Raw genomic sequence first — 110,394 nt, forward strand, 5'->3', positions numbered from 1 at the left:
ACGCCCCGGGCACGCCCTGGTTCGAGGCCGACGCCGCCCTCGTCAACGCCCGCGGAGTCCCGGTGGTCGTGCCGAAAGCCGAGACGCCGGGAGTGCTCGCGGGGTTCCGCGAGGTCGTGGCCCTCGTCGAGACCGCGCGCGGCGTGGAGCGTGCCGGGGAGCTGGCCGCCGTCCCGTCGGTGACGCGCCTGGCGTTCGGCAGCGTCGACCTGGCCGCCGAACTCGGCGTCGCGCCCGAGGACCCGGAGCCGTTCGCCTACGCGCGTTCGCAGCTGGTGATCGCGTCGGCGGCCGCCGGCCTGGCGCCCCCGGTGGACGGCGTCACGACAGACCTGCGCGACGACGAGAGACTCGAGGCCGACGTCCGCTACGCGCGCCGCATGGGTTTCGGCGGCAAGCTGTGCATCCACCCACGCCAGATCGCCCCGGTCCGCGCCGGCTTCGCGCCGACGGAGGCCGAGCGGGAATGGGCACGAAGGGTGCTCACGGCCGGGGATTCGGCGTCCACTGTGGACGGCCGGATGGTGGACAAGCCGGTGCTGGACCGCGCCCGGCGGATCCTGGGCTACACCGCGCCCTGAGCCCGCAGCGCCGCCGCGTCGAAGCCGAACTCCGTCAGCACCGCGTCGGTGTGCTCGCCCAGCGCCGGCACCGGATCCATCCGGGGTGCGCGGCCGGGCACCGTGATCGGCGGCAGCGTGGCGCGGATCGGTCCGCCCGGCGTCGAAACGTCCGCGAAGCGATCACGGGCCGTCAGCTGCGGATGGGCCAAGACGTCGGGCAGCTCGCGACGGCGCGCGTGCGCGATCCGGCCCCGGCGCAGCCGTTCCTCCAGCTCGGCGCCGGTCAACCCCGCGAAGATCGCGTCGATCTCGTGCTCCAACGCCGGGCGATGGGCGACACGGGCGCTGCCGGTCGCGAAGCGCTCGTCGGTCACCCACTCCGGCCGCTCGACCGCGTGCTCGCAGAACGCCGCCCACTCGCGCTCGTTCTGCACCGCCAGCACCACCTCGGTCCCGTCGCCCGCGGCGAAGGTGCCGTACGGCGCGATTGCCGGGTGGCTCGTGCCGGTCCGTGGCGGAGGAGTGCCGCCGTAGCCCGCGTAGTAGAGCGGGAACCCCATCCACTCGACCAGCGAGTCGAACAGGCTGATCTCGAGCTCGGTGCCCTGCCCGGTGCGCTCGCGGTCGTAGAGCGCGGAAAGAATCCCGGAGAACGCGTACATCCCGGCGCCGATGTCCGCCGCCGGGATGCCGCTCTTGGCCGGCTCGGCCTCGGACCCCGTCACCGAGACCAGGCCGGCTTCGGACTGGATGAGCAGGTCGTACGCCTTCGCGTCGCGGTACGGCCCGTTGGATCCGTAGCCCGACACCGAGCACGTGATCAGCCGTGGCCGCGTGGCGCTCAGCGTGGCGGCCCCGAGACCGAGCCGCTCCGCGACGCCGGGGGCGAAGTTCTGCACGAACACGTCGGCCCGGTCCAGCAACGCCGCCATCACCGGCGCCGCCGCGTCGCTCTTGAGGTCGAGCGTGACACTCTCCTTGGACCGGTTCAGCCACACGAAGTGGCTGGACTGGCCGTGCACGGTCTCGTCGTACGCGCGGGCGAAGTCGCCGCTGCCCGGTCGCTCGATCTTGAGCACCCGGGCGCCCAGATCGGCCAGGTGCCGGGTGGCCAGCGGCGCGGCGACCGCCTGTTCGCAGGACACGACCGTGACGCCGTCGAGGGGCAGGGAGCGCATGGCCGCATCCTGCCACCCGGGTCAGGCCGCGCGGGCGATGGCGATGTTCCCGGCGAGCCGCTCGCCGGCCTCGTAGACCATGTACTCACGGCCCTGGTAGGTGCCGAAACTCGGAGCCGCCGACCGGCCGTTGTCCGGGGCGCCGGCCAGCGGGGTGTGGAAGGTGCCGAGGTGGTTGCGCTTCGAGAAGTCGTTGCCGACCTCGGTGATCATCAGCTTCCCGCCGTGCGCGATGTCGGTGTTGTAGACGACGTACGTGCTGTTGTTGCGGTAGAGCAGGTGCGGGCCGCCGATGTCGTTCGCGCCGACGTCGGTGTGGCGCACGAGCGGTGTCTGGGAGAACGTCCAGTTCAGCGCGTCGGGCGACCAGCCCCAGCCGATGTCGCGGTGGTTGGTGGTGTTGTTGAGCATGAACACCATGACGTACCGGGCGTTCTTCGCGGGCAGGTCCTGGCGGAAGACGCGCGCGTAGGACGTCTCGGTGGTGCCCGCGGGCTGCAGCCGGGTCGAGAGGACCTCCTTCTCGTACGTGAAGTGGATGCCGTCGGCGGAACTGGCCAGTCGCGTGACGGTGTTTTCGCCGTGGAAGTACAGGTAGATCCGGTTGACGTCGTCGTTCCACAGGGCGTGCGGCGAGGAGACGTGGCTGACGGAGTACTCGCCGGGCCAGGAGTTCTTGATGATCGGGTTGCCCGCGTACTCGGTGAACTCCTCGTCGAGGGAGTTCGCGTAGGCCAGGCAGATGCCGCCCGGGGCGTCGTGCGGGGCGTAGTAGAGGTAGTACGCGGCGAGCGCGCCGGGGATGCGGTCCTTGGTGCCGCGGATGCAGGGGAAGATCAGCTCGCCGGTCGGGTTGTAGCGCAGCTTGCTCTTGACGAGGGCGAGCCGCTGGTACCGGTAGTCGGGGAAGCCGGCGGGCGCGGCGGTGGCGACGGCGGGGATCATCGCGCCCGCGCCGAGCGCGGCGGCGCCGGCCAGCAGGCCGCGTCGGGTGAGGGTCATGACCGCTCCTTCGAGGTCTCGGGTGCGGCGACGGTGCCACGCTCCGGACGGCGTGGTCAATGGAGTAATACGTATTAGTACGGTCGGGACAGGTTTGCTGGAGTTTCGGGCAAAACGGTTGACGGGCCTGGGGGAGGCCCGCACTCTGAATCGGATCAGCTGACTCCGGGCGAGGTGGCGATGGGCAAGGTGCGGCAGGCCGACATCGCCCGCGTGGCCGGGGTTTCGCAGGCGACGGTGTCGGTGGTGCTGGGCGGCAACCGCACCGGGGTCCGGCTGTCGGAGCGGACGAGGCTGCGGGTCCTGGAGGCCGCCGAGCGGCTGGGGTACGTGCCCGACCCGGTGTCTTCGCGGCTGGCGGCCACGGGCAACAACCTGCTCGGGGTGTACACGTTCACCCCGGCCTTCCCGGACATCGCCGACGTGTACTACCCGATCCTGGCCGGCGTCGAGGCCGAGGCGGCCGCGCTCGGCAAGGACCTGATCATGTTCACGGCGTCGAGCGCGGCGCCGGACCGGATCCGCCGCACCCGGCTGGCCGACGGCTGCCTGTTCCTGGGCCGGCACGTCCCGGTGGACGCGATCGCCGACCTGCTGGCCGCGGGGTTCCCGATCGTCCACATCGGACGCCGGACGGAGCTGGGCGGCCGCATCCCGCACGTGGGCGCGGACTACGTGTCGGCGTCGGCGGAGGTGATCACGCGCCTGGCGCGGGCGGGCCACCAGCGCGCGCGGTACTTGCGCGAGCCGGACGACGCCCCATCGTCGTGGGACCGCGAACGCGGCGTCCGCGCGGCGGCGGCCGAGGCGGGAGTCTCACTGGTGGTGAGCCGCACCGACGGGACGGATCTTTCGGCAGCATCGATCCGCGGCTGGCTCGACGACGGCGTGACGGCGCTGGTGGTGGAGGAGACGGACACGGGCGCGGTGTTCGACGCAACGTGGCGGGTCTTGCGGGCGGCGGGGGTCTCGGTGCCGGGGGACGTGTCGCTGGCGGTCCTGGGCCGGCCCCCGGCGGGGGTGGAGGGGCCGCTGATCAGCGGGTTCGAGGTGCCGCGAAGGGAGCTGGGCCGGGCGGCGGTGCGACTGCTGGCGTCCCTGGTCGAGCCGGGGACGGGGGAGCCATCACTGCACCGGCTGCTGACGTGCCCACCGGTGGCGGGGGAGACGATAGCGACGGTCGGCTGACGACTGGTGCGGGTTGGTGAGCGACTCAAGCGGCCTTGGCCTTGGGTGCGCCGCTGGCCATATCCGGGTGCTCGAAAGCCAGCCCGCCAGCCGGGCCGAGCTGGGCCGAGTTGCCGGCCCGGGTTCAGAGGCAGCCGGCCAAAGCTTCCAGCAGCAGCGAGCCCCGGTGGTCCGTGTCCTCCGGTTGCAGCTCGCTCGTCGTGAACGAAAACCCCAGTTCCGCTTCCGGCCACGCCCCATGCCGGCCGCCGCCGGCGCCCGAGTGGCCGAATGCCTCCTCCACCGGACCGTACGTTCCCAACGAATCCGCCAGCTCGTACCCCAAGCCGAAGCGGACCGGGCGGTCGTTGATCGCGTCCGTTCCCGCGGACCACGTCGAGGTCGCCGTCGCCAGTACCGGTGCCGGGACCAGGCCCGCGCAGATCCGGTCGTACAACCGCGCCATCGCCGCCGCCGTACCCGTTGCTCCGCCTGCGGCCAGCTCCGCGCGGCGGTACTCCACGGAGTTGATCGTCTCCGGCTCCAGCAGACCGCGGTACATCCGGTCCACGACGCGACGCCGGACGGGATCGTTCAGGAACGTGCTGATCCGGTAGTCCGGCGACCGCGTCAACCGCGCCACACGATGATCCTCCGACGCCGGTGTGCCGAGGTGGATGTCGAACCCGCCCAGCAACGACCGCGCCACCGAGCCCGCGGAGCGGCCCGTCACCCGCCGGATCAGCTCCGTGCACAGGTAGCCGTACGTCGCCGCGTGGTAGGCGACCCGCGTTCCCGGTGTCCACAAGGGACGCTGCGAAGCCAGCGCCGCGGCATTCGCGTGGTTGTCCAGAAAGGACACGTCCGCCTCGACGTACGGCAGTCCGATCGTGTGGGACAACACGTGCGACACGGCCCCCGACGGGAACTCCGGCCAATATCGCGACACCGGCGACGAAGGGTCGATCCGCAGCAACGCCATCACCGTCGCCACCACGCCCTTGGTGCCGGAGAACAGCACCACGAGCGTGTCGCGCGTCCACCCCGGCCCGCCCCACAGCTCGGCGAGGACCTCGCCCCGGCGCACCACGCTGAACGCCGCCCCGCCGTCGGTGGCGGCCAGCACCGACGCGAACGCCTCGCGCACCGGCTCGAACCCCGGCGCCACCGTGCCCTTCACAAGCGCGGGGTCGCGGCCAGCAACTCCCGCGTGTACGCGTGGGAAGGCGCGTCCAGTACATCCCGGACCGGCCCCTCTTCGACGATCGAACCGCCCTGCAACACGGCGATCCGGTCCGCGACCTCGCCGGCCAGCGCGATGTTGTGCGTGACGAACAGCATCGCCATCCCCAGCTCCCGGCGCAGCTCGCCCAGCAGCTCGACGATCGTCGCCTGCACCGAGACGTCGAGTGCGGACGTCACCTCGTCGCACACCAGCACGTCCGGCGTGGTCACCAGCGCCCGGGCGATCGCGGCCCGCTGCCGCTCGCCGCCGCTGAGCTGGTCCGGCAGCCGGTCGGCCGGCGCCCGGCCGAGCCGGACCCGGTCGAGCACCTCGTCGACCCGTGCCCGGCGCTCGGACCGCGACAGCGACGTCAGCTGCCGCAACGGAACCTCGATCGACTGCGCGACGGTCCGGCGCGGGTTGAGCGAGGAGAACGGGCTCTGGAAGACGTACTGGATCCGGCGCCGCTGGTCGTCGGACCGCCGCCGGGTGGAGGGCGCGAGCCCGGTACCCGCCAGCGACACCGTTCCGCTGTACGACGACGTCAGCCCCGCGATGCACTGCGACAGCGTCGTCTTCCCGGAGCCGGACTCGCCGAGCAGCAGCAGGCACTCACCGCGCGCGACCGAGACGTCGACCCCGCGCAGCACCACGTGCTGTCCATAGGAGACGGACACCCCCCGCGTCGCGAGCACCGCTTCGTCCGGGGCCGGCGGCACGGAAGTGGCGTCCGGATCGGGCACGGCGTCCAGCAGACGCCGTGTGTAGGCGTGCGACGGCGTCCGCAGCACCTCCGAAGCCGGGCCGCACTCGACGATCGAGCCGTGGTACATCACCGCGACCCGGTCGGCGATCTCGGCGACCACCGCGAGGTCGTGGGTGATGTACAGGGCGGCGACCCCGTGCTCGGCAGTCAGCGACCGGACCGTCTTCAGCACCAGGGACTGCGTGACGACGTCCAGCCCGGTCGTCGGCTCGTCCAGGACCACGACGGACGGCCGGGCCGCGAACGCCATCGCGATGCCGACGCGCTGCTGCTGCCCGCCGGAGAGCTGGTGCGGATAGCGCCGCCGGTACGCCGGGTCCGACGGCAGCCCGACCTCCTCGAGCACCGAGCCGACGCGCTCGTCGACCGAGCCCGGGTAGCCGTGGGTTTCGAGGACTTCGGCGATCTGCCGCCCGATCCGCAGCGCCGGGTTGAGCGACAGCGCCGGGTCCTGCGGGATGTAGGCGACGGTGCTGCCGCGCAGCCGTCGCCGGTCCGCGGCATCGAGGGAAAGGACGTCGACGTCGCCCACGGTGACCTGTCCGCCGGACACCGTCAGCCCGCGCCGGAAGTGGCCGAGCGCGGCGAGCCCGGCAGTCGTCTTGCCGGAGCCGGACTCGCCGACCAGCGCCAGGACTTCGCCCGGCGCGACAGCGAACGACACGTCGTCCAAAACGGACACCCCGGCCGTGGTGCGCACCGCGAGTCCGGTCACCGCCAAGGCGTTCATGCGCGAGCCTCCCGCTTCCGGCCGGCGGCGGCCGCGGCCAGCGCGTCGGCGACGAGGTTGGTTCCGACGGCCAGCGCGGCGATCGCCAGCACCGGCAGCAGCACGCCCCAGGGCTGGACGACGAGCGCGATCCGGTTCTCGTTGATCATCAGGCCCCAGTCGGCCGCCGGCGGCTGGATGCCCAGGCCGAGGAACGACAGCGACGCGATGTACCCGATCGAGTACGTCAGCCGCAGCCCGAGCTCGACCATGAGCGGGCCGGTGATGTTCGGCAGGATCTCGTGCAGCAGGATCCGCCACCGCGGCACGGCGTACATCTCGGCCGCGCGGATGTAGTCCTGCCGCGCCACCGCGACGGTCGCCTGCCGCGCGACGCGGGCCGTCCGCGGTGCGTGCGTCAGGCCGATGACCAGCACGAGCAGCCAGCCCTCCGGCCCGATCACCGCGATCGCGAGCAGCGCGATCACCAGCTGCGGGAACGACAGCAGGACGTCGTTCCCGCGCATCAGCAGGCTGTCGAGCTTCCCGCCGCCGTACCCGGCGACCATGCCGAGCAGCGCGCCCACGACGATCCCGAGCGCGGTCGCGAGCACGGCGTAGAGCAGCAACGTCGTGCCGCCGGCGAGGAACCGCGTCAGGACGTCGCGGCCCAGGCCGTCGGTGCCGAACACGCCGTCGCGCTTGAACGGCTTCCCGGCGAAGTCGGTCGTGGTGTGCCCGGTCAGCACCGGTCCGAGCCACGGCCCGAGCAGCGCGATGAGCACGACGACCAGGGTGAGCGCCGTCCCGATCTTGGCCTGCGGGAACGTCCACGCGGTGCGGAAGAGGCCGCGCGGGCGCACCGGGGGCGCGTCCGGGGTGACGGTGCCGGGGAGTTCGACGGCGGTCATCGGCTTGCCTCCGTGCGCAGTTTCGGGTCGGCGAGGATGCCGACGACATCCGCGAGGAGGTTCACCACGATGTAGACGCCCGCGATGAGCAGCGTGATCGCCTGGACGACGGCGACGTCCCGCTTGGCGACGGCGTCGATGAGCGCCTGGCCGATACCGGGGTACCGGAACAGGAACTCGACGACCACGACGCCGCCGGCGAGCCACGCCAGCTGCATCGCGACGACCTGCGCGACCGGGCCGATCGCGTGCGGCAGCGCGTGCCGGACCAGCACCGTCCGCTCGCGCACGCCCTTGAGCCGGGCCATCTCGACGTACCCGCTGTCGAGGACCTCGTTCATGGTCGCCCGCATCATGCGGGTGATGTAGGGCGTCACGACCAGCACGAGCGTGAGCACCGGCAGCACGAGCTGGGCGGGCTGGCGCCACACCGCCTCACCGGGCGGCGTGATCGTCACCGACGGGAAGATCTTGAACACCGTCGTGGAGAGCAGCACGACGAGCGCGACGCCGATGACGAACTCCGGCAGCGCGGCGACGACCAGGCTCACGCCGGAGATCGCCTGGTCGGTGGCGCGGTCACGGCGGATCGCGCTCCACGTGCCGAGGCCGAGCCCGAGCGGGGTGGCGAGGATCGCGGCGATCACCAGCAGCACCAGCGACGCCGAGATGCGGTCGCCGATCAGGGCCGTCACCGGGCTCTGGGTGGACGTCGACGTGCCGAGGTCGCCGGTGAAGAGCCCGCCGAGCCAGTCGAGGTAGCGCTGCCACACCGGCAGGTCCAGGTGCAGCTGGTGCTGCAGCGCCGCGATCCGCTCGGGGGTGGCTTGCTGGCCGAGGATGGCACGCGCGGGGTCTCCGGGCAGCAGGAGCGTCGCGACGAAGACCAGCAGGGACACCACCCAGAGCACGAGCACGCTGACGAGCAGGCGGCGCAGGATCAGTCCGGTCATCTCACGCCTCCCCGCTCGTGCCGAGCCAGGCGGTGCGGAACTGGTAGCCGCTCAGCGAGACCCCGGTGCGGTCCGGGACGAGCCCGGCGACGTACTTCTGGTGGGCGTCGACCTGGTTGACGAAGCCCCAGACGATCAGCCCGCCGCGCTCGTACTCGATCTTCTGCGCCCGTTTCAGCAGGTCCGCCCGCGCCACCGGGTCCACTGTGGACCCGGCCCGGGTGACGAGGTCGATGAACTCCGGGTCGTGCCAGTGCGTCTCGTTGTACGGCGACTTCGGCAGCGAGCCGTTCGCGACCTGGGGGAGGTAGTTGCGGGTGTACCAGAAGTCCTGGGCGAAGTCCCAGGACAGGTAGTTCTCGCCGTAGAACGTCGTCGTGTCGAGCTTGCGGATCTTGACGGTGATCCCCGCGGCCTTGGCCTGCTGCTGGAACACCTGCGCTGCCTCGACCGCGCCGGCCTGGATCGGCGCGGTGACGAGCTCGATGTCCAAAGTGGCGTGACCGGCTTCGGCGAGCAGCCGCCTGGCCGCGTCGATGTCCTGCTCGCGCTGCGGGAGCTCCTTGGCGTACGCGGGGTCGAAGGGCGCGTAGAGGTCGTTGCCGAGCCTGCCCTGTCCACTGAGGACCTGGTTGATCATCTGCTTCCGGTCGACGACCAGCCGCATGGCCTGGCGCACCCGGACGTCGTCGAACGGCGGCCGGTCGACCCGCATGGTGAACGGCAGCCAGGTGCCGGTCTCGGCGGCGAGCACCTGCATCCGCGGGTCGCTGCGCAGGACGTCGACCAGGGCCACCGGTACCTGGTCGATGGCGTCGACCTGGGACGAGAGCAGCGCGTTGATCCGGGCGTCGTCGTCGGCGAAGTTGATCAGCACCAGTTCGTCGAGGTAGGGCTGCCCGGGCCGCCAGTAGTGCTCGTTGCGGGTGAACGTGCTCTGCTGCCCGGCGGTGAACGAGCCCGCCTTGAACGGGCCGGTCCCGATCGGGCGCTTGACGTCGAAGTCCGCCGGGACGATGCCGAGCGAGTACTGGCCGAGCAGGTCGTCGAAGCCCGCGTTCGGCGTGCTCAGCCGGAACTCGACGGCCCGGTCGCCGCTCGGGGCCACCTCGGCCAGCATGGTCAGCCCGGCCGCGCCGCTCTTGGGGTCCTTCGGGTCCATGATCCGCTTGAAGGTGGCGACGACGTCGGCCGGCGTCACCGGGCGGCCGTCGTGGAACTTGACGCCGTCGCGCAGGACGGCCGTCCAGGTCCGGGCGTCCGGTGACGACGCCAGCGACTGCGCGACCACCGGCTGCAGCCGGTAGTCGTGGTCGCGGAGCAGCAGCGGCTCGTAGAGGTTGATGACCCGCGCGATGTCCGGGTTGGTCGCCGGGATGTGCGGGTCGAGGGTGTCGGACGCGCCGCCGCCGGTGACGCCGACGCGCAACCGGCCGCCGGAGCGGGGCGGCCCGGTCGGCACCGGGGCGGCGTACGTCGCGCCGCAGCCGGCGGCCAGCACGGCGACCCCGGTGGCGGCGAGGAACCTGCGCCGGGTGAAGGGGCAGCATCGCTCTTCCATGGTGGGGACTTCCGGTGGGAGCGGGTGTTCGGGTCAGGCGATGGCGCGCCCCGCGTAGTCCGGGACCGGGTTGAGGTAGCCGCGCAGCCGCTCCGCGATGCCGTCGGGAAGCGGCGACGCTCTGCTCGCGGTGACGTGGATCGCGAGGATCTCCTCGGTGGCGACGAGGTCGCCGGCGACGCGCAGCTCGTGGCAGAGCCGGACCTTCTTGCCGCCGACGTCGAGCACTCTCGTCGTGACGTCGAGGTCGGTGTCCGGCCCGACTTCCCGCAGGTACCGGACGTGCGCCTCCACGGTGTACAGCGAAGATCCGCTGAGCTCCGGGCCGAGGCCGACGGTGTCCATCAGGTGCGTCGTCGCGTCGCCGAAGACCAGGACGTAGTACGGCTCGGACAGGTGGCCGTTGTAGTCGATCCACTCCGGGCGGACGCGGTCGCGGTAGGACAGTTCAGCCATCGCGGGCCTCCTCGACCGCGCGCTGGATGGCGATGATGGCCCGGTCGCGCTCGGCGATGAGGTCCGCGATCGTGCGGTTCCCGGCCTCGTCTTCGCAGCCCTCGACCACGGCGTCGCGGAGCTCGGTGGTCAGCTCCGGCGCGTCGAGGCGGGTCCACGGCGCCTTGAGGGACGGGCCGAAGTGGTCGAGCATGTGCGCCATGCCGCCCTCGCCGCCCGCGAGGTGGAAGGTGAGCATCGGGCCCTGGACCGGCCAGCGCAGGCCGGGGCCGGCGGTGATGGCGGTGTCGATCTGCTCGACCGTGGCTTCGCCGTTCGCGACCATGTGCAGGGCCTCGCGCCAGAGCGCTTCCTGCAGCCGGTTGGCGATGAAGCCGGGGACCTCGCGGTCCATGGTGATCACGGTCTTGCCGACGCGCCGGTAGAAGTCCGCGGCCCGCTCGACGGCCCACGCCGCGGTGCGGTCGCCCCCGACGACCTCGACCAGGGGGATGAGGTAGGGCGGGTTGAACGGGTGCCCGACGACGAGCCGTTCCGGCGTCGCGGCGTCGGCCTGCATCTCGGTCATGCCGTAGCCGGACGTCGAGGAGGCGATGACGATCCCGGCCGGCGTCGCGGCGTCGATCTCGGCGAGCAGTTTCTGTTTGAGGGCGAGGTCCTCGGGGGCGCTCTCCTGGACGAAGGTCGCGTCGGCGACCGCTTCGGCGAGGGTAGGCGCGACGACGAGGTTGTCCCGGCTCGCGCCGTCGGCCAGGCCGAGCGAGGTGAGGGCGGGCCAGGCGGCGTCGACGAGCCTGGTCAGCTTCGCTTCGGCGTCCGGCGCCGGGTCCCAGGCGTGGACGCGGAAGCCCCGGGCGAGGAAGTGCGCGACCCAGCCGCCGCCGATCACGCCGGCGCCGACGCAGGCGACCGTCTCAGGCATGGACGCGCTCCTTCAGGCCGAGGATCTCGCGGGCCCGGGAAGCGCTTACCACCGTGGCGCCGAGGTCCTGGACGATCCCGACGGCGCGCTCCACGAGCTGGCCGTTGGTCGCCTTGACGCCCTTCGCGAGGTAGAGGTTGTCCTCCAGCCCGACCCGGACGTGCCCGCCGAGCAGCACGGACTGCGCGACCCACGGCATCTGGTCCCGCCCGATGGCGAACGACGCCCACTGCGCACCTGCGGGCAGCAGATTCACCATGGCCTGCAGCAGGCCGGGATCGACGGGGGCGCCGTAGGGGATGCCCATGCAGAGCTGGAACAGCGGGGGAGCGTCGATCAGGCCCTCTTCGACCATTTTGGACGCGAACCAGAGGTGCCCGGTGTCGAAGATCTCCAGTTCCGGCTTGACGCCCAGCTCCTGGATCCGCTTGGCACCGGCGCGCAGCATGTCCGGAGTGGACACGTAGAGCTGGCTGCCCTCGCCGAAGTTGAGGGAACCGCAGTCGAGGGTGCAGATGTCCGGCAGGAGCTCTTCGACGTGGGGGAGCCGGTCCAGCGCGGTGACCAGGTCGGTGCCGTCGACCGGCTTGAGCGGATCCTCTTGGTCGAGGACGAGGTCACCACCCATACCCGCGGTCAAGTTGATCACGACGTCCACATCGGACTCTTTCACCAGCCGCACGACCTCGCGGTACAGCGCGACGTCCCGGGACGGCGACCCGGTTTCGGGGTCCCGGACGTGGATGTGCACGACAGCGGCCCCGGCGTTCGCGGCCTCGACGGCACTCGCGGCGATCTGCACGGGGGTGACCGGCACGTGCGGGCTCCGGCCGACGGTGTCCCCGGCGCCGGTGAGGGCGCAGGTGAGGATGACCTCGTGGTTCATCAGGCTCCTTACTTCACTCTGCCGGGGTTCGGTGTTTTCGATTGCGGACGGCTGACGTTGGCTTTGTGAGCCGATTCCGCCTGGTGCCCACGCCCGCCCGAGAAGCCGGTTTGCGGGAGCACTGCGCGCACGCCAGGTTCGTGTGGAAACTCGCCTGCGAGCAGTACGCGCACTGGCGTCCGGGACGCGCGTCGGCGCCTGGCTACCGGACCCGGGCACGTCAGTTGACGGAAGCCCGTGCGGAGTTCGCGTGGCTGAGGTCGGGCAGCGTCACGGTGCAACAACAGGCTCTTCGGGACTTTGCCCAGGCGACGGGAAACTTCTTCAGGGGTACACATCGCCGGCCGTCGTGGCGGAAGTCCGGCCGGAACGAAGGCTTTCGTCAGGTTGCGGTCAAGCCGGAGCACGTCCGAAAAATCAATCGGAAGCGAGCATGGCTTTGGGTGCCGAAAGCAGGGTGGGTGAGGTTCGTCCTGTCCCGCCCGATATCGGGAGCCGTGAAGTCTTATCGTGTCACGATGGACCGGTGCGGGCGATGGCATGTGGCCTTCGCCGTGGCTCCAGTACCGCTTCCAGCGCCCGGAAACGGCTGTACGGTTGGCGTGGATCTCGGTGTCGCTGTCTCGGCGGCCTTGTCCTTCGCTCGGCTCAAAGCTCGCGAACATGATCGGCGCAAGAACTGGGTCGAGCAGGTCAGTACCGATCTCGCCCGTCGGTTCGACATCGTCCGGGTCGAGAATTCGGACATTCGAAGCATGACCCGTTCGGCGAAGGGAACGATGGACTGCCCCGGCCGGAACGTACGGCAGAAGGCGGGACTCAACCGGGGAATCCTGGCCAACGGTCGGGGCAGATTGGTCGTCCGGCTCGAGCAGAAGGCACGGGGCCGGGTTGAGCGGGTCGTCGCGACAGGCACCTCGCAGCGATGTTCTGCCTGCGGGCATACGACGCCGGAAAATCGCAAGAGCCAAGCGGTCTTTCGATGCGTCGCGTGTGGCTACGCCTGCAACGCCGACATCAACGCCGCACGCACTATCGCCGCCGGACGGGCGGTGACAGCGCGGGGAGCCCTCCAGCCACTGGGCGGGGCTGTGAACCGCGAACCTCGACACGCTGCCTCCGCTCTTTGATCGGTGGTGGTAGGCCGAAATCCCTCGAAGGTTCTAGGGAGGACGTCAACAGGCTCCTTTGACGATCGAGCTTTCGATGAAGTCGTGCAGGTGTTCTCGCATGCTCTCGGCCGTGCTGCCCGGACGGCCGGTCAGCACCTGAATGCCGAGGCCGTCGATCAGGGCGGTCAGCCGGGTGGTCGCCGCGTCCGGGTCGGTCACCGAGAACACGCCTTGCTCGCGGCCGGAGCGGATGGTCATGGCGATCGTGCGTTCCCAGCGGCCGATCGAGTCGTGGTAGAGCGACCGGAACGACGGGTCGAGCGCGACCTCGTTCCACACCTGCAGCCACACCGACCACTCGGCGCGCAGGACGCCGTCGGTGGGCAGCTGCAGCTCGACGAGCCGGTGCAGGCGCTCGTTGGCGTCTTCGATGGAGTGCAGCTCCGCGACCTGGCGGTCGAACGCGAGCTTCACGTTGCGCCGCAACGCTTCGTTGAGGACTTCGGTCTTGCTCGGGAAGTGGTAGTGGATGGCCGCGGTGCTCGTGCCGCACGCCTCGGCGATGTCGGCGATGCGCACCTTGTGGTAGCCGCGTTCGGCGATCAGCGCCCAGGCCGTCTCCAGGATGCGGCGGCGCGGCTCGGACTGGGCGAGGTGGTCGGGGTCGTCGCTCGCCGGGCGGGCGGCCGGCGCGGGCACCGCCGTGACGGTGACCGCGTCGTCGCTGCCGTTGAGCAGCCAGTTGACCGTGACGCCGCAGTGCTCGGCGACGCGGACCAGTTCGTGCGGCGAGAACCGGCGGGTGCCGTTCAGCGCCTTGGACAGCTTCGTTTCGTCGAGCCCGATGGCGGCGGCGAACTCCCGCTGGGCCCCCGGCATGGCCTTGACCAGACCGCGGACCCGGTCCCGCAGCTCGGCGGTTTCGTCCATGCCAGGAGACGGTAAACCGGTATTGCGATAATCGCAATGCTTGACTGATGAGTCAGTCGAGGCGCAAGATCAGCGCGGCACCACCCCGAACCGCCGCAGCGCCAGCGCCGGGTTCTTGCCTCGTACCTCAGTGATCCGCTCGGGCGACACTTCGCCGACGGCCACGCCGGTCTGCTCGCCGAGGGAGGTGACGACCACGCCCATCGGGTCGACGAGCATGCTGGTCCCTGACCCGGTCGGCGCGGACTGGCCGGCGGCGGCGACGTAGAGCGTGTTCTCGATCGCGCGGGCGCGGACGAGCGTGCTCCAGTGGTATTCCTTCAGCGGCCCCGGAACCCACTCGGCCGGCAGCAGCACGACCTGGGCGCCTGCGTCGGCCAGCCGGCGGGTCACCTCGGGGAACCTCAGGTCGTAACACGTCTGGAGACCGAACCGGACCCCGTCGACCTCGAACGTCTCCGGCTCGGTGATCTCCCCGGCGCGGACGACGTCGGACTCGCGGAAGCCGAATGCGTCGTAGAGGTGGATCTTGCGGTACAGCGCGGCCACGCCGCCGGGACCGGCGGCGACCAGTGTGTTCGAGATGTGCGAGCCGTCGAGGCGCTCGTTCATGCCGCCGACGATCGTGACGCCTCGTTCGGCGGCGAGCGCGAGGAGGCCGGTCACGAACTCACCGTCGAGGTCCTCGGCGGAGTCGACGAACCGCCGGTCCATCGCCGGCGCCGTGAACATCGCGTATTCGGGCAGCAGCACGACTCGCGCGCCGCGGTCGGCCGCGTCGCCGGTGAGCTTTGCGATCAGCGTGCGGTTGGCGGCTTGGTCTTCTCCGGGCGCGAACTGCGCGAGAGCCACGTGCGTCATGCGGTTTCCTTCCGGGGAGCGGCGGGCATGCGGTCGAGCCTGCCGAGCACGACCGTGTAGCAGAAGATCCCGGCGAGCAGCACCACGCCGGTGACGAGGAACGCGCCGGCGAACGACCCGGTCAGGTCGACGACGGCGCCGGTGACGATCGGCGCGGCGATGCCGATCATGTTCGCGACGAAGTTGACCAGCCCGCCGAGCGTCCCCGAACAGCCTTCGGGCGCGATGACGGCGACGATGCTGGACCCGGCCGGCACGGACACGGCGAGCCCGGCGGCGCCGACCGACAGGAACACCAGCGCCGTGGCGACGGAACCGGCGTAGGCGGCACCGGCCACCGAGAGCGAGACGAGCATGCTCACGACCAGGACGATCCGCCGCGCCTTCGTCTCGTCGCCGGTGCGCGCGATCAGGCGGTCCAGCAGGATCCCGCCGACGAGGAACTGCGCGAGCACGGCGACCAGCCACGGGATCATCGTGTAGAGGCCGCCGGCCAGCAGCTTCACCCCGAACTGCTTTTCGAGGTACCCGGGCAGCCAGGTGAGCAGGACGTAGTAGGCGTAGGTGTAGGACGCGTACCCGAGCGCGAGGCCCCAGGTCTTGCGGCGGCGCAGCAGGTGGCCGAGTCCGGTGAGCGAGCTCGGCGTGGGCACGTCTTCGTCGTCGGCGCCGCCCTCGCGCAGGTAGGCGTACTCCTCGGGGGACAGCCGGCCGCGGGCGAGGGCCTGCTTCGGCGTCAGGTACAGCAGCCACCACACCAGCAGGTAGCCGAGGCTCAGGACGCCGGTGAAGACGAAGGCGGCGTGCCAGCTGAACGCCGTCACGAGGAACGCCATCACCGGGATGCCGAGGACGTTGGAGATCTTGGCGCAGCCGTCGAAGATCGCGGTGGCGCGGCCGCGTTCGGACCGCGGGAACCACTGCCCGATCGCCTTCCAGCCGGCCGGGATCGTCGGCGCCTCACCGAACCCGAGGACCAGCCGCGACGCCATCAGCAGGCCGAGGCCGCCCGCTGACGCCGTCAAGAACGACGCGATCGCCCAGAGCAGCGCCGCCGCGCGGTTCACCCAGCGGACGCCGATCCGGTCGATGATCGCGCCGATCGGCAGCTGCAGCACGGCGTACGTCCAGAGGAACGCCGAGGCGACGACGCCGAGCTGGGCCGCGCTCAGGTGGAACTCGCGCATCATCTCCGGCCCGGCGATGGAGAGGTTGACGCGGTCGACGTAGTTGACGAACGAGCCGACCCCGAGCACGCCGGCGATCATCCAGCGGGTGCGGCCCGCGGTGCGGGTCCTGGTTCGCTCGGCCGTCGTCATCGCGTCCGCTCCGCGAGCGTGGTGGTCTCCTCGAAGGCCGCGGTGAGGCCGGCGGCGAGGGCGCCGTGCTGCATGGTGAGCGCGAGCTGGCCGGCACCGTGGGCGAGGGCGAATTCCTTCTCTTCCCGGCTCCAGGCGGGCAGGACCCACGGCTTGCCCGCCGCGCGGGCGGCGTCCGCGACGCGCTCGAGGTCGGCGAAGTCCCCGGGCTCGCGGGTGTAGGCGCCGCGTTCCCGGCGCAGGGAGAGGTCGGACGGCCCGACGAAGACACCGTCCACTGTGTCCAGTGCGAGGATTTCGGCGATGTCGTCGAGGGCGCCGGCGTCCTCGATCATCGGCAGGCAGCGGGTGCCGCGGTCCTGCTCGGTGACCCACTCGTCGGTGAAGCCGCGGTAGCCGGTGGTGCGGCCGCCCGCGAAGCTGCGATCACCCAGCGGCGGGAACTTCGAGAACGCCGTCACGGCCTTGGCGTGCGCGGCGTTCTCGACGTGCGGGATGACGACGGCGTCGGCGCCGAAGTCGAGGGCCTGCTGGATCGGGCCGCGCTCGGGGCCGAGGACCTTGGCGAGCACCTCCAGGCCGAGAGCGCGCAGGAACGGGACGAACCGCTCGAGGTCGGCCAGGTCGAAGGCGCCGTGCTCGATGTCGAGGACGGCGGCGCCGTAGCCGATCCCGCGGGCGATCTCGGCGGCCGCGAACGACGGATCGGAGAGCCAGACGGCGTAGCGGCGGTCGGCGGGGACTGGGGACATCGGGAACCTCCTGCGTACGGATGACGGTAGCTCCGGTCATTGTGTGCACCGTGTATACACGATGGATATTCGTCGGTCCAGACGCTAAGCTGACGGCCGGACGAGGGGAGTGGCATGACCACCAGCGCACCGGCCGGGCCGGCGCGGGACCGCGTGTACGCCTGGCTGCGCGACGGGATCATCGCGGGCGAGCTCGAAGGCGGCCGGTTCCTGGACGAGCAGTGGGTCTCGGGCGAAACCGGGGTCTCCCGGACACCCGTGCGCGAGGCGTTCCACCGCCTGGAGGCCGAGCGGTTCATCAGCCTGCTGCCGCGCAAGGGCGCGCAGGTCCGCACGGTGACGGCGCGCGAGCTGGCGGAGGTCTACCAGAGCCGCCGCCTGATCGAGGGCCACGCGATCGCGGAGGTCTGCGCGGCCCGGGCGGGCGCACCGGCGGAGATGGCCGGCCTGATCGAGGAGATGGACCGCGCGGGGAAGGCCCGCGACTGGTTCGCGGTGTCGGGCCTGGACCGCGCGTTCCACCGCGCGATCGTGAACGCGGCGGGCAACTCGGTGCTGACGGAGCTGTACGACACGCTGCGCTCGCGCCAGCAGCGGGTCGCGGTACGGGCGCTGGAGGCCCGCCCGGAGCGGCTGCCGGTGATCGACGCGGAGCACCGCGCACTGGTGGCGGCGCTGGACGCCCACGACGCCGAAGAGGCGCTGCGGGTGCTGAACCAGCACCTGCGCCCGGTGTCCGAAGTGGTCTCGGCCCTCGACCGCGGCTGATCCCACGCCCGTGGACGCGGGCCCGGCGGCCGGGCCGGCATCGTGTCCCAGATGCGGCGCACCCGGCCGGGCGAATGATAGGAATGGCCGGTGACCGAACCGAACCTGATCGAAGCCGCCGCGGCCGAGGCCGTCACGCTGACCAGTGAGCTCATCCGCATCGACACGACCAACACCGGCGACCCCGACACGCTGGTCGGCGAGCGGGCCGCGGCCGAGTACGTTGCCGAGAAGCTGACCGACGCCGGCTACGAGATCACCTACGTCGAGTCGGGCGGGAAGAACCGGCACAACGTCATCGTCCGGCTGGAAGGCGCCGACCGGACGCGCGGCGGGCTGCTCATCCACGGCCACCTCGACGCCGTGCCCGCCGACCCGTCCGAGTGGTCGGTCCACCCCTTCTCGGGCGCGATCCAGGACGACTACGTCTGGGGCCGCGGCGCGGTCGACATGAAGGATATGTGCGGGATGGCGCTCGCGCTGGCCCGCCACTACAAGATGAACAACGTCGTGCCGCCGCGCGACCTCGTCTTCGCCTTCCTCGCCGACGAAGAAGCGGGCGGCAAGTACGGCGCCCAGTGGCTCGTCGAGAACCGCCCGGACCTCTTCGAGGGTGTCACCGAGGCGATCAGCGAGGTCGGCGGCTTCTCGATCACGCTCAAGGACGACGTCCGCGCCTACCTGATCGAGACGGCCGAAAAGGGCATCCGCTGGATGAAGCTGCGCGTGCGCGGCACCGCCGGGCACGGCTCGATGATCCACCGCGACAACGCCGTGACGAAGCTGGCCGAAGCCGTCGCGAAGCTCGGCAACCACCGCTTCCCGCTCGTGCTGACCGACTCGGTGAAGGAGTTCCTCGCCGGCGTCACCGAGATCACCGGCTGGGACTTCCCCGAAGACGACCTCGAAGGCTCGGTCGCCAAGCTGGGCAACATCTCCCGGATGATCGGCGCGACCCTGCGCGACACCGCCAACCCGACCATGCTCACCGCCGGGTACAAGTCGAACGTCATCCCGTCGGTCGCCGAAGCCGCGGTCGACTGCCGGATCCTGCCGGGCCGCCTCGAGGCGTTCGACCGCGAGCTCGACGAGCTGCTCGGCCCGGACATCGAGAAGGAGTGGATGGAGCTCCCGCCGGTCGAGACGACGTTCGACGGCGCCCTCGTCGACGCCATGACCGCCGCGGTGCTCGCCGAGGACCCGGGCGCGAAGACGCTGCCGTACATGCTTTCCGGCGGCACCGACGCGAAGTCCTTCCAGGACCTCGGGATCCGCAACTTCGGCTTCGCGCCGCTCAAGCTGCCGGCCGACCTCGACTTCTCGGCGCTCTTCCACGGCGTCGACGAGCGCGTCCCGGTCGAGGCGCTGAAGTTCGGCACCCGCGTGCTGGACCGGTTCCTGCGCACGTCCTGATGACCGCGTTCGCGCTCGCCGACGGCACGTCCCTGCAGGTGGTGCGCAGGCGCGACCCGGCCGCGCCGGTGACCGTGGTGTTCGTCCACGGCTACGCGCTCGACCAGCGCAGCTGGAGCCGGATCGCGCCGCTGGTGCCGGACGCGGCCGACGGGCCGGTGGCCGTGCTGACCTACGACCAGCGCGGCCACGGCGGGTCCGGGCGGGCGCGGCGCGGCACCGCGACGATGGCCCAGCTCGGCGACGACCTCGCCGAGCTGGTCGAGCGCGAAGTCCCGGCCGGGAAGGTGGTGCTCGTCGGGCACGACATGGGCGGCCTGGCCGTCATGTCGCTGTCCCAGCGGCACCCGGAGCTGTTCGCCGCGCGCGTGTCCGGGCTGGTGCTCCTCGCGACGTCGTCGGGGACGCTGGCCACCGAGGTCTCGGCGGCGTGGCCGAACGCGCTGGGAAAGCTGGCCCGCGACCTCGAAGCGGTGCTCGGCTCGAAGCTCTTCGGCGTGGTCCGGGAGCACACCAGCCGGGCGGTCAGCGCCGGCCTGCGGTGGTGGCTCTTCGGCGACGACCCGGACCCGGAACTGGTCGAGCTGACCGTGAAGATGATCCGCGGCAACTGGCCGCACACGGTGTCGCTGTTCCGCCCGGCGCTGGACGCCTACGCCCGAGATTCGGCTTTGGCGCAGGTCAGCGGGCTGCCGGTGACGGCGATCGTGGGGGAGCGGGACCGGATCGTCCGCGCGTCCGACGTCGAGCAGTGGGCCGGCGGCCTCGGCAACGGGACGGCGGTGGTCCTGCCCGGCGTCGGGCACGTCGTGCCGCTGGAAGCCGCGGCGCAGGTGCTGCCGCGGGTCGTCGCCCTGGTCAACGCCAGCCACCGACAAGACGAGAGTTCTTGACAACTTCTCTGTTCGGAAGCGATGCTGGGCCCATGTTCTCCGTGGCGGTGATCGAAGACGCGTCGGCGGCCGAGGTGTCGCTCGACCCGGTCCGGGCCCGGCTGCTGGCCGAACTGGCCGAGCCGGCCTCGGCCACCATGCTGGCCGCGCGCGTCGGGCTCCCGCGCCAGAAGGTCAACTACCACCTGCGGACCCTCGAAGCGCACGGCCTCGTCGAGCTGGTCGAGGAACGGCGGAAGGGCAACGTCACCGAGCGGATGATGCGGGCGACGGCGTCGTCGTACGTCATCTCGCCGGCCGCGCTGGCCGCCGTCCAGCCCGACCCGGCCCAGTCGCCGGACCGGCTCTCGGCCCGCTGGCTGCTCGCCGTCGCGGGCCGGCTCGTGCGGGACGTCGGGCTGCTGATCACCGGTGGGGAGAAGGCGAAACAGCGCGTCGCGACCTTCGCGATCGACGGCGAGGTCCGGTTCGCCTCCGCGGCCGACCGCGCCGCGTTCGCCGAGGAGCTCGCGACCGCCGTCACGACCCTGGTCGGCAAGTACCACGACGAAACGGCCGAGAAGGGCCGGCCGCACCGGGTCGTCGTCGCCGTCCACCCGAGCATCCCGGAGGAGTCCCGTGGGGCATGAGTTCGAGCTGACCGACGTCGCCGAGGTCGACGCGACGCCGGAGCAGGTGTGGGCCGCCATCGCCACCGGGCCGGGCATCGACTCGTGGTTCATGGGCCGCAACGAGGTCGAGGGCGGCACCGGCGGCGTCGTGCGCGGTGCCTTCGGCGGGTACGAGCCCGAGTACCGGATCCGGGAGTGGGACCCGCTCGAGAAGCTCGTCTACGGCAGCGATCCCGCGCCGGACGGACGGAAGATCGCCTACGAATTCCTCGTCGAGGGCCGCGAAGGCGGCAGCACGGTGGTCCGGTGCGTGACGAGCGGGTTCCTGCCCGGCGACGACTGGGAAGACGAGTTCGAGGCGATGACCACCGGCGGCGCGCTGTTCTTCCGCACCCTCGTCGAGTACGTCACGCACTTCGCCGGCCGGACCGCGGTACCGGTCACCGCGTTCGGCCCGCCGGTGGGGGACTGGGACGAGGCGTGGGCCCGGCTCGGCACGGCGCTGGGCCTGTCCGCGCGGCCCGTCGAGGGCGATCGCGTCTCCCTCGGCGGCGTGGTCTATGCGGCCAACGACCAGACGGTCGGAATCCGGACGGCGGACGCGATGATCCGGTTCATCAAGGGCTTCCACGGCCCGATGGTCGCGTCCCACCACCTGTTCGCCCCGGGCGCGGATGCCGAGGCGGAGGAGAAGACGTGGACCGACTGGCTGAACCGGGTGTTCGGCTAGGTCGGCAGCGCGCCGGGCAGGCTCTCCGCCGTCTTCTTGCGGCGCAGCCAGACCCGGCGCGTCCCGTCGGCGTAAAGCCGCACGTTCCGCAGTTCCCAGCCCGCGAACTCCGCGTGGATGGAGAGCTGGATCGCCGCCGCACGCCGGGACACACCCGGGGGGAGGTGCAGGCGGCGATACTCCCAATCCCCTTCGACCACCGCCTCGCTGACCGTCGTCATGGCTGGATCACCTGGGTCCCTTCTCCGGCGGCCGAGCCGATGACCACCCGGCCGCTGGTTTCGTCCACCCCGACCGAGTCCGGCTGGCGCACGGTGGGGAACCGGTACTTCTCGACGGGCTCGCCGCCGCGGACGTCGAACCCGACCACCTCGTTGCGCCCGGTCAGCGTCACCCACGCCAGGCTCCGCTTCGCGTCGTAGGCGATCCCGTACGGGCCACCCGGCACCGGGTAGCGCTGCCGCATGATCAACGGCGAAGCCGAGAACGCGATCAGCGCACCCGCCCGCGCGTCCGTCACCAGCACCCGCCCGTACGAATCCGCCACGGCGTTGGCGGCACCATCACCCGCGCGCAGACCCTCGTTGACCTTCCCGCCGGCGACGTCGACCGAGAACACCGCCGTCCGCAACCGGTCCAGCACCACGACCCCCGCCCCGGCGACCACGACGTCGTCGGCGCTGTAGAGCTGCCCGCCGATCGTCCGCGCGGGCCCGCTCGCCGGCAGCACCTGGATGTCCTTCGCCGCCCCCATCGCCACCAGCCGATCGGCGCCGTAAGCGATGCTCGACGCCGGCTGCCCGCCCGTCTTCGTCTCGGAGAGCTGCCGATCCGGCAAGGACAGCTGCTGCACCACACCCTGCGCCGGCTCCGCGATCTCGACCCGCCCCGGCGCCACGGACAGCTTCTCCGCCTTGCCGTATAACGGCATATTCACCGGGGGTGACGCGAGCGCGTTCAAATCGTAGAGCTGCAAAGACGGCTGCTGAGCGAGAGCCACGACCAGGGTCGACCCCGCAACGGCGACGGCGGAGACCGCCCCGCCCGGCAGGACCTGACCGGCCGGCTTCACGGTCACGGCGGGGGAGACCGCCGGCTTCGCCGCGACGGGGTTCGCGACGATCTGCAGGTCGTCGCCGTCGGACTTGGCCGACGAGCAGCCCGAGAGCACCAGGACACCGGCGAGCGGGATCGCGATCCACGACACGGCGGCGAACCGACGCACGTTGCGGCCTCCAGATGTCCCTCGGCGGGCGGTCTTCACCAGCATCCTCCACGATCGTCTTGCCGTCACGTGCATGTCACCCAACAGACACCTAGCGCGGCCAGCGCTCCGGATAGCCGACCTCGATCGCGCTGACGTCGTCGAGCGCGGAGCGGATGGCCGGCGGGAGGGTGATCTCCTCCGCCGTCAGCGAACCGGTGAGCTGACCGGTGTCCCGCGCCCCGACCACCGGGGCCACGACCCCGGGCCGGTCGCGGACCCAGGCCAGCGCGACGGCCAGCGGCGACGTGCCCAGCCCGTCCGCCGCGGTGGCCACCGCCTGCACGATCCGGGCGGCCCGGTCGGTGCGGTGGTGCTCGACGTAACCGGCGTACGCGCTGTTCGCGCCGCGTGAGTCCGCGGGCGTGCCGGTGCGGTACTTGCCGGTCAGCACGCCGCGGCCCAGCGGCGCCCAGGGCAGCAGGCCGACGCCGTGGTGCTCGGCGGCCGGGACGACCTCGCGGTCGACTCCGCGTTCAAGCAGCGAGTACTCGACCTGGGTGGAGACGATCGGCGCAACCGCGGCGGTGCCGGCGGCGGCCGTCGCGAGCTGCCAGCCCGCGTAGTTCGAGACGCCGACGTACCGGGCCTTGCCGCTGTTCACGGCGTACTCGAGCGCGGCGAGGGTTTCGGCGATCGGCACGCAGGTGTCCCAGGCGTGCAGCTGCCACAGGTCGACGTGGTCGGTGCCGAGCCGCTTGAGCGAGCCGTCGAGCGCGGTGAGCAGGGCACCGCGTGAGGCGCCGCCGCCGAACGGGCCGTCGGTGCGGCGGGCGACTGCCTTGGTGGCGAGGACGACGTCGTCGCGCGGTACGAGGTCACCCAGAAGTGAGCCGAGCACCCGTTCGGCTTCGCCCTCGCCGTAGATGTCGGCGGTGTCCACCAGGGTGCCGCCGGCGTCCACGAAGGCGACCAGCTGGCTGGCGGCCTCTTCCGCGTCGGTGTCGCCACCCCAGGTCATGGTGCCGAGCGCCATCCGCGAGACACGCAGTCCCGAGCGGCCGAGCAGTCGCTTTTCCACGACCGCCGAGCCTAGTGGGCGGTCCCGGGAGAACCTGACCAAGGTGAGTCGTGTCGCCCACAAGGGCCCCCGTTAGGGTCTGGCCCCGTGCGACTCGGACTGAATCTCGGCTACTGGGGAGCGGGGAACGACCCCGCGAACCTGGCCCAGGCGAAACAGGCGGACGAGCTGGGCTACGCCGTCGTGTGGGCGGCGGAAGCGTACGGCTCGGACGCCGTCACCGTGCTGGCCTGGATCGCGGCGCACACGTCGCGGATCGACGTCGGTGCCGCCGTGCTGCAGATCCCGGCCCGGACCCCGGCGATGACCTCGATGACCGCCGCGACCCTCGACACGCTCTCGGGCGGCCGCTTCCGGCTGGGGCTCGGGGTGTCCGGCCCGCAGGTGTCCGAAGGCTGGCACGGCGTCCGGTTCGCGTCGCCGCTGGGCCGCACCCGCGAGTACGCCGCGATCGTGCGTTCGGCGCTCAAGCGGGAGCGGGTGAGGTTCGAGGGTGAGCACTTCACGCTGCCGCTGCCGGACGGTCCCGGCAAGGCGTTGCGGCTGACCGTCCGGCCCGCCCGCAAGCACATCCCGCTCTACCTGGCCGCGATCGGACCGAAGAACCTGGAGCTGACCGGCGAGATCGCCGACGGCTGGCTGCCGGTGTTCTTCTCGCCGGCGCACGCGGGGGAGCAGCTGGCGCAGCTGCGGGCCGGTGCCGAACGGGCCGGCCGCACCCTCGACGGCTTCGACGTCGCCCCGAGCGTCCCGCTGGTGCCCGGGGACGACTGGAAGGCGTGCGCGGACGCTGTCCGCGGGTACGCGGCGCTCTACCTCGGCGGGATGGGAAGCAAGGACAAGAACTTCTACAACCGGCTGGCCTGCCGGATGGGCTTCGAAGCCGAAGCCGGCGAAGTACAGGAGAAGTACCTGGCCGGCGACCGGGCGGGGGCGATGGCGGCGGTGCCGCTGGAGTTCCTCGACGCGACGTCGCTGCTGGGCCCGAAGGAACGGATCGCGGAGAAGATGACCGAATACGCCGAGGCCGGCGTGACGACCCTGTCGGTGTCGCCGTACACCGAGAACGCCACAGCCGCGGCGGCCGCGCTGCGGACCGCCGTCGAGGCGCTCGAGCTGGCGGGGGTGGCCTGACGTGGGGTGGTTCGAAGCACTGGTCCTGGGTCTGGTCCAGGGCCTGACGGAGTTCCTGCCGATTTCGTCGAGCGCGCACCTGCGGATCGTCGCGGCGCTCGTCGGCTGGGACGACCCGGGCGCGGCGTTCACCGCCGTCACCCAGATCGGCACCGAGCTGGCGGTGATCATCTACTTCGGGAAGAAGATCGGCCGGATCCTGCAGGCCTGGTTCTTCTCGCTGTACAAGCCGGACTGGCGCCGCGACCCGGACGCCCGGCTCGGCTGGCTGATCATCGTCGGCTCGCTGCCGATCGTGGTGCTCGGCCTGCTGCTGCAGGACCAGATCGACAGCGCGTTCCGCGATCTGCGGATCACCGCCACGGTGCTCATCGTGTTCGGCTTGATCCTGCTCTACGCCGACCGGACCGGGAAGCAGGAGCGGACCCTGGACCACCTGACGGTCCCGCACGGACTCGGCTTCGGCTTCGCCCAGGCGCTGGCGTTGATCCCGGGGGTGTCCCGTTCGGGCGGCACGACCAGCGCGGGCCTGCTGCTGGGCTACACCCGGGCCGAAGCGGCGGAGTACTCGTTCCTGCTGGCGCTGCCGGCGGTGTTCGGCTCGGGGGTGTACAAGCTCAAGGACATCGGGTCGGGCGGCGTGCCGGCCCAGTGGGGGCCGACGATCCTGGCCACCCTGGTCGCGTTCGGCGTCGGGTACGCGGTGATCGCGTGGCTGATGGCCTACATCAAGAAGCGCAGCTTCGTGCCGTTCGTCATCTACCGGCTCGCGCTCGGCGTGCTGCTGTTCGTGCTGATCTTCACCGGCGCCCTGGACCCGAACGCGGGTCCCGTCAGCCACTGACCCGCCCGCGTGGGGACCGCTTGATCGGTCCCCACGTAGGGTGGGCCCCGTGAGTACGGTCATTCTGCTGAGGCACGGCAAGTCGACGGCCAACGGCTCCGGCATCCTGGCCGGGCGGTCCCCGAAGGTCAACCTCGACGACACCGGCCGCGCCCAGGCGGAGAAGCTGGTCGAACGGCTCGACGGCGTGCCCCTGGCCGACCTGGTCGTGTCGCCCATGCTGCGGTGCAAGCAGACCGTCGGCCCGCTGGCCGCCGCGCGCGGGCTGGCCAAGGTCGTCGAACCCGGGCTGTCCGAAGTGGACTACGGGGACTGGACCGGCAAGGAGCTCAAGCACCTCGCGAAGGAGCCGCTCTGGCGGGTCGTGCAGGCGCACGCCTCGGCCGCGGTCTTCCCCGGCGGTGAAGGGCTCGCGGCGATGCAGGCCCGCTCGGTCGCCGCCGTCCGGGCGCACGACCGCCGGATCGCCGCCGAGCACGGCGACCACGCCGTCTGGCTGCTCTGCAGCCACGGCGACGTGATCAAGTCCATCCTCGCCGACGCCCTCGGCCAGCACCTCGACGCGTTCCAGCGGATCGTCGTCGACCCCGCGTCGATCTCGGTCGTGCGCTACACCGAGACGCGGCCGTTCGTCATGCGGGTCAACGACCACGGCAGCGACCTGCGCGGCATCGTGCCGCCGGCACCCAAGCCGAAACGGGGCAAAAAGGCCGCCGGGAGCAGCGACGCCGTCGTGGGCGGTACCACCGGTCCGTGAGCTTGGCCACCTCCGGAAAGCGCTGACATCCGCACAGGTGGACCACGTAGGGTGGCGGGACCGAGTGTTGCATCCCGACCAGGAGCCTGCCCCGATGATTTCGCCGGACAACCCGTTCGCCGCACCCAGCGAACTGCCCTACGCCCTGCCGCCCTTCGACCGGATCGCCGACGAGCACTACCGGCCGGCGTTCGAAGCGGGCCTGGCCGAGCATTCGGCGGAGATCGAGCAGATCGCTGCGCAGGACGCCGAGCCGACGTTCGAGAACACCGTCGTGGCCCTCGAGCGCGCCGGCGAGCTCCTGGGCCGCGTGGCGAGCGTCTTCTACAACCTGTCCGGCTCCAACAGCACCGACGAGATCCAGGCCATCCAGGCGGAGTTCGCGCCCAAGCTGGCCGCCCACCACGACGCCATCCACCTGAACCCGAAGCTGTTCGCCCGCATCGACTCCCTCCACGCACGGCGTGACGAGCTCGGCCTGGACGAGGAGTCGCGGCGGCTGCTCGAACGGCGCCACCTCGACTTCAGCCGGGCCGGCGCCGGGCTCGGCGAAGCGGAGCAGGCCCGCCTGCGGGAGCTGAACGGGCAGCTGTCCACCCTGCAGACGAAGTTCCAGCAGAACCTGCTCAAGGACACCAACGACCTCGCCGTCGTCATCGAGGACCGCGCGGAGCTGGCCGGCTTCGGCGACGGCGCGATCGCCACCGCGGCCGAAGCGGCGGTGGCCCGCGGCGAGGACGGCAAGTACGTCATCCCCCTGACGCTGCCGACGAGCCAGGCCTCGCCGCTGGAGACGCTGCGCGACCGCGACGTCCGGGCCCGGATCCACACCGCGTCGATGGCCCGCGGCAACCGCGGCAACGAGTTCGACAACAACGCCCTCGTCGCCGAAATCGCGCACCTGCGGGCCGAACGGGCCGTGCTGCTCGGCTACCCGAACCACGCGGCGTACGTCATCGCCGACGAGACGGCGAAGACCGCCGAAGCCGCCGCCGGGCTGCTCGAGAGGCTGGCGCCCGACGCCGTCGCGAACGCCCGCACCGAAGCCGCGGAACTGCAGCAGCTGCTCGAAGCCGACGTCCCCGGCGCGACGCTGCGGCCGTCGGACTGGCCGTACTACGCCACCCAGGTCCGCCGCGAGCGCTTCGACGTCGACACCGAAGCCCTGCGCCCCTACTTCGAAGCCGACCGCGTGTACCTCGACGGCGTCTTCTTCGCCGCCACCAAGCTCTACGGGCTCACCTTCACCGAGCGCACCGACCTCCCCAAGTACCACCCGGAGGTCCGGACCTTCGAGGTGTTCGACGCCGACGGCACCCCGCTCGGGCTCTACCTCCTCGACCTCTACACCCGCGACGCCAAGCGCGGCGGCGCGTGGATGAACACCTTCGTCGACCAGTCCGGGCTGCTGGACCGCAAGACGGTCGTGGTCAACGTCCTCAACGTCGGCAAGCCGCCGGCGGGGGAGCCGACCCTGCTCACCTTCGACGAGGTCGTCACCGCGTTCCACGAGTTCGGCCACGCGCTGCACGCCCTCGTCTCGGCGGTCCGCTACCCGACGTTCTCCGGCACCAACGTGCCCCGCGACTTCGTCGAATACCCGTCCCAGGTCAACGAGATGTGGATGCTGTGGCCGGAAGTCCTGGCCAACTACGCCAAGCACCACGAGACGGGCGAAGCGCTGCCCCAGGACCAGGTCGACAAGCTCCTCGCCAGCCAGCAGTACGGCGAAGGCTTCTCCACCACCGAGTACCTGGCCGCCTCCCTGCTCGACCAGGCCTGGCACCGCCTCGGCGTCGACGACCGCGTCGAAGAGGTCCAGCGGTTCGAGACCGATGCGCTCGTCAAGGCCGGCGTAGCCGTCGAAGCGATCCCGCCCCGCTACCGCACCACCTACTTCGCCCACGTCTTCAGCGGCGGCTACAGCGCCGGGTACTACTCCTACATCTGGAGCGAAGTCCTCGACGCCGACACCGTCCAGTGGTTCCGCGAGAGCGGGGGACTGACCCGCGACAACGGCGACCACTTCCGCCGCACCCTCCTCGGCAGGGGAGGGAGCATCGACCCCATGGACGCCTTCCGCGCCTTCCGCGGCCGCGACCCCGAGATCGAACCCCTCCTGGCCCGCCGAGGCCTCAACGGAGTCTGAACTCCTCACTAAGTGTATAACGACCTATACCGCCGGGCAGTTTTCTTCAAAACTGCCCGGCGGTGCCGTTTCCGACTCCGAAACAACAGCACAGACGGACGGAGTCAGGCCGACGCCGTCTGCTCGCCCGCGACGATGTGGTCGACGAACCCGTAGGAGAGGGCTTCGTCCGCGTCGAACCAGCGGTCGCGGTCGGCGTCGGTGGTGATCCGCTCGACGGTCTGCCCGGTCTGGCGCGCGGTGATCTCCGCGATGCGGCGCTTCATCTTGCCGAAGACCTCGGCCTGGATGGCGATGTCGGTGGCGGCGCCGCTGATCCCGGCCGACGGCTGGTGCATGACGATCCGGGTGTTGGGCAGCAGGTAGCGCTTTCCGGGGGTGCCGGAGGAGAGCAGGAACTGGCCCATGGACGCGACGAAGCCGAGGCCGTAGGTCGAGACGTCCGGTTTGACGAGCTGCATGGTGTCGTAGATGGCCATGCCGGCGGTCACGGAGCCGCCGGGTGAGTTGATGTAGAAGGTGATGTCCTTGGCCGGGTCGTCGGCGGCCAGCAGGAGGAGCTGGGCGATGATCCGGTTGGCGACCTCGTCGTTGACCTCGGAGCCGAGGAAGACGATCCGGTCGCGCAGGAGCTGTTGGTAGACCGAGTCTTCGGGTCCGGTGCTCGGTGCGTGCATGTCGGGTACGGCGAGAAGGGTCATGGCCCGACGGTAGGGCCGGGCGGCGTGGGGGCGGGGGTGGTTTCGCTGTGAGCGTGCGGAGTTCGCTCCCGGCGATCATGCGAAAGGGGCCGCCGCGGTCGGTTCGACTGCGGCGGCCCCTTTTCGGTGGGTCAGCTTCAGATGAGGCCGAGCTTCTGCACGGTGTCGCGCTCCTCGACGAGCTCGGCGACGGAGGCGTCGATGCGGGCGCGGGAGAAGTCGTCGATCTCGAGGCCCTGGACGATCTCGTACTTGCCGTTCTCGGCGGTGACAGGGAAGGACGAGATGATGCCTTCGGCGACGCCGTAGGAGCCGTCGGAGACGACGCCGGCGGAGGTCCAGTCACCTTCGGGGGTGCCGTTGACCCACGTGTAGACGTGGTCGATGGCGGCGGAGGCCGCGGAGGCGGCGGAGGACAGGCCGCGGGCTTCGATGATGGCCGCGCCGCGCTTGGCGACGGTCGGGATGAAGTCACTCTCGAGCCAGGCCTGGTCGACGTCGACGCTCTTGCCGCCGACCTCGGCGTGCTGCACCGAGGGGTACTGGGTGGCGGAGTGGTTGCCCCAGATGGCGAGCTTCTTGAGCTCGGTGACGGGGACGCCGAGCTTCTTGGAGAGCTGGGCGAGCGCGCGGTTGTGGTCGAGGCGGGTCATCGCGGTGAAGCGGTCGGCGGGCACGTCGGGGGCGTGCGAGCGGGCGATGAGGGCGTTGGTGTTGGCGGGGTTGCCGACGACGAGGACCTTGATGTCGTCGGCGGCGCCGGCGTTGATGGCTTCGCCCTGGGGCTTGAAGATGCCGCCGTTGGCCTCGAGGAGGTCGCCGCGCTCCATGCCCTTGCTGCGGGGGCGGGCGCCGACGAGGAGGGCGATGTTGGTGCCTTCGAAGGCCTGCTTGGGGTCGTCGAAGATGTCGGTGCCGGCCAGGAGGGGGAACGCGCCGTCGTCGAGCTCCATGGCGGTGCCCTCGGCCGCCTTGACCGCCTGCGGGATCTCGAGGAGCCGCAGCTTCACCGGGACGTCCTGGCCGAGGAGCTGACCGGACGCGATGCGGAAGAGCAGCGCGTAGCCGATCTGGCCGGCGGCGCCGGTGACGGTCACGTTGACAGGGGCTTGGGTCATTGCGGTTCTCCAGCTTGAGACGACTTCGGCTTGTGGTAGGGAGCCTATCTCTCCTCGTGGTCGCGGGTCGGGTGCGTCCAGTCACTCTCGCTGGATCGATCAGGGGGTGAAGAGGCCGGTGCTGGTGCTTGCCGCGCCGAAGGGGCGGTCGTCCAGGTGCCCGTGGCGGCCACGGAGATCATCGTCGAGGAGTTGCCCGAAGGCCGCCCTTTCGGCGGTGCAACGGTTTCTATGGGGTGTCCGGGTTGTCGGTGACGTTGGCGGTGAGCCGGTGGAGGAGGTCGGCGAGCTGGGTGATCTCGGCGTCGGTGAGGCCTTTGCGCATGCGTTCGTCGTGGGCGATGGCGGCGGAGGCGAGGCGGAGGAAGAGCTGTTCGCCGTCGGGGGTGAGGGTGACGAGGTGGACGCGGCGGTTGGCGGGGTCGCGGCGGCGGGTGACGAGGCCGGTGGTTTCCATGCTGTTGAGGTGGTGGGTGAGGGTGGCGCCTTGGATGCCGACGGCGTCGGCGAGTTCGCGTTGGTTGGCGACGGGCCGGGTTTTGAGGGAGATGAGGATCTGCCAGACGGGCTGGGAGCCGCCGGCGGCGGCGAGGGCGTGGTCGAAGGCGCGGCCGGCGGTTTTGGCGGTGCGGGCGAGGACGACGCCGATGGGGGTGGTGGTGGGTGCTGGCACGGGTCGGACCCTACCGCAGATGCCGAGTGATCTAAGCGTTTGACATCTAATGGTTAGACATCTAACGTTGTGCTCATCGAACCGGAAGGGGAAACGCGATGAGCACCGAAGAGCAGGTCCGCGAGTTCGGCCGGGTCTGGGCGGCGGCCGAGGAGCGCGGGGACACCGAGGTACTGGCCGGCCTGGCCGCCGACGGCTTCCGCCTGGTCGGCCCGCTCGGCTTCGTCCTGGACCGCGACCAGTGGCTGGCCCGCTACAGCGGCGGCGCCCTGGTCACCGAGAAGCTGGACTGGGCCGAGGTCGAGGTCCGCGACTTCGGCACGACCGCCATCGCGATCGGCGTGCACGCCCAGGTCGCGAAGCACCAGGGGAACCCGGTGAACGGCCGGTTCCGCGCCACGCACGTGCTGGTCCGCGACGAGGACCGCTGGCGCCTGGCCGGCATCCACCTGAGCCCGATCGGTGGCCCGCCGCCGTTCACACCGGCGGGGGCGGGGCGATGAGCGTCGAGCTGAACCACACGATCGTGTGCGCGACCGACCGGGAGAAGTCGGCGGAGTTCCTCGCCGGGATCCTGGGCCTGCGGACCGAGCCGGTCGACGGCCCGTTCGTGCCCGTCCGGCTCGCGAACGGCGTCACGCTCGACTACCTGCGAGTGGACCGCGTGACGGGCCAGCACTACGCGTTCCTGGTCGGCGACGACGACTTCGACGCCGCCATGGCGCGGATCGAGCGGGCCGGCATCACCTACTGGGCCGACCCGTTCCACGAGCGGGCCGGCGAGGTCGACGACCTGGACGGCGGCCGCGGGGTCTACTTCGAGGACCCCGACGGCCACAACCTGGAACTGCTCACGAGGGGGTAGCCATGCGGTTGAGCATCGGGGTCACGGACTTCTCGTGGCCGGACAAGCTGACCGGCGAGCTGGCGGCCATCGCCGTCGCGGCCGACGACGCCGGGCTGGACACGCTGTGGGTGGCCGACCACCTGCTGCAGGCCGACCCGCACAGCACGCCGGATTCGGCGATGCTCGAGGCCTACACGACGCTGGGGTTCCTGGCCGCGCGGACCAGCCGGATCGGGCTGGGCACGATGGTCTCGGCGGTGACGTTCCGCCCGCCCGCGCTGCTGGTCAAGGCGGTCACGACGCTCGACGTCCTCTCCGGCGGGCGGGCCCGGTTCGGGATCGGCACCGGGCACCACGACGGCGAGGCGCGGGCGATGGGCCTGCCGTTCCCGCCGGTGGGCGAGCGCTTCGAGCGGATGGAGGAGACCCTCCGGCTGGCGCTGCGGATGTGGGCCGGGGACGACTCGGTGTTCGAGGGGCGGCACTACCGCCTGGACCGTCCGATCGGGATCCCGCTGCCGGTGCGCCGGCCGAAGGTGCTGATCGGCGGGGCCGGCGAGCGCAAGACGCTGCGGCTGGTCGCGCGCTACGCCGACGCGTGCAACGTGTTCGACGTCCCCGACGGCGGGAAGACAGTGCGGCACAAGCTGTCGGTGCTCGCGCGGCACTGCGAGGAGGCCGGGCGGCCGTACGGGGAGATCGAGAAGACGATCAGCACGCGCCTGGAGCCGGGTGAGTCCGCGGAGTCGTTCGCGCGGCGGTGCGGGGAGTTCGCGGAGTGGGGGATCGACCACGCGGTCGTGATCACGGCGAGGCCGTGGTCGGCGGCGGGGGTGGCGACGCTCGGGCGGGTCGCGCGTCTCGTGGCGGAGTGAAACGATCAAGCCCGGACGTCGTGGGGTGATCGCGGACGGCGGGCGGCGGTCCGGGGGCGCGAAATCGTTTTCCGGTCGAATTTCTCCGTTTTCGCGGGAATGAAGGCCCGACATTATCGGTATACCGCGTGGTGGGACGGCTACCGCTTGTTGCTCCGTTCAGCGGGGTTTCGGACCATGATCCATTCGCTACCATGGTCGGCGCCCCCGTACCCAATTCGAATGTATTGGGAAGGATTCCCATGCTGTCTGCGGTCGTTGCTGCCGTAATGGCGTTGTCCTCTGTGGTCACCCCGCATTCGTGGAACACCCCTCCGCCGCCCGACAAAATCGTCATCGACGTCGTGAACGCCAATGGCACGGGCTGCCCGGCCGGCACGTCCGCGGTGGCGGTGTCGCAGGACAACACGGCGTTCACCGTGACCTACAGCGCCTACACGGCGCTGGTCGGGGTCGGCGCCGGGCCGCTGGACGCCCGGAAGAACTGCCAGATCGGCCTGCGGGTGCACGTGCCACAGGGGTTCACCTACGGAATCGCGCAGGCGGACTACCGCGGATTCGCCCATCTGGAACGGGGCGCGACCGGCCTGGAGAGAGCGAACTACTATTTCCAGGGCAATTCTCCGACGGCGTTCATGCAGCACCCGCTGACCGGTCCGTTCGAGGACGACTGGCATTTCACCGATTCCACGGAGGTCGGTGCGATCGTGTTCAAGCCGTGCGGTGAGGAACGCAATCTGAACGTCAACACGGAATTGCGGGCCGCGGCCGGGACGTCGGATCCGAAGAAGACGACGAGCTTCGTGACGATGGACTCGACCGACGGCAGCATCACGACCACGTACCACTTCGCGTGGTTGTCCTGTCCGTGACCGGGAACCGGTGAACCCGGGGCGGCGCGGCTCGGTACCGCGCCGCCCCGGCGGGTCACTTCTTCGCGGGGGCGCGGGGATCGGTGGCCTGGACGTCGAAGACGCGGCCGAGGGAGATGAGTGCTTCGTCGAGATGGCTGAGGCTGGAGAGGACGGCCCGGGTTTCGGCCTGCTCGACGCGGTCGGACACCGGCGTGCCGTCGTCGCGCACGAGCGTGCCGGGTGTGGGGCCACCCGGCGCGTCGAGTGCGGTGCGCAGGACGTCGATGTTGGCCAGCAGCCGTCCGGTGAACTGGCGCAGGCGGTCGGCGTTCTCGCCGGCGAGCTGCCCGGGCTGGGCGCGGGCGGCGACGTGGCGGGCGCGGAAGGCGATGGTCTCCAGCGTGGTGAGCACGTGCCAGCCGTAGTCGCGGCGGGCGCTGCGGAGGTTGACCGGGTGGGTCAGCGGTTCGATGGTGGTGCGGACCTGTTCGACGGCGCGGTCGAGGTCGCGGGAGAGCTCGATGATGTTGACGTTCTCTTCGCCGGCGAGCAGGTCGCGGGTGTGTTCGAGGAACTCCGCCAGCTCGTCGAGCACGGCGGCGATGTCGTCGAGCATGACCGAGCGGGTGCGGACCGGGACGATGACGACGGCGGCGAGGATGCCCGCGGCGGCCCCGACCGCGGTTTCGGCGACGCGGATCCAGAGCACTTCGAGGCTGAACGTGCCGAGCAGGCTGTAGAGCAGGCCGAGCATGCTGGTGATGAAGAAGGCCATGGCGACCTGGGAGACGCGGGCGGTGTAGACCATCCCGAAGACGCAGACCAGGATCAGCGCGAGGGTGGCCGGGGTGCTGCCGGCGACCAGCAGGGCGAGCAGGACGCCGCCGACGATGCCGATGAGGGTGCCGCCGAGGCGGCGGACGCCCTTGACGAAGGTGGCGCCGGCGCTGGAGGCGCCGATGAACACGACGAAGACGGTCAGGACGGCCCAGTACCAGCGCTGGTGGGAGACGAGCTCACCGCCGAGCACGGCCAGCCCGCCGCCGACGACGGCCTGGATGGCGCTGCGGGTGCGGTTGTCGTAGGCGAACGCGGGCGTCGGCTCGTCGTCCTCTTCGCCGAGTGGGTCCACTGTGGACTCGGGGGTGGCGGCGCGCTGGGCGCGGTCGTCGGCCAGCGCGAGCTCGGCCAGTGCCTTGCGGACGCCGTCGCCGGGGGCGGCGTGCTCGTCGATCCGGCTGCCTTCGACGAGCATGCGGCTGTACTCGCCGGTCTGGCTGATCAGCGGGAGCTCGCGCGGGTCGCGTTCCACGAGCGCGCGGAAGCGGGCGAGCCGGGCGATGAGATCGTCGCGGACCTCGGTGGTGAGCTCGTCGGAGCAGGTGCGCTGGACGGTGCTGACCAGCCACTCGAGGGCGAGCTCGACCTCGATGGCGCGGCGGCGCAGGCGGTCCGCGGCGCGGGCGTCGACGACGTCGGGGGCGGCGTCCTCGATGAGCAGGACGCACTCGTGCAGCCGGGCGAGCGTACTGCGCAGCTGCTTGCGGGTGCGTTCGCTGCCGCCGACGGCGAGGTGGGCCTCGGTGGCGCGGACGACGGCGGCCAGCCGGGCGCGGAAGGCCCGGCGCACGCGCAGGAACTCGGCTTCGGCGTTGTGGCGCAGCAGCACGAACCGGACGACGGCGTTGGCGAGCACGCCGACGCCGAGCGCCATCAGCAGCTGCGGGACCTGCGTGAGGTGGGCCTGCAGGAACATCGGGAAGAAGAACAGGAAAAAGCCGATCGAGCCGAGCGCGGTGCCGCGGGTGCCGAAGCGCTGGGCGTAGACGGCGACGAAGATCAGCAGGACGAACACGACGCTGTCCATCGGCGGCAGCGCCGACCCCAGGCTGGCGACCGTGATGGAGGCGGCTCCGGTGAGGAACGCCAGCACGAGCGTGCCGGCCTGGGCGCCGGGTGTCGGGTCGTTGACGGTGAACGCGGTCATCATCGCGGCGATCGCGCCGACCAGCATCACCGTGAGCGGGACGTGCGTGGGCAGCAGAACGGCCACGGCGAGAACGATGCCGAGGACCGCGGACCCGGCCAGCCGCAGCCGGACGAGGCCGGGGTCGGCCGCCGCCAGCCGGTCGAGGGCGGCGGTGCGGTAGTGGTTCATCGGGCGAGCAGCTCCCACTGGGCGAGGGTGGCGCGGCGGCCGCGGGTGGCGGTGATCCGCAGCCGGTAGTGCGGGTGGGCGGCCGGGGTGGCGAGCGTGAACGGCCGGGTCTGGCGGCGCCAGCGGAACAGCTCGTCGTGGCGTTCGTCCAGAGTGATCCACTCCGCGCCGTCGTCGGAGCCTTCGAGGACCCAGGCGCTGGGGTCGCCGCGGCGGTCGCCGGAGGTGAGCGTGTACATCGTGACCTCGCGGGGATCGCCGGTGACGGTGAACTCGATCGCCGGGGTGGCGCCGCGGAAGGTGACCTGGGTGCGGGTGGTGTCGTCGAAGAGGGCGTCGAGGCTCTTGGCGTCCTCGCTGGTGGCGGTGCCGGTGAGGTCGGAGACCGGGTCCGGTTGTTCGGCGGGCGGTGGCGGGGCACCCCATCCGGCCGGTTCGGTGGTGAGGTCGAAGACCAGTTCGGCGCCGCCGGCGAGGGTGGCGTGGGCGATGGTCGTGGCGTCGTGCGGTTCGCCGTCGATGCTGAGGCCGCGGACGTAGACGGTCTCGTCGGTGTTGCCGGGCGCGCGGACGACGAGCTTCTTGCCCTCGCCCAGGTGCACGGTCGCCTTCTCGAACAGCGGCGACCCGATCGCGTAGCGCGGGCTGCCGACGGTCAGCGGGTAGAAGCCCAGGGCGCTGAACAGCCACCACGCGGACATCTCGCCGTTGTCCTCGTCGCCGGGGTAGCCCTGGCCGAGCTCACTGCCCAGGTAGAGGCGCCGCAGGACCTCCCGCACGACGCGCTGGGCTTTCGCCGGCGCGCCCGCGTGGTTGTAGATGTAGGGGATGTGGTGCGAGGGCTGGTTGGAGTGGCCGTACTGGCCCATGCGGACGTCGCGGGCTTCGGTCATCTCGTGGATCAGGCCGCCGTACGCGCCGGGGCGCCGTCCGGTCTCCGGGGTCGCGAAGAACTCGTCGAGCTTGGCTTCGAGACCGGCGTTGCCGCCGTGCAGCGCCGCGAGGCCGGGGCCGTCGTGGGGTGCGGTGAAGGCGGTGTTCCAGGCGTTGGTCTCGACGAAGTCGCCGCCCCACGCGGCCGGGTCGTAGCCCTCGGGGGCGAACTTGCGGCGGCCGTCGCGGTGGCGGCCCTGGAAGAAGCCGATCTTCGGGTCGAAGTGGTGGACGTAGTGCTTCGCGCGCTCGCGGAAGTAGGCGGCGTAGTCCGCGTACATCCGGGCGCGCGGCCCCTCGCTCTCGCGGGCGAGGGCGTCGGAGAGGTTGGCGAGGCCGAAGTCGTTGACGCAGCCTTCCAGCGCCCAGGACAGTCCTTCGTGGACCGACGCCGGGGTGTAGCCGAGGAAGATCGACCGATCGAGCCCCTTGCGGCCGACCGAGCGGTGCGGCGGGGTGACGGTGGCGTTCTTCAGCGCCGCGTCGTAGGCGGCTTCGACGTCGAAGTTCCGGACGCCCTTGAGGTAGGCGTCGGCGAAGGCGACGTCGGAGCTGGTGCCGGTCATCAGGTCCGCGTAGCCCGGTGAGGACCAGCGGGAGATCCAGCCGCCTTCGCGGTACTGCTGGACGAACCCGTCGACCATCCGGCCGCAGTGCTCCGGGGTCAGCAGCGCGTACGCCGGCCAGGTGGTGCGGTAGGTGTCCCAGAAGCCGTTGTTGACGTACAGCTCGCCGTCGACGACCTTCGCGCCGGTGCGCCGGCGGGTGCTCGGCCACCGCCGGCGCACCACCGGGCTGGCGTGCCGGATGCCGTTCGGGGTGTTCTCGTGGGCGGCGTTCGGGTAGAGGAACAGCCGGTAGAGGTTCGAGTAGAGCGTGGTCCGCTGGTCCTCGGTGGCGCCTTCGACCTCGACCCGGCCGAGCTGCTCCTGCCAGAGCGCGCGGGCCTGGTCGCGGACCTGCTCGAAGGTCGTCCCGGCGGGGATCTCCTGCTCGAGGTTGCGCTTGGCCTGCGCGAGGCTGATCAGCGACGTCGCGATCCGCAACGTCGCGTCGGGGCCGTCGAACTCGAAATAGCCCGAGACGCGCCGCCACGGCGGAACGCGGACCTTCGCGCCGCGTGTGGCCGGGGCGTCGGTGATGCCGTAGACGAACATCCGGCGCGCGCCGGCGGACAGGCGGCTGCGGACCGTCGTGTACCCGCTGATCTCGCCGGTGTCGGCGTTCAGGCGGAGGCGGCCGCGGTTGGCGGCGTTGTCGAACAGCAGCCAGCCGTGCTTGTCGGGGAACGTGAACCGCAGGATCGCCGCGTGGGACGTCGGCGCCAGGTCGACGGTCATGCCGTTGGCGAACCGGACGCCGTAGTGGTGCGGCGAGTCGGTTTCGTCGTCGTGGGAGAAGGCCAGCGCGCGCTTGCGGCGGTCGCGCTGGACCGGGCCGGTGCCGGGCATGACGTGGAAGGTGTGCCGGTCGCCCATCCACGGGCTCGGCTGGTGGCTCAGGGCGATGGCCTGCAGCGCCGGGCGGTTTTCTGCGTCGTTGTGGCGGTGGTAGGAGTAGATCCAGTTGGTGACGCCGGCGTCGGTGACCGGGGTCCAGAAGTTGAACCCGTGCGGCACGGCGGTCGCGGGGAAGTTGTTGCCGCGGGAGTAGTCGCCGCTGGAGTGCGAGCCGCGGGTCGTGCGGACGAAGTCGACCGGGTCCCGCGGCGGCTCGGGGCGTTCGGCGACGCGGACGTCGTCGATCCACCCGGTGATCTCGCCTTCCGGAGGCGCGGTGCGGAGCACGATCCGGCTGATCCGGCGGCCCGCGAACGCCCCGAGCGGGCGGCGGACGAGGTTCCACTGGTCCACCCACAGCGTCTTGTCGTCCACCGGGTCGAACCCGGCCGAGGTGCCGTCGGCGAATTCGACGTCGAGGCTCACCCAGGTGGCGTGGTAGGCGGGGACGTCGCCGTCGGACTGCGGGAAGACCACATAGGACAGCTCGGTGTCCGCGGTGACGGGCGCGTCGAGGTCGAACAGGACGCTGCGCGGGCGCGCGGTGTAGCGCAGGGCCTTCGCCCCGGTGAAGCCGACGCCGGTCTTGGCCGTGGGGGACCGGTCCGGGCCGCTGTCGACCGTGAGAGCGGGGTCCGCGGGCTGCGGGTCACCGGCTTCGAAGGAGGAGGAGAACACGGCGTCGGGCATGCGCCCACCGTATCGGCCGAACGGCGTAGCGTGTGCTCGACGCGGGGGGAGGTCCTGGTGAACACGTACACCGTCCGGCACGAAGGTGCCGAGCTGCGCTACGAGCTGCGCTACGAGCTGCGGGGCGAGGGCCCGCTCCTGCTGCTGATCGCCGGCCGCGGCGGCTACCGCACCCGGTACGCGTCCCTCGCGCGGCGGCTCGCCGGGTCGTACGCGGTGCTCACCTACGACCGGCGCGGCCCGGGCACCGACTTCGACATGGGCCAGCAGGCCCGCGACGCGGCGGCGGTGATCCGCGCGGTCGCACCGCGGGCGGCCGTGTTCGGCCAGGGCGGCGGTGGTTCGGTGGCGTTCGAGCTCGCCGCGCAGGTGCCGGACGTCGTGACGGAGCTGGTGGTCCACGAGGCCCCGGCGATCACGTTGCTCCCGGACGCGCCGACGTGGCTGGCCCGCGCCCGCCAGGTCCGGACCACCCACGAGCGGGACGGTCTCGACGCGGCCCTGGCCCTGGCCGGCCTGACCCGCACCGACTTCCCGGACACCGCGGCCGCGGAGCTGTTCCTGGCCGGCGAGTTCCCGGCGGTGGTGCTGCACACCCCGGACCTCGACGCGGTCCGCCGCACGGGCATCCCGGTGATGACGGCGGCGGGCGAGACCAGCGGGGACACGTGCCTGGAGCGGTCGGCGAGGATCCAGGCGGAGCACCTGGCGTGCCGCTACGCGCGCTTCCCGGGCGGCCACCAGGGTTTCGAATCCGACGCGGACACCTTCGCCCCGGCGCTCTGCACGACGTTGGCAAGACTCCGCCGCCTCTGACCGGGCCAAGCCGACCCTCCAGGTACGCGACCCGACCGCCCAGGCACGCGAACCGACCCTCCAGGTACATGAGCCGACTGCCTAGGTACGCAGGCCGACCCTCCAGGCACGCGAACTGACTCCGGGTCTCCCACGGCCTCGGGTGTTAGCCGACCTCCGCGCCGGTCGAGCTGCCGAACCCGGGCCACGGCAGCTCCTCGCCCTCCATGCCCGCGCGCCGGCCCTCAGTCCGGGCGGCCGCCGAACTGCCAGCGGTGGACCTCGACCCCGTCATACCGGCCCACAGCCAGCACCTCCCGCGCTGCCTCAGCGTCCGGTGCCCGCAGCAGCACCGCCGTCCCGAGCCACGCTTCGCCGTCGTCCGACAACAGTGGCCCGTACGCGATCAGCTCGTCCCGCGGGCCGCCCACCTCGACCGGCTCTCCCGACCCGAACCCGAGGACCAGGTACCGGTCCCCGCCGGTCCGTCCACCCGGGAACTCCCACATCGTGCGCCCCAGCTCGTTGCGCCAGCGGCGCAACAGGACGTCCCGGTACGCCCCCGCCTGGTAACCGGGCTCCTCGAACGCGAACGCCCTCGCCGCCGCCGGGTCCGGCAGGTCCACGATGTGCACGCTGCCCGTCGGCGTGTCGCCGTCGAACGTCGGGCCGCGGGCGACCATCGTGAACCGGTCCATGTAGGACCAGTGCTCCGCCAGCAGTTCCCGGCGCAGGGACGCCGAGCCCGGCCGGTCCCGGTGGTAGCAGAAGAACTCCACTTCGCCTCCCGAAAGCCCGAAAAAGTGAAGGCCTCCCCGCCGAGGCGAGGAGGCCTTCACCGAAAACTACCGCCGAACTAGATCTTCGCGCACTGTCCGGCGGACGGGCCGCGGACGGTGTTCGGGAGGTCGTAGTCCGTCGGCACCGGCGAGTTGGCCGCGCAGGCCAGCGGGCCGCCGATCGTGCTGGACGTCAGCACCGGCCCGTGGTTGCCGGTCAGCGCGACCGGGCCGCCCACCTGCGTCAGCTCGATCGACACCTGGCCGGTCGCGCCGGTGATCGCCACCGGGCCGTCGACCTTCGTGCGGTTGAGCACGACCTGAGCCGCGCCGGTCGCGGCCAGCGGGCCCTTGATCTCCCCGCCGCGGACGATCAGCGACGCGCCGGAGCCCACCGTCACCGGGCCCGACACCGTCGCGTCCTGCAGGCACACCGTGCCCGACGAGACGGTGAGCGGCCCGGAAGACGCACCCGTGATCGTCTTGGTGCAGGACGCGTCCGGCTTGCCCAGCAGCTCGAACTCGGCCAGCTGCGCCGGGGCGCCGGTGCTGGTCGCGGTCACTTCGAGCTTGTAGTAGGCGTAGTGCGCCGGGTTGGCCACCTTGAATGCGCGGGTCTGCTGCCGCCAGCTGAACGCCTGGTTCGTCTGCTGGTCGGCCACCGCCCAGGTCTTGCCGTCGTAGGAGCCCTTCAGCGTCCAGCTCTTCGGGTCGCCCGCACCGGTCTGGGACGTCAGCGTGTAGTGGCTGACGGCCTCGTCGGTCGAGTTGAGCTGGTACTGCACGGCCCCGGTGACGGCGGCCTGCGTACGCGAGGTGTTGTCGAGCAACGCACCCGCGTTCGAGCCGTCCGAAGTGGACAGTGTGCCCTTGCCGTCGCCGGTCTCGTCGTGCAACGGCGTCGGCACGGCGTTGTCCTTGGTGATGGACGTCGGCGCGTCGTTCGGGCCGGTGCCCCACTTCGACGGGTTCGGGCCCATGTCGAAGTCGATGACCCCACCGCGGGAGATGACGTCCTGCGGCAGCGACGTGGAGCTGTACGCCTTGCCGTTGACCTTCACACCCTGGACGTAGACGTTCTTCGCGCTGTTCTTCGGCGCGTTGATCACCAGGTTCTTGCCGCCGGCCAGGTGGATCGTGGCCTTCTTGAACAGCGGCGACCCGATCGCGTAGTTCGGGCTGCCCATCTGCAGCGGGTAGAAGCCCAGCGCGCTGAAGATGTACCACGCGGACATCTCGCCGTTGTCCTCGTCACCGGCGTAGCCCTGGCCGATCTCGGCGCCGTTGTAGAGCCGCGAGAGGGCCTCGCGGACCTTCGCCTGCGTCTTCGACGGCTGACCCGCGTAGTCGTACATGTAGAGCAGGTGGTGCGCCGGCTGGTTGGAGTGGCCGTACTGGCCCATCCGCACGTCCCGCGCCTCCCGCATCTCGTGGATCACGCCCCCGTAGGAACCCGGGTAGTTGGCGGTCTCCTGGTCGGCGAAGAACTGGTCCAGCTTGTTCGCCAGGCCCGCCTGACCGCCGTAGAGGTTCGCCAGGCCCTTGCCGTCCTGCGGCACGGTGAAGGCCATGCCCCAGCCGTCGGTCTCGGTGTAGTCACCACCCCACGAGCGCGGGTCGTACTGGTCCTTCGTCTTGGTGAACTTCCCGCTCGCGTCCTTGCCCTGGAAGAACCCGGTGCTCGGGTCGAACAGGTTCACGTACTGCTGGGCGCGGCTGGTGAAGTACTCGTAGTTCTCCTGGTACTCCGCCTTGCGGGGGTCGTTCGGCGCGGCTTCGTCGGCCAGCTTCTTCGACAGGTTGGCGATGCCGAAGTCGTTGACGTAGCCCTCGATCGCCCACGAGAAGCCCTCGCTGGCGGTGTTGGGCGTGTAGCCGAGGAAGATGCCCTGGTCCAGGCCCTTGCGGCCGACCGCCGAGTTCGGCGGGGTGACCGTGGCGTTCTTCACCGCCGCGTCGTAGGCCGACTTGACGTCGAAGTTCTTGACGCCCTTGAGGTAGGCGTCGGCGAACGCGACGTCGGAGCTCGTGCCGGTCATCAGGTCCGCGTAGCCGGGGGAGGACCAGCGCGCGATCCAGCCGCCGTCGCGGTACTGCTGCACGAACCCGTCGACCATCTTCCCGGCCATGTCCGGCGTGAGCAGCGAGTACGCCGGCCACGTCGTGCGGTAGGTGTCCCAGAAGCCGTTGTTGACGTACATCTGGCCGTCGACCACCTTCGACCCGGTCTGGGTCAGGGTGTCCGCGCCGGTCTTCGGCGACACGGGGCTCGCGTACTTGTACGCGGGCTTGTCGGCGGTGCCGGTGTTCTCGAACTGCGAGTTCGGGTACAGGAACAGCCGGTACAGGTTCGAGTAGAGCGTCGTGAGCTGGTCCTTCGACGCGCCCTCGACCTCGATCACCTTCAGCTGGTCGTCCCACGCCTTCTGCGCGGCGTCGCGGACGGTGTCGAAGGTCGCGGCCGGGGCGATCTCCTGGGCGAGGTTCTTCTTCGCCTGGTCGACGCTGATCAGCGACGTCGCGATCCGCATGTTCACCGTCTTGTCGGCGCCCGCGTCGAACCGCAGGTACCCGGTGACGTTGTCGCGGCCCTGACCGGTGAGCTTGCCTCCGGCGGTGACGGGCTTGTCGAACGTCGCGTAGACGAACATCCGGCCCGCGCCGGCGTACACGTTGGTCTCGGTGTAGCCCGAGAGCGTGCCGCTGGCGGGGTCGAGCGTGAGCCCGGCCGAGTTGTTGACGCTGTCGAAGATCAGGCTCGAGTCCGCGCCCGGGAACGAGAACTTCATCATCGCCGCGTGGTCGGTCGGCGCGATCTCGGTCTTGATCCCGTTCTGGAACTGCACACCGTAGTAGTGCGCCCGCGCGACCTCGTCGCTGTGCTTGAACGGCAGCGCCCGCGCGTCGCGGTTGGCGTCGGGTACCCCGGCGGCCGCGGACGGCATCACCTGGAACGCCTGCCGGTCACCCATCCACGGGCTCGGCTCGTGGCTCACGCTGAACGCCTGCAGCTGCGGGAGGTTCTGCGCGTTGTTCTGGGTGCTGTAGTTGTAGAGCCAGCTGCCCGAGCCGGCGTCGGTGACCGGGGTCCAGAAGTTGAACCCGTGCGGCACCGCCGTGGCCGGGAAGTTGTTGCCCCGGGAGAACGTGCTGTTGGCCATCGTGCCCCGCGTGGTGACCACGTTGTCGCTCGGGCGGGCGCTCGCGGGCGGGGTCGGGGTCGCCGACACCTTCACGTCGTCCAGCCAGCCCTGCAGCGAGCCGGGGCCGTTCGGGTTGTCGTACCCGACCAGGATCCGGTCGATCGTCTTGCCCTTGGCGACCTGCCCGATCGCCGAGCGCACCAGGTTCCACTGGTTGGCGTAGAGCACCTTCGAGGCACCCTGGCCCTCCGGCGTCAGCGGGAAGCCGTACTGGTCGGTCGCGCCGAGGTTGCGCAGGTAGGTGCCGTCGGTGAAGGCGAGGTCGATCGCGACGTTGGTGCTCGGGTACTTCAGGTCGCCGGTGATGAACTGCGGCTGCACCTTGTACGAGAGCTCGGTCGAGGCCACGACCGGGACGTTCACGTCGAAGATCTTGTTGTACGACCAGCCGTGCCCGGCCTCGGTCTGGCTGCCGGAGTAGCGGAACGCCTTGAGCCCGGTGAAGCCGACGCGGTTCTTGTTCGTGTACCCGCTGGTCGGGCCGGAGTCGACGAAGCTGCGCATGTTCGGCAGCGGCGGCGGTGCCGGGTCGTCGTTGGCCAGCAGCAGCTCCGAGAGCTGCAGGATCGGGCCGCCGTTGTTGGCCGTGACGTTCAGCCGGAAGTACTTGAACGCCGCACTCGGCGCGGCCAGCTTGTAGTCCTTCTGCTGGAACCGCGCGGTGAACGCCTGGCCGGCCTGCTTGTCCAGGTCGGTCCAGGTGCTCGCGTCGTTCGAGCCCTGCAGCGTCCAGTCCTTCGGGTCGCGCTCGTCGAAGTCGTTGGCCGAGGAGATCGCGTAGTGCGTGATCGACGTGGCCTCCGACAGCGAGACCTGTGCCCACGCCGTCGGGTCCCACGACAGCCACTTCGTGTCCGTGGTGCCGTCGAAGAGGTTCGACACCACCTCGCCGCCGTCGGTGTTCTCGCTGCTGGCGCTGCTCTCGGTGACCTTGCCGCGGATGTCACCGGGGATCGCGGTGCCGTTCGCACCGTTCACGCCGAAGGCACGCGGCTTGCCCGCCGCGTCGGTGTCGACCGTGTCGGTCCACGTCGGCTGGACGTCACCGGCCTCGAAGGAGGACGAGAAGTCGGCGGGAAGGGCTTCGTCCGCGGCGGACGCCGTGGCGGGGAGGGCGACCAGGCCGGCGGCGACCACGGCGGCGGTCACCAGGAAAGCGACCGGCGGTCTGGCGCTTCGGGGCATCGTTGCTCCAAGCTCTGGAGGGTGAACTGGGGACCGACGGACGGGGGACCGGCGGCGCCCAGAGAGCGAAACGCGCGGGTGACATCGATGTCAAGACCGGTCGGCAAACCTGGCCAGAACTGGACAACCGAGGGAACGGGGAACCCGATGAGACCAGTCCGGATCTTCACCGCACTGACCGCACTCCTGCTCGCCACCACCGGATTCGCCCCGGTGGCCGCCACCGCCGCGACGGGTTCCCCCGTCCGGCCGATCACCACCTGCGGCGACCTGGTCCGCGGGTACCCCCTCCCGGGCGCCGCCACGCACGTCACCTCGGCCGCCGTCATCGCCGCGACCGCCACCGACCCCGAGTACTGCGGCGTGCAGGGCTACGTCGACCCGGCCGTGCACTTCGAGCTGCGGCTGCCCACCAAGACCTACGCCGGCCGCTACCTGCAGTACGGCTGCGGCGGCTTCTGCGGCATCGTCAACCCGCCGCCCTTCGCCGACTGCGACCTGCCCCACGGCGGCGACGTCGCGGTCGCCGCCACCGACGACGGCCACGTCGGCAAGACCCCCGCCGTCGTCGACGACGGCAGCTGGGGCGCGAACGACCAGGCCGCGCGCGACGACTTCGAGTTCCGCGGACCCCACGTCGTCGCCCGTGCCTCGAAGGCGATCATCCAGGCGTTCTACGGCTCGCCGCCGCGCAAGTCCTACTTCACCGGCTGCTCCGACGGCGGCCGCGAAGGCCTCCTGCTCGCCCAGCGCTACCCGGCCGACTTCGACGGCATCGTCGCCGGCGCACCCGCCGGCTACTGGAGCCCCCTGCTGGAGTTCCAGGCCTGGCTCGCGCGGGTGAACAACGCCGCCGACGGCAGCCCGATCCTCACCGCGGCGAAGCTGCCCGCCCTGCACAGCGCCGTCCTCGCCGCCTGCGACCGGCTCGACGGGCTCGCCGACGGCCAGCTCGAAGACCCCCGCGCGTGCCGCTTCGACCCGGCGACGCTGACCTGCCACGGCCCCGACACGCCGTCGTGCCTCACCCCGGCCCAGGTCGCCGCGACCCGCAGGATCTACTCGCCGCCCACCGACGGCCACGGCACGCTCCTCTACCCCGGCGGTGAGCAGCGCGGCTCGGAGCTGTCCTGGGCCGGGTGGATCATCCCCACCCCCGAGACCGGCGGCGTCGCCTTCGCCCGCAGCCTCGCCGACAACTACCTGCGCTACCTCGGCTACCCGATCGGGGCACCCGCCTCGACCGTCGACACCTTCGTCTTCACCCGGCGCGAGTTCGACCGGCTCACCCCGGTCGGCGTCCGCTACAACGCGATGAGCCTCGACCTCTCGGCGTTCCGGCAGCGCGGCGGCAAGCTCGTCCTGTGGCACGGCTGGGCCGACGAGGCGATCCCGCCGGCGAGCACGCTCGACTACTACCAGCGCCTCACCCACGGCCGCGGCCAGGACTGGGCACGGCTGTTCATGGTCCCGTCGCTCTACCACTGCGGCGGTGGCACCACGCTCACCGAGTTCGACCCGCTGAAGCAGCTCGTCGCCTGGGTCGAACGCGGCACCGCACCCACCGTGGCGACGGCAACGGGCCGCGACGCCGCCGGGAACGTCACCCGCACGCGGCCGGTGTACCCGTATCCCCAGCGCGCGGTCTACGACGGCACCGGCAGCGTCGACGACGCGGCCAACTTCCGCCCGGCCCCGCCGCTCGCGCCGGTCCGGGACGTCGTCGACTGGGCCGGGAACGGGCTCTACGCGATCCCGGGGCCGGTGGCCCGGTAAACCGGTCACGCGGCTCCGGCGTCGTCGCTAAGGTCACGATCATGACGACACCGGAGCCCGCCGACCGCGTCCTGTCCCGTGCCTCGCTCGCCGAAGGCGACCCCACCCGGTGGTTCGACCAGCTCTACACCGCCGCCGCCCGCGGCGAGGCCGAGGTGCCGTGGACCCGCGGCACGCCCAACGCGGACCTGGCCGCCTGGACGCCGCCCGGTGAGGGCCGCCGGGCACTGGTGGTGGGCAGCGCCCTGGGCGACGACTCGGAACTGCTGGCCTCGGCAGGCTGGGCGGTAACGGGCTTCGACGTCGCCCCGACGGCGGTCGAAGCCGCCCGCACCCGGTTCCCGGAGTCCGCGGTGGACTACGTGGTGGCGGACCTGCTGAAACCGCCGGGGGAGTGGCACCAGGTGTTCGACCTGGTCGTGGAGATCATGAACATCCAGGCGATGCCCCGCGACTTCCGCACGGCGGCGCTGACGTCGCTGGCCGGGTTCCTCGCGCCCGGCGGCACGCTGATCGTGTCGGAGGTCGCGGAGGAGAACTTCGACATGGCGACGTGGGTGAGCCCACCGTGGCCGTTCAGCCGCGAAGAGGTCGAGTCGGTCGCCCAGGAAGGCGTCAAGCTGGTGACCCTGGAACGCATCCGCGACGGCGCGCGCCACTGGGCGGAGTTCACCCGCTGACCGCCCTTCATGGCGCGGTCTAGCAGTCCGCGAGAAACCGGGACAGCACCCGCGTCCCGAAGTGGAGGCCCTCCACCGGGACCCGCTCGTCCACCCCGTGCGCCATCGCGCGGTACTGGAAGCCCTTCGGCAGCCACAGCGGTGCGAACCCGTAGTTCGCGATCCCCAGCTGCGCGAACGCCTTCGCGTCCGTCCCGCCGCCCAGGCAATACGGCACCACCACCGCCTCGGGATCCTCCGCCCGCAACGCCGAAGCCATCGCCGAGAACCACGGCGAGTCCACCGGGGCCTGCACCGGCGGCTGGTGCGCCACGAACTCGCGCGTCACGCCCTCGCCGAGCAGCTCGTCCAGGGCAGCGAACAACGACTCCTCGGTCCCCGGCAGCACCCGCACGTCCACCTGCGCGGTCGCCGTCGTCGGGATCACGTTCACCTTGTAACCCGCGTCCAGCATCGTCGGGGTCGTGCTGTTGCGGACCGTTGGCAGCACCAGGCCGCCCGCCGGACCCAGCGCCGCGACCGCCGCGTCCACGCCGTCCGAAGAGGACAGATCCACCGGCACGCCGAGCGCGGCACCCGTCCGCTCCAGGAACGCCCGCACCGCCGGGGTCAGCGTCACCGGCCAGCGGTGCGCCGCGATCCGGTGCACCGCACCCACCAACCGGGTGACGGCGTTCTCGTCGTTGGGCCGCGACCCGTGCCCGGCGCGGCCGCGCGCGGTCAACCGCAGGTGCGCCGTGCCGCGCTCGGCCGTCCCGATCGGGTACAGGTGCACGTCGTGCCCGTCGGCCGCCGGCACGTGGTAGGTGTAGCCGCCCGACTCGCTGATCGCCGCCTCGCAGCCTTCGAACAGCTCCGGGTGCTCGGCGACCAGCCAGTGCGCGCCCCACTCGCCGCGGTCCTCCTCGTCGGCGACGAACGCCAGCACCAGCTCACGCCGCGGGCGCACCCCGCCGGCCAGCGCGGCGAGCACCATCGCCACGAAGTCCTTCATGTCCGTCGCGCCGCGGCCCCACAGGTAGCCGTCGCGGACCTCGCCGGCGAACGGGTCCACCGACCAGTCCGCGGCGTCAGCCGGCACGACGTCCAGGTGTCCCTGCACCAGCAGCGCGGGCAACGACGGATCGGTACCGGGTACCCGCGCGATCACGCTGGCCCGCCCCGGCGCGGCCTCCAGGATCTTCGCCGGGATGCCGAGGGAGTCCAGGAACGCCGCCACGTACTCCGCGGCCGGCCGTTCGGGCTCGGCGTCGTTGTTCCCGCGGTTGGTCGTGTCGAACCGGATCAGGTCCGCGCACAGCTCGACGACGTCAGCCATAGATGCCCTGCACCGCCCCGCCCGCGATCGCCGTGACGACCTTGAACGCCTTCATCGCCTCGGTCATGTTCACCGCGTCGAACCCGACCCGCCGGGTGCCGATCTGCTCCACCGTCGGGATCACCGCCGTCGCCTGCGCGAGGTGGCTCGCGTCGAACTCCACCTCGATCCGGTGCGACCCCACCTGCCGTTCCTCCCGCCCGGCCCGCGCCATCGCGTCGGCCGCCGCGCCGGTCAGCAGGTCCGCGGTGCGCGCCGGCGGCAGGCAGATCGCCGCGTACCGGCTGACGCACTCCTTCACCTGGACCAGCTCCGCCTCCGGAGCGTAATCACGGGCGTCGTCGCACGTTTTGTCGTCACCCGAAACGAGCAGGACGGGGACGCCGTACTCCGCGGCCATCGCCGCGTTGAGCCGGCCCTCGCTCGCCGGGACGTCGTCCAGCCACACCCCGGTGATCTGGTTCTCCAGGTAGGTGTGGGAAAGCACGCCGTCGAACCCGGCGCCGGCGTGGTAGCCCAGGAACACCAAACCGTCCACGCCGGAGTCGATGCCCTGCATCATCGACAGCGGCTTGTGCCGCCCGGTCAGCATCCTCGCCCGCGGGTCCAGGTCCTCCAGCAGCAGGTTCCGCTGCGACGAATGCGCCTCGTTGACCAGCACATCCGCCGCGCCGGCCGCGTACAGCCCGGCCAGCACCGCGTTGACGTCCCCGGTGAACAGCCGCCGGAAGCGGTCCCACTGCGGCGAACCGGGCACGACGTCGTCGGTCCAGGTGACGCCGGTGGCGCCCTCCATGTCCGCCGAGATCAGGATGCGCATGCCCGGCACTCTAACCAGGCCGCCGCGGCCCCGGGCACGGCTCCCCGCTCACGGTGTGTCACCGAACCCGATCGATAACGATCGGACACCTGCCGAGGCGGCAACATATTGCGCGGTTGTCCGGGTATGTGGTTACTTCTCGTCCTTGGGGAGGCTCACAGCGAGAACGATGGGGTGGTTTTTGGTGCATTTCCAACGCAGACTCGGGCGGTTCGGCCGCGTCGGCGCGGTCGTCGCGGCCGCGACGCTGGCGGCGATCCCGCTCGCGGTCCCGGCCCAGGCCCAGCAGGGCAAGGTGCTGCGGGTCGCGCTGACCACCGGCATCGACCACCTGAACCCGTTCACCGCCGTGCTCGCCGCGTCGACGCAGATCGGCCGGTTCACCTACGAGTTCCTCACCGTCCCGGACGCGGCGAAGGCCGAGGCCTCGCCCGCCCTCGCCGAGTCCTGGACGCCGTCGCCGGACAAGCTGACCTGGACGTTCAAGATCCGCAGCGGTGCCAAGTGGAGCGACGGGCAGCCGGTGACCGCCAAGGACGCGGCGTTCACCTTCAACCGCATGCTCAAGGACGAGAACGCCCGCACCGCCAACGGCAACTACGTGGCCAACTTCGAGACGGTCACCGCCCCGGACGACACCACCCTCGTCATCAAGACGAAGGCCGTGCAGGTCAACATGAACCTGCTCGACGTGCCGATCGTGCCCCAGCACGTCTGGGAAGGCGTCACGGACCTCAAGGACCCCTCGACCGACGACCTCAAGATCGCCGGCGTCTCCGACGGGCCCTTCCAGGTCACCGAGTACAAGCCGAACGAGTACGTCAAGCTCAAGGCCAACAAGGACTACTGGCGCGGCGCCCCGAAGATCGACGAACTGCAGCTGCTGCAGTTCAAGGACACCGAGGCCGCGGTCAACGCGCTCAAGCAGGGCGAAGTCGACGTCATCAACCGGCTCAACCCCAACCAGTTCGCCGCGCTGCAGGGCCAGGACGGCATCACCACCAACGCCGCCCCCGGCCGCCGCTACGACGAGCTCGCGTTGAACTTCGGCGTCACCGACAGCTCGAACAACCCCATCGGTGACGGCAACCCGGTGCTCAAGGACATCAACGTCCGCAAGGCCATCACCCAGGCCGTCGACACCCAGTCCCTGGTGGACAAGGTGCTCAAGGGCCTCGGCCAGGTCGGCGGCGGCGTCGTGCCCCCGGTCTACAGCGCCTACCACTGGGACCCGAGCGACACCGAGAAGGTCAAGTTCGACCTCGCCGCGGCCAACGCCACCCTCGAGCAGGCCGGCTACAAGAAGGGCCCGGACGGCGTCCGGACCGCCCCCGGCGGCGCCAAGCTGGAGCTGCGCCTGACCGGGCACTCCAACCGCAGCTACGACCAGGGCGTCGCCCAGTACGTCAGCGGCTGGCTCAAGGACATCGGCATCACCGTCAAGCAGGACCTCGTGTCCGACGACGAGCTGTCCGACCGCACCGCCACCGGCAAGTACGACCTCGCCATCGGCGGCTACGGCACCAACCCCGACCCGGACTACGCGCTCTCGCTGCACACCTGCGCCGCGCGGCCCAGCGCCGACGGCAAGGGCGGCAGCACCGACACCTTCTTCTGCGACGCCCCGTACGACGAGCTCTACAAGAAGCAGCTCACCGAGACCGACGACGCGAAGCGCGCGGACTACGTCAAGCAGGCCCAGGCCCGGCTCTACAGCCAGTTCCCGACGATCGTGCTCGACTACCAGAACGCGCTCGAGGCCTACCGCTCCGACAAGTTCTCCGCCTTCACCACCCAGCCGCAGCCCAAGGGCGCGATCCTCGAGCAGACCGGCTACTGGGGCGTCTACGGCGCCACCCCGGCCGGCACCGAGGCCACGGCCGACTCCGGCAGCAGCGGCACCGTCGTCTGGATCGTCGTCGGCGCCATCGTCGTGGTGATCATCGTCGCCGGCGGGGTCATCATCAGCCGCCGGAACAAGACCTCCGAGGACCGCGAGTAAGCATGACCGCCCCCGAACAAGCCGCGGTGCTCGTCGACCCCGACGAGCACCGCGGCGGGACCGGCACCGCCCGGTTCGTGCTCAAGAAGGTCCTCGAAGCCGTCATCAGCATCGTGCTGGTGGTCGTCCTGTTCTTCTTCCTCTTCCGGATGCTGCCCGGCGACCCGGTCGCCGCGATGACCCGCGACCGCGCCACCAGCCCCCAGCAGATCGCCGAGCTGCGCGCGCAGATGGGCGTCGACAAGCCCGTCTTCGTCCAGTTCGGCCAGTACTTCTGGGACCTGCTGCACGGCGACCTCGGCGAGTCCCGGCTGCTCAACAACGGCCGCCCGGTCGCCGACATGATCGGCGAACGGCTCTGGCCGACCATCCTGCTCGTCGGCAGCGCCACCATCCTGGCCGTCGTCATCGGCCTGTGGCTGGGCATCCGCGCCGCCTGGCGCCGCGACAGCCTCTTCGACCGCGCCCAGACCGGGATCGCGCTGACCCTGTGGTCGGTCCCGCAGTTCTGGCTCGGCCTGATGCTGCTCGTGGTGACCAACGGCCTGTTCCCCAGCCGCGGCATGCACTCCCCGGACGCCGCGCCCGACTTCCTCTCCCAGACCGTCGACGTCCTGCACCACCTGGTGCTGCCGTGCGTGACGCTGCTGGCGGTGTTCTACGCCCAGTACATGCTGATCATGCGGTCGTCGCTGCTGGGGGAGATGAACGCCGACTACCTCACCACCGCCCGCGCCAAGGGCCTGCGCGACGACCTCGTCCGCCGCCGCCACGCCGTCCCCAACGCCCTGCTGCCGACCACCACCCTGGTGTTCATGCAGTTCGGCATGGTCGTCTCCGGCGCGGTCACCGTCGAGGCCGTGTTCAGCTGGCCCGGCCTGGGCCAGCTGACCTACGACGCGCTGCACGGCCCCGACCTGCCGGTGCTGCAAGGCGTGTTCACCGTGCTGGCGAGCGCGGTGGTGCTGATGAACCTGCTCGCGGAGCTGCTCTACCGCGTGCTCGATCCGAGGGTGCGTACCTCATGACCACCGCTGAAACGCCGAGGCAGATCGCCTGGGGCCGCCGGCGCGCGTCGATCGCCCGGACCTGGCGCGAGTTCGCCGGGCAGCGCGCCGCGCTCGTCGGGCTGATCCTGCTCGGCATCACCGTCGTCGTCGCGCTGCTGCTCCCGCTGATCAGCGACGAAAGCGGCCTCGACGTCACCAAGGCGACCGGCGAGCCGCTGTCCCCGCCCACCGGCGACTTCTGGCTCGGCACCGACAACTTCGGCCGGTCGGTGCTGCTCATGACCGTCTGGGGCACCCGGATCTCGCTGCTCGTCGGGTTCTCCGCCGCGCTGCTGTCGGTCGTCATCGGCACCCTGATCGGCATCACCGCCGCCCACTTCGGCGGCTGGGTGTCGGCGACGCTGCTGCGGTTCACCGACTTCTTCCTGGTCCTGCCCTCGCTGATCCTCGCGATCGCGCTCTCGGCGGTGCTGCCCAAGGGCGTCGGCACGATCATCCTCGCCATCGGCCTCACCGCGTGGCCCAGCACCGCCCGGCTCGTCCGGGCCCAGACCCTCACCATCGAGAGCCGCCCCTACATCGAGCGGTCCCACGCCCTCGGCGGCGGCCACCTGCACGTCATCGGCAAGCACGTCCTGCCCGGCGTCATGCCGCTGGTGCTGGCCAACACCACCCTCGTGGTCGGCAACGCCGTCATCGCCGACGCGACCCTGTCGTTCCTCGGCGTCGGCGACCCCAACTCCGTCACCTGGGGCCTGGTGCTGGAGAGCGCGCTCAACAACGGCGCCATCAGCCGCGGCGCGTGGTGGAACGTGCTCCCGCCGGGCATCGCGATCGTGCTCGTCGTCCTCTTCTTCACCCTGGTCGGCCGGGGCCTGGAGACCGTGTTCAACCCGAGGTTGAAGAAGTGACCACCCCGCTCCTGCAGCTCAAGGACCTGAACGTCACCTACGTGGTCGGCGAGCAGGACGTACCCGCCGTCCGCGGGGTCGGCCTCACCCTCGACCCCGGCGGCACCCTCGGCGTCGCGGGGGAGTCGGGGTCGGGCAAGTCCACCGTCGCGATGAGCGTCCTGCGCCTGCTGCCGCGCACGGCGAAGATCTCCGGCGAGATCCTCCTCGACGGCGAAGACGTCACCACCATGAACTGGGGCCGCCTGCGCGCGGTGCGGTGGGCCGAGGCGTCCGTGGTGTTCCAGGGCGCGATGCACGCCCTCAACCCGGTCCGCAAGATCGGCGACCAGATCGCCGAGCCGCTGCGGCTGCACCCGCCCGAGGGCGGCAAGGCCCTCACCGACGCCGCGGTCGACGCCCGCGTCGCCGAACTGCTCACCCAGGTCGACCTGCCCCCGGGCCGCGCCGGCGCCTACCCCCACGAGCTCTCCGGCGGGCAGAAGCAGCGCGTCATGATCGCCATGGCCCTGGCCTGCTCGCCCCGGCTGATCATCGCCGACGAGCCCACCACCGCCCTCGACGTCATCGTCCAGGCCCAGGTCCTCGACCTGCTCTCGCGGCTGGTCGCCGAGCAGGACATCGGCCTGATCATGATCAGCCACGACCTGTCCGTGCTCGCCGCCACCTGCAAGCGCATCGCCGTGATGTACGACGGGCAGATCGTCGAGGAAGGCCCCAGCGCCGAAGTGATGGCGGCGCCGAAGCACGAGCACACCCGGGCGCTCGCGGCGGCGTTCCCGACGGTCGGCGACCCGGTGTCGCGCTTCGCCCCGGCCACCAGCACCCCGCTGCCGCCCGAGCCCCCGGAAAGGGTGGCGGGCGAGCCGCTGCTGGCCGCGGAGAACCTGCGAGTGTCCTTCCGCGACCGCACGGGCAAGCGGATCGACGCCGTCGCCGGGGTCGACCTGGCCGTCGCCCGCGACGAGATCGTCGCCCTGGTCGGCCAGTCCGGCTCCGGCAAGACGACGCTCGCCCGGACGCTGCTCGGCCTGCAGAAACCCGACTCCGGCGTGGTCCGCTACGCCGGGAACCCGGTCCCGCACGGCGGCGCCGGGCTGAAGGCCTACCGCCGGCAGGTCCAGCTCGTGCTGCAGGACCCGACCAGCGCGCTGAACCCGGCCCACACGGTCTACGAGGCCGTCGCCGAGGGCCCCCGCATCCACAAGCTGGCCGACGAGCGCGCGGTCGTCCACCGGGCGTTGGAGGCCGCGGAGCTGCGGCCCGCCGAGAAGTACGCCGACCGGCTCCCGCACCAGCTCTCCGGCGGCCAGCGCCAGCGCGTCGTCATCGCCGGGGCGCTGGCCCTCGAACCGTCGGTGGTGGTGGCCGACGAACCGGTCGCCTCGCTCGACGCGTCGGTGCGCGGCGAGATCCTCGGGCTGCTGCTGCGGCTGCGCCGCGAGCTCGGACTGGCGGCGCTGGTGATCACCCACGACCTGGGGCTGGCCTGGAACATCGCCGACCGCGTCGCCGTGATGTACCGCGGCGAGCTGGTCGAAACCGGGACGGTGGAACAGGTCCTGCTCGACCCGCAGCACGAGTACACGAAGTCCCTGCTGGCCGCGCTGCCCGGTGGCACCGCCCAGCGCCGCACCGTCGGCACCTGAGCCCGAAACCTGACACTGCGAGAACGCCGCCCGAGCGCGGTGTGTAACCTCCGAACGGAAATGGCGACCACCACCGACCCCGCGCAGACGCACTCGGCCACGCTGGCCGAGCGGCTCCTCACGCCCTCGCGATTCCCCTACCGCACGATCGCGATGGGCACCGTCGGGAGCACCCTGCTCATGATCGCGGCCTTCGGCGCCGGCGGCATCCTGATCAAGGACCCCGTGCTCGGCCACGGCCCGCTCTCGTGGATCCGCTACGGCCACGGGCGCATGCTCGCCAACGCCGTCCTCTACACCGGCTTCGGCCTCGTGGTGTGGGCCTGGGTGCGGCTCGGCCGCTACGTGCTGCAGGGCCGGGTCGGCAGCCGGCCCGTCCTGGTCGCCGCCGGCTGCTGGATGGCGCCGCTGCTCATCTCGCCGCCGCTGTTCACCCGCGACGTCTTCTCCTACCTCGGCCAGGGCGCCCAGCTGCTCTACGGGCTCGACCCGTACGCCAACGGCCCCGCCGAGCTCGACGTCCTGCCGAACGTCGTGCAGAACGTCCACCCGCTCTGGCAGACCACCCCGGCGCCGTACGGGCCGCTGTTCCTGCTGATCTCCAAGGGCGTCGTCTCGGTCAGCGGCGACAACATGATCCTCGGCGTCATCCTCATGCGCCTGGTCCTGCTCGTCGGCCTGGTCGGCACGCTCTGGGCGCTCCCGCGGCTGGTCAAGCACCTCGGCGGCAAGCTCCCGGTCGCGCTGTGGCTCGCGGTGGCCAGCCCGATGATGGTCATCCACCTCTTCGGCGGCCCGCACAACGACCTGATGATGCTCGCGTTCCTCACCGTCGGCGTCCTGGCCGCGCTGGAACGCAAGCACGTCGTCGCGGTCGTCCTGGTGACGATCGGCATGCTGATCAAGCCGACGGCCGCGATCGCGCTGCCGTTCATCGTCTGGATGTGGGCCAACCACATGACGGGCGAGGCGAAGGTCCGCAACTTCCTGCGCGCCGGAGCGGCGTCGGTCGGGCTGTTCCTGCCGGTGTTCGTCGCGGGCACGTGGATCTCGCTCGGCTCGCTCAACCTCGGCTGGTGGTCCGGGCTCAAGGCCCCGCAGCTCATCGCGAACTGGCTGAACATCCCCACCGGCATCGGCGAAGTGTTCTACAACCTCGCCCACATCGTCGTGGACGTCCAGGTATCGCCGTTCGTCACGGTCGCCCGCGCGGCCGGCATGCTCGTGCTGATCGGCTTCGGCATCCGCCAGTGGTGGCTCGCCCGCGGCGGCGGCACCGAGGCGGTCTACCGGGCCGGGATCTCGCTGCTCGCGGTGGCGATCCTGATGCCGCCGACCCTGCCGTGGTACTTGACCTGGGGTTTCGTGCTCCTGTCGGCGTTCAAGTGGCAGCCCCGTCACCTGGCGCTGGTGGTGGCGGTGTCGGTGTTCGTGACGCTGGTCTACTACCCGACGGGCGAGCAGGCCCTGTACGACTGGTGGTTCATCGCGCTGGTCGTGGTGGCGAGCTTGTACTCGGCGGCTTCGCTGCTGCGTCCGGACCCATTGGGCCTGATCGACGCGTGGCGCCGGCCGGAGAAGTTCCTCCGCGACTGACATCCGGGCGGCTTCGCGCGATCTCCTCCGCGACTTTCGCCATGAACCACACCATGACCTCGTACGGGACGCTGTACACCTCCGGCGCGTGGACGCGTACGGTCGGCTCGATCGTCAGATCCTCGTCGGGCACGACCGCCATCATGATCATGCGATCCGAGGCGACGTCGGTCAGCTCGACGAACCAGGCGTCTTCCGGCAAGGCATACATGAACTGCACCCCGTAGTGGTGCCCGGCGTGCTCCCGCTCTTCGTAAGCCATGGCCGGACGATGCCACGCCAGTCCACCACGCGGTAGCGAATTCAGGCCGAGGCCCACCCGCTCCACGTGTGCACCGTCGTCACCACCACCGCGTGCTCCGGCGGCCGCTCCCGGTATTGCTCGTACTTCTCCACCAGCCACGAAACCGGCTCCGCGCCCGGCGGCAGGACCCGAGCCGAACCGTCCGCGCGGGCCCACCACAGCCGCGACCAGTCCTCGTCGTAGCCGTCGGCCAGGAAGCACACCGCCGGGTTCTCCGCGATGTTCGCGAGCCGCCGCAGCGCCACCGTCGACTTCGGCTTGTGGTCGACCGCGAACGCCACCTCGTCGCCGCGCACCGCGAACGTCACCGGCACCAGGTGCGGGATCCCGGCAGCCGAAACCGTCGCCAGGCGCGCCACCCGTGCCGCGGAGAACCGCTCCCGGGCTTCTTCGGGGGTCATGTCAGCGCGGGGGAGTCGAACGTCAACGTCCCCAGGTCCGCGTCCAGCGCCACCGGCACCCCCAGCGGCAACGTCGGCGACGACGCCACGTGCCCGAACCCGAACTCCTCCACCATCGGCACCCCCAGCGGACCCAGCCGCTCCAGCAGCAACGCCCGCACGTCCACCGCGGAACCGCACGCCGCCCACGAACCCAGCACGATCCCGCGCACCCCGTCGAACCACCCGCTGCGCAGCAGCTGCGTCAGCATCCGGTCCAGCCGGTACACGCTCTCCGTGACGTCCTCCAGCAGCACCACCGCATCCCGCGCCGAACCCTGCTCCGGCGTCCCGATCCCCGCCGCCAGCAACGACAGGTTCCCGCCGGTCAACGTCCCCGAGGCCCGGCCCGGCACCAGCGCCGAACCGCCGCGCACCACCAGGTTCCGCTCGGGGTCGAACAACGACCGCCGCAGGTGCTCCACCGCGAAGTCGTCGAACAGCACGCTCGCCGGCATCGGGGAGAACAAACTGGACAGTCCCAAGTGGACATTCACCGCCCGGTGCAGCGCGGTGATGTCCGACGACCCGGCCAGCACCTTCGGACCCGCCTCGCGCAACGCGGCCCAGTCCACCAGATCCAGCATCCGCTGCACGCCGTAGCCGCCCCGCGCCGCCAGCACGCACCGCACGCCCGGGTCCAGCCACGCGTCGGTGAACTCCGCCGCCCGCGTGGCGTCCGAACCGGACAGATAGGGCGGCGACCCCGGCTCGGCGCGCACGCACGGCCCGATCCGCAGCTCGACACCCCAGCCGCGCAGCACCGGGATCGCCTTCTCCAGCAGGTCCGCCGGCACCGGCCCGGCCGGCGCCACCAGCGCCACCGTGTCACCCGCCCGCAGGCGCGGCGGCCTCATCGCGACAGCTCCAGCCGCGCCACGCCCGGCGTCTCGAACCCGAGCACCTGGCCGTAGAACGACAGCTCCGCCTCCAGCGCCGCCACGATCGTCGCGGCCTGCCGGAACCCGTGCTGCTCCCCGGGGAACCGCTGGTAGGCGTACGGGATCCCGCGCCCCTCGAGCCCGGCCACGAACCGGTCCGCCTGCTCCGGCGGGCAGATCCGGTCCTCCAGCCCCTGCTGGAACAGCACCGGCCCGGCCAGCGACGCCGAGTTCGCCAGCGGCGACCGCTCGACGTAGCGCTGCCTCGCCGCCGGCAGCGGCCCGACCAGCCCGTCCAGATACCGTGACTCGAAGTCGTGCGTGTCACCCTCGGTGCCGGTCCACCCGGCCAGGTCCAGCACCGGGTACATCACCGTGCCCGCCCGGTACGTCTTCGTCGTGGTCAGCGACGCCGCCGCGGTGAACCCACCCGCGCTGCCGCCGCGCACCGCCAGCCGGTCGCCGTCGGCCAGCCCGGCCGCCACCAGCGCCTCGGCCACCGCGACGCAGTCCGCGACGTCCACCACGCCCCACTGCTCCCGCAGCCGCTCCCGGTAGGCCCGCCCGAACCCGGTCGACCCGCCGTAGTTCACCGCCGCCACCGCGATGCCCCGGCTGGTGAAGTACGCCAGCTCCAGATCCAGCATCGGCAGGTGCTGCCCGGTCGGCCCGCCGTGGACGTGCACCAGCAGCGGGGGACGCTCGCCCTCGGGCGCCGCGAAGTCCGGGTTCGCCGGCCGGTACAGCACCACCGGCACGGTCTCGCCGCCGGTCGTCGTGAACACCCGCTCTTCCGGCACCGGCAAGAACGCCGCCGGCAGCTCCGGCTGGGGCGTCAGATCGGTGACCCCACCCCCGAAGGAGACGTGCACGACCGCGGCTTCCCGCACCGGGCCGCCCGCGACCCCGGTGACCCCGCCGTCGTGCGCCGCGAACCCCGTCGAAGACCACGCCGTCAGCTCCTCGGCCACCGGCGTCACCGAGCCGTCCGCCTCGTCCAGCACGGCCAGCCGCCCGGACGCGAGCACCGCGTGCCGCCCGCCGCCGAGCGGGGCGAACCACCGCGAACCCGCCTTCCACAACGGCCCGCCCAGCTCCCGCTCGACCGGCGCGACGTTCGCCAGCGCCCCGTCGAGCCCGATCCGGTGCAGGTTCCACCAGCCCTCGGGGTCGAGCAGCGCCAGCAGCGTCTCCGGCGTCTCCCACTCGACCTGGCACACCGCAACGCCCGCGCCGCCGGCCAGCACCCGGTGCGGCCCGAAGGAGCCGTCCTCGGCGACCGGAGCCACGCACAGCTCGGTCCCGTCCCACGGCATCGCCGGGTGGTCCCAGCCGAACCACGCCGCGTGCCGCCCGTCCGGCGACAGCTTCGGCACGGTCAGGAAGTGGTGGCTCGCAGCGAGCACGCGCTCCGAGCCGCCGTGGAGCGCGATCGCCACCAGTTCCCGCTCGATGTCGGCGGGGCGCGGGCCGGTGCTGCGTTCGCGGACCGCGAACACCTCGCCGGTCCGCCCGGCCCGCAGGTCGCCGTAGCGGACGCTCTGGGGCTGCGCGGGCTCCGGTGTCAGCGGCACCACACCGGTTTCGCTCACCGCGTAAACCCGCTGATCGGCCCAGTGCGTGAACACCACCACACCGCCGACGACCGCCCACGGCCGGCCGCCGTATTCGTGCAGCCGGTTGCGGACGTTCCACGGCGCCGGCAGCACGTCCTCGGTGCCGCCCGGCACCGCCCGCACCAGGGCGACCCGTCCCTGCTCACCGGGCCGCGCCTCGGCCCACCACACCTCGTCCCCGACGACGTCGAGCCACTGCGGGCCACCGCCGGCGGCGGCCACCTCGGCGGCGGTGATGGGCGAGGACCAGGTTCCGTACGGCGAGATCCGAGACACCCCCAGAGGCTAGCGGCCCGCGAAGGGTGGGGCGGCGGATGCCGATCATGCGGCGGTGGCCTAGGGTCGACAGTGCTATGTCTCGCGTAATCCACGTCTTCCGCCAGCCGGATCGGTTCGTCGCCGGCACCGTCGGCGAGCCCGGCGATCGCACGTTCTACCTCCAGGCCTCCGAGGACGTGCGCACCATCAGCGTCACCATCGAAAAACAGCAGGTCGTCGTCCTCGCGGAGCGCCTCGGCTCCCTGCTCGAGGAGGTCGCCAGCCGCTTCGGTGCCGACGTGCCCGACGACGTCCCCGACGACCAGCTCGACGTCGACCCCCTCACCGTGCCGGTCGAGGAGGAGTTCCGCGTCGGCACCATGGGTCTCGGCTGGGACGCCGACAGCAGCGCGGTCGTCATCGAGCTGCTCGCCATCACCGAGGGCGAGGTCGACGAGACGGTCGTGCTCGACGACACCGAGGAGGGCCCGGACGCCGTCCGCGTCTTCCTCACCCCGGCCGCCGCCCGCGCCTTCGCCGAGCGAGCCGACCGCGTCGTCAACGCCGGCCGCAAGCCGTGCCCGCTGTGCGGGGAGCCGCTCGACCCGACCGGGCACATCTGCCCGCGGCAGAACGGCTACCGGCGCGAGACCGACGCGGACGAAGACTGACCATGGCCGACACGCCGGCGGAACAGCCGGATCCGGCCGACCCGGCGTCCCGCGAGCTCGTCACCCACGGCCGCATCGACGTCGAAGGACGGCTCGTCGACGCCTCGAACGTCACGCTCTTCTGCGCCATCGAGCTCGACGGCGTCACCGGCCGCGTCGTGTACAAGCCGGTGTCGGGGGAGCGGCCGCTGTGGGACTTCCCCGACGGCACGCTCGCCGGGCGCGAGGTCGCCACCGCGATCATCAGCGAGGCCGCCGGCATCGGCGCGATCCCGCCGACCGTCCTGCGCGACGGGCCGTTCGGCCCCGGCATGGTCCAGCTGTGGATCGAGACGACCGAGGACGACCTGGTCGAGGTCCGCGCGCCCGACGACCTCCCCGAAGACTGGCGCGTCGTGCTGCACGCCCACGACCGGCTCGGCGAGCCCGCGGTGCTGGCCCACGCCGACCACCCCGGGCTGCGTGACCTCGCCGTGCTCGACATCGTCGTCAACAACACCGACCGCAAGGGCGGGCACCTGCTGCCCGGCTTGGACGGCCGCGTCTACGGCGTCGACCACGGCATCTGCCTGCACACCGATCCCAAGCTGCGGACCGTCCTGTGGGGCTGGATCGGCGAACCGGTCCCGCCGGACACCGTCGAGAAGCTGCGGAAGCTGCGCTCGGAGATCGACGGCGGCCTCGGCAAGACGCTGGCCGAGCACATCACCAAGTTCGAGATCCGCGCCTTGGCCGAACGCACCGACCTGCTGCTGGCCGAAGGCATCTTCCCCGAGCCCGGCGACGACTGGCGTGCCATCCCGTGGCCCCTGTTCTGATCGACGACGCCGCCCGGGCGCGGCTCGTCGACCGCTTCGGCGCGGAGCTGGCCGAACCCTGGTGCGACGCCCTCCCGGAGCTGGTCGCCCGGCTCACCGCGCAGTGGAACCTCGAGGTCCGCGAAGCCCGGCCGGGCAACACCGGCCGCACGCTGCTGTGCACCGGTCCTGGCGGTGACCTGCGCGTGCTCAAGCTGACGCCGGACCCCGAGGTGGCCCGGCTCGAGGTCACCGGGCTGCGCGCCTGGGCCGGCTGCTCCCGCGTCGTCCAGGTGCTCGACGCCGACCTCGACGCCCACGCGATCCTCCTGGAAGGGCTCGTCCCGGGCACCCAGGTCGACGGCGACGTCCCGTGGGCCGAAATCGGCGAGATGCTCGACCAGCTGCACGCCGCCGAACCGGTGGGCGAGTTCGGACGGCTGGCCGACGGCATCGAGTTCATCTTCACCCTCTCCGAACGCCGCCGCCGCGAATCCCCGGCCGCCGCGCACCTGAGCGCCGAAACCCTGGACAAGGGCCGTGAGCGCGCGCTCGCGCTCGCCACCAGCGGACCGGTCACGCTGATCCACGGCGACCTCCACCCCGCGAACGTCCTGGACGCCGGACCCGGCCGCGGCGCGGTCGCCATCGACCCGCGCCCCGGTCTCGGCGACCCGGCGCTCGACGCCATCGACTGGATGTTCGTGCCCATGGCGAAGGGCGGCACGCTCGACGACGGCCTCGCCGCGCTCGCCCCGCACGTGGCCGGCTTCGACGCCGAGCGCGTCCGGGCCTGGTGCGTCGCGATGGCCCCGCTGGTCGCATTGTCGCCTTTGCGCCGCGGCGAGCGGTCGCCGTTCACCGACGCGGTCCTGGAGTTGGCCCGCTGACCGGCGTGGCATGACCCGGCCGGGGCACCCCGCCCACTAGGTTGCCTGGTCGTGCGCCCCCATTCCTATGACGACGTGCTCGCCGGCCCGCGCCGCAAGAAGGTGCCGGAGGTCCCCGCCGAACCCGGCCTCGTGGTCGAAGACCCGGCCAGCGGGTTCTGCGGCGCCGTGATCAAGATCGAGTACGGGAACGTCGTGCTCGAAGACGGCAAGGGCCGCCACCGCGTGTTCCCGCTCGCCCCGGCCGGGTTCCTGCTGGAGGGCAAACCGGTCACGCTGGTGCCGGTCAAGACGGTGAAGGCGCCGGTCAAACAGGTGAGCGCGTCCGGGTCGGTCAAGGTGCAGGGCCTGCAGGCCCGCGTCGCCCGCGACTCGCGCATCTGGGTCGAGGGCAAGCACGACGCCGAGCTCGTCGAACGCGTCTGGGGCCACGACCTGCGCGTCGAAGGCGTCGTCGTGGAGCCCCTGGACGGCGTCGACGTGCTGAGTGACCGCATCGCCGAGTTCGGCACCGGACCCGGCAGGCGACTGGGTGTGCTCGTCGACCACCTCGTGCCCGGCAGCAAGGAGTCCCGCCTCGTCGAGGCCGTCCACGACGAGAACGTGCTGGTCACCGGGCATCCCTACATCGACGTCTGGGAGGCCGTGCGGCCCGAGGCCGTCGGCATCAGGGCGTGGCCGAAGATCCCCCGCGGCACCGAGTGGAAGCAGGGGATCTGCGACGCGCTCGGCTGGGGGCAACCTTACGAAGGCTGGCAACGTGTCCTGAGCGGGGTGAGCAGTTTCCGCGACCTCGAGACCCCGCTCATCGGGGCCGTGGAACGGCTCATCGACTTCGTCACCGAGTCGACGGAAGAGGCCTGAATGTCTGATTTGTCCAAGGTCACGCGTAGGTCACGTCGAGTCACTGCGCCGGTGCGAACCGGCGCGATCTGAGAGCATGAAGCCATGGCATGGGCAGTGGTCTGGTTGATCGTCGGCATCGCCCTGATGATCGCGGAAGTCCTCTCCGGCGACTTCGTGCTGATCATGCTGGGCGTCGGCGCGCTGTTCGGCGCCGGAGCCGACGTGCTCACCGGGAACATCTTCATCGACGTCGCCGTGTTCGCCGTCGCCTCGGTCGGGATGCTCGTGCTGATCCGCCCGGCGCTGAAGCGGCGCTTCCTCGCCGGCACCGGGCACCGCACCGGCATCGAGGCCCTCATCGGCGCCCGCGCCGTCGTCCTGTCCACAGTGGACTACGAGGCCGGGCAGGTGAAGCTGGCCGGCGACGTCTGGTCCGCGCGCAGCCTCTCGGAGCACCACGAACCGATCAAGCCCGGCACGTCCGTCACGGTCGTCGAGATCTCGGGTGCCACCGCCGTCGTGTCGGCCGAGCCGTGAGCCTGGGTCTCGTCGTCGTCCCCGAGGGCCGGGCCGCGGTGATCGAACGCGGCGGGCGGTTCCGCGCCGTGCTCGGCCCCGGCCGGCACTTCGTGCTGCCGTTCGCCGACACCGTCCGGGCGCGCGTCGATCTCGGCGACCAGATCCTGTCCGCACCGCCCCGGGTCATCGAGGCCGGCGACGGACGGGAAGTCCACATCGGATTCGAAGTCATCTTCGCCGTCACCGACCCGAAGCTGGCGACGTACGAAATCGGCAACCCGGCGATCGCGATCGAACAGCTGACCACCACGGCGCTGCGGCAGGAAGCGAGCCTGACCACGGCCGAGCGCGCCGTCACCGCACCGGGGGACCTGCACCGTACAGTGTGGACGGTCCTGCACGACACCACCGGACGCTGGGGCGTCACCACGAAAGAGCTGACGCTCACGGTGAGCCCGCCCGCGGCGCCCGGAACTCCGTCAACCGCGCAAGAATGGTACTAGGTAAGGGGAAGATCTCTTGACCACCACTGTGATCATCGTGGTCGTCTTACTGGCTCTCTTCGTGATCATCACGGTAGCCAAGGCGATCATGGTCGTGCCGCAGGCGCAGTCGGCCGTGATCGAGCGGCTGGGCCGGTTCCGCACGGTGGCGTCGCCGGGCCTGACCTTCCTGGTGCCGTTCCTGGACAAGGTGCGCGCCCGGATCGACCTGCGCGAGCAGGTCGTCTCGTTCCCGCCGCAGCCGGTCATCACCGAGGACAACCTGACGGTGTCGATCGACACCGTCGTGTACTTCCAGGTCACCGACTCGCGCGCCGCGGTGTACGAGATCTCGAACTACATCGTCGGTGTCGAGCAGCTGACCACCACCACGCTCCGCAACGTGGTCGGTGGCATGAGCCTTGAGCAGACGCTGACCTCGCGCGACTCGATCAACACGCAGCTGCGCGGCGTCCTCGACGAGGCGACCGGCCGCTGGGGCATCCGCGTCGGCCGCGTCGAGCTCAAGGCGATCGACCCGCCGCCCTCCATCCAGGACTCGATGGAGAAGCAGATGCGCGCCGACCGCGAGAAGCGCGCCATGATCCTCACCGCGGAAGGCCAGCGGGAGTCGGCGATCAAGACCGCGGAAGGCCAGAAGCAGAGCCAGATCCTCTCCGCCGAAGGTGCCCGCCAGGCGACCATCCTCGCGGCCGAGGCCGAGCGGCAGTCGCGCATCCTGCGGGCGCAGGGTGAACGCGCCGCGCGGTACCTGCAGGCGCAGGGCCAGGCGAAGGCGATCGAGAAGGTGTTCGCCGCGATCAAGGCCGGCCGCCCGACGCCGGAGGTGCTGGCCTACCAGTACCTGCAGACGCTGCCGCAGATGGCGCAGGGCGACGCGAACAAGGTCTGGATGATCCCGAGCGACTACGGCAAGGCCCTCGAAGGCTTCGCCCGCGCGCTCGGCGCCCCGGGCGACGACGGCGTCTTCCGCTACGAGCCGCCGAAGGACGACGACGTCCCGGCCAAGCCCGACCTCGAGGACGAAGAGGTCTCGAGCTGGTTCGAGACGAAGAGCGACCCGAAGGTCGCCGAGGCCGTGGCGGCCGCCGAGGCCGTGGCACGCCAGGAGGTCCCGGCCCTCGGCACGCCGTCGGCGCCGCCCGCCCGCCCGGCGATCCCGCGCCCGGTCCAGCAGCAGCAACTGCAGCAGCCCGAGGTGGAGCCGGCGGACGAGGAGCGGGGCACCGAGGTCACGCCCGCGCCCCAGCAGCCGCCGACGCCGCAGAGCGGCCAGCCGCTCCCGCAGCCGCAGTCCCCGGCCGGCCCGCACCAGGGCGCCGGGTACCAGGGCCAGCCGCCGCAGTCCCCGCCGCCGGGCCAGTTCGGCGGCCCGCAGAACCCGGGCAGCGGGCCGTTCCCGCAGCAGCCCCCGTTCGGCGGACCCCAGGGTCCGCGCCGCTGACGTGAACGAAAGGGGCCTCTCACCGGACTTCGGTGGGAGGCCCCTTTCGTCGTTCAGGAACGCTGGTACACGGTCACGTCGTCGATGTCGGCCTTCGAGCGGTCCTTCAGGAAGATCACGCACACCACCGTGACCACCGCCGACAGGATGATGTACCCCGAAATCGAGTACGGCGTCCCGGTCTGGTGCAGGAGCCACGTCGCCAGCAGCGGCGCCGGCCCGCCCGCGAACACCGACGCCAGCTGGTAGCCCAGCCCCGCGCCGCCGTAGCGCAGGTGCGTCGGGAAGCTCTCGCCGATCAGCGCCGCCTGCGGGCCGTACTGCAGCGCGTGCGGGATGAACGACACCACGACCGCGACGAAGACCAGCGCGTGGTTGCCGTGCGCCAGGATCGTGAAGTACGGGAACGCGATCACGCCGGTGAACACCGCCCCGGCCAGGTACACCCGTTTGCGGCCGATGCGGTCGGACAGCGTCGAGAAGAACGGGATCAGCGCGAGCTCGCATGCGGCACCGACGAGGACCGCGTTGAGCACGAACGTCTTGCTGAAGTCGTGCCGCGACACGACGTAGATCAGCACGTAGCTGGTGAACAGGTAGAACGGCATCTGCTCGCTGAACCGCACGCCGGAGGAGAGCAGGATTTCGCGCCAGTGGTGGCGGATCGCGTCGAGCACCGGCGTCTTCGCCGTCTGGCCGCTCTTGACGAGCTTGGCGAACATCGGCGTCTCGAGGATCTTCAGCCGGATCACGAGGCCGACCGCGACCAGGATGAGGCTCGCCAGGAACGGCAGCCGCCAGCCCCAGGAGTCGAAGTCCTCGGGGGAGAGGACCGCCGACAGCAGCGTCATGCCGCCGGTGCCGAGCACCAGCCCGACCGGGACGCCGATCTGCGCGAAGCTGCCGAGCAGGCCGCGTTTCTTCTGGTCGCCCCACTCCATCGCGAGCAGCACCGAGCCGCTCCACTCACCGCCGATCGCGATGCCCTGGACCAGCCGCAGCAGCACCAGGATCAGCGGCGCCGCGAACCCGATCGCCGACGTCCCGGGCAGCATCCCGACGACACCGGAGGAGATGCCCATCAGCAGCAGCGTGACGATCAGGGTCGTCTTGCGGCCGATCCGGTCGCCCCAGTGCCCGAAGATCGCGGCCCCGACCGGGCGGGCGGCGAACCCGACCGCGTAGGTCGCGAAGGACTGCATCGCGCCCGCGTAGGCGCTCGACGCGGGGAAGAACAGGTGCGGGAAGACCAGCGCCGCCGCGGTGTTGTAGAGGAAGAAGTCGTACCACTCGATGGTCGTGCCGATCGCGCTCGCCAGCGCCGCACGCCGTACTTGCACCTTCCCGGACTTGCTGTCCGGTTCCACCTTGTGAGTGACGCTGTTGTCGCCCAACACCATCTCGCAACACCTCCGGTGACCGATGTCACACAACAGTGTGACGCCCGTCGACGGTTTCGGCGATCGATGACCGCTATCTCGTCCAGTCGGTGATGAACAAAGTGCAGATTCTGCAACTTTGCAGAATCTGCAAGTTCGGCTATGGTGAACCCATGGACGCCAAAGGGCTGCGTGAGCGCAAGAAGCAGGAGACCCGCATCGCGCTGAGCTGGGCGGCCATCCGGCTCACCGTGGAGCGCGGCTACGCCAACATCCGGATCGAAGACATCGCCGCCGAAGCCGGGGTGTCCACCCGGACCTTCAGCAACTACTTCGGCACCAAGGGCGAGGCCATCGTCGCCCGTCACCACGACCGGGCCCGCGCGATCGCCGAAGCACTGCGGGAACGCCCGGCCGGCGAGCCCATCTGGGAGGCCATCACCGCGGCCGCGCTGGCCGGTTTCGCCCTCGGCGAGCCGGTGACCGAAGGCCGGGCGCCCGACCAGTCGTGGCTCGCCGGAATCCGGCTGATGGTCGCGGAACCCGCACTGCAGGGCGAGTTCCACAAGGCCGGCGCGGCGGGTGAAGCCGAGATCGCCCGGGTCGTCGCCGATCGCACCGGCACCGACGCCGAGGCGGACGTCTACCCGAAGCTCGTCGCCGGTGTCGTCGCCGCCGCGCTCAACGTCGTCACGCAGCAGTGGCTCGGAACCGAGCCGCGGCCGATGGAAGACCTGCTCCAGGACGTGTTCGGCCGGCTCGCCGCCGGCCTGCCCGAACCGCGCTGAGCCCTCCGCACCACGCCCGGCAGGGTCGCCGGGCTTGTTCGTCATGCCCTTTCACCGCAAGGAGTTCCGCCATGCAAGACGTCGTCATCGCCGGTGCCGGGCCCAACGGCCTCATGCTCGCCTGCGAACTCGCCCTCGCCGGCATCCGCCCGCTCGTGCTGGAGCGGCTGCCCGAGCCGACCGAGGAGAACCGCGCCAACGGCCTGGTCGGCCAGGTCGTGTGCCTGCTCGACCGCCGCGGGCTGCACGACCGCCTCGCCGGCCCGATCGGCCCGCCCGCCCCCGCGTTCGTCTTCGGCGGGATGCGCCTGGACCTCACGTTGCCCGAGCACAACTCGCTGCACATCCTCGGCGTGCCGCAGCGGCAGGTCGCGGCGATCACACCCAGGCCCAGTCCGCGCTGATCACGCCGGGCCGCGACGTCACGGCGCTGCGGGAGCTCTTCGGCGAACTGCTGCGGCTGCCGGCCACCGTGCAGCACATCGCCGACCTGATGTCCGGCGCGGACGTCCGCTACGAACCGGGCACCGACCACCCGCTCGACGGCCGGTGGGCCCCGGACCTGACGCTGGCCGACGGAACCCGGCTCGCCGAGCTGACCCGGACCGCCCGGCCGCTGCTGCTGGACTTCACCGGCTCACTGGGCGACGAACTGCGAGGCTGGGCCGACCGCGTCGACCTCGTCGCGGGCGCGGCGGACGCCGACGCGACCGCGTTGCTCATCCGCCCGGACGGGTACGTCGCCTGGGCGACCAGCTCGGCCGAGCCCGACGACACCGAGCGGAAGGCACTGCGAGCGGCCCTCGAACGGTGGTTCGGCAGCCCCGTTGACATGTAGGAGATCTCCTACGTATGGTCGATCGCATGACGATCACCCACGTGCAGTTCCTGACCCTGCCCGTCGCCGACCACGCCCGCGCGCGGGACTTCTACGTCGGCAAGCTCGGCTTCGAAGCGCTCGTCGACCGCCGCACGCCCGAGGGTGGCCGGTTCGTGATGGTCGCTCCGAAGGGTGCGCAGACGGGCGTGGTCCTGACCGACCAGCAGGTCGCCGGGATCGAGCCGGGTCCGCGGCACTTCCAGCTGCACACCACCGATCTCGACGCCGACGTCGCCGCGCTGCGGGCGGCCGGCGTCGAGATCGCCGATCCGGACGAGCGGCCGTGGGGGCGCGCGACGTCCTTCAAGGACCTCGACGGCCACGTCCTCGGCCTGCTGGAGCCGTCGGACTTCGGGAACGTGCCGAACTGATGCCGGTCAACGACGACGTCTTCGCGGCCCTGGCCAGCCCGGCCCGCCGCGAGGTCCTGCGGCTGCTGCTGGACGGCCCGATGGCCGCCGGGTCGATCGCCGAACGGTTCGAGATGGCCCGGCCGAGCCTCTCGGAACACCTTCGGGTGCTTCGGGAGGCCGGCCTGGTCAGCGAGCAGCGCCAGGGCCGCAACCGCGTCTACCGCCTCGACGCGGCCCCGCTCGAAGAGGTCGCCGACTGGCTGACGCCCTACGAGCGGTTCTGGCGGAGCAAGCTCGCCAACCTGCGTGACCTGCTCGACGAGGAGGAGGACCGGTGACCGACGACGACTCGACCGCGATCCACGTCGACCAGTTCCTCGCCCACCCGGCCCGCAAGGTCTGGCGCGCGCTGACCGAGCCGGATCTGCTCGAGCGCTGGATCAACATGCCCAACGACATCGAACCCGTGGTGGGACACCGGTTCCGGCTGCTGGCCGAGCCGGTGCCCGCGGCCGGGTTCGCCGGCGGCCCGGTGGAGTGCGAGGTCTTGGAAGTCGAGCCCGAGCGGAAACTCGGCATCCGGTGGGGTCCACGGTGGACGGTCACCTGGCGGCTGGAACCGGAAGGCACCGGCACCCGGCTCTTCCTCAGCCACGAAGGGTTCGACCCGGACGACGAGTTCGAGCGCGTCTCCCGGCGCATCATGGGCGGCGGCTGGCGCTCCCACGTGCCCCGCGCGCTGGCCCGGCTGCTGGACGCCTGGGACGACCCGTCGCCGTTACGATCGACAGGTGACCGCTGATCCCGCCGAGACGAAACCCCTGCGCGCCGACGCCCGGCGCAACCGGGCGCGCGTGCTGGAAGCGGCCGAGAGCGTGTTCGCCGCCCGGGGCACCGGGGCGCCGACCGAAGAGGTCGCCCGCGCCGCCGGGGTCGGCATCGGCACCGTGTTCCGGCACTTCCCGACGAAGGAAGCCCTGCTGGAGGCCGTGCTGGTCGCGCGGCTGCACCGGTTCGCCGACGAGGCCGAAGCCGTCGTGGCGGCCGACTCCGCCGACCCGGGCGCCGCGTTCTTCACCTTCCTCGCCGGCTGGATCGAGATGTCCGGCGCGAAGAACGCCTACTTCGAGGCACTCACCGCCGCCGGGGTGAGCGTGCCGCACGCCAAGTCCGACATCGGTGCCCGGCTGCTCGGTGCGCTCGGGGTGCTGCTGTCCCGCGCCCAGGCGGCGGGCGCGGTCCGCGAAGACCTCGTCCCGGGTGAGCTGATCACGATCATCATCGGCGTGGCCAAGGCCGCCGAGTACGCGGGCCCGGACGTGCGGCTGCGCGACCGGGCCGTGACGATCCTCTTCGACGGCCTCCGGCCGTCAGCGGGGGAGCGGCGCTGAGCCGACCGGCTCGAGCGTCGGCCGCTTCGGGGCCATGGTGTCCCCGGACGACTCGCCCTTCACCCGCCGCCGCACCCACGGCAGCGCGTGCTCCCGCGCCCACTGCAGGTTCTGGCTGCGGCGCGCGGCCGGGCTCAGGACCTCCCGCGGCGACAGCTCCGGGCTGATCAGCGGGTGCTCGACACCGAGGACCCGCAGCACCTCGATGGCGACCTCGGTGTGCCCGAACGCGTTGAGGTGCAGGCGGTCCGGCGCCCAGAACCGGCGGTCGCACAGCTGCCGCATCGACCACAGGTCCACCAGCAGCGCGTCGTGGCGGGCGGCGATGCCGCGCACGAGCTCGTTGTAGATCGCCACCCGGCCCCGGATGGCGCGGAACAGCGGGTCCTCGACGCCGTCGACGCCGGTGAACAGGATCAGGCGGGCGCCGGTGGACCGGACCCGGGCGACGGCGGCTTCGTAGTCGACGAGCATCGCGTCGATGTCGACCTTGGGCCGCATGAGGTCGTTGCCGCCGGCGTAGAGGGAGACGAGGTCGGGGTCGAGGGCGAGCCCCGGCTCGAGCTGCTCGCCCAGCACCTGCGGCAGCAGCTTGCCGCGGATGGCGAGGTTGGCGTAGCGGAAATCGGGCTCGCGCGCGGCAAGCTGCTCGGCGACGCGGTCGGCCCAGCCACGCACGCCGTTCGGGGCGGCCGGATCGTCGTCCCCGACGCCTTCGGTGAACGAGTCCCCCATGACCACTAAGCGCTTGCTCATGTCAGCAGTCTAAGCAGCCGCCGGCTGGAAGGATCACGGCCCATGGCCTTCACGACGACACCACTGCTCGACCTCGCGTACGAAGAGACGGGCGCACCGGACGGCGTTCCGGTGGTGCTGCTGCACGGCTTCCCGTACGACGTCCGGTGCTACGACGAAGTCGCCGCCCGGCTCACCGGGACCCGCGTGCTGGTGCCGTACCTGCGCGGGTTCGGCGGCACGCGCTTCCGGTCCGCGGACACGCCCCGCTCCGGCCAGCAGGCGGCGCTCGCCCAGGACCTGCTCGACTTCCTGGACGCGCTCGCGATCGAGCGGGCGGTGGTCGCGGGCTACGACTGGGGCGGCCGCGCCGCGTGCATCGCGGCCGCGTTGTGGCCTTCGCGGATCCGCGGGCTGGTGTCGGTCGACGGGTACAACGTCCAGCACTTGGCGTCGGCGGCCGAGCCGACCCGGCCGGAGTGGGAGCGGACCTACTGGTACCAGTACTACTTCCACTCCGAGCGCGGCCGCCGCGGCCTGGAGCGCAACCGCGACGAGCTGTGCGAGCTGCTCTGGCGCACGTGGTCCCCGACCTGGGCGGGCGCGGCCTCGGCGTTCCGGGCGAGCGCGCCGAGCCTGCACAACCCGGACTTCGTCGACGTGGTGATCCACTCGTACCGCCACCGCTTCGGCCTGGCCGCGGGAGACCCGCGCCACGACGAGCTGGAGGAGCTGATCGCCGCGGAGCCGCCGATCACCGTGCCGACGGTGGTGCTGGAGGGCGACGCCGACGGCATCGGCGGCCCGAGTGCGGCCGAGGACCGGGAGCACTTCACCGGCCCGTACGAGCATCGCGTCCTGCCGGGTGTCGGGCACAACGCGCCGCAGGAAGCGCCCGCGGAGTTCGCGGAGGCGGTGCTGGCGGTGCTTCGTAGTTCCGCCTGACGTGGAACGCCTGGCTTACGCCCGGGCCTGGCCGGTTCACGGGAAGCACGAGGGCCTCCGACGCGGTCGCCGACCGGCGTCCACGCGGGGACGACCCGGAGCTCGACGTCGCGGTCCTCGGCGCGGGGCTGACGTTCGAGCGGTTCGCCGAAGGGGCCGAAGGGGGCGAGCCCACCCTGACAGTCCTCGCGTCGCGGGCGCGAAAGCCGGACGACGCGCCTAAGCCGTGAGCTGGCGGGCCCGGTGGTCGGCGACGTGGACGCGGGTCGCGCAGCGGGTCGAGCAGAAGCGGCGGCGGCCGTTGCGGGACGTGTCGACGTACGCCGTCTCGCAGCCCTCTCGGCCGCAGATCCCGAGGCGGTCCGGCGCTTCGCACACCAGGTGAGCGAGCCCGCCCGCGGTGAACGCCCGCACGCGGCCGACCGGGCCCGCGTCTTCGGCCGAGTAGTGCAGGTGGGCGGGTTTGCCGTCGTGGGTGGCGATGTACGGCCGGCACGCCGCCTCCGCGAGCAGGTCGTTGACCAGCGCCGCGCGCGCCTCCGGAGCCGCGGCGAACACCGGCCGCAACCGGTGGGCCCAGGCCGCGATCCGGGTGGCTTCGTCGTCGGTCAGCGCCGGGATGGACATGCCGTTGCGGACCATCCCGTCCAGCAGCTCGCTCGCGGACCCCGCGTTCACCAGGTCGGCGGCGACGAGCGCGGCCGGGCCGCCGTAAGGGTTGAAGTGCACAAAGCCATTACACCACGATCGGGGTATGGACGGAAACCGTTGCCCCCGCTGCGGCTGGCCGCTCGCCGAACTGCCGGCGACCGCGGCCCGGCCCGCCACCCGCCGGCTCGACTACGTGCGCTGCCTCTGCGGCAGCTGGCTCGCCCGCCTCGACGGCGAAGTCGTCGGCGCCACCCGGACGCCGTGACTCAGAGGTCGAGCACGCCCGCCGCGTTGTCGTTCCACTGGTCGACCCGGCGGATGTACTCGTACAGCGCGCGGCTGCCGCGCACCCAGCGCCCCTGGTCGGCGATCGCGAGGTCGTCGGCACCCGCGCGGCGGGCCTCGGTGGCGAACCCGGACCGCAGCGAGTGCCCGGTGACCGGGTACGGCAGGCCCGCCCGGACGCCGGCCCGGGTGAGGATCTGGTTGACGCCGGTCGTGCTCAGCGCGGGCTCACCGACGTTGCCGTGCCGGTCGACGCGGCGGAACGCCGGCCCCTCGGTGATCCCGGCGCCGGAGCGCCACGCGTGCCACGCCCGCACCGGGTCGGTGTCGGGGCTCTCGCGGCGCGGGACGACCATGTCGCCGGTGCTCTTGCCGTGCCGCACGGTCACCGCCAGGCCCCGGTCGTCGACCGGTTCGACGTCGGTGACCAGCAGGTTCGCCAGGTCGGAACACCGCGCGGCGATGGGAAACCCGATCAGCAGCATCGCCCGGTCCCGCGTGCCGGCCAGGGTGTCCGGGCAAGACCGTGACATCGCCCGCAGGTCCGGGAGCGTGACCATGGTGGCCTTGCCGCGCCCGCGCTGGATGCCTTCGCGGGCCAGCCGCTGCCGGTAGCCCTTCAGCGCGCGCCACGCGGCACGGCTCGCTTCGGGGTCGACGACGACCTTGTGGTGCCGCAGCCCGGCGAGCGCGCCGGTGAGCCGCCGTTCGATCGTCGACGGCGCCGCCGGGGCGGCCCGTTCCGGCACCTCCGGCACGACGCGCTCGTCCGGACGCAGCGTGCGGCCGCGTTCGAGCCAGACGACGAACCCGGTCAGGGCCCCGATCGACGCCGACAGCGGCGGGATCCCGGCTTCGGCGGTGTAGTCCTGCCACACCTGCCAGTCCTGGGCGTAGGCCTTGAGCGTGTTCGGCGGCCGTTGCCCGTCGACGTGCCGGGTGGCGGCTTCGTCGAGCAGGGCGAGCCGGTCCTGCGGGCTCGCGGCGGCGAGGGCGGCGTCGGTCACCGGTTCGAGCTCGGGCACGCGCCGAGGTTACGGGATGTCGATCTCCGCGGGCAGGAACCGGCCCAGGGCGTCGGTCACCGCTTCGGGTCGTTCCAGGGTCTGGATGTGCGGAGCCCCGGGGACGACCTCGAACTTCGCGCCGCCGCCGCCGATCCGGGCCGCGATGGCGGCCATGCCCTCGACCGGGATCGACGCGTCCGCGTCGCCGGCGAGCGCCAGTGCGGGCGCCGGGAAGTCGCGGAGCCGCTCGTAGACGTCGAGACCGGCGTAGCCGCGCCAGATCGAGGCCCAGGCGGCCGGGTCGAAGGAGGCGACGCACTCACGGGCGTAGCGCACGCCTTCGGTCTCCGCTTCGAGCGCTTCCGGGGTGAACCAGCGTGCCAAGGTCGGGGCGATCAACGGCGTCATGCCGCCGGTCTCGGCGAGCCGCGCACGTTCCTCGAACGCCACCGGCACCGGCCGGTCCGGCGCCGCCATCAGGGTGAGCGAGGCGAACCGCCCGGGCGCGGCCACGGCGGCGGTCTGTGCGATCGCGCCGCCCAGCGACAGCCCGGCTACATGGGCAGCGTCCAGTTCGAGCGCGTCCAGCACGGCCACGAGGTCGGCGGCGGTCGCCGCCATCGTGAACGGGAGCGGCGCGTCGGCGGCCGAGCCGTGGCCGCGGACGTCGTAGGCGAAGACGCGACGGCCTTCGGCGAGGCGGTCCAGCACCGGGTCCCACATCCGGCGGTCCAGGCCGAGGGAGTGCACGAGCAGCACGGCGGGCCCGCGGGTGCCGCGGACGGTGACGGTGGTTTCGTGGTCGGACACGCGGATCCTCATGCCTTGATCCTTTCAGTGGTGTCCACGCAAAATCGGTTCCGCGACGCTGTCGATCCGGCCGCGCGCCGTTCGTATGAGGGGCGAGCCAGCGAGAGGAGCCCACGTGAAGCAGTACCTGCTCAGCATCTACCAGCCCGACGGCCCGACCCCGCCGCCCGAGGTGCTCGACGGTGTCGTGAAGAAGCTCGACGCCCTCAACGCCGATCTCAAGGCGGCCGGGGCCTGGGTGTTCGCCGGTGGGCTGCACCCGCCCGCCACCGCCACCGTGCTGAGGGCCGGCGACGGCGACACGCTCGTCACCGACGGCCCCTTCGCCGAGGGCAAGGAACACCTCGGCGGGTTCACCATCATCACCGCGCCCGACCTCGACGCGGCGCTCGCCTGGGGCAGCCGGCTCGCCGACGCCGTCGCGCCGCTGCCGGTCGAGGTGCGGCCGTTCGCCGGATGAGCGTCGAGGACGTCTTCGCCGCGGAGTACGGCCGTGCCGTGTCGGTGCTGGTGCGGGTGTTCGGGAGCATCGACGTCGCCGAAGAAGCCGTGCAGGACGCGTTCGCCGAGGCGGTCCGGCGGTGGCCGGCGGACGGGGTGCCGCCGAGCCCGGCGGGCTGGCTCATCACCACCGCCCGCAACCGGGCCATCGATCGCCTGCGCCGGGAAGCCGCCCGGGCGGACAAGCACGCCCAAGCCGCGTTGCTGCATGCCGAAACCGAGCCCGTCGAGGAGGGCGCCGTGCCCGACGAACGGCTCCGGCTGATCTTCACCTGCTGCCACCCCGCGCTGGCCCGCCCGGCGCAGGTCGCGCTGACCCTGCGGCTGCTCGGCGGCCTGACCACCGCGGAGATCGCCGGCGCGTTCCTGGTGGCCGAGCCCACAATGGCCCAGCGGATCGTGCGGGCGAAGAACAAGATCCGGGACGCGGGCATCCCGTACCGCGTCCCGCAGGACGCCGACCTGCCGGCGCGGCTGTCCGCGGTGCTCGGCGTGCTGTACCTGATCTTCAACGAGGGCTACACGGCGAGCGCGGGGGAGGACCTGGTCCGCGACGACCTGTGCCGCGAAGCGATCCGGCTCGCCCGCGTCCTGGCCGGGCTGATGCCCGACGAGCCGGAGGTCTGGGGCCTGCTCGCGCTGATGCTGCTGATCGACTCCCGCCGCCTGACCCGCACCGGTCCCGACGGCTCGGTGGTCCTGCTGGCCGACCAGGACCCCACCGGGTGGGACGCGGAGCTGGTCGCCGAGGGTCAGGAGATCGTCCGCCGCTGCCTGCGCCGCAACCAGCCGGGCCCGTACCAGATCCAGGCGGCGATCCAGGCCGTCCACAGCGACGCGCCAACGGACTGGTCCCAGGTCAAAGCGTTGTACGACCAGCTGCTGGCCGTGACGCCGACGCCCGTGGTGGCGCTGAACCGCGCGGTGGCGGTCGCCGAGGTCGACGGTCCTGGTGCGGCGTTGGCCCTGGTCGAGGAGCTGGAGCTGGCGGGGTTCCCGCTGTACCACGCGATCCGCGCGGACCTCCTGGACCGGCTCGGCCGGAGTGGGGAAGCGGTGGCTGCTTATGCGACCGCGATCGAGCTGACGCACAACTCGGCCGAGCGAGCCCTTCTGGAACGGAAGCGGGCCGCAGCGTCAACTCTGGGTTGACGTTAAGGGGGGTCCTAGTTTTTCGGGGCCCTCGATCCGGCCTCATCGAGCCTTCGGTCTTCTGGGTTGTTCTGGGTTTGGATATGTGACCTTATCAAAACCCAGGTGGTCGCCTGATTATCTTCTAATTTGAACCAGCTGCCTCTACTTCTGATTAGAAGGTTTGATAGGCTCTCGATCATGACGGAAGATGCAGGTCAGCCGCGGATTTGCGAGTACCGGCGCTGTGGGGCGCCGCTGCCGCCGGCGGTGGGGCGGGGGAGCCGGGCTCGGTTCTGCCAGGACGGGAAGACCTGGGGGCGCCGGAACCTCACCTGCCGCGACGCCGAAGCCGTCTTGTCGGACGCCGAGTCGCTGCGAGAGAGCGACACCGAGCTGGACGACACAGCCGTCACCGCGCTCGCCGGGCAGGTCGACCGCGTGCTCGAACCCGCGCGAGGGCTCGTCGAGACGCTCACGACCCTGCGCCACCAACTGGAAGCCACCACGGCCGCCGCGCTCGCCGAACGGGACGCCGCCCTGGCGGAGGCTGACGATCACCGTCGGCAGCGCGGGCTCGCCGAAGCCGAAGCCGCGCAGGCCCGGGAGGCCTCCGAGGATGCCGCCCAAGTCGCCACAGCTGCCGAGAAGGAAGCCGCTGCCGCACGACGGGAACGGGACGAGAGCAGTGCCGCCCGGCGAGCCGCACTGCAGGAGCAGCAACGCGCTGAAGGACAGCTGGCGGCGGTGCGGGACGAACTCGGGCGGGTCGCCGAGCGGGCCGACGCCAGCGCCGCCCTCGCCGGTGAACGCGCCGCGGTGATCGCCACTCTGACCACCGAACTCGCGGCCGCACGCGTGGCTCTCGACGAGGAATGCGGACGGAGCCAGGCCGCGTCGGCACGCGCGGATGCGGCCGAAGCCCGCTCGGAAACCACCACCCAACGCCTCGACGCGGCCGAGACGCGCGCGGCAGCGGCCGAAACCCGTGCGGAAGCTGCCGCCGGACGGCTCGATACCGCCCGTGAAGAGCTGACCAAGGCAGCTACTGCCCATCGGTCAGCTCTCGACCAAGCTCGGGCGGACGGCGACCGGCGGCTGGCCGACGTGCAGGCGGCACATGAGCAGACCGTCCGGTCCATGCACGAGACCACCACGAACCTCGGCGCCGAACTCCGCGCCTGCACCGGCCGGGCCGACAACGCCGAGCGCGCGCTGACCAGGGCTCTCGCCGTCCTGCGGGAGGCGGAGGTCAGCTTGCCCGAGGACGTCGCGGCAATGCTCAAGTAGTTACTTGACTATCGACCGGCACCAGGCATAACTTAAGCACATGCTTGACCATGAGCTGGACCTGGTGTTCCGCGCCTTGGGCGACCGGACGCGGCGGGCACTGGTGGAGCGGCTCGTGCGCGGGCCGGCGTCGGTCAGTGAGCTCGCCGAGCCGCTGACCATGTCGCTCGCCGCCGTGGTGCAGCACCTCCAGGTGCTCGAAACAGCCGGGATCGTGCGGTCGGAAAAGCACGGCCGCGTGCGCACGTGCCGGATCGAACCGGAGCTGCTGCGCGCGGGTGAGCACTGGCTGGGCCGGCAGCGCACCACATGGGAAAGCAGGCTCGACCGGCTCGGCGACTTCCTCGCCGAGCCGCCCGGCCCGTCGGAAGGGAGCACGACATGACCGTCATCCACACCACCTTCACCCTCGAACGCACCTACCCGGTCCCGCCGGAGCGGGTGTTCGCCGCTTGGGCGGACCCGGTGGCGAAGGAGGCCTGGTTCGTCTCCGAGGGGGCGCACGAGCTGGACTTCCGCGTCGGCGGCCAGGAGACCATCGACGGGCTCACGCCGGACGGTGGCGTCCTGGCACTGGTCTCGACCTACCACGACATCGTGCCCGGGCAGCGGATCGTCTACGCCTCCACGCTGAGCGGCGGCGGCAAACTGGCCACGCTGTCGACGACCACCATCGAGCTGGCCGACGAGGGCGCGGGCACCCGGCTGACCCTCACCGAGCAGGGCACGTTCCTCGACGGCGCGGAGAAGCCGGAGTGGCGCGAGCAAGGCACCGGCGAGTGGCTCGACCGGCTGGGCGAGGCCCTGAAATGACCCCCCGAACTGCTCGTCGAAGCCCGTTCGGTTCCGTTCACGCCGTCCGGTACCGCTGGGGACTGACGCCGAACTCGCGCTTGAAGGCCGCACTGAGGGCGAACGCGCTGCCGTAGCCGACCTGGTGGGCTACCGCTCCGATCGTCGCGTCCGGTTGCTGGCGTAGGAGGTCCGCGGCCAGTGCGAGGCGCCAGCCCGTGAGGTAGGCCATCGGTGTCTCGCCGACCGTTGTCGCGAAGCGGCGGGCCAGTGCGGCTCGCGAAACGCCGGTGTTGGCCGCGAGCTTCGCGACCGTCCACGGCTCGGCCGGCTGGTGCTGCAGCAGCCGCAGCGCCTGCCCGACGATCGGGTCGTCGTGGGCGCGGTACCAGGCCGGGGCGCTCGTGTCGGGCCGGTCGAACCACGTGCGCAGCGCGGCGATCAGCAGCAGGTCCAGCAGCCGGTCGAGGACGGCCTCCTGCCCCGGCACGTCCCGGCCGATCTCGGCGGCGAGCAGCCCGACCAGCGGCGTCGGCCAGTCGGCCGCCCGCAGGACGATCAGCGCCGGCAGCGCGGCCAGGAGCTTCTTGCTGATCTCGCCTTCCATGCCGTACGTGCCGGTGAGCAGCACGACCGGGCCGCCGGTGCCCCAGGTGCGGACGCCGAGGTCGGCGTAGTCGGTGAGGTGCCCGCCGTCGGGGGTGCGGCACTCCTGGCCGGGAAGGATCAGCGCCTGCGGCGGCGTCGACGGGTGGTCGGCGACCAGGTACGGGTCCGGGCCGCGGGCGATCGCGACGTCGCCTTCGCCGAGCAGGACGCTCTCGCCGGCGTCGGGGACGATCCACGCCTCGCCGCGCACGACCGACACGACGGTCAGCGGCGCTTCGTCCTCGATGCGCAGGGACCACGGCGGGGTCAGTACCGAGCGGAGCAGGAACGCGCCGTGGGCACGGGGGCCGTCGAGGAGTGCGGCGAGCGGGTCCATGCCTCGAAGTGTAGACGCTGGAACATGCGATCGAGGCTTTGAACTATGGAGAGTCTTACCGGAAGCCGGTTGACTCACTGCCATGACAACGAACTTCCTGGTGGTGGGCGGCACCGGCAAGACCGGGCGCCGCGTGGCGGATCGGCTGCGGGAGCGCGGCCTGCCGGTGCGGATCACGTCGCGGCGCGGGGCGCCGCCGTTCGACTGGAGTGACCGCGAGACCTGGGCACCGGCACTGAAGGGCATCGACGCCGTCTACTTGACCTACTACCCCGATCTGGTGGTGCCCGGGGCGGCCGCCGACATCCGCGCGTTCGCGGAACTGGCGGTCGCGCACGGCGTCGGGCACCTGGTGCTGCTGTCCGGTCGCGGCGAGGAGGAAGCCGAGGCGTGCGAACGGATCGTCGCCGAGGCCGGCACCGGCTGGACGGTCCTGCGGTGCGCCTGGTTCGCGCAGAACTTCAGCGAGCACTTCCTGCTCGACGCCGTGCGCGGCGGGGAGATCGCGCTGCCGGCGGGCACGGTCACCGAGCCGTTCGTCGACGTCCGCGACATCGCCGACGTCGCGGTGAAGGTGCTGACCGAGCCTGGCCACGCCGGACAGCTGTACGAGCTGACCGGGCCTCGGCTGCTGAGCTTCGCCGACGCCGCCGCGGATATTTCCGCCGCGTCGGGGCGAGATGTCCGCTATGTTCCGGTTTCCGCGGAGGAGTATGCCGCCGCAGCCGTCGGGTACGGCGTGCCGGAGGAAGAGGTCGGAGCGCTGACCGAGCTGTTCGCCCGGGTGCTCGACGGCCGCAACGAGTCGGTGACCCACGACGTCGAGCGGGTGCTGGGGCGGCCGGCGACGGACTTCGCCGGCTTCGCGCGGGACGCGGCGGCCACCGGGGTCTGGGCCCGGTGAAGGGGAAGGAGAGACCGATGTCGACGGTGGTGCTGGTGGCCGCGCTGATCGCGGCCGGGTTGGTCGCCGGGTTGTTCTACGCCTACGCGTGTTCGGTGATGCCGGGGCTCGCACGCGGCGACGACAAGACGTTCGTGGAGGCGATGCGCGGGATCAACGTCGCGATCATCAACCCGGTCTTCATGCTGACGTTCCTCGGCGCGCCGGTGCTGGCCGGCGTGGCGATCTTCCTCAACCCGGGGCCACGGCCGTGGGTGATCGCCGGGTTCGCGTGCCTGGTGGCGATGCTGGTGATCACCGGGGCGCTGAACATCCCGCTGAACAACGCGCTGGACTCCGGCGGTGACGACTACGCGGTGGTGCGCGCGAACTTCGAAGCGGCGTGGGTGCGCTGGAACATCCTGCGCGCCGTGGTGAGCACGGCGGGGTTCGGCTGCCTGGCCGGCGCCGTGCTCACCCGGAACTGAGTCAGTCCGCGAGGCGGAAGAGCAGGTCCGTGACCCACTGGGCCGGGTCGGGCACTTCGAGGGGGTTGGTGCGCAGGACTTCCAGGCGGCCACCCCACTCCTCGCCGTCGGGGCCTTCGGTGACATCCCACGTGACGCCCTCGGCGGCGCCCCAGGCCAGGACTTCCGCGGTGGCGGCGGCCAGGCCGTCCGGGGCGCCGACGTAGGTTTCCAGGACGTACTTCCCGGCCGGCAACTCACCGATGAACGCGGGTTCCTCCGGGCTGAACGAACCTTCGATCGGGACGCCGGCCTCGACGGTGAACCGCATGCCCGGGTGCAGCACGCGGTAGCGGAAGAACGGCGCCCCGGCCGGGACGATCCCGTGGCCGGCCAGGGTGCCGATGAGCGGTGGCAGCCGGTCGGCGATGCGCGGGAACTCCTCGATCCCGAGGGTGGCGCGCTCGGCGACGTAGCGCTGGGCCGGTCGGTCCACGATGGACGGCATCAGGGTTCCTCCGGGACGAAGATCGGACGGACCTCGATACTGCCGTACGTCGCGGCGGGATGCTTGGCCGCGATCTCGAGGGCTTCGTCGAGGTCGTCGCACTCGAGGACGACGTAGCCGCCGATCTGTTCCTTGGCTTCGGTGAACGGCCCGTCGGTGAGCAGCACTTCCCCGTCGCGGACGCGGATCGTGGTGGCTTCCGAGGGCGGGCGCAGGCCGCCGCCACCGTGGATCTTGCCGCGGCGGGCCAGGTCCTCGCCCCAGCCGTCGCAGCCGTCGTACTGGTGTTCCTCGGCGGTCTCGTCGCCGGCGATCATGAGCAGGTACCGCATTCAGCGTCCTTCCAGTACTTCGCGCAGGCGCGCGGCGAAGGTTTCCGGTTCGGTGGCGAACCCGCCGTGGTCACCCGGGAACTCCACGGCGGTCAGGCCGAGAGCGGTGGCGAGCCCGACGCCGGTTTCGTGGGCCGTCGAGCCGGCGGACTTCTCGCCGATGGCGACGACCAGCCGCACGGATGTCTCCCGGAGCGCGTCGAGGTCGGGTTCGTAGGCGCCGGTGGCCGCCATCAGGTGGCGGAAGAAGTAGGTGAAGTTGCCTTCGCCACGCGGGTCGAGCGGCGGCGCGGGGTCGACCCCCACGAGCGCCATGAACGCGGCGAAGGCCGCACCGAGGCCCTGGTCGCGGAACAGCGCGGGGATGTCGGGCCCGTCGAGGGCCCCGGCGGGCAGGTAACGGCTGACCGGTGGTTCGTGCAGCACGACCGTGCGGACGTCACCGGGGTACCGGAGGACGTGGTCGAGCAGCGTGATGGCGCCGCCGCTGCTGGCGAACACGTCCGCGGGGCCGACTTCGGTGAGCAGGCGGTGCACGTCGTCGGCGTGCTCGCGGATGACGTCGTCCCCGGGTTCGCCGTCGAGCGGGCTGCGGCCTAGGCCGCGCGGGTCGTAGGTGACGACCGTGTGGTCTTCGGCCAGCACCGGCCGGATGTGGGTGAACACCGCGGCGTCGGCGGGGCCGCCGGGGACCAGCAGCAGCACCGGGCCGCGGCCGGTGACGTCGTAGGTGAGGGTGGCGCCGGGAACGGCGAGGGTGGTCATGGGCTTTCCTCCGGTGGTCGGGGTTCGCCCGACCGACGAACGGGCCCGCCCGGGACCGACACCGTCTCCGAAATTCTTCGCGTGAGATAGGCACGCTCGGCGTCGGTGGGCGCGAGGTCGCGTGCTTTCGCGTACCAGTCGGCGGCTTCGGCGTCCCGGCCCAGGCGGCGGAGGAAGTCGGCGCGGGTGGCGGGCAGCAGGTGGTAGCCGTCCATGGTCAGCTCGTCGAGCAGCGCGAGCCCGGCGAGCGGGCCGTCGGCCATGCCGATCGCGACGGCCCGGTTGAGCTCGACGACGGCGCTCGGGACGTGCTTGCGCAGTTCGCCGTAGAGGCCGGCGATCTGGGCCCAGTCGGTGTCGGCGGGCGTCGCGGCGGTGGCGTGGCAGGCGGCAATGGCGGCCTGGATCTGGTACGGCCCGGGCTGTCGCCGGCGCAACGCGGTCTCCAGGATCCGGGTGCCCTCGGCGATTTCGCCCGCGTCCCACCGGGTGCGGTCCTGTTCCTCGAGCGGGACGAGCTCGCCGTCGGAGCCGGCCCGGGTGGCGCGGCGGGCGTGCTGGACCAGCAGCAGCGCGAGCAGGCCGAGGACCTCGGGTTCGTCCGGCATGAGCCGGGCCAGGACGCGGGCGAGCCGGACGGCTTCGGCGGCGAGGTCGGGGCGCTGCAGGTCGGGCCCGGCGCTGGCGGAGTAGCCCTCGTTGAACGTCAGGTAGAGCACGCCGAGGACGGCGGCGGTGCGTTCGGGCAGCAGGTGCGCGGGCGGGACGCGGTAGGGGATGCCGGCGTGGCGGATCTTGCGCTTCACCCGCACCAGCCGCTGGGACATGGTGGCTTCCGGGACGAGGAAGGCGCGGGCGATCTCGGCCGTGGACAGCCCGGCCAGGGTGCGCAACGCGAGCGCGACCTGGGCTTCGGTGGCCAGCGCCGGGTGGCAGCAGGTGAAGATGAGCCGCAGCCGGTCGTCGGTCACGCCGCTGTCGTCGCTCTCGGGTTCTTCGCGGACGTGCATCAGGGCGGCCTCCCGGAGCTTGGCGGCACCGGCGGTCTCGCGGCGGAGCCGGTCGGTGGCGCGGTGGCGGGCGGCGGTGGTCAGCCAGGCGCCGGGCCGCTTCGGGACGCCGTCGCGCGGCCACGTGCGCAGCGCGAGGGCGAACGCCTCCTGGGCGCACTCCTCGGCCAGGTCCCAGTCGCCGGTGATCCGGATGAGCGTGGCCACGACCTGGCCCCACTCCTCGCGGAACGCCTCCGCGACCGCGGTCTCGACGTCCACAACCGCTCCTTCCGCCGGTTCACCCACCCGACGAACGGCCGGGCCCGGAATCGACAGCCGCCGCGTGGCAGGCGCCGAACCCTTCGGCGCGCACGACGATCCGGCCGCCTTCGACGCGGACGGCCGTCTCGGTGGCGTCGCTGACCGCGGTGACGCCGGCGGCCGCGGCCAGTTCGCCGGTCGCGTCGCAGACGAGCCGCAGCCGGGGCTGGGCCGGGGGCGCGATCGCAGGGTCGAGGCAGCCGCGCAGGTCGGCGACGGCGAGGCGGGCCAGCGGGGCGAGTTCGCCGGGGTCGCTGGTGACGAGCACGGCGGTGACGTCGGCGCCGGTGCGCACGGCTTCTTCGAAGGCGGCGGCGCGGTGCAGGCCGAGGATGGTGACGACGCCGTCGCCGGGCCGGAACGGCTCGCCGGTCAGCAGGTCCGTCGCCGTCGGCGGGGTCCACGGCTCGTCAAGCGGCCGGGCCTGGCTCGTGATCGGCGGGACGTCCGGCCAGTCGTCCGTGAGATCCAGGTCGAGCAGGGCGGCGCAGGCGGCGACGATGTGGAACGGCTCGCCGAAGCCGGGCGCGGCCGCGGCGAGCTGGCTCGCGCCGTGCAGCGTGGTGAGGGCGGCTTCGGCGACGCGGACCAGCCGCCGTCCCGGGCGCACCCGTTCCAGGGCGAGCCCGAGCAGGATGGCGTCGACCCGCATGAGCTGCGCGAACGGCCGGCGTGTGTGCTCGTCGGCGAGGATCTCGGGCAGCAGGTCGCGGCCGAGGCGGGCGTCGCCGCTGTCGTCGTCGGTGGCCAGGGGCAGCCGGGCGACCCAGGCGCGGGCGAACGCCGCCAGGACGTCGGCCGCGCTCGCGTCCGGTGGCGGGGTGGCGAACCGGGGCGCGCGTTCGGCGAGGTCGGCCAGCACCGCGAAGTACAGGGCCCGTTTGCCGGGGAAGTTGGAGTAGACCGCGCCGCGGGTGAGCTCGGCGCGTTCGGCGATGACGTCGATCTTCGCGTCGCGGAAGCCGCGCCCGGCGAACTCGTCGCGGGCGGCGGAGAGGACCTTCGCGCGGTTGCGCTCCTGGGTCTCCGTCCTGCTGAGCCTGACCATCGTCCTCCTTGCCGCGGTGACGTCGATCAAGATACCGTGACCACTGAGATGATTAGAACATCTGATGTGAACATGTGGAGTTGCGGATGACCCCCGAGATCGACCTCACCGACCTGAAGGTCCTGACTGACCCGTTCACCGCCTACGACCAGGCCCGGGAGGTGAGTGCGGTGGCCAAGCTGGTCATCCCCGGCTTCGGCCCGTTCTGGGCGCTGACCCGCTACACCCAGGCCCGCGCGATGCTGGCCGACCCGCGGTTCGAAGTCCGGGCGGAGAGCTTCCTGCGCCCGCCGGGCATCCCCGAGCACTGCCTCGAGTACATGCGGACGATGGCCGAACAGGACGGGCCCGAGCACCTGCGGCTGCGCCGCCTGGTCGCGCCGGCGTTCACCCCGAAGCGCGCCGCGCAGCTGCGGCCACGGCTGCTCGCGCTCACCGAACGGCTGCTCGACGAACTGCCCGCCCACGCCGAGGACGGCGTCGTCGACCTGGTGCCGCACTTCGCGCGGCCCCTGCCGATGGACGTCATCTGCGAGATGACCGGCATCCCCGAGGCGGATCGGCCGCGCTGGCGGGAGTACGGCGCCGCGGTCGCCGGCGGCGTGGGCCCGGACTTCGCCACCGCGATCCCGGAGATCATCGCGGGCGCGAAGGACGCGGTCGCGCGCAGCCGGACCGCACCGGGCGACGACCTCATCGGCGACCTCGTGCGCGCCGAAGACGACGACCGCCTCACCGACACCGAACTGGTCACCCTCGTCTGGCACCTGGTGCTGGCCGGCCAGACACCGGTGAACCTGATCGCGAACGCCGTCGAAGCCCTGCTGCGGCACCCGGACCAGCTCGCGGCCCTGCGCGGGGATCCGGCGTTGTGGCCGGGCGCGGTCGAGGAGCTGATGCGCTTCTGCAGTCCGCAGCTGCTGACCACCCCGCGGTTCGCGCGCGAAGACGTCGAGATCGACGGTCAGGTGATCCGCGAGGGCGAGCGCGTGACGGCCGCGATGGTGGCCGCCGACCGCGACCCGCGCGCGTTCCCCGACGCCGACCGTCTCGACGTCACTCGCGAAGGGCCGGCGCACCTCGGGTTCTCCCACGGCCCGCACTTCTGTCTCGGTGCGTCGATCGCGCGGGTGGAGACGGAGGTGGCGCTGTCGGCGCTCTTCACCCGCTTCCCGGACCTGGCGCTGGCCGGCGACGTGCCGCGCGCGCCCGACGGCGGGACCTGGCGGCCCGCGGAGCTACTGCTGACGCTCTGACACCAGCGCCTCGATGCCGTCGAGGACGCGGGCGAGGCCGAAGCGGAAGGTGTAGGCGGGGTCTTCCGCGGCGTTGTGGGCTTCGCCCGCGGCCTGGCCGACCCGTGAAGCCAAGGGGTAGTGCGCCGCGTCGGCGGCCGGGATGCCGGCCAGCACCGGCGCGGCGCGCTCCCACCACTGGGCGTCGGTCATGCCGCTGGAGCGGACGAGGCGGGCGGCGTCGAGCGAACTGCGCGCGGTGGTCCGGACCAGGCCGGTGACCAGGCCGACGGCGGCGTCCATCTCGACGTCGTCGAGCCCGATGCCCTCGATCGCGCGCAGCTCGTGTTCGTACTTGGCGAAGCTGTGCGGGCCCAGCGCCGAGCGGCTGGTGGTGACCTGCAGCAGCCAGGGGTGGCGGTGGAAGAGCGCCCACTGGCCGTCGGCGATCGCCGTCAGCGCCTCGCGCCAGCCGAGCCCCGGGTCGGGGACGGGCAGCTCGCCGTGGGCGTGGTCGATCATCAGGTCGAGCAGCTCGGCCCGGCCCGGCACGTAGGTGTAGAGCGACATGGGGGAGACGCCGAGCTGCTCGGCGACGCGGCGGATGGTGACGCCGTCGATCGTGTCGGCGTCGGCCAGTGCCACCGCGGCCTTGACGACGTCGGCCGTGGTCAGCTTGGGTTTCGGGCCGCGCCGCGGAGGCGCCGAGACGCCCCAGAGCAGCTCGATGGCCCGTCGCGGGTCGCCGCTCTCGTTGTCCTCCGTGCTCACGCCGCTCATTCTGCTCACCTGATTTTCGTACGCCGTACAGAGTTGTGCTAACCTCTACTTCGTACACTGTACAGAGTTAAGGGGCTGCATGACTCCGCAGATCCACGCCGAGGGACTTCGCAAGCGCTACGGCGACGCGTACGCCCTCGATGGCTTCGATCTCTCCGTCCCGGCCGGGTCGCTGCACGGCCTGCTGGGACCCAATGGCGCGGGCAAGACCACGGCCGTCCGCGTGCTCTCCACGCTGCTGCGCCACGACGGCGGTGCCGCGCGGGTCGCCGGCTTCGACGTCGCCACCGAATCGGCGCAGGTGCGCGCCTCGATCGGGTTGGTCGGGCAGCAGGCCGCGGTCGACGAGCTGCTGTCCGGACGGCAGAACCTGGTGCTGTTCGGCCGGCTGCACCACCTGGGCCGGCGCGAGGCCACCCGCCGCGCCGACGACCTGCTGGAGCGGTTCGGGCTCGCGGACACGGGCTCGAAGCCGGTGTCGGCGTACTCCGGCGGGATGCGCCGGCGGCTGGACCTGGCCGCGTCGCTGCTGGCCGCCCCACGCGTGCTGTTCCTCGACGAGCCGACGACCGGGCTGGACCCGCGCAGCCGCATCGAGGTCTGGCGGGCGGTGCGGTCCCTGGTCGCCGACGGCACGACCGTGCTGCTCACCACGCAGTACCTGGAGGAAGCCGACCGGCTGGCCGACCGCATCTCGCTGGTGGAACACGGGCGCGTGATCGCCGAAGGCACCCCGGCCGAGCTGAAGGGCTCGCTCGGGGCGACCCGGATCGAACTGGTGCTGACCGACCCGGACGCCGTCGGCGCGGCGGCGGCGTTGCTCGCCCGCGTCACCGGGGCCGAGCCGGTCACCGAGGAGCTGCGGGTCAGCGCACCGGCCGAGGCGTCGATGTTGACCGGCGTCGTGCGCGAGCTGGGGGTGGCCGAGCTGGCGGTCGCCGACGTCGCGCTGCGGCATCCGACGCTCGACGAAGTGTTCCTGGAGCTGACGGGGAAGGTGTCGCGATGAGATGGGCCCTCGAAGACGGCTGGACGCTCACCGGGCGCTACCTCGCCCACCTCGCGCGGCGCCCGGCCCGGCTGGCCACCGTGGTGGCGTTCCCGATCCTGATGGTGCTGATCTTCGCCTACCTGCTCGGCGGCGGGATGACCGTGCCCGGCGGCGGGTCCTACCGCGAGTTCCTGATGCCGGGGATGTTCGCGATGACGATGGCGTTCGGGCTGTCGGGGACGATGATCGCGGTGCTCGACGACGCCACCAAGGGCGTCACCGACCGCTTCCGGTCGCTCCCGATGGCGCCTTCGGCGGTGCTCACCGGGCGGGTCGCGGCGGACCTGGTGAACGCAGTCCTCGCCCTGGCCGTGCTGCTGGGGTGCGGGTTCGCGGTCGGCTGGCAGCCGCACGGGAGCCTGGCCGAGACGTTCGCCGCGTTCGGGCTGCTGTTCCTGCTGCGCACGGCGCTGGTGTGGGCCGGGATCTACCTGGGCCTGCTGACCACCGACCCGTCGATGGTGACGCTCGCCCAGACGCTGGAGTTCCCGTTCGGGTTCCTCTCCAGCGCGTTCGTGGCGACCGCGACGATGCCGGCGTGGCTGGGAACCGTGGCGGAGTGGAACCCGTTGTCCTCCACGGTGACGGCGGCGCGGGTGCTGTTCGGCAACCCGGGCGCGGCGGGGACGTCCTGGGTGAGCGCGCACTCCGTGGCGATGGCGGTGGTGTGGCCGCTGGTGCTGCTGGCGGTGTTCGTGCCGTTGTCCGTGCGCCGATACAGGAGGATGGGGAACTGAACGCCGACTTCGAACCGGGGGAACCCCCGCGCGCGGGACGGCTGGTGCTCGACGGGCGCCGGCTGTCCCTTGTGGACGGACTACCGGAACTGCTGACCGCCGGCGATCCCGATCCCGCCACGGCGTTCTGGGCGACCGCGGCGAAGGCCGCGCTGCGGCTGGTCGCGGCGGGCCGGCTGCTGCCGGGCGTCACCGAGGCGGGCTACGACGCCTGGCGCGTCGGACCGCTCGAACCGGCGGAAGCCGCGTGGCTGCGGGACCTCGCGGCCGCAATGCCGGTGGACGAACGGGCGCCGGGGCCGCTGCTGCGGGCGTTCCTCGACGCCGTCGCCGACGGCCTGCCCCGCACGCCCGCCGCGGCGAAGGCGGCCGGGACGCGGTTGTTCGCCGCGGTCGCGCCGCAGCGGGCGGAGTCGGTGCGCGACTGGGCCGACGAACTGGCCGCCGGCCTCGACTCGGGCATCCGCGTCTCGCTGCGGGTGGAAGCCCCGGACGGCTTCGACACCGGCCGGTTCCACGCCGTCGTGCAGGTGCACAGCCTCGCCGAGCCGGGCCAGGTCGCCGACGCGGCCCAGCTGTGGGAGACCGGGCGGTTCGGGCCGCGGGCACGCATCGACGTCGTGCTGGCGCTGCGGCGCGGCGCGCAGGTCTGGCCGGCGCTGAGCCCGCTGCTCACTTCGGCGGTGCCGGACGAGCTGGCTCTGGGCGAGGACGACGTGACCGAACTGCTCGCGTCCGCGGCTCCCCGGCTGGCGGCGGTGGGCATCGACGTGCACTGGCCGGCGGAGCTCGCGGGGTCGCTGACCGCCCGTGCCGTGGTGAACGCCGGGGACGCGCCGGGTGATCTGCCGTCGTTCTTCGGCGGTGGCCGGGCGCTGGAGTTCGACTGGCAGCTCGCCCTGGGCGGCGAGGTGCTGACCGCGGCGGAGCTGGACGCGCTCGCCGAGGCCCGCCGCCCGGTGGTGCGGCTGCGCGACCGCTGGGTGCTGGTCGACCCGGCACTGGCGGCGAAAGCGCGCGAGCGGACGCTGAAGCCGCTGACACCGGTCGACGCGCTGGGCGCGGTGCTCACCGGGACCACCGAGGTCGACGGCGAGCCGGTCGAGGTCGTCACCGAAGGCTGGCTCGCCCAGCTGAAGGAACGGCTGTCGGCGCCGCCGGAACCCCAGGCGCCGCCGGCCGGACTGGCCGCGACGCTGCGGGACTACCAGCTGCGCGGGCTGCAGGGGCTGGCCACGGTGACCGGGCTCGGTCTCGGCGGCTGCCTCGCCGACGACATGGGCCTGGGCAAGACGGTCACGCTGATCGCGCTGCACCTGCACCGCGCGTCCGGGCCGACGCTGGTGGTCTGCCCGGCGTCGCTGCTGGGCAACTGGGAACGCGAGATCCGCCGGTTCGCCCCGGGCGTGCCGGTGCGGCGCTTCCACGGCAGCGCGCGTTCGCTGGACGACGTCGACGGGTTCGTGCTCACCACCTACGGCACGCTGCGCACCGATCCGGCGCCGCTGGCCGGGATCCGGTGGGGGCTGCTGGTGGCCGACGAAGCCCAGCACGTCAAGAACCACCGGTCGGGCACGGCGAAGGCGCTGCGACTGGTGCCCGCGGCCGCGCGGGTGGCACTGACCGGCACGCCGGTGGAGAACACGCTCTCGGAGCTGTGGGCGATCCTCGACTGGTCGGCGCCGGGGCTGCTGGGTTCGCTGAGCGAGTTCCGGGCGCGGTGGGCGAAGCCGATCGAGGCCGGGGATCCCGCCGCGGCCGAGCGGCTGGCGCGGCTGCTGCGGCCGTTCCTGTTGCGGCGCCGCAAGTCCGATCCGGGGATCGCGCCGGAGCTGCCGGCGAAGACCGAGACCGACCGGCCGGTGGCGCTGAGCCCGGAGCAGGTGGCGCTGTACGAGGCGGTCGTGCGGGAGATGATGGCCGACATCGCGGCGGCCGACGGGATGGCCCGGCGCGGCCGGATCGTGAAGCTGCTGACCGCGCTCAAGCAGATCTGCAACCACCCGGCGCAGTACCTCAAAGAGCCCGGCGGCCGCTCGGGAAAGCTGGAGCTGCTCGACGAACTGCTGGACACGATCCTCGCCGAGGGCGGCGCGGTGCTGGTGTTCACCCAGTACGTCGCCATGGCGCGGCTGCTGGAGCGGCACCTGGCCGCGCGGGGGATCGGGACGCAGCTGCTGCACGGCGGCACTCCCGTCGCGCGTCGCGAAGAACTGGTCGAACGGTTCCAGGCCGGTGAGGTGCCGGTGTTCCTGCTGTCGCTCAAGGCGGCCGGCACCGGGCTGAACCTCACGCGCGCCGACCACGTCGTGCACTTCGACCGCTGGTGGAACCCGGCGGTGGAGGACCAGGCGACCGACCGGGCGTACCGGATCGGGCAGACCCGGCCGGTGCAGGTGCACCGGCTCGTCGCCGAAGGCACGGTCGAGGACCGGATCGCGGCGATGCTGCGCGAGAAACGGGCGCTGGCCGACGCCGTGCTCGCCGGTGGCGAGGCGGCGCTGACGGAACTGACCGACACCGAGCTCGCGGAGCTCGTCGAGCTGAGGAGCCGCGGATGAGCGACGAGGCGGTGCGCGGGTTCCCCGCGTTCGGAGCGGCCGGGCGCTCGGCCCGCTCCTGGTGGGTGCGCGCCTGGGTGAGCGCGATGGAGGACACCGCGCTGGACCTGGGCCAGCTGAAGAAGGGCCGCAAGTACGCCGCGGCCGGGCTGGTCGGGCCGATCACGGTGAGCCCGGGCCGGATCGCGGCGGCGGTCGACGACGTCGACGGCGGCCCGTACCGGACTGAGCTGCGGCTGGCGGAACTGTCCGAAGCAGACTGGACGCGGTTCCTCGACCGGGTCGCCTCGCGGGCGGGGCACCTGGCGGCGCTGCTGGACCGGGACATGCCGCACGACCTGGTGGCCGCGGCCGACGACGCCGGTGTCCACCTGCTGCCCGGGATCGGCGACCTGGACCCGGAGTGCGACTGCGCGGGCTGGGAGCTGCCGTGCCGGCACGCGGCGGCGTTGTCGTTCCAGGCGTCGTGGCTGCTGGACGCGGATCCGTTCGTGCTGTTGCTGATGCGGGGCAAGGGCGAGCGGGAGATCCGCGAGGAGCTGGAGAGCCGCACGGCGCCGCGGATGGACCTGGTCGTCGAGGACCGGACGCCGGGCGAGCTGCCGGAGCTGGCGGAGTTCCATCCCGCGGGGGCGCCGTCGATCCCGGCCGCGCCCGGGGTGCCCGCGGCGGCCTTCGCCCTGCTGGCCGCGAACGCGTCGGCTCAGGCCCGAGCGGTGCTGGCGGGCGAGCCGTGGCCGGGTCGGCGTCCCGACGCGGTCCGGCTGGCCGCGCAGTTCCCCGAGGTGGCTTCGCGGCTGGGCGAGGGGCCCGAGTTCGAGCGGGCGGTGACGGCCTGGACCCTCGGTGGGCGGGCCGGCCTCGATGTGCTGGATTCGCCGTGGACACCACCGAAGGCCGCGCTGGCGGCCGCGCGGGTGGCGCTCGCCGACGTCACCGACGAGGAGCCGGTGTTCGACCGCAACCGGTGCACGGCCGGGGAGGTGCAGGTGCGGCTGGACCGCCGGGGCCGGTGGCACCCGTACCGGCGCGAGGGCGGCGAGTGGTGGCCCGCGGGCCCGCCGGAATCCGATCCGGGGCTGCTGCTCGGCTGACGCTTCTTCACGGGGTGAAACCGGGTCCGGCCAGGCATTTTCGTGACAGCTCCCGGTATCCAGTCCGCTCCTTGTCGTCTCTTGTGCCCAACGGCGGGGTTCCCGCCGGGCCCACTGGGGGTGCGGGCGCGCGAGCCTCCTCGCGCGCCCGCCCTTTTTGTCGGTGCCCGCCGCTAGCGTGCGGGCCATGGACGCCATCGCCACCGATCTGCACCGGTACCTCCAGGAGGCGCGCGAGAGCGTGCTCGCCTCGTTGTCCGGGTTGAGCGACTACGACATCCGCCGCCCGATGACCCCGACGGCCACGAACCTGCTGGGCCTGGTCAAGCACCTGGCCGGCGGCGAGCTCGGGTACCTGGGCGACTGCGTCGGCCGTCCGGCCCCGGTCCGGCTGCCGTGGGTCGAGGACGGGTCGATCTGGGACAGCGCCGACATGTGGGCCACGGCGAGCGAGACCCGCGAAGAGCTGGTCGAGCTGTACCGGACGGCGTGGAAGCACACCGACGAGTCGATCGAGCAGCTGCCGCTGGACGCGCCGGCGTCGGTGCCGTGGTGGCCGGAGGACCGGCGGAAGACGACGTTCGGCTCGCTGCTCGTGCGGGTGACCGCCGAAGCCGCGCACCACGCGGGCCACGCGGACATCGTGCGGGAGCTGATCGACGGCCGCGGCGGTGCCGATCGCGAGGACGTCGGCGACACCGCCTGGTGGGATGCCCATGTGGCGCGGGTCCAGGGCGCGGCCGAGCAGTTCCGGACGGTTTAGGCCGCGGCGCGGTCGGCGAACGGCCGGCGCCGCAACGCCGGCTGCGCCAGCGCCGGGGGCTGGTAGGCCTGGTCGAGGACGCCGACGTCGGTACCCGGCGGGACGATCTCGTCGATGCGGTCGAGCAGGTCGTCGGAGAGGGTGACATCGAGGCCGGCCAGCAGGTCGTCGAGGTGGGCCATCGTGCGGGCGCCCAGCAGGGCACTCGTGACGCCGGGGTGGGCGATGGTGAACGCCATCGCGAGGTGGGTCATGGGCAGCCCGGCTTCCTTCGCGAGCGCTTCGAACCGCTCGACGACGTCGAGGCGGCGTTCGTCGTCGAGGTGGCGGACCAGGCCGGCGCGACGCAGCTGGTCGTGCGGGCGGCCGGTGAGCAGGCCCTGGCCGAGCGGGCCCCAGACGAGGGTGCCCATGCCGAACCGCTGGGTGGTGGGCAGGAGTTCGCGTTCGATGCCGCGGTTGAGCAGGGAGTACACCGGCTGCTCGGTGTGGAACCCGGTGAGCCCGCGCCGGGACGCGACCCACTGGCCCTCGACGATGTCGGCCACCGGTGTCCCGGACGCGCCGATCGCGCGCACCTTGCCGCTGCGCAGGAGGTCGGTGAGGGCGGAGAGGGTTTCCTCGATGTCGGTGCCGGGGTCAGGCCGGTGCAGCTGGTAGAGGTCGATGTGGTCGGTCCGCAGGCGGCGCAGCGAGTTCTCGATGGCGGTGACGATCCAGCGGCGTGACGCGCCTTGGTGGTTGGGGTTCTCGCCGGTCGGCCGGCCGAACTTGGTGGCGAGCACGACGTCGTCGCGGCGGCCTTCCAGGGCTATGCCCACGACGTCCTCGGAGTCGCCGTAGGCGTCGGCGGTGTCGAGGACGTTGAGGCCGGCGTCGAGGGCCCGGTGGAGGACGCGGGCCGAGTCCTCGGGCGCGTTTCCCATCGAGGTGGCGAACATCAGCGTGCCCAGGGCGTAGGGGCTGACCTTGATCCCGGTCCGGCCCAGGGTGCGGTACTGCATGGGGACTCCTCGGGTAGCCTTAAGCGGAAAGCTTTTCCACAACTATACGGAAAGGCTTTCCGCTTAGCTACCCGGAGGAGGACTGTGCCCGCAGAGCCGCGACGTCGGCGCGCCGACGCCCAGCGCAACATCGACGCACTCCTGGAGGCGGCGAAGAGCGTCTTCGCGACCTCGGGGGTGGACGCGCCCGCGAAGGAGATCACCGACCTGGCCGGGGTCGGCGTCGGCACGCTCTACCGGCACTTCCCGCAGCGCGCGGACCTGGTCGCGGCCGTGCTGCAGCGCGAAATCGACGTCGTGGCGCAGACGGGACCGGCGCTGAGTGCCGGCCACGAGCCCGGCGAAGCGCTGCGAAGGTGGCTGCGCCGCTACACCGAGTTCGTCGGCACCAAACGGGGGTTCGCCACGGCACTGCATTCGGGCGATCCGGCCTTCGACACCCTGCCCGGGTACTTCATGCAGCAGATGGAGCCGGTACTGGCGGCCCTGCTCGAGGCGGCGGGCGCGGCCGGGGAGGTCCGCACCGACGTCAGCGCCAAGGACCTCCTGCACGCGGTGGCGCTGCTCTGCCAGCCCGTGCGCGGCGAGGACCTGGAGTACAACCAGCGGATGGTCGGGGTCCTCGCCGACGGGCTCAGCCCACGGGCGTGACCGCGTAGTCCTTGACCCGCATCGAGTCGTGCATCCGCACGCCGCCGGTGTTGAGCTTCGCCAGCGCCGTCGTGACCCGGGCCGGCAGGGCCGAGACGAGCTGGCCGCCGCGGGCCAGCGCCCACACCCCGGCGCGGGAGCGGGGGATCAGGCTGCGGGCGGCACCGACGGCGAACGCGCGGCTCTTGCGCACCAGCTCGCCCATTTCGCTTTCGTAGGCGGCAAAGGCGCGCTCGTGGTCGCCGCCGGCCGCGGCGAGCTCGCCGGCCAGGACGTAGGCGCCCAGCACCGCGAGACTGGTGCTGCCGCCGACCGCCGGGCCGGGGCAGTAGCCGGCGTCGCCGACGAGCGTGACGCGCCCGCGTGACCACGACTCGAGGCCGAGCTGGGTGATCGAGTCGAAGTAGAACGGGCCCGGGCCGTCAAGTTCGGCCAGCCAGGCGTCGACCTGCGGGTGCATCCCCGCGTAGGCCTCGCGCAGCAGCTCCTGCTGCCTCGCGACGTCGCGGTGGTGGTAGTCCAGCGGCTCGTCGCGGCGGAAGAGGAACACCGCGCGGGTTTCGTCGAGGTGGCGGGCACTGTAGATGCCGGCGGTGCGGCCGGGGCCCAGGTGCAGGACGGTTTCGCCGTCGCCGAGGCCGGTGGTGTCCGGCAGGGAGAGCACGGCCAGGTAGGCGCCGATGAACTTCGTCAGGCCGGCTTCCTCGCCGAAGACCAGGCGCCGCACGTTCGAATGCAACCCGTCGGCGCCGACGACGATGTCGAACCGGCGCGGCGCGGCGTGCTCGAAGGTGACGTCGCCGTCGGGGGAGATGCTGGCGATCGAGTCGCCGAAGAGGTATTCGACGTCGTCGCGGCCGGCGTCGTAGTAGATCTCGCTGAGGTCGTCGCGCATGATCTCGGCGTGCCGGTCGGAGGTGGCGCGGTAGATCTTCGACAGGTCCACCCGCGCCGGGCGGCGCACGCCTTCGCGGTGCAGCGTCATCCGGGTGGTGCCGGTCTTGCGGGCTTCGACGCGCGGGAGCACGCCCATCCGTTCGGTGATGTCCATGGCGGGCCGGAACAGGTCGACGGCGTGGCCGCCGGTCTTGCGCAGCGCCGGGGCGCGTTCGACGACCGTGACGTCGAAGCCGTGCCGGGTGAGCCAATAGGCGAGCACCGGTCCCGCGATGCTGGCGCCCGAGACGAGAATCCGCATGAGTACCTCCCTGACTTAACGGTAGGTAAGTTGTACCACGGATCCTTACCTATCGTTAAGTCAGTTATGCTGGGGTCGTGCCGAAACCCTCCGACACCAAGCAGCGCATCCTCGACGTCGCGCGCGACCTCTTCACGACCCAAGGGGTGCAGCGGACCAGCCTGCAGGACATCGCCGACCGGCTGGGCATCACCAAGCCCGCGCTCTACTACCACTTCCCCTCGCGCGACGACCTCGTCCGCAGCATCGTCGCGCCCATGCTCGACGACGGCGAGAACTTCCTCCTCGCCCAGGAAGCGCGCGGGGACGCGCCGGTGCGGGAGCTGATCGAAGGGTTCTTCGACTTCAACTACCGCCACCGCGCGGACGTGATCATGCTGCTGGCCGAGATGCCCACGCTGGCCGACCTCGGGCTCATCGACAAGGCACTGGGCTGGCGCACCCGGCTCACGATGCTGATCTGCGGCCCCTCGCCGACCCTCGAGGAGCAGGCGCGCGCGATCCTGGCGCTGGGCGGCCTGCAGGACGTCTGCATGCAGTTCCCCGACGCCCCCGTCGACGAGCTCAAGGCCGCGGCGGTCGCCGGAGCGCTGGCCGCACTCGGGCGTTAACGCACCGCCGCGCGGTCGATGATCGCGCTCGTGTCCACTCCGGCCGGCAGGGTGCCGAACGCGATGCCCCAGTCGCCGCCGAAGCGGGACGCGCAGAACGCGTCCGCGACCGCCGGGTGGCCGTGGCGCACCAGCAGCGATCCCTGCAGCACCAGCGCCATCGCCTCGACCACCCGCCGCGCCCGGTACTCGATCGCGTCGAGGTCGGTCAGCTCCTTGCGGACCCGGTCGACGGCGTCGTCGAGCCGCGCGTCGCCGCCGGCCGCCTGCTCGACCTCGGCGAAGAACGCCGCGACCGACTCCGGCTGCTTTCCCATGGCGCGCAACGCGTCCAGCGCGGCGACGTTGCCCGAGCCTTCCCAGATCGACGACAGCGGAGCCTCGCGGTAGAGCCGCGGCATGCCCGACTCCTCGACGTACCCGTTGCCGCCGAAGCATTCGAGGGCTTCGGCCGCGTGCATCGGGGCCCGCTTGCACACCCAGTACTTCGACACGGCCAGCCCGAGCCGCCGGAACGCCTGCTCCTGCTCGTCGTCGCGCCGGTCGCCGGCCGCGGCCAGCCGCATCGCCACGGTCGTCGCCGCTTCGGACTCGACGACGAGGTCCGCGAGCACGTTCGCCATCAGCGGCTGGTCGACCAGTGCCTTGCCGAAGGCGTGCCGGTGGGTGGCGTGGTGGATCGCGCGGACCGCGCCCAGCCGCATGCCGGACGCGCTGCCGAGCGTGCAGTCCAGCCGGGTGTTGTTGACCATCTCGATGATGGTCCGCACCCCGCGGCCCTCTTCGCCGACGAGCCAGCCGGCGGCGTGGTCGTACTCGATCTCCGAGGACGCGTTGGAGCGGTTGCCCAGCTTGTCCTTCAGCCGCTGCAGCCGGATCGGGTTGCGCGAGCCGTCGGGCAGGACCCGCGGGAGCAGGAAGCAGGAGAGCCCGCCGGGGGCCTGGGCGAGCGTCAGGAACAGGTCCGACATCGGTGCCGAGGTGAACCACTTGTGGCCGACGAGGGTGTAGCTGCCGTCGGCGCTCGGGGTCGCGGTGGTCGTGTTGGCGCGGACGTCGGAGCCGCCCTGCTTCTCGGTCATCGACATGCCCGCGATCAGGCCGCGTTTGGTGCTCGGCTCGCGGAGGCCGAAGTCGTACTCGGTCGCGGCCAGCAGCGGCTCGTACCGCGCGGCCAGTTCCGGGTTGGCCCGCAGCGCCGGGATCGCCGCGTAGGTCATCGAAATCGGGCAGCTGTGCCCGGCCTCGACCTGGCCCCAGACGTAGAACTTCGCCGCCCGGGCCGCGTGCACGCCCTCGCGCGGGTCCTGCCACGGCGTGCCGTGCAGGCCGTGCGAGACCGCGACGGTCATCAGGTCGTGCCAGTACGGGTGGAACTCGACCTCGTCGATGCGGTGGCCGTACCGGTCGTGGGTGCGCAGCACCGGCTCGTTCTCGTTGACCACCCGGCCCCACTCCTGGGCCTGCTCGCTGCCGGCGAGCCGGCCCAGCTCGTGCAGCTCGTCCGAGGCCCAGTCCGCACCGGCACGCTCGAGCCCGGCCAGCAGCGCGGGGTCGTCGGCGACGTCGTGGCCCTGCAGCGGCGGGACCTGGTTGGTGACCTCATGCGTGGCGGGCATCGGAACCTCCTAGAGCGCGGACGACGAACGTGCGGAGCTCGGCGACGTCACCGGCGTTGCCGCTGGTCAACGGGCCGATCAGGACTTCGGCGGCGGCACCCACCAGCGCGGCGGCGGTGAGCCGCCCGTCCTGCGGCGGCAGCGCGCCGGCTTTGACCCCGGCCGCGACGTGCTCGGCGACGACGTCGGTGAACGCCCGCCGGAACTCGAGCCGTTCGGCATCGATCCGCGCGTCGACCGGTTCGGCGAGCAGAGCGTAAGCCTGGCGCGGCGCTTTGAGGGCGCGCTGGGCGAAGGTCTCGAAGACGGCCAGGACGCGTTCGGCGGGCTCGCCGGGCCGGGCGGACGCGGCCCGGACGGCGTCGACCTCCCGCGTGACGACCTGCCGGAACACGTGCACGACCAGGTCGGCCTTGGTGGGGAAGTGCTGGTAGACGCTTCCGACGGCGACGCCGGCCCGTTCGGCGACGGCGGAGACGGAGCAGCCGCTGTAGCCGTGCTCGGCGAGCTGTTCGGTCGCCGCGGCGACGATCGTCGCGCGCTGGGCGTCGAGCCGTTCCTGGACCTTCGGGGTGCGGCGGTAGGGCACGTCAAGAAGTGAAGCACCGATTCATTGCTTCAGTCAACGCTCGCCGAGAAACCGCCGCACCGCCCGCGGCGACCGCAGCTCCACCATCTCGACGCCCGACGCGGCCAGCGCCCGCCGCACCTGGGGCAGGTGCCGCCACCGGTAGCTCAGCACCCACGACCAGAAGTCCCACCGCTCACGACCCCGCCGCACCGCCCGCCACACACACCGCGCCGGCGACAGGTTCAGGAGCACCGCCGTGTCCGCCACCGCGGCCCGGACCTCCAGTACGTCGTACGGGCCGAGATCGCCGTCGAGGATCCACTGCGGACTCGCCACCAGCTCCCGTTGCCGCACAACCCACTCCGCCCGCGCCAACCCCGCCGGGCCCGGCTGCCAGAACACGCTGTCCAGCTCCACCACGGGCAACCCGGTCCGCGCGCCGAGCCGCCGCGCGAACACCGACTTCCCGGACCCGCCGCACCCCAGCACCAGCACCCGTTCCACGTCGCCATTCTCGCGCTTGCGCTGGAGCGCGCTCCAGCTCTTACCGTCGAAACCATGACCACGCCCCAGCACAAGATCGGCTCCGGCTTCGGCGCCACCAGCACCGCGGCCGAGGTCCTCGCCGGCATCGACCTGACCGGCAAGCTCGCCCTCGTCACCGGCGGCTACTCCGGCATCGGCCGGGAAACCACGCGCGTGCTCGTCGACGCCGGCGCCCACGTCATCGTCCCCGCCCGCCGGCGCGCCACGGCCGAGGAAGCCCTCGCCGGGATCGCCGGCACCGAGATCGACGAACTCGACCTCGCCGACCTCGCGAGCGTCCGGGCCTTCGCCGGCCGCTTCCTCGCCACCGGCCGCCGGCTCGACCTCGTCGTCGGCAGTGCCGGCATCATGGCCTGCCCCGAAACCCGCGTCGGCCCCGGCTGGGAAGCCCAGTTCGCCACCAACCACCTCGGCCACTTCGCCCTGGTCAACCACCTCTGGCCGGCCATCGCCGACGGCGCCCGCGTCGTCTCCGTCTCCTCGCGCGGGCACCACTTCTCCCCGGTCCGCTGGGACGACGTCCACTTCGGACAGGGCTACGACCGGTGGCTCGCCTACGGCCAGGCGAAGACGGCCAACGTCCTGTTCGCCGTCCACCTCGACCGGCTCGGCCGCGACCGCGGCGTGCGCGCCTTCGCCCTGCACCCCGGCTCGATCATGACCAACCTCCTGCGCCACATCCCTCGAGACGAGTGGCGCGCCCACGGCTGGCTCGACGAACAGGGCAACCCCACCGCCTACTTCAAGACCCCCGAAGCCGGCGCCGCCACCCAGGTCTGGGCCGCCACCTCACCCCGGCTCGACCGCATGGGCGGCGTCTACCTCGAAGACTGCGACATCGCCGAGCCCGCCCCCGACGGAGACGAAGACAGCGCCACCCCCGTCCGCCACCGCGTCGGCGTCCGCGGTTACGCCGTCGACCCCGAGCAGGCCGCGCGGCTCTGGGCGCTGTCGGCCGAGCTCACCGGCGTCGACGCTATTTCCCGGTGATCACGCCGACCGCGATGCCCAGGATGGCCGTGTTGTAGACGAACGCCATCACGCTGTGCGTCAGCACCGTGTAGCGGATCGGCCGCGCCTGAACCTCCACATCGGACGTCGCGAACGACGTCCCCACGGTGAAGGCGAAGTAGGCGAAGTCGAGCAGGTTCGGCCGTTCCGTCGCCGGGAACCGCAGGCCGGAGGCCGGCGCGGCCCGGTAGTGCAGGTGCGCGTAGCGGTCGGCGTAGCCGAAGTGCAGCAGGGTCCACGCCGCCAGCACCGCCGGCACCGCGCTGATCTGCAGCACCGTCGCGTACTCGTCGTCTTCTTCGGCGATCACGTTCGCCGCCAGGATCAGCAGGCCCGCCGACATCCCGACCACGCTCACCAGCAGGGTCGCCGCGAAACTCGAGCGGCGTCCCAGCAGGCTGTGCAGCCACGTCGGTTCGCCGTCGGCCGCGAGCCGGTAGCGGCGGATCCGCAGGAACCGGGTCGCGATCACCGCCACCGCCAGCACGTCCCACGCCAGCAGGAACACCACGTCCAGCCCGGTGTCCGGCGCGAGCAGCCACCCCAACCCCAACAGCACCAGCAGGAATTCCGCGCACTGGTACCAGATCCTCCGCAGACGACGCACCGCGCGAAGCTAACGGCCCCCGCCCGCGACGGCACGCCGGATCACCTGGTCAGGTGGCGCGCGGCACCAGCGCGACGAGGTAGCGGCAGGGCAGTGACCCCGGGTTGGCGAACACGCGCTCGGGTGCGGTCCCCAGCTGCACGCAGTCCCCGGCGTCCAGCTCGTGCACCTCGGCGCCTTCCCGCAGGCGCAGATGCCCCTCCAGCACCCAGATCTGCTGGTGCAGGAACGCGCTCGCGAGCAACGGCACCTCCGCGCCCGGCGGCAGCTCGATCTCGACCAGTTCGAGCGGGCGGCCGGCGGCGGGAGAGAGGGCGCGCCGCCGGTAGCCGGTGTCCGGGTCCACCCACACCGGCTGCTCGGCCGCGCGCACCAGCCGCCGGTCGTCACCTTCGGCCCGGGCGATCAGCTCGGACAACGTCATTCCGAGCGCCTGCGACAGTTTCGCCAGCAACGCCGCCGTCGGCTGCACGTCGCCCCGCTCGATCTTGCCGATCATCGCCCGCGACACCCCGGACGTCTCGGCCAGCGCGGCCGCCGAGAGCCCGTGGGACGTCCGCGCGGCGTGCACGGTGGTGGCCAGGCGAGCGGTCAGGGGGTCGGTCATGGGTTGATACTATACGACCGTTTCTGGCTACCATATGAGCCATGCCGATCCGAGACGCCGCTCCCGACGACGCGGCCGCCTGCGCCGCCCTCTACGCGCCCTACGTCACCGACACTGTCATCTCCTTCGAGACCGAACCGCCCTCCGCCGCCGAAATGGCCCGGCGGATCGACCACGCCCATGCCTGGTTCGTCCTCGAAGACGACGGCCGGGTCGCCGGATTCGCCTACGCCCACCCGTTCGCCGAACGTGCCGCCTACCGGTGGTCCTGCGAGACGAGCATCTACCTCGAACGCGGCCGCCGCCGCACCGGCGCCGGCCGCGCGCTGTACGAGACGCTGTTCGAACGTTTGCGGGACAACGGCTTCTGCCGCGCGTTCGCCGGGATGACGCTCCCGAACGACGCCAGCGCCGGCCTGCACCGCGCACTCGGGTTCGAGCCGGCGGGCGTCTACCGCCGGGTGGGGTGGAAGCACGGCGCGTGGCGGGACGTCGCCTGGGTCCAGAAGGACCTCGACGCAACCGATGGTTGCGCGTCGCCGCCGGAGCCGCTAACGTGACGCGCAACCAAACGTTGCACAAGGAGCCGGCATGGAACACGGAACCCTGGACCGCGAGATCCACATCGACGCCACCCCCGAAGTCGTCTTCGACGTCGTCAGCAGCCCCGAACACCTCCGCGAGTGGTGGCCGGACGAAGCCGAGTACCCCGTCCAGCCCGGCGGCGACGGCCGCATCGGCTTCGGCGGCACCTGGGTGCGGTTCACCGTCGTCGACGCCGTCCCGCCGAAACTGTTCTCCTTCCGCTGGACCCACGCCGACGGCGAGACCGCCGCGCCCGGCAACTCGTTCCTCGTCGTCTTCGAGCTCGAACCCACCGCCACCGGCACCCGCCTGCGGATGACCGAGACCGGCTTCCGCGAACGCGGCTGGGACGAGGCCAAGATCGCCGCCGAGTACGCCGACCACGTCAGCGGCTGGGACCACTTCCTGCCCCGCCTGCCCGGGTACGCGGTCAAGGCCGGAACGACGAACGCGTGAGCACCGCCGTGGACGACGACCTCTGGTCGGCCATCGGCGACCCCACCCGCCGCCGCATGCTCGACCTGCTCCTCAGCCAGGGCAGCGCCACCGCGACCAGCCTGAGCGAGCACCTCCCGGTGACCCGCCAGGCCGTCGCGAAGCACCTCACCGTCCTCGACCGCGTCGGCCTCGTGCACGCGAGCACCGCCGGCCGCGAGAAGCACTACCGCGTCGACGAAGCCCAGCTGGCCCGCGCCGTCGCGCAGCTCGCCGACGTCGGCGCCGCCTGGGACGCCCGGCTCCGCCGCATCAAGCGCATCGCCGAAACCATCCAGAAGAACCTCTAGAGAGGCACGACCATGGACATCCTGCACCGCATCGGCATCGAGAAGTCGTCGCCGGAGAAGGTCTACGAGGCGATCACCACCCTCGACGGCCTGTCCGCGTGGTGGGCCCGCAAGACCGTCGGGGACCCCGAACTCGGCGGCGTCATCGCCTTCCGGTTCACCGCCGGCGGCTTCGACATGAAGGTCACCGAGCTCGACCCGGGCCGGGTCGTGCGCTGGGAGGTCGTCGACGGGCCACCCGAATGGGTCGGCACGACGATCCGCTGGGACATCGAGCAGCGCGGCGACTACACGATCGTGCTGTTCAAGCACGAAGGCTGGCGGGAGGCCGGCGAGTTCATGCACCACTGCAGCACCAAGTGGGCGATCTTCCTGATGAGCCTCAAACAGCTCGTCGAGACCGGCGAAGGCGCCCCGGACCCGCAGGACGTGGCGATCAGCGACTGGCACTGACCACCGCTACCAGCCCTCGGTCAGCACGTGGTCGAGGGCGTCGACGAAAAAGGCGGCTTCGGCGGCGGTCAGCCCCAGCGGCGGCTTGACCTTAAGCACGCACAGGCGGTCCGACGTCGGCTGCATGATCACACCCAGCTCACGCAGCCGTTCGCAGATGGCCGCGGTCTCGGCGGTCGCCGGTTCGAGCGTCTCGCGGTCCCGCACCAGCTCGACCCCGAGGTAGAGGCCCATCCCGTGCACCGCGCCGATGAGCGGGTGGCGGTCGGCGAGGTCGAGCAGCCGCCCGCGCAGCTGGGCACCCACCAGCAGGGCGTTGCGCTGCAGGTCCTCGTCGCGCAGGACGTCGAGCACGGTCAGGCCGGCGACGCAGCTGACCGGGCTGCCGCCGGCCGAGGAGAAGAAGTAGCCCTGCTCGCGGTAGCCCTCGGCGATCGCCCGCGACGTGATGACGGCGCCGAGCGGGTGCCCGTTGCCCATCGCCTTGGCAACGGTGACGACGTCCGGGACGACACCTTGCTGTTCGAAGCCCCAGAAGTGCTCGCCCAGCCGGCCGTAGCCGACCTGGACCTCGTCGGCGACGCACAGCCCGCCGGCGCGGCGCACGGCGGCGTAGACCGCGGCGAGGTAACCGTCGGGCAGGGCCATTCCGCCGGCGTTGCCGTAGAACGGCTCGGCGAGGAACGCCGCCGGGGGGCGGCCGAGGGCGGCCATCCGGTCCACCTGGGCGACGGCGTCGTCGGCGTACCGGTGGGCGTCGGCGCCGCGGTACCGGCCGCGGTAGGTGTTGGGTGCGGCGAGCGGGTGCACCCACGCGGGCCGGGTCGTGAGGGCGTGGGGGTTGTCGGCGACGGACGTCGAGACGGCGTCCGTCGCGTCGGACCAGCCGTGGTAGGCCTCCCGCACGGTCAGGACGTCGCGGCGGCCGGTGTTCGCCCAGGCCAGGCGCAACGCGAGGTCGACGGCCTCGGTGCCGCTGTTGACCAGGAACACCGTGTCCAGCGGTGCGGGCAGCAGCGCGGCGAGGCGTTCGGAGAACTCGACCACGGCCCGGTAGTGGAACCGGGAGTTGGTGTTGAGCAGCCGCCACTGCCGCTCGATCGCCTCGGCGAGGCGCGGGTGGCCGTGGCCCAGGATCGAGACGTTGTTGACCATGTCCAGGTAGGACCGGCCGCCGATGTCGAACAGGTGCCGGCGCCAGCCGCGTTCGATCCGCGGCGGCTCGGCGTAGTAGTGCTCCTGCACCGGCGCGAACGCCTGGTCCCGGCGCGCGAGCAGGTCGTCCGCCGCCGGCTCGTGCCCACCGGGGGCGACCAGCGGCGTCGGGTCGGGGCACACGCGTGCCCACGCTTCGGCCATCGCCGGGGTCACGAAGAACGGTGGCCGCTCGCCGAGCCGGCCGACCTGGACGCGGACGGAGGTCGTGCGGCCGAGGACGTCTCCCGTGGTCACGGTCCCGGTGGCCACGTCCTGCAGCGATCCGGTCAGCCACAGGGTTTCGGTGCCGCGCAGGGCGACGGCGTCGTCGTGCACCTCGACGGTCCCCGGCCACGGCGCGCGGATCTCGAACGGGGTCTCGGACAGCAGTTCGGCGCCGAGCCCGGTCGTCGCCGGCGCGACCGGGGAGTCGAGCCGGGTGCGGGTCAGCCGGGCCTGCAGGTACGGGACGAACGAAAGCCCCGAGGGCGGGCGCGACTCGGCGTCCTCGCCGAGAAACCGTCCATTGTGGAGCAGCGGGCTCGTGACCGACCAGTCCAGGACGGCGGCGTGCCCGGTCACGATCGGCGCGCCGACGGCGGCGGGCCGGGGCGTCGCGGGCCGCACGGCCGACCGGACCAGCTCGGTGCCGACGGCGAGCGGAATCGACGTCGCGGCCGCGAAGATCCGCCATTCGCGTTCGAGGTTCGCGGCCGCGTAGGCGTTGGTCCGGTCGATGCTCGCCTGGTGCCGTCCGCTGACCATGAGCGACGCCGCGCGCAGCACGACCAGGGGCCACAGCGCGGTCAGCTCGTCGTCGGAGACCGGCCGGACGCGGCCGAACGCGCGGATCGCGGGCAGCACGGCCGAGAGGTCGGTACCCGCGTCCGGCAGCAGCGCCGAGCACGTCACCGCCAGCTCGGCGATCGCCCAGCTGTGGGTGAGGTCGCCGAAGTCGATGATGCCGACCGGGTTCGGCCTGCCGTCGTCGCCGGGCGCCGCGATCACGTTGTCCGCGGTCAGGTCGCCGTGGACCGCCTGCACCGGCAACCGGCCGGCGACCGGCACCAGCGCCGTCGCGGCGGCGTCCGCGGCCCGGCGCGCGGCGTCCGGTCCACCCGGGACGGTGACGAACTCCGCCAGCTTCGCCACGACTTCATGGGCGTGGCGCAGGTCCCACTGCAGTTCACGCCGGGGCAGCGGGCCCTCGAACGTCGCGAGCGCGGCCGAGGTGCGTCCGGCCAGCTCGCCGAGCGCGGCCACGACCGGCGGGGCGAGGTAGCGCGCGGCACCGAGGGGGTCGCCGTCGATGTAGGTCACCAGCCGGGCCACGGTGGTCTCCCCGGCGGGCTGGATGGTGCGGCCGTCGATGCCCGGCACCGGCTCGGGCGCGCGGATCCCGCAGTGCCGGGCGACGTGCGCGGCCGCTCGGTCCTGGGCGTCGAGGTCCTCGGCGGTGAACGCCGGGTTCGACACTTTCAGCACGAACGTGCCGCCCGGGGCGACGATCCGGAAGTTGGCGTCCTGCTGGCTGCCCAGCTCCTCGGCGGTGCCGTCGACGCCGTAGCGTTCGCGGGCCAGGGTTTCGGCTTCGGCGGCGGAGATCTTCGGCGTCGCCAGCGCCTCCTGCTCGGCGAAGTGGAAGGTGCTCATGCGCGCTCCTCGGCGATCGAGTTGCCTCCGTCGACGACGAGGCACTGCCCCGTGACGTAGGACGAGGACGGGGTGCACAGGTAGGCGATCAGGCCGGCAACCTCGGCGGCGGTGCCGCTGCGGCCCAGCGGGGTGCGCAGGCCCTGGGCGTGCTCGCGGGCGGTCTGCGAGCCGGTGGCGATCCAGCCGGGTGCGACGGCGTTGACGGTGACGCCGTCGGCCGCGGCGGCCAGGGCCAGCCCGCGGACCAGGCCGACGACGCCGGCTTTGGCGGCGCCGTAAGCGACTTCGCCCCGCATGGCCATCACCGGTCCGGTCAGGCTGGCCACCACGACGAGCCGGCCGGCGCCGCTCGCCTTCAGCACCGGCAACGCGGCCTGGGCGAGCAGGAACGCGGCGTCGAGGTCGCGGGCGAGCACCGCGCGCCAGGCGTCGAACGTGCAGCCATCGCGGGCCGGAGCCGCCGCCGAGGTCATGCCCGCGCAGTGGACCACGACGTCGAGCCGGCCGAACCGGGACAGCGCTGTCGCGACCAGGCTTTCCGCGGTGTCGGGCCGGGTCAGGTCGCCCGAGACCGCGGTGGTGCCGGCGGGCAGCTCCGCCAGGCGGTCGTGGACGCGGTCGCTGTGGCCGGACACGACCAGCGACGCCCCCAGCCCGCCCAGCACCGACGCGGTGGCGAACCCGATCCCGCGTGGACTGCCGGCACCGGTCACCACCGCCACCTTCCCGCCGAGGCCGAAGGGGTCACCAGGCACGGCCGAGCACCTCGTCCAGCACGGCTCCGAACAGGTCGGCGTCGGCGGCGGTGAACGTCAGCGGCGGCTTGAGCTTGAGGACGTTCCCGGCCGAGCCGGTCGGGTAGACGAGCACGCCTTCGTCTTTCATCAGCTCGCTGACGTGTAACGCCTCTGCCGCGGCCGGTTCCCGTGACGCCCGGTCGCGGACCAGTTCGACGCCGAGGTACATCCCGTGCCCGCGGACGTCGCCGATCAGGTCGTGGCGGGCGGCGACGGCGTCGAGGACGGCCTTGAAGTGCCGTCCGGTGTCCGCGGCGTGCCGCTGCAGGTCCCGTTCGGCGATCTCGTCGAGCACCGCGAGGCCGATCGCGCACGAGACGGGGTTGCCGCCGAAGGTGTTGAAGTACTTCATGCCGGTGTCGAAGGCGTCGGCGATCTCGCGGGTGGTCACCACGGCCGCGAGGGGGTGGCCGTTGCCGATCGGCTTGCCCATGGTGACGATGTCCGGCACGACGCCCTGGCCTTCGAAGCCCCAGAAATGCTCGCCGAGGCGGCCGAAGCCGACCTGGACCTCGTCGGCGACGCAGAGCCCGCCCGCGGCGCGGACGGCGGCGTAGGCCTCGGCGAGGTAGCCACCGGGGTAGAAGACGCTGCCGGCCGTGCCCAGCACCGACTCCGCGAGGAACGCCGCCGGCGGGGTGCCCGCGGCGGTCAGCCGCTCGACCTGACGCCGGACGTCCGCCGCGTAGGCGCTTCCGGCCGCCGGGTCGTCGTAGCGGACGCGGCCGCGGTAGCCGTTGGGCTGCTCGACCTCGTGGGTCGTGGGGTCGGGTCCGGTGCCGCCCGGCCCCCGGTAGCGGTTGGGGCTCAGGCCGGTCAGCACGCCGGTATTGCCGTGGTAGGCGCCGTCGACGACGAGGACGTCACGGCGGCCGGTGACCTGGCGGGCCATCCGGACGGCCAGGTCGTTGGCCTCGCTGCCGCTGCAGACGAGGAACACGACGGCGAGGGGATCCGGCAGGGTCGCGGTGAGCCGCTCGGCGTACTCGGCGATGCCGGGGTAGAGGAACCGGCTGTTGGTGTTGAGCTTGCGCAGCTGGGTGGTGGCCGCGGCGACGACGCGGGGGTTGGCGTGCCCGACGTGGCTGACGTTGTTGATCGCGTCGAGGTAGGCGCGGCCCCGGTCGTCGTAGAGCCAGGTGCCTTCGCCGCCGACGAGGGTCATCGGCCGCCGATAGTAGGACCGCTGGGACCGCGCGATGTGGGTTTCGCGGGTGGCGAGGACCCGGCGCGTGTCCCAGGTGGACTCTCGGCGCGGCAGGCCCAGGAACCCGGCGGGGTCGGGGGAAACGCGCGCCCAGGCGCCTGCCAGAGACGGCGTCACCGGACCGGCCGGCGCTTGCAACGCCGTCTCCAGGGAGAGGAAGAGGGCGACCTGGATCGCCGCGGTCCGGCCGATCGGCTCGCCCGCGGCCAGGGAGTCCCGGGACGGCGCAGGGACGCCGGTCCAGCGCGACCAGACATCCCCGTGACGCAGGATCAAGGCCCCTTCGGCGCTCTCGACCACCGCGTCCAGAGGTGTGCAGACGGTGAACGGTTCCGGTGCCTCGACCGCGAGACCGAGCCGCAGCGTCGCGGACTCCCCGCTGACCGTCGTCCGGCGCACCCGGCCCTCGGGCGCGAGGTGCGGGGACACTTCGGCAGGCGGAGTCGAGAACGCGGGTCGCACACCGACGACGTCCAGGACATCGTCCGCGCGCCCGGCGGCCTCCCGCAGCACCGCCTCGGCCAGCTCCGGCGGGATCGCGGCGAGCGCCTCGACGGTCGGCCGGGTGTGGCGCATCCGCTCGTTCCCGTAGGCGGTGCCCCGCCGCGTCCAGGTGACGGCGTTGACGCACAGCCTGGCCGCGGCCAGTGGGAAGAGCACCGCCAGTTCGGCGTCCTCGAGGTCACCTTCGGTCGCGTAGCCGCGCACCACCGCCGCGGCCGCGGCCAGCGGATCGGGCTTGCGCAGCATCGCGTACGCGACGGCGACCGCCAGTTCCCCGACGCGGGCGGTGTGCAGGGCATCGCCGAAGTCGAGGACCGCGTCGACGTGGTGCCGGCCGTCCGGGCCGCGCCGGACGAGGACGTTGAAGTCGTTGAGGTCCTGGTGCACCACCGCCCGCGGCAGCGACGGCCCGTGCCGCTCCACCGCCCGCGCATACGCCCCGGGAAGGTCCTCGACGCCGATCGCCTCGGCCGCCCGGAGCACGTCCCAGTACCGGGGCGCCGAATCGGGTGGCTTGGGCGCGTCGGCCAACGCGCGGACCAGCCGTGCCGCGGTGGCCCCGAGTTCTTCCAGCAGCTCCGGTGAGTGGGTGTCCAGTTCGGACAGTGTGCGGCCGTCCAGCCAGGTCTGCACCGTGATCACGCGACCGTCCCGGACCACGACGGTGTCGCCGTCGAGCGCCGGGAGGACGCGCGGCACGCGGATGCCGGCCGCGGCGGCGCGGTGCATCAGCTCGTGCTGCCAGCGGATCCGCGCCACGTCGGCGCCGGGCGGCGAGACCTTGACGACGACCCGAGAGCCGTCAGACAGCAGCACCGCCGAGTTCTCGTCGAGCTCGCCGCCGAGCACCGTCGTGTCGAGACCGTGCAGGCCGTAGCGCTCTTCGAGCACGCTCACCGCGTCACCTCGGGGTGGTCGATGCGCTCGTGCAGCTTGAGGTTGGCGAAGAACGCCACGACGACCGTCGCGAGCAACACGAACACCGCGGTGAACAGCGCACCCGTCGCCGGCGGTTCGGCGGTGCCGCCGGCCTGCTCGCGAGCGGAGCCGTTGAGGAACGGCACCACGGCGAGCACCGCGACCCCCACCACCGCCTCCAGGGTCACGATCTTCGGGAAGTGCCCGACCGCGATCGCGAACACCGAGCGCGTGTCGCCGGCCGCCCGCAGCCGCGCGATCCGGGGGAGCAGGACGAACTCGTTCACCGCGCCGCAGCCGATCAGGACC

The 110,394-nt window shown here is 72.0% G+C and carries 111 protein-coding genes and 1 pseudogene (2 of these 112 cut by a window edge); 60 read left to right on the forward strand and 52 right to left on the reverse strand.

The genetic code is table 11. From position 1 onward, the window contains the following. Window positions 1-581: the 3' portion of an HpcH/HpaI aldolase/citrate lyase family protein gene (locus tag QSK39_RS14485; RefSeq protein ID WP_285478250.1), read on the forward strand. It extends 184 nt beyond the left edge of the window; only the last 581 of its 765 coding nucleotides appear in the window; its start codon lies beyond the left edge, outside the window; it ends in the stop codon at window positions 579-581. Here the strand turns inward: QSK39_RS14485 and QSK39_RS14490 are convergent. Both QSK39_RS14490 and QSK39_RS14495 read right to left on the reverse strand, forming a co-directional pair. After that, a complete protein-coding gene (locus tag QSK39_RS14490) occupies window positions 566-1,741 on the reverse strand; it encodes a CaiB/BaiF CoA transferase family protein (RefSeq protein ID WP_285478251.1) in 1,176 nt (391 codons plus the stop codon). The genes QSK39_RS14485 and QSK39_RS14490 overlap by 16 nt on opposite strands. Window positions 1,742-1,762: 21 nt before the next feature. Beyond that, window positions 1,763-2,743 (reverse strand): glycoside hydrolase family protein, encoded by a 981-nt coding sequence (locus tag QSK39_RS14495; protein ID WP_285478252.1) that lies wholly within the window; start codon window positions 2,741-2,743, stop codon window positions 1,763-1,765. A 180-nt stretch (window positions 2,744-2,923) separates the two neighbouring features. Here QSK39_RS14495 and QSK39_RS14500 point away from each other — a divergent pair, with 180 nt between their 5' ends. Further along, window positions 2,924-3,931, forward strand: a complete 1,008-nt coding sequence (locus tag QSK39_RS14500; RefSeq protein WP_285478253.1) for a LacI family DNA-binding transcriptional regulator — start codon at window positions 2,924-2,926, stop codon at window positions 3,929-3,931. A 124-nt stretch (window positions 3,932-4,055) separates the two neighbouring features. Here the strand turns inward: QSK39_RS14500 and QSK39_RS14505 are convergent, their stop codons facing one another. Genes QSK39_RS14505 through QSK39_RS14540 form a run of 8 tightly spaced genes read right to left on the reverse strand, consistent with a single transcriptional unit; the run spans window position 4,056 to window position 12,299 of the window. Further along, window positions 4,056-5,090 carry a serine hydrolase domain-containing protein gene (locus QSK39_RS14505; RefSeq protein WP_285478254.1) on the reverse strand — a complete coding sequence of 345 codons (1,035 nt, stop codon included), beginning with the start codon at window positions 5,088-5,090 and terminating at the stop codon, window positions 4,056-4,058. Further along, on the reverse strand, window positions 5,087-6,631 hold the full coding sequence (gene nikE / locus QSK39_RS14510) for a nickel ABC transporter ATP-binding protein NikE (protein ID WP_285478255.1): 1,545 nt from the start codon (window positions 6,629-6,631) through the stop codon (window positions 5,087-5,089). The genes QSK39_RS14505 and nikE (QSK39_RS14510) overlap by 4 nt, the downstream gene beginning before the upstream one ends. After that, window positions 6,628-7,521, reverse strand: a complete 894-nt coding sequence (locus QSK39_RS14515) for an ABC transporter permease (RefSeq protein WP_285478256.1) — start codon at window positions 7,519-7,521, stop codon at window positions 6,628-6,630. The genes nikE (QSK39_RS14510) and QSK39_RS14515 overlap by 4 nt, the downstream gene beginning before the upstream one ends. After that, window positions 7,518-8,474, reverse strand: a complete 957-nt coding sequence (locus QSK39_RS14520; RefSeq protein ID WP_285478257.1) for an ABC transporter permease — start codon at window positions 8,472-8,474, stop codon at window positions 7,518-7,520. The genes QSK39_RS14515 and QSK39_RS14520 overlap by 4 nt, the downstream gene beginning before the upstream one ends. Before the next feature lies 1 nt (window position 8,475). Further along, on the reverse strand, window positions 8,476-10,035 hold the full coding sequence (locus QSK39_RS14525) for an ABC transporter substrate-binding protein (RefSeq protein ID WP_285478258.1): 1,560 nt from the start codon (window positions 10,033-10,035) through the stop codon (window positions 8,476-8,478). Window positions 10,036-10,068: 33 nt separating this feature from the next. Beyond that, a complete protein-coding gene (locus QSK39_RS14530; RefSeq protein WP_285478259.1) occupies window positions 10,069-10,491 on the reverse strand; it encodes a thioesterase family protein in 423 nt (140 codons plus the stop codon). Beyond that, entirely contained in the window at window positions 10,484-11,413 is a 930-nt protein-coding gene (locus QSK39_RS14535; RefSeq protein ID WP_285478260.1) for a 3-hydroxyacyl-CoA dehydrogenase NAD-binding domain-containing protein, read from the reverse strand. The genes QSK39_RS14530 and QSK39_RS14535 overlap by 8 nt, the downstream gene beginning before the upstream one ends. Beyond that, entirely contained in the window at window positions 11,406-12,299 is an 894-nt protein-coding gene (locus tag QSK39_RS14540; RefSeq protein WP_285478261.1) for a beta-keto acid cleavage family enzyme, read from the reverse strand. Before QSK39_RS14540 ends, QSK39_RS14535 begins: the two co-directional genes overlap by 8 nt. A 602-nt stretch (window positions 12,300-12,901) precedes the next feature. Between QSK39_RS14540 and QSK39_RS14545 the strand changes: the two genes are divergently transcribed. Further along, on the forward strand, window positions 12,902-13,429 hold the full coding sequence (locus QSK39_RS14545) for an RNA-guided endonuclease InsQ/TnpB family protein (protein ID WP_285478262.1): 528 nt from the start codon (window positions 12,902-12,904) through the stop codon (window positions 13,427-13,429). A gap of 45 nt (window positions 13,430-13,474) precedes the next feature. On the opposite strand, the gene QSK39_RS14550 is transcribed toward QSK39_RS14545, so the two are convergent. The 4 genes from QSK39_RS14550 to QSK39_RS14565 form a co-directional block, all read right to left on the reverse strand. Then, window positions 13,475-14,341 (reverse strand): TetR/AcrR family transcriptional regulator, encoded by an 867-nt coding sequence (locus tag QSK39_RS14550; protein ID WP_285478263.1) that lies wholly within the window; start codon window positions 14,339-14,341, stop codon window positions 13,475-13,477. A gap of 69 nt (window positions 14,342-14,410) precedes the next feature. Then, the gene (locus QSK39_RS14555; RefSeq protein WP_285478264.1) at window positions 14,411-15,202 is read right to left on the reverse strand and encodes a carbon-nitrogen hydrolase family protein; all 792 of its coding nucleotides are present in this window, start codon (window positions 15,200-15,202) and stop codon (window positions 14,411-14,413) included. Next, entirely contained in the window at window positions 15,199-16,521 is a 1,323-nt protein-coding gene (locus QSK39_RS14560) for an MFS transporter (protein WP_285478265.1), read from the reverse strand. Before QSK39_RS14560 ends, QSK39_RS14555 begins: the two co-directional genes overlap by 4 nt. Continuing rightward, a complete protein-coding gene (locus QSK39_RS14565) occupies window positions 16,518-17,273 on the reverse strand; it encodes an HpcH/HpaI aldolase family protein (protein ID WP_285478266.1) in 756 nt (251 codons plus the stop codon). The genes QSK39_RS14560 and QSK39_RS14565 overlap by 4 nt, the downstream gene beginning before the upstream one ends. 114 nt (window positions 17,274-17,387) lie before the next feature. Between QSK39_RS14565 and QSK39_RS14570 the strand changes: the two genes are divergently transcribed. From QSK39_RS14570 to QSK39_RS14590, 5 genes are all read left to right on the forward strand, one after another. Beyond that, a complete protein-coding gene (locus QSK39_RS14570) occupies window positions 17,388-18,041 on the forward strand; it encodes a GntR family transcriptional regulator (RefSeq protein ID WP_285478267.1) in 654 nt (217 codons plus the stop codon). A 90-nt stretch (window positions 18,042-18,131) separates the two neighbouring features. Next, window positions 18,132-19,454, forward strand: a complete 1,323-nt coding sequence (locus tag QSK39_RS14575) for a M20/M25/M40 family metallo-hydrolase (RefSeq protein WP_285478268.1) — start codon at window positions 18,132-18,134, stop codon at window positions 19,452-19,454. Beyond that, window positions 19,454-20,347 (forward strand): alpha/beta fold hydrolase, encoded by an 894-nt coding sequence (locus tag QSK39_RS14580; protein WP_285478269.1) that lies wholly within the window; start codon window positions 19,454-19,456, stop codon window positions 20,345-20,347. Before QSK39_RS14575 ends, QSK39_RS14580 begins: the two co-directional genes overlap by 1 nt. 32 nt (window positions 20,348-20,379) lie before the next feature. Beyond that, the gene (locus QSK39_RS14585; protein WP_285478270.1) at window positions 20,380-20,976 is read left to right on the forward strand and encodes an ArsR/SmtB family transcription factor; all 597 of its coding nucleotides are present in this window, start codon (window positions 20,380-20,382) and stop codon (window positions 20,974-20,976) included. Continuing rightward, window positions 20,966-21,688 (forward strand): SRPBCC family protein, encoded by a 723-nt coding sequence (locus QSK39_RS14590; protein ID WP_285478271.1) that lies wholly within the window; start codon window positions 20,966-20,968, stop codon window positions 21,686-21,688. Before QSK39_RS14585 ends, QSK39_RS14590 begins: the two co-directional genes overlap by 11 nt. On the opposite strand, the gene QSK39_RS14595 is transcribed toward QSK39_RS14590, so the two are convergent. The 3 genes from QSK39_RS14595 to QSK39_RS14605 all read right to left on the reverse strand — a co-directional run bounded on the left by QSK39_RS14595 (window position 21,685) and on the right by QSK39_RS14605 (window position 23,973). Next, window positions 21,685-21,909: a DUF5703 family protein gene (locus QSK39_RS14595; protein ID WP_285478272.1), complete on the reverse strand. Its 225-nt coding sequence runs from the start codon at window positions 21,907-21,909 to the stop codon at window positions 21,685-21,687. The genes QSK39_RS14590 and QSK39_RS14595 overlap by 4 nt on opposite strands. Then, complete coding sequence (locus QSK39_RS14600; RefSeq protein WP_285478273.1) at window positions 21,906-22,913, reverse strand: YncE family protein; 1,008 nt, start codon at window positions 22,911-22,913, stop codon at window positions 21,906-21,908. Before QSK39_RS14600 ends, QSK39_RS14595 begins: the two co-directional genes overlap by 4 nt. A 91-nt stretch (window positions 22,914-23,004) precedes the next feature. Then, window positions 23,005-23,973: an aldo/keto reductase gene (locus tag QSK39_RS14605; protein WP_285478274.1), complete on the reverse strand. Its 969-nt coding sequence runs from the start codon at window positions 23,971-23,973 to the stop codon at window positions 23,005-23,007. 87 nt (window positions 23,974-24,060) lie between these two features. On the opposite strand from QSK39_RS14605, the gene QSK39_RS14610 reads away from it, so the two are divergent. From QSK39_RS14610 to QSK39_RS14625, 4 genes are all read left to right on the forward strand, one after another. Further along, window positions 24,061-25,107 carry an LLM class F420-dependent oxidoreductase gene (locus QSK39_RS14610; protein ID WP_285478275.1) on the forward strand — a complete coding sequence of 349 codons (1,047 nt, stop codon included), beginning with the start codon at window positions 24,061-24,063 and terminating at the stop codon, window positions 25,105-25,107. A 1-nt stretch (window position 25,108) separates the two neighbouring features. Next, window positions 25,109-25,951, forward strand: a complete 843-nt coding sequence (locus QSK39_RS14615) for an undecaprenyl-diphosphate phosphatase (RefSeq protein ID WP_285478276.1) — start codon at window positions 25,109-25,111, stop codon at window positions 25,949-25,951. 49 nt (window positions 25,952-26,000) lie between these two features. Beyond that, window positions 26,001-26,708: a histidine phosphatase family protein gene (locus QSK39_RS14620; protein ID WP_285478277.1), complete on the forward strand. Its 708-nt coding sequence runs from the start codon at window positions 26,001-26,003 to the stop codon at window positions 26,706-26,708. 94 nt (window positions 26,709-26,802) lie between these two features. Beyond that, window positions 26,803-28,857: a M3 family metallopeptidase gene (locus QSK39_RS14625; RefSeq protein WP_285478278.1), complete on the forward strand. Its 2,055-nt coding sequence runs from the start codon at window positions 26,803-26,805 to the stop codon at window positions 28,855-28,857. Window positions 28,858-28,961: 104 nt separating this feature from the next. On the opposite strand, the gene QSK39_RS14630 is transcribed toward QSK39_RS14625, so the two are convergent. From QSK39_RS14630 to QSK39_RS14640, 3 genes are all read right to left on the reverse strand, one after another. Further along, window positions 28,962-29,558, reverse strand: a complete 597-nt coding sequence (locus tag QSK39_RS14630; RefSeq protein WP_285478279.1) for a ClpP family protease — start codon at window positions 29,556-29,558, stop codon at window positions 28,962-28,964. Window positions 29,559-29,695: 137 nt separating this feature from the next. Then, a complete protein-coding gene (locus tag QSK39_RS14635; RefSeq protein WP_285478280.1) occupies window positions 29,696-30,676 on the reverse strand; it encodes a malate dehydrogenase in 981 nt (326 codons plus the stop codon). 229 nt (window positions 30,677-30,905) lie between these two features. After that, window positions 30,906-31,349, reverse strand: coding sequence for a MarR family winged helix-turn-helix transcriptional regulator (locus tag QSK39_RS14640; protein ID WP_285478281.1), 444 nt, complete (start codon window positions 31,347-31,349; stop codon window positions 30,906-30,908). A 98-nt stretch (window positions 31,350-31,447) separates the two neighbouring features. On the opposite strand from QSK39_RS14640, the gene QSK39_RS14645 reads away from it, so the two are divergent. The 4 genes from QSK39_RS14645 to QSK39_RS14660 all read left to right on the forward strand — a co-directional run bounded on the left by QSK39_RS14645 (window position 31,448) and on the right by QSK39_RS14660 (window position 33,943). Continuing rightward, entirely contained in the window at window positions 31,448-31,852 is a 405-nt protein-coding gene (locus QSK39_RS14645) for a nuclear transport factor 2 family protein (protein WP_285478282.1), read from the forward strand. Beyond that, window positions 31,849-32,214 (forward strand): VOC family protein, encoded by a 366-nt coding sequence (locus tag QSK39_RS14650; protein WP_285478283.1) that lies wholly within the window; start codon window positions 31,849-31,851, stop codon window positions 32,212-32,214. The genes QSK39_RS14645 and QSK39_RS14650 overlap by 4 nt, the downstream gene beginning before the upstream one ends. A gap of 2 nt (window positions 32,215-32,216) precedes the next feature. After that, window positions 32,217-33,071, forward strand: coding sequence for a TIGR03560 family F420-dependent LLM class oxidoreductase (locus QSK39_RS14655; protein ID WP_285478284.1), 855 nt, complete (start codon window positions 32,217-32,219; stop codon window positions 33,069-33,071). Between the two features lie 242 nt (window positions 33,072-33,313). Continuing rightward, window positions 33,314-33,943: a DUF4360 domain-containing protein gene (locus QSK39_RS14660; protein ID WP_284749830.1), complete on the forward strand. Its 630-nt coding sequence runs from the start codon at window positions 33,314-33,316 to the stop codon at window positions 33,941-33,943. 55 nt (window positions 33,944-33,998) lie between these two features. On the opposite strand, the gene QSK39_RS14665 is transcribed toward QSK39_RS14660, so the two are convergent. Both QSK39_RS14665 and QSK39_RS14670 read right to left on the reverse strand, forming a co-directional pair. Beyond that, window positions 33,999-36,083, reverse strand: coding sequence for an FUSC family protein (locus QSK39_RS14665; protein ID WP_285478285.1), 2,085 nt, complete (start codon window positions 36,081-36,083; stop codon window positions 33,999-34,001). Continuing rightward, the gene (locus QSK39_RS14670; protein ID WP_285478286.1) at window positions 36,080-39,205 is read right to left on the reverse strand and encodes a GH92 family glycosyl hydrolase; all 3,126 of its coding nucleotides are present in this window, start codon (window positions 39,203-39,205) and stop codon (window positions 36,080-36,082) included. The genes QSK39_RS14665 and QSK39_RS14670 overlap by 4 nt, the downstream gene beginning before the upstream one ends. A gap of 57 nt (window positions 39,206-39,262) precedes the next feature. On the opposite strand from QSK39_RS14670, the gene QSK39_RS14675 reads away from it, so the two are divergent. Then, a complete protein-coding gene (locus tag QSK39_RS14675; protein ID WP_285478287.1) occupies window positions 39,263-40,021 on the forward strand; it encodes an alpha/beta fold hydrolase in 759 nt (252 codons plus the stop codon). 224 nt (window positions 40,022-40,245) lie between these two features. On the opposite strand, the gene QSK39_RS14680 is transcribed toward QSK39_RS14675, so the two are convergent. Both QSK39_RS14680 and QSK39_RS14685 read right to left on the reverse strand, forming a co-directional pair. Further along, window positions 40,246-40,779 (reverse strand): YciI family protein, encoded by a 534-nt coding sequence (locus QSK39_RS14680; protein ID WP_285478288.1) that lies wholly within the window; start codon window positions 40,777-40,779, stop codon window positions 40,246-40,248. A gap of 77 nt (window positions 40,780-40,856) precedes the next feature. After that, a complete protein-coding gene (locus tag QSK39_RS14685) occupies window positions 40,857-45,167 on the reverse strand; it encodes a GH92 family glycosyl hydrolase (RefSeq protein WP_285478289.1) in 4,311 nt (1,436 codons plus the stop codon). Between the two features lie 147 nt (window positions 45,168-45,314). Between QSK39_RS14685 and QSK39_RS14690 the strand changes: the two genes are divergently transcribed. Both QSK39_RS14690 and QSK39_RS14695 read left to right on the forward strand, forming a co-directional pair. After that, on the forward strand, window positions 45,315-46,943 hold the full coding sequence (locus QSK39_RS14690; protein ID WP_285478290.1) for a tannase/feruloyl esterase family alpha/beta hydrolase: 1,629 nt from the start codon (window positions 45,315-45,317) through the stop codon (window positions 46,941-46,943). A 41-nt stretch (window positions 46,944-46,984) separates the two neighbouring features. Further along, window positions 46,985-47,623, forward strand: coding sequence for a class I SAM-dependent methyltransferase (locus tag QSK39_RS14695; RefSeq protein WP_285478291.1), 639 nt, complete (start codon window positions 46,985-46,987; stop codon window positions 47,621-47,623). A gap of 19 nt (window positions 47,624-47,642) precedes the next feature. Here the strand turns inward: QSK39_RS14695 and QSK39_RS14700 are convergent, their stop codons facing one another. Together QSK39_RS14700 and QSK39_RS14705 are read right to left on the reverse strand one after the other, a co-directional pair. Beyond that, a complete protein-coding gene (locus tag QSK39_RS14700) occupies window positions 47,643-48,941 on the reverse strand; it encodes a M20/M25/M40 family metallo-hydrolase (RefSeq protein ID WP_285478292.1) in 1,299 nt (432 codons plus the stop codon). After that, entirely contained in the window at window positions 48,934-49,761 is an 828-nt protein-coding gene (locus QSK39_RS14705; protein ID WP_285478293.1) for a M55 family metallopeptidase, read from the reverse strand. The genes QSK39_RS14700 and QSK39_RS14705 overlap by 8 nt, the downstream gene beginning before the upstream one ends. Before the next feature lie 169 nt (window positions 49,762-49,930). Between QSK39_RS14705 and QSK39_RS14710 the strand changes: the two genes are divergently transcribed. The 6 genes from QSK39_RS14710 to QSK39_RS14735 are packed head-to-tail and all read left to right on the forward strand — an operon-like array spanning window position 49,931 to window position 57,156. Beyond that, the gene (locus tag QSK39_RS14710) at window positions 49,931-51,763 is read left to right on the forward strand and encodes an ABC transporter substrate-binding protein (protein ID WP_285478294.1); all 1,833 of its coding nucleotides are present in this window, start codon (window positions 49,931-49,933) and stop codon (window positions 51,761-51,763) included. Between the two features lie 2 nt (window positions 51,764-51,765). Next, complete coding sequence (locus QSK39_RS14715; RefSeq protein WP_285478295.1) at window positions 51,766-52,791, forward strand: ABC transporter permease; 1,026 nt, start codon at window positions 51,766-51,768, stop codon at window positions 52,789-52,791. Then, window positions 52,788-53,684 carry an ABC transporter permease gene (locus tag QSK39_RS14720; protein WP_285478296.1) on the forward strand — a complete coding sequence of 299 codons (897 nt, stop codon included), beginning with the start codon at window positions 52,788-52,790 and terminating at the stop codon, window positions 53,682-53,684. Before QSK39_RS14715 ends, QSK39_RS14720 begins: the two co-directional genes overlap by 4 nt. Beyond that, window positions 53,681-55,333, forward strand: a complete 1,653-nt coding sequence (gene nikE / locus QSK39_RS14725; protein WP_285478297.1) for a nickel ABC transporter ATP-binding protein NikE — start codon at window positions 53,681-53,683, stop codon at window positions 55,331-55,333. Before QSK39_RS14720 ends, nikE (QSK39_RS14725) begins: the two co-directional genes overlap by 4 nt. Before the next feature lie 60 nt (window positions 55,334-55,393). Beyond that, window positions 55,394-56,929, forward strand: coding sequence for a polyprenol phosphomannose-dependent alpha 1,6 mannosyltransferase MptB (mptB, locus tag QSK39_RS14730; RefSeq protein ID WP_285478298.1), 1,536 nt, complete (start codon window positions 55,394-55,396; stop codon window positions 56,927-56,929). 41 nt (window positions 56,930-56,970) lie between these two features. After that, entirely contained in the window at window positions 56,971-57,156 is a 186-nt protein-coding gene (locus QSK39_RS14735; protein ID WP_285478299.1) for a hypothetical protein, read from the forward strand. A 76-nt stretch (window positions 57,157-57,232) separates the two neighbouring features. Here QSK39_RS14735 and QSK39_RS14740 read toward each other — a convergent pair whose 3' ends face one another. From QSK39_RS14740 to QSK39_RS14750, 3 genes are read right to left on the reverse strand one after another with little or no spacing between them, the layout of a single operon-like run. Beyond that, the gene (locus QSK39_RS14740) at window positions 57,233-57,634 is read right to left on the reverse strand and encodes a TIGR03668 family PPOX class F420-dependent oxidoreductase (RefSeq protein WP_285478300.1); all 402 of its coding nucleotides are present in this window, start codon (window positions 57,632-57,634) and stop codon (window positions 57,233-57,235) included. Continuing rightward, window positions 57,631-58,530, reverse strand: coding sequence for a S66 peptidase family protein (locus QSK39_RS14745; protein WP_285478301.1), 900 nt, complete (start codon window positions 58,528-58,530; stop codon window positions 57,631-57,633). The genes QSK39_RS14740 and QSK39_RS14745 overlap by 4 nt, the downstream gene beginning before the upstream one ends. Continuing rightward, the gene (locus QSK39_RS14750) at window positions 58,527-60,446 is read right to left on the reverse strand and encodes a prolyl oligopeptidase family serine peptidase (protein ID WP_285478302.1); all 1,920 of its coding nucleotides are present in this window, start codon (window positions 60,444-60,446) and stop codon (window positions 58,527-58,529) included. The genes QSK39_RS14745 and QSK39_RS14750 overlap by 4 nt, the downstream gene beginning before the upstream one ends. A gap of 77 nt (window positions 60,447-60,523) precedes the next feature. On the opposite strand from QSK39_RS14750, the gene QSK39_RS14755 reads away from it, so the two are divergent. The 7 genes from QSK39_RS14755 (at window position 60,524) to QSK39_RS14785 (ending at window position 66,098) form a co-directional block, all read left to right on the forward strand. Beyond that, a complete protein-coding gene (locus tag QSK39_RS14755; RefSeq protein WP_284744820.1) occupies window positions 60,524-61,099 on the forward strand; it encodes a DUF3090 domain-containing protein in 576 nt (191 codons plus the stop codon). Between the two features lie 2 nt (window positions 61,100-61,101). Further along, a complete protein-coding gene (locus tag QSK39_RS14760) occupies window positions 61,102-61,917 on the forward strand; it encodes an SCO1664 family protein (protein ID WP_285478303.1) in 816 nt (271 codons plus the stop codon). Beyond that, complete coding sequence (locus tag QSK39_RS14765; RefSeq protein WP_285478304.1) at window positions 61,902-62,786, forward strand: aminoglycoside phosphotransferase family protein; 885 nt, start codon at window positions 61,902-61,904, stop codon at window positions 62,784-62,786. The genes QSK39_RS14760 and QSK39_RS14765 overlap by 16 nt, the downstream gene beginning before the upstream one ends. A gap of 51 nt (window positions 62,787-62,837) precedes the next feature. Next, window positions 62,838-63,650, forward strand: a complete 813-nt coding sequence (locus QSK39_RS14770) for a DUF3097 domain-containing protein (RefSeq protein WP_285478305.1) — start codon at window positions 62,838-62,840, stop codon at window positions 63,648-63,650. A gap of 84 nt (window positions 63,651-63,734) precedes the next feature. After that, the gene (locus tag QSK39_RS14775) at window positions 63,735-64,169 is read left to right on the forward strand and encodes an NfeD family protein (protein WP_285478306.1); all 435 of its coding nucleotides are present in this window, start codon (window positions 63,735-63,737) and stop codon (window positions 64,167-64,169) included. Further along, window positions 64,166-64,654: an SPFH domain-containing protein gene (locus QSK39_RS14780; protein ID WP_285478307.1), complete on the forward strand. Its 489-nt coding sequence runs from the start codon at window positions 64,166-64,168 to the stop codon at window positions 64,652-64,654. Before QSK39_RS14775 ends, QSK39_RS14780 begins: the two co-directional genes overlap by 4 nt. A gap of 88 nt (window positions 64,655-64,742) precedes the next feature. Next, a complete protein-coding gene (locus QSK39_RS14785; protein WP_285479907.1) occupies window positions 64,743-66,098 on the forward strand; it encodes an SPFH domain-containing protein in 1,356 nt (451 codons plus the stop codon). 53 nt (window positions 66,099-66,151) lie between these two features. On the opposite strand, the gene QSK39_RS14790 is transcribed toward QSK39_RS14785, so the two are convergent. Continuing rightward, window positions 66,152-67,498, reverse strand: coding sequence for an MFS transporter (locus tag QSK39_RS14790; RefSeq protein ID WP_285478308.1), 1,347 nt, complete (start codon window positions 67,496-67,498; stop codon window positions 66,152-66,154). A 152-nt stretch (window positions 67,499-67,650) separates the two neighbouring features. Between QSK39_RS14790 and QSK39_RS14795 the strand changes: the two genes are divergently transcribed. The 6 genes and pseudogenes from QSK39_RS14795 (at window position 67,651) to QSK39_RS14820 (ending at window position 70,889) form a co-directional block, all read left to right on the forward strand. Then, entirely contained in the window at window positions 67,651-68,265 is a 615-nt protein-coding gene (locus QSK39_RS14795; RefSeq protein ID WP_285478309.1) for a TetR/AcrR family transcriptional regulator, read from the forward strand. Between the two features lie 71 nt (window positions 68,266-68,336). Continuing rightward, window positions 68,337-69,103 (forward strand): annotated as a pseudogene (locus QSK39_RS14800) (aromatic-ring hydroxylase C-terminal domain-containing protein). A 26-nt stretch (window positions 69,104-69,129) separates the two neighbouring features. Beyond that, a complete protein-coding gene (locus tag QSK39_RS14805; RefSeq protein ID WP_285478310.1) occupies window positions 69,130-69,516 on the forward strand; it encodes a VOC family protein in 387 nt (128 codons plus the stop codon). Further along, the gene (locus QSK39_RS14810) at window positions 69,516-69,836 is read left to right on the forward strand and encodes a metalloregulator ArsR/SmtB family transcription factor (protein WP_285478311.1); all 321 of its coding nucleotides are present in this window, start codon (window positions 69,516-69,518) and stop codon (window positions 69,834-69,836) included. Before QSK39_RS14805 ends, QSK39_RS14810 begins: the two co-directional genes overlap by 1 nt. Beyond that, complete coding sequence (locus QSK39_RS14815; RefSeq protein WP_285478312.1) at window positions 69,833-70,300, forward strand: SRPBCC family protein; 468 nt, start codon at window positions 69,833-69,835, stop codon at window positions 70,298-70,300. Before QSK39_RS14810 ends, QSK39_RS14815 begins: the two co-directional genes overlap by 4 nt. After that, window positions 70,290-70,889 (forward strand): TetR/AcrR family transcriptional regulator, encoded by a 600-nt coding sequence (locus tag QSK39_RS14820; RefSeq protein WP_285478313.1) that lies wholly within the window; start codon window positions 70,290-70,292, stop codon window positions 70,887-70,889. Before QSK39_RS14815 ends, QSK39_RS14820 begins: the two co-directional genes overlap by 11 nt. On the opposite strand, the gene QSK39_RS14825 is transcribed toward QSK39_RS14820, so the two are convergent. Further along, the gene (locus QSK39_RS14825) at window positions 70,869-71,645 is read right to left on the reverse strand and encodes an SGNH/GDSL hydrolase family protein (RefSeq protein ID WP_285478314.1); all 777 of its coding nucleotides are present in this window, start codon (window positions 71,643-71,645) and stop codon (window positions 70,869-70,871) included. The genes QSK39_RS14820 and QSK39_RS14825 overlap by 21 nt on opposite strands. A 42-nt stretch (window positions 71,646-71,687) precedes the next feature. On the opposite strand from QSK39_RS14825, the gene QSK39_RS14830 reads away from it, so the two are divergent. Further along, a complete protein-coding gene (locus QSK39_RS14830; protein ID WP_285478315.1) occupies window positions 71,688-72,569 on the forward strand; it encodes an alpha/beta fold hydrolase in 882 nt (293 codons plus the stop codon). Window positions 72,570-72,788: 219 nt separating this feature from the next. On the opposite strand, the gene QSK39_RS14835 is transcribed toward QSK39_RS14830, so the two are convergent. Then, entirely contained in the window at window positions 72,789-73,298 is a 510-nt protein-coding gene (locus QSK39_RS14835; RefSeq protein ID WP_285478316.1) for a CGNR zinc finger domain-containing protein, read from the reverse strand. 25 nt (window positions 73,299-73,323) lie between these two features. On the opposite strand from QSK39_RS14835, the gene QSK39_RS14840 reads away from it, so the two are divergent. Further along, window positions 73,324-73,485: a hypothetical protein gene (locus tag QSK39_RS14840; protein ID WP_285478317.1), complete on the forward strand. Its 162-nt coding sequence runs from the start codon at window positions 73,324-73,326 to the stop codon at window positions 73,483-73,485. Between the two features lies 1 nt (window position 73,486). Here the strand turns inward: QSK39_RS14840 and QSK39_RS14845 are convergent, their stop codons facing one another. Both QSK39_RS14845 and QSK39_RS14850 read right to left on the reverse strand, forming a co-directional pair. Further along, complete coding sequence (locus QSK39_RS14845; protein ID WP_285478318.1) at window positions 73,487-74,530, reverse strand: site-specific integrase; 1,044 nt, start codon at window positions 74,528-74,530, stop codon at window positions 73,487-73,489. Window positions 74,531-74,539: 9 nt separating this feature from the next. After that, window positions 74,540-75,334, reverse strand: coding sequence for an alpha/beta fold hydrolase (locus QSK39_RS14850; protein ID WP_285478319.1), 795 nt, complete (start codon window positions 75,332-75,334; stop codon window positions 74,540-74,542). A gap of 103 nt (window positions 75,335-75,437) precedes the next feature. Here QSK39_RS14850 and QSK39_RS14855 point away from each other — a divergent pair, with 103 nt between their 5' ends. The 5 genes from QSK39_RS14855 to QSK39_RS14875 all read left to right on the forward strand — a co-directional run bounded on the left by QSK39_RS14855 (window position 75,438) and on the right by QSK39_RS14875 (window position 79,057). Beyond that, on the forward strand, window positions 75,438-75,782 hold the full coding sequence (locus QSK39_RS14855) for a YciI family protein (protein ID WP_285478320.1): 345 nt from the start codon (window positions 75,438-75,440) through the stop codon (window positions 75,780-75,782). Further along, on the forward strand, window positions 75,779-76,975 hold the full coding sequence (locus QSK39_RS14860) for an RNA polymerase sigma factor (protein WP_285478321.1): 1,197 nt from the start codon (window positions 75,779-75,781) through the stop codon (window positions 76,973-76,975). Before QSK39_RS14855 ends, QSK39_RS14860 begins: the two co-directional genes overlap by 4 nt. A 336-nt stretch (window positions 76,976-77,311) precedes the next feature. Then, the gene (locus tag QSK39_RS14865) at window positions 77,312-78,244 is read left to right on the forward strand and encodes a hypothetical protein (protein WP_285478322.1); all 933 of its coding nucleotides are present in this window, start codon (window positions 77,312-77,314) and stop codon (window positions 78,242-78,244) included. 40 nt (window positions 78,245-78,284) lie between these two features. Next, window positions 78,285-78,629, forward strand: coding sequence for an ArsR/SmtB family transcription factor (locus tag QSK39_RS14870; RefSeq protein ID WP_285478323.1), 345 nt, complete (start codon window positions 78,285-78,287; stop codon window positions 78,627-78,629). Continuing rightward, on the forward strand, window positions 78,626-79,057 hold the full coding sequence (locus QSK39_RS14875) for an SRPBCC family protein (RefSeq protein WP_285478324.1): 432 nt from the start codon (window positions 78,626-78,628) through the stop codon (window positions 79,055-79,057). Before QSK39_RS14870 ends, QSK39_RS14875 begins: the two co-directional genes overlap by 4 nt. Before the next feature lie 37 nt (window positions 79,058-79,094). On the opposite strand, the gene QSK39_RS14880 is transcribed toward QSK39_RS14875, so the two are convergent. Next, window positions 79,095-80,021: an AraC family transcriptional regulator gene (locus tag QSK39_RS14880; protein WP_285478325.1), complete on the reverse strand. Its 927-nt coding sequence runs from the start codon at window positions 80,019-80,021 to the stop codon at window positions 79,095-79,097. An 82-nt stretch (window positions 80,022-80,103) separates the two neighbouring features. Between QSK39_RS14880 and QSK39_RS14885 the strand changes: the two genes are divergently transcribed. Further along, entirely contained in the window at window positions 80,104-80,925 is an 822-nt protein-coding gene (locus QSK39_RS14885; protein ID WP_285478326.1) for an NAD(P)H-binding protein, read from the forward strand. A gap of 17 nt (window positions 80,926-80,942) precedes the next feature. Next, entirely contained in the window at window positions 80,943-81,392 is a 450-nt protein-coding gene (locus QSK39_RS14890; RefSeq protein WP_285478327.1) for an anthrone oxygenase family protein, read from the forward strand. 1 nt (window position 81,393) lies between these two features. On the opposite strand, the gene QSK39_RS14895 is transcribed toward QSK39_RS14890, so the two are convergent. From QSK39_RS14895 to QSK39_RS14915, 5 genes are read right to left on the reverse strand one after another with little or no spacing between them, the layout of a single operon-like run. After that, a complete protein-coding gene (locus QSK39_RS14895; RefSeq protein ID WP_285478328.1) occupies window positions 81,394-81,879 on the reverse strand; it encodes a GyrI-like domain-containing protein in 486 nt (161 codons plus the stop codon). Then, on the reverse strand, window positions 81,879-82,211 hold the full coding sequence (locus QSK39_RS14900; RefSeq protein WP_285478329.1) for a YciI family protein: 333 nt from the start codon (window positions 82,209-82,211) through the stop codon (window positions 81,879-81,881). Before QSK39_RS14900 ends, QSK39_RS14895 begins: the two co-directional genes overlap by 1 nt. Next, a complete protein-coding gene (locus tag QSK39_RS14905; RefSeq protein WP_285478330.1) occupies window positions 82,212-82,976 on the reverse strand; it encodes an alpha/beta fold hydrolase in 765 nt (254 codons plus the stop codon). After that, window positions 82,973-84,247 carry an RNA polymerase sigma factor gene (locus QSK39_RS14910; RefSeq protein WP_285478331.1) on the reverse strand — a complete coding sequence of 425 codons (1,275 nt, stop codon included), beginning with the start codon at window positions 84,245-84,247 and terminating at the stop codon, window positions 82,973-82,975. The genes QSK39_RS14905 and QSK39_RS14910 overlap by 4 nt, the downstream gene beginning before the upstream one ends. A 19-nt stretch (window positions 84,248-84,266) precedes the next feature. Continuing rightward, window positions 84,267-85,337 (reverse strand): TetR/AcrR family transcriptional regulator, encoded by a 1,071-nt coding sequence (locus tag QSK39_RS14915; protein WP_285478332.1) that lies wholly within the window; start codon window positions 85,335-85,337, stop codon window positions 84,267-84,269. Window positions 85,338-85,423: 86 nt separating this feature from the next. Between QSK39_RS14915 and QSK39_RS14920 the strand changes: the two genes are divergently transcribed. Continuing rightward, complete coding sequence (locus QSK39_RS14920) at window positions 85,424-86,593, forward strand: cytochrome P450 family protein (RefSeq protein WP_285478333.1); 1,170 nt, start codon at window positions 85,424-85,426, stop codon at window positions 86,591-86,593. Here QSK39_RS14920 and QSK39_RS14925 read toward each other — a convergent pair. Next, window positions 86,576-87,352, reverse strand: coding sequence for a TetR/AcrR family transcriptional regulator (locus tag QSK39_RS14925; RefSeq protein WP_285478334.1), 777 nt, complete (start codon window positions 87,350-87,352; stop codon window positions 86,576-86,578). The two genes, QSK39_RS14920 and QSK39_RS14925, sit on opposite strands and share 18 nt — an antisense overlap. 79 nt (window positions 87,353-87,431) lie before the next feature. Between QSK39_RS14925 and QSK39_RS14930 the strand changes: the two genes are divergently transcribed. From QSK39_RS14930 to QSK39_RS14950, 5 genes are all read left to right on the forward strand, one after another. After that, on the forward strand, window positions 87,432-88,361 hold the full coding sequence (locus QSK39_RS14930; RefSeq protein WP_285478335.1) for an ATP-binding cassette domain-containing protein: 930 nt from the start codon (window positions 87,432-87,434) through the stop codon (window positions 88,359-88,361). Beyond that, window positions 88,358-89,140: an ABC transporter permease gene (locus QSK39_RS14935; RefSeq protein WP_285478336.1), complete on the forward strand. Its 783-nt coding sequence runs from the start codon at window positions 88,358-88,360 to the stop codon at window positions 89,138-89,140. Before QSK39_RS14930 ends, QSK39_RS14935 begins: the two co-directional genes overlap by 4 nt. 44 nt (window positions 89,141-89,184) lie before the next feature. Then, window positions 89,185-91,701, forward strand: a complete 2,517-nt coding sequence (locus QSK39_RS14940) for an SCO1167/SCO6262 family helicase (RefSeq protein ID WP_285478337.1) — start codon at window positions 89,185-89,187, stop codon at window positions 91,699-91,701. Then, entirely contained in the window at window positions 91,698-92,795 is a 1,098-nt protein-coding gene (locus QSK39_RS14945; RefSeq protein ID WP_285478338.1) for an SWIM zinc finger family protein, read from the forward strand. The genes QSK39_RS14940 and QSK39_RS14945 overlap by 4 nt, the downstream gene beginning before the upstream one ends. Before the next feature lie 187 nt (window positions 92,796-92,982). Further along, on the forward strand, window positions 92,983-93,558 hold the full coding sequence (locus QSK39_RS14950) for a mycothiol transferase (RefSeq protein ID WP_285478339.1): 576 nt from the start codon (window positions 92,983-92,985) through the stop codon (window positions 93,556-93,558). Here the strand turns inward: QSK39_RS14950 and QSK39_RS14955 are convergent. Further along, window positions 93,555-94,562 (reverse strand): aldo/keto reductase, encoded by a 1,008-nt coding sequence (locus QSK39_RS14955; protein WP_285478340.1) that lies wholly within the window; start codon window positions 94,560-94,562, stop codon window positions 93,555-93,557. The genes QSK39_RS14950 and QSK39_RS14955 overlap by 4 nt on opposite strands. A gap of 84 nt (window positions 94,563-94,646) precedes the next feature. Here QSK39_RS14955 and QSK39_RS14960 point away from each other — a divergent pair, with 84 nt between their 5' ends. Beyond that, window positions 94,647-95,213: a TetR/AcrR family transcriptional regulator gene (locus QSK39_RS14960; RefSeq protein ID WP_285478341.1), complete on the forward strand. Its 567-nt coding sequence runs from the start codon at window positions 94,647-94,649 to the stop codon at window positions 95,211-95,213. Here QSK39_RS14960 and QSK39_RS14965 read toward each other — a convergent pair. After that, a complete protein-coding gene (locus tag QSK39_RS14965) occupies window positions 95,197-96,411 on the reverse strand; it encodes an FAD-dependent monooxygenase (protein WP_285478342.1) in 1,215 nt (404 codons plus the stop codon). The two genes, QSK39_RS14960 and QSK39_RS14965, sit on opposite strands and share 17 nt — an antisense overlap. 77 nt (window positions 96,412-96,488) lie before the next feature. Here QSK39_RS14965 and QSK39_RS14970 point away from each other — a divergent pair, with 77 nt between their 5' ends. Continuing rightward, window positions 96,489-97,022 carry a TetR/AcrR family transcriptional regulator gene (locus QSK39_RS14970; RefSeq protein WP_285478343.1) on the forward strand — a complete coding sequence of 178 codons (534 nt, stop codon included), beginning with the start codon at window positions 96,489-96,491 and terminating at the stop codon, window positions 97,020-97,022. Here the strand turns inward: QSK39_RS14970 and QSK39_RS14975 are convergent. Genes QSK39_RS14975 through QSK39_RS14985 form a run of 3 tightly spaced genes read right to left on the reverse strand, consistent with a single transcriptional unit; the run spans window position 97,019 to window position 99,716 of the window. Beyond that, complete coding sequence (locus QSK39_RS14975) at window positions 97,019-98,641, reverse strand: acyl-CoA dehydrogenase family protein (RefSeq protein WP_285478344.1); 1,623 nt, start codon at window positions 98,639-98,641, stop codon at window positions 97,019-97,021. The two genes, QSK39_RS14970 and QSK39_RS14975, sit on opposite strands and share 4 nt — an antisense overlap. After that, complete coding sequence (locus QSK39_RS14980) at window positions 98,625-99,230, reverse strand: TetR/AcrR family transcriptional regulator (RefSeq protein WP_285478345.1); 606 nt, start codon at window positions 99,228-99,230, stop codon at window positions 98,625-98,627. The genes QSK39_RS14975 and QSK39_RS14980 overlap by 17 nt, the downstream gene beginning before the upstream one ends. 33 nt (window positions 99,231-99,263) lie before the next feature. After that, on the reverse strand, window positions 99,264-99,716 hold the full coding sequence (locus tag QSK39_RS14985) for a P-loop NTPase family protein (protein ID WP_285478346.1): 453 nt from the start codon (window positions 99,714-99,716) through the stop codon (window positions 99,264-99,266). 54 nt (window positions 99,717-99,770) lie between these two features. Between QSK39_RS14985 and QSK39_RS14990 the strand changes: the two genes are divergently transcribed. Beyond that, window positions 99,771-100,748, forward strand: coding sequence for an SDR family NAD(P)-dependent oxidoreductase (locus QSK39_RS14990; RefSeq protein ID WP_285478347.1), 978 nt, complete (start codon window positions 99,771-99,773; stop codon window positions 100,746-100,748). Here the strand turns inward: QSK39_RS14990 and QSK39_RS14995 are convergent. Further along, the gene (locus QSK39_RS14995) at window positions 100,735-101,376 is read right to left on the reverse strand and encodes a DUF1345 domain-containing protein (protein WP_285478348.1); all 642 of its coding nucleotides are present in this window, start codon (window positions 101,374-101,376) and stop codon (window positions 100,735-100,737) included. The genes QSK39_RS14990 and QSK39_RS14995 overlap by 14 nt on opposite strands. A gap of 49 nt (window positions 101,377-101,425) precedes the next feature. Then, window positions 101,426-101,983 (reverse strand): helix-turn-helix domain-containing protein, encoded by a 558-nt coding sequence (locus QSK39_RS15000; protein WP_285478349.1) that lies wholly within the window; start codon window positions 101,981-101,983, stop codon window positions 101,426-101,428. Between the two features lie 41 nt (window positions 101,984-102,024). Between QSK39_RS15000 and QSK39_RS15005 the strand changes: the two genes are divergently transcribed. The 4 genes from QSK39_RS15005 to QSK39_RS15020 are packed head-to-tail and all read left to right on the forward strand — an operon-like array spanning window position 102,025 to window position 103,806. Beyond that, window positions 102,025-102,543, forward strand: coding sequence for a GNAT family N-acetyltransferase (locus tag QSK39_RS15005; protein WP_285478350.1), 519 nt, complete (start codon window positions 102,025-102,027; stop codon window positions 102,541-102,543). A 31-nt stretch (window positions 102,544-102,574) separates the two neighbouring features. Then, window positions 102,575-103,024 (forward strand): SRPBCC domain-containing protein, encoded by a 450-nt coding sequence (locus tag QSK39_RS15010; RefSeq protein ID WP_285478351.1) that lies wholly within the window; start codon window positions 102,575-102,577, stop codon window positions 103,022-103,024. Further along, the gene (locus QSK39_RS15015; RefSeq protein ID WP_284744870.1) at window positions 103,021-103,353 is read left to right on the forward strand and encodes an ArsR/SmtB family transcription factor; all 333 of its coding nucleotides are present in this window, start codon (window positions 103,021-103,023) and stop codon (window positions 103,351-103,353) included. The genes QSK39_RS15010 and QSK39_RS15015 overlap by 4 nt, the downstream gene beginning before the upstream one ends. Window positions 103,354-103,365: 12 nt before the next feature. Further along, window positions 103,366-103,806 carry an SRPBCC family protein gene (locus tag QSK39_RS15020; protein WP_285478352.1) on the forward strand — a complete coding sequence of 147 codons (441 nt, stop codon included), beginning with the start codon at window positions 103,366-103,368 and terminating at the stop codon, window positions 103,804-103,806. Between the two features lie 6 nt (window positions 103,807-103,812). Here QSK39_RS15020 and QSK39_RS15025 read toward each other — a convergent pair whose 3' ends face one another. The 4 genes in view from QSK39_RS15025 to QSK39_RS15040 are tightly spaced (each overlapping or abutting the next) and all read right to left on the reverse strand, a layout consistent with a single transcriptional unit that may run on beyond the window. Beyond that, window positions 103,813-106,656: an aminotransferase gene (locus QSK39_RS15025; protein ID WP_285478353.1), complete on the reverse strand. Its 2,844-nt coding sequence runs from the start codon at window positions 106,654-106,656 to the stop codon at window positions 103,813-103,815. Beyond that, window positions 106,653-107,414 carry an SDR family NAD(P)-dependent oxidoreductase gene (locus QSK39_RS15030; RefSeq protein ID WP_285478354.1) on the reverse strand — a complete coding sequence of 254 codons (762 nt, stop codon included), beginning with the start codon at window positions 107,412-107,414 and terminating at the stop codon, window positions 106,653-106,655. Before QSK39_RS15030 ends, QSK39_RS15025 begins: the two co-directional genes overlap by 4 nt. Then, complete coding sequence (locus QSK39_RS15035; RefSeq protein ID WP_285478355.1) at window positions 107,404-110,064, reverse strand: aminotransferase class III-fold pyridoxal phosphate-dependent enzyme; 2,661 nt, start codon at window positions 110,062-110,064, stop codon at window positions 107,404-107,406. The genes QSK39_RS15030 and QSK39_RS15035 overlap by 11 nt, the downstream gene beginning before the upstream one ends. Next, on the reverse strand, window positions 110,061-110,394 hold the 3' end of the coding sequence (locus tag QSK39_RS15040; RefSeq protein WP_285478356.1) for a CopD family protein. Its footprint extends 827 nt past the window's final position; only the last 334 of its 1,161 coding nucleotides appear in the window; its start codon lies beyond the right edge, outside the window; the stop codon is at window positions 110,061-110,063. Before QSK39_RS15040 ends, QSK39_RS15035 begins: the two co-directional genes overlap by 4 nt.

The organism is Amycolatopsis sp. NBRC 101858 (genome assembly GCF_030269325.1).
Classification (GTDB): domain Bacteria; phylum Actinomycetota; class Actinomycetes; order Mycobacteriales; family Pseudonocardiaceae; genus Amycolatopsis; species Amycolatopsis ponsaeliensis.

Coding starts and splice junctions, on each gene's coding strand:
- QSK39_RS15020 (WP_285478352.1), top strand. CDS start 103,366: ATGGACATCCTGCACCGCATCGGCATCGAGAAGTCGTCGCCGGAGAAG.
- QSK39_RS14900 (WP_285478329.1), bottom strand. CDS start 82,211: ATGCGGTACCTGCTCATGATCGCCGGCGACGAGACCGCCGAGGAACAC.
- QSK39_RS14825 (WP_285478314.1), bottom strand. CDS start 71,645: ATGAGCAAGCGCTTAGTGGTCATGGGGGACTCGTTCACCGAAGGCGTC.
- QSK39_RS14755 (WP_284744820.1), top strand. CDS start 60,524: ATGTCTCGCGTAATCCACGTCTTCCGCCAGCCGGATCGGTTCGTCGCC.
- QSK39_RS14570 (WP_285478267.1), top strand. CDS start 17,388: ATGACCACCAGCGCACCGGCCGGGCCGGCGCGGGACCGCGTGTACGCC.
- QSK39_RS14930 (WP_285478335.1), top strand. CDS start 87,432: ATGACTCCGCAGATCCACGCCGAGGGACTTCGCAAGCGCTACGGCGAC.
- QSK39_RS14700 (WP_285478292.1), bottom strand. CDS start 48,941: ATGGCTGACGTCGTCGAGCTGTGCGCGGACCTGATCCGGTTCGACACG.
- QSK39_RS15000 (WP_285478349.1), bottom strand. CDS start 101,983: ATGACCGACCCCCTGACCGCTCGCCTGGCCACCACCGTGCACGCCGCG.
- QSK39_RS14915 (WP_285478332.1), bottom strand. CDS start 85,337: ATGGTCAGGCTCAGCAGGACGGAGACCCAGGAGCGCAACCGCGCGAAG.
- QSK39_RS14705 (WP_285478293.1), bottom strand. CDS start 49,761: ATGCGCATCCTGATCTCGGCGGACATGGAGGGCGCCACCGGCGTCACC.
- QSK39_RS14635 (WP_285478280.1), bottom strand. CDS start 30,676: ATGACCCAAGCCCCTGTCAACGTGACCGTCACCGGCGCCGCCGGCCAG.
- QSK39_RS14515 (WP_285478256.1), bottom strand. CDS start 7,521: ATGACCGCCGTCGAACTCCCCGGCACCGTCACCCCGGACGCGCCCCCG.
- QSK39_RS15005 (WP_285478350.1), top strand. CDS start 102,025: ATGCCGATCCGAGACGCCGCTCCCGACGACGCGGCCGCCTGCGCCGCC.
- QSK39_RS14805 (WP_285478310.1), top strand. CDS start 69,130: ATGACGATCACCCACGTGCAGTTCCTGACCCTGCCCGTCGCCGACCAC.
- QSK39_RS14795 (WP_285478309.1), top strand. CDS start 67,651: ATGGACGCCAAAGGGCTGCGTGAGCGCAAGAAGCAGGAGACCCGCATC.
- QSK39_RS14965 (WP_285478342.1), bottom strand. CDS start 96,411: ATGCGGATTCTCGTCTCGGGCGCCAGCATCGCGGGACCGGTGCTCGCC.
- QSK39_RS14875 (WP_285478324.1), top strand. CDS start 78,626: ATGACCGTCATCCACACCACCTTCACCCTCGAACGCACCTACCCGGTC.
- QSK39_RS14530 (WP_285478259.1), bottom strand. CDS start 10,491: ATGGCTGAACTGTCCTACCGCGACCGCGTCCGCCCGGAGTGGATCGAC.
- QSK39_RS14595 (WP_285478272.1), bottom strand. CDS start 21,909: ATGACGACGGTCAGCGAGGCGGTGGTCGAAGGGGATTGGGAGTATCGC.
- QSK39_RS14880 (WP_285478325.1), bottom strand. CDS start 80,021: ATGGACCCGCTCGCCGCACTCCTCGACGGCCCCCGTGCCCACGGCGCG.
- QSK39_RS14955 (WP_285478340.1), bottom strand. CDS start 94,562: ATGCAGTACCGCACCCTGGGCCGGACCGGGATCAAGGTCAGCCCCTAC.
- QSK39_RS14905 (WP_285478330.1), bottom strand. CDS start 82,976: ATGACCACCCTCGCCGTTCCCGGCGCCACCCTCACCTACGACGTCACC.
- QSK39_RS14740 (WP_285478300.1), bottom strand. CDS start 57,634: ATGACCCCCGAAGAAGCCCGGGAGCGGTTCTCCGCGGCACGGGTGGCG.
- mptB (WP_285478298.1), top strand. CDS start 55,394: ATGGCGACCACCACCGACCCCGCGCAGACGCACTCGGCCACGCTGGCC.
- QSK39_RS14840 (WP_285478317.1), top strand. CDS start 73,324: ATGGACGGAAACCGTTGCCCCCGCTGCGGCTGGCCGCTCGCCGAACTG.
- QSK39_RS14520 (WP_285478257.1), bottom strand. CDS start 8,474: ATGACCGGACTGATCCTGCGCCGCCTGCTCGTCAGCGTGCTCGTGCTC.
- QSK39_RS14975 (WP_285478344.1), bottom strand. CDS start 98,641: ATGCCCGCCACGCATGAGGTCACCAACCAGGTCCCGCCGCTGCAGGGC.
- QSK39_RS14555 (WP_285478264.1), bottom strand. CDS start 15,202: ATGACGCACGTGGCTCTCGCGCAGTTCGCGCCCGGAGAAGACCAAGCC.
- QSK39_RS15025 (WP_285478353.1), bottom strand. CDS start 106,656: ATGAGCACCTTCCACTTCGCCGAGCAGGAGGCGCTGGCGACGCCGAAG.
- QSK39_RS14785 (WP_285479907.1), top strand. CDS start 64,743: ATGGTCGTGCCGCAGGCGCAGTCGGCCGTGATCGAGCGGCTGGGCCGG.
- QSK39_RS14885 (WP_285478326.1), top strand. CDS start 80,104: ATGACAACGAACTTCCTGGTGGTGGGCGGCACCGGCAAGACCGGGCGC.
- QSK39_RS14935 (WP_285478336.1), top strand. CDS start 88,358: ATGAGATGGGCCCTCGAAGACGGCTGGACGCTCACCGGGCGCTACCTC.
- QSK39_RS14860 (WP_285478321.1), top strand. CDS start 75,779: ATGAGCGTCGAGGACGTCTTCGCCGCGGAGTACGGCCGTGCCGTGTCG.
- QSK39_RS14690 (WP_285478290.1), top strand. CDS start 45,315: ATGAGACCAGTCCGGATCTTCACCGCACTGACCGCACTCCTGCTCGCC.
- QSK39_RS14920 (WP_285478333.1), top strand. CDS start 85,424: ATGACCCCCGAGATCGACCTCACCGACCTGAAGGTCCTGACTGACCCG.
- QSK39_RS14670 (WP_285478286.1), bottom strand. CDS start 39,205: ATGCCCGACGCCGTGTTCTCCTCCTCCTTCGAAGCCGGTGACCCGCAG.
- QSK39_RS14490 (WP_285478251.1), bottom strand. CDS start 1,741: ATGCGCTCCCTGCCCCTCGACGGCGTCACGGTCGTGTCCTGCGAACAG.
- QSK39_RS14500 (WP_285478253.1), top strand. CDS start 2,924: ATGGGCAAGGTGCGGCAGGCCGACATCGCCCGCGTGGCCGGGGTTTCG.
- QSK39_RS14650 (WP_285478283.1), top strand. CDS start 31,849: ATGAGCGTCGAGCTGAACCACACGATCGTGTGCGCGACCGACCGGGAG.
- QSK39_RS14760 (WP_285478303.1), top strand. CDS start 61,102: ATGGCCGACACGCCGGCGGAACAGCCGGATCCGGCCGACCCGGCGTCC.
- QSK39_RS14830 (WP_285478315.1), top strand. CDS start 71,688: ATGGCCTTCACGACGACACCACTGCTCGACCTCGCGTACGAAGAGACG.
- QSK39_RS14895 (WP_285478328.1), bottom strand. CDS start 81,879: ATGCCGTCCATCGTGGACCGACCGGCCCAGCGCTACGTCGCCGAGCGC.
- QSK39_RS14695 (WP_285478291.1), top strand. CDS start 46,985: ATGACGACACCGGAGCCCGCCGACCGCGTCCTGTCCCGTGCCTCGCTC.
- QSK39_RS14630 (WP_285478279.1), bottom strand. CDS start 29,558: ATGACCCTTCTCGCCGTACCCGACATGCACGCACCGAGCACCGGACCC.
- QSK39_RS14735 (WP_285478299.1), top strand. CDS start 56,971: ATGAACCACACCATGACCTCGTACGGGACGCTGTACACCTCCGGCGCG.
- QSK39_RS14810 (WP_285478311.1), top strand. CDS start 69,516: ATGCCGGTCAACGACGACGTCTTCGCGGCCCTGGCCAGCCCGGCCCGC.
- QSK39_RS14625 (WP_285478278.1), top strand. CDS start 26,803: ATGATTTCGCCGGACAACCCGTTCGCCGCACCCAGCGAACTGCCCTAC.
- QSK39_RS14890 (WP_285478327.1), top strand. CDS start 80,943: ATGTCGACGGTGGTGCTGGTGGCCGCGCTGATCGCGGCCGGGTTGGTC.
- QSK39_RS14645 (WP_285478282.1), top strand. CDS start 31,448: ATGAGCACCGAAGAGCAGGTCCGCGAGTTCGGCCGGGTCTGGGCGGCG.
- QSK39_RS14535 (WP_285478260.1), bottom strand. CDS start 11,413: ATGCCTGAGACGGTCGCCTGCGTCGGCGCCGGCGTGATCGGCGGCGGC.
- QSK39_RS14775 (WP_285478306.1), top strand. CDS start 63,735: ATGGCATGGGCAGTGGTCTGGTTGATCGTCGGCATCGCCCTGATGATC.
- nikE (WP_285478255.1), bottom strand. CDS start 6,631: ATGAACGCCTTGGCGGTGACCGGACTCGCGGTGCGCACCACGGCCGGG.
- QSK39_RS14870 (WP_285478323.1), top strand. CDS start 78,285: ATGCTTGACCATGAGCTGGACCTGGTGTTCCGCGCCTTGGGCGACCGG.
- QSK39_RS14950 (WP_285478339.1), top strand. CDS start 92,983: ATGGACGCCATCGCCACCGATCTGCACCGGTACCTCCAGGAGGCGCGC.
- QSK39_RS14580 (WP_285478269.1), top strand. CDS start 19,454: ATGACCGCGTTCGCGCTCGCCGACGGCACGTCCCTGCAGGTGGTGCGC.
- QSK39_RS14565 (WP_285478266.1), bottom strand. CDS start 17,273: ATGTCCCCAGTCCCCGCCGACCGCCGCTACGCCGTCTGGCTCTCCGAT.
- QSK39_RS14990 (WP_285478347.1), top strand. CDS start 99,771: ATGACCACGCCCCAGCACAAGATCGGCTCCGGCTTCGGCGCCACCAGC.
- QSK39_RS14655 (WP_285478284.1), top strand. CDS start 32,217: ATGCGGTTGAGCATCGGGGTCACGGACTTCTCGTGGCCGGACAAGCTG.
- QSK39_RS14525 (WP_285478258.1), bottom strand. CDS start 10,035: ATGGAAGAGCGATGCTGCCCCTTCACCCGGCGCAGGTTCCTCGCCGCC.
- QSK39_RS14550 (WP_285478263.1), bottom strand. CDS start 14,341: ATGGACGAAACCGCCGAGCTGCGGGACCGGGTCCGCGGTCTGGTCAAG.
- QSK39_RS14685 (WP_285478289.1), bottom strand. CDS start 45,167: ATGCCCCGAAGCGCCAGACCGCCGGTCGCTTTCCTGGTGACCGCCGCC.
- QSK39_RS14660 (WP_284749830.1), top strand. CDS start 33,314: ATGCTGTCTGCGGTCGTTGCTGCCGTAATGGCGTTGTCCTCTGTGGTC.
- QSK39_RS14945 (WP_285478338.1), top strand. CDS start 91,698: ATGAGCGACGAGGCGGTGCGCGGGTTCCCCGCGTTCGGAGCGGCCGGG.
- QSK39_RS15010 (WP_285478351.1), top strand. CDS start 102,575: ATGGAACACGGAACCCTGGACCGCGAGATCCACATCGACGCCACCCCC.
- QSK39_RS14790 (WP_285478308.1), bottom strand. CDS start 67,498: ATGGTGTTGGGCGACAACAGCGTCACTCACAAGGTGGAACCGGACAGC.
- QSK39_RS14715 (WP_285478295.1), top strand. CDS start 51,766: ATGACCGCCCCCGAACAAGCCGCGGTGCTCGTCGACCCCGACGAGCAC.
- QSK39_RS14560 (WP_285478265.1), bottom strand. CDS start 16,521: ATGACGACGGCCGAGCGAACCAGGACCCGCACCGCGGGCCGCACCCGC.
- QSK39_RS14850 (WP_285478319.1), bottom strand. CDS start 75,334: ATGAGGATCCGCGTGTCCGACCACGAAACCACCGTCACCGTCCGCGGC.
- QSK39_RS14710 (WP_285478294.1), top strand. CDS start 49,931: ATGGGGTGGTTTTTGGTGCATTTCCAACGCAGACTCGGGCGGTTCGGC.
- QSK39_RS14720 (WP_285478296.1), top strand. CDS start 52,788: ATGACCACCGCTGAAACGCCGAGGCAGATCGCCTGGGGCCGCCGGCGC.
- QSK39_RS14495 (WP_285478252.1), bottom strand. CDS start 2,743: ATGACCCTCACCCGACGCGGCCTGCTGGCCGGCGCCGCCGCGCTCGGC.
- QSK39_RS14925 (WP_285478334.1), bottom strand. CDS start 87,352: ATGAGCGGCGTGAGCACGGAGGACAACGAGAGCGGCGACCCGCGACGG.
- QSK39_RS14540 (WP_285478261.1), bottom strand. CDS start 12,299: ATGAACCACGAGGTCATCCTCACCTGCGCCCTCACCGGCGCCGGGGAC.
- QSK39_RS14665 (WP_285478285.1), bottom strand. CDS start 36,083: ATGAACCACTACCGCACCGCCGCCCTCGACCGGCTGGCGGCGGCCGAC.
- QSK39_RS14745 (WP_285478301.1), bottom strand. CDS start 58,530: ATGAGGCCGCCGCGCCTGCGGGCGGGTGACACGGTGGCGCTGGTGGCG.
- QSK39_RS14585 (WP_285478270.1), top strand. CDS start 20,380: ATGTTCTCCGTGGCGGTGATCGAAGACGCGTCGGCGGCCGAGGTGTCG.